General features: G+C 71.8%; 112 protein-coding genes, 1 tRNA gene, 4 pseudogenes and 1 riboswitch (2 of these 118 only partly in view). Of the genes and pseudogenes, 56 read left to right on the forward strand and 61 right to left on the reverse strand.

All coding sequences use genetic code 11. The annotated features are described in order from the left end of the window. Positions 1-971, reverse strand: the 5' portion of a protein-coding gene (locus ACFU3E_RS01130) for an MFS transporter (protein WP_384150080.1). The gene continues 403 nt to the left of window position 1, outside the view; the window shows 971 of its 1,374 coding nt (coding positions 1-971); its start codon is at positions 969-971; the stop codon falls past the left edge of the window. Positions 972-1,000: 29 nt separating this feature from the next. Beyond that, the gene (locus ACFU3E_RS01135) at positions 1,001-1,438 is read right to left on the reverse strand and encodes a MarR family winged helix-turn-helix transcriptional regulator (RefSeq protein ID WP_053672640.1); all 438 of its coding nucleotides are present in this window, start codon (positions 1,436-1,438) and stop codon (positions 1,001-1,003) included. Between the two features lie 154 nt (positions 1,439-1,592). On the opposite strand from ACFU3E_RS01135, the pseudogene ACFU3E_RS01140 reads away from it, so the two are divergent. Then, positions 1,593-1,766: pseudogene (locus ACFU3E_RS01140) on the forward strand (ribbon-helix-helix protein, CopG family); the annotation flags it as partial. 23 nt (positions 1,767-1,789) lie between these two features. On the opposite strand, the gene ACFU3E_RS01145 reads toward ACFU3E_RS01140, so the two are convergent. Beyond that, the gene (locus tag ACFU3E_RS01145; protein ID WP_384150085.1) at positions 1,790-3,241 is read right to left on the reverse strand and encodes an NCS2 family permease; all 1,452 of its coding nucleotides are present in this window, start codon (positions 3,239-3,241) and stop codon (positions 1,790-1,792) included. Positions 3,242-3,358: 117 nt separating this feature from the next. On the opposite strand from ACFU3E_RS01145, the gene ACFU3E_RS01150 reads away from it, so the two are divergent. The 3 genes from ACFU3E_RS01150 to ACFU3E_RS01160 all read left to right on the forward strand — a co-directional run bounded on the left by ACFU3E_RS01150 (position 3,359) and on the right by ACFU3E_RS01160 (position 7,150). Next, positions 3,359-3,637: a DUF2530 domain-containing protein gene (locus tag ACFU3E_RS01150; RefSeq protein ID WP_384150089.1), complete on the forward strand. Its 279-nt coding sequence runs from the start codon at positions 3,359-3,361 to the stop codon at positions 3,635-3,637. Between the two features lie 140 nt (positions 3,638-3,777). Beyond that, complete coding sequence (locus ACFU3E_RS01155) at positions 3,778-4,623, forward strand: class I SAM-dependent methyltransferase (RefSeq protein WP_384150092.1); 846 nt, start codon at positions 3,778-3,780, stop codon at positions 4,621-4,623. 133 nt (positions 4,624-4,756) lie between these two features. After that, positions 4,757-7,150: an HAD-IC family P-type ATPase gene (locus ACFU3E_RS01160; protein WP_384150095.1), complete on the forward strand. Its 2,394-nt coding sequence runs from the start codon at positions 4,757-4,759 to the stop codon at positions 7,148-7,150. A 5-nt stretch (positions 7,151-7,155) separates the two neighbouring features. Here ACFU3E_RS01160 and ACFU3E_RS01165 read toward each other — a convergent pair whose 3' ends face one another. The 3 genes from ACFU3E_RS01165 to ACFU3E_RS01175 form a co-directional block, all read right to left on the reverse strand. After that, entirely contained in the window at positions 7,156-8,064 is a 909-nt protein-coding gene (locus tag ACFU3E_RS01165) for a hypothetical protein (protein ID WP_384150099.1), read from the reverse strand. Between the two features lie 171 nt (positions 8,065-8,235). Beyond that, complete coding sequence (locus ACFU3E_RS01170; RefSeq protein ID WP_384150102.1) at positions 8,236-11,364, reverse strand: sacsin N-terminal ATP-binding-like domain-containing protein; 3,129 nt, start codon at positions 11,362-11,364, stop codon at positions 8,236-8,238. A 123-nt stretch (positions 11,365-11,487) separates the two neighbouring features. Beyond that, positions 11,488-12,414: a DUF3027 domain-containing protein gene (locus ACFU3E_RS01175; RefSeq protein WP_384150105.1), complete on the reverse strand. Its 927-nt coding sequence runs from the start codon at positions 12,412-12,414 to the stop codon at positions 11,488-11,490. Between the two features lie 272 nt (positions 12,415-12,686). Here ACFU3E_RS01175 and ACFU3E_RS01180 point away from each other — a divergent pair, with 272 nt between their 5' ends. The 4 genes from ACFU3E_RS01180 (at position 12,687) to ACFU3E_RS01195 (ending at position 16,188) form a co-directional block, all read left to right on the forward strand. After that, positions 12,687-14,120: an MFS transporter gene (locus tag ACFU3E_RS01180; protein ID WP_384150108.1), complete on the forward strand. Its 1,434-nt coding sequence runs from the start codon at positions 12,687-12,689 to the stop codon at positions 14,118-14,120. 76 nt (positions 14,121-14,196) lie between these two features. Continuing rightward, positions 14,197-14,670 (forward strand): DUF2771 domain-containing protein, encoded by a 474-nt coding sequence (locus tag ACFU3E_RS01185; protein WP_384150111.1) that lies wholly within the window; start codon positions 14,197-14,199, stop codon positions 14,668-14,670. Positions 14,671-14,699: 29 nt separating this feature from the next. Beyond that, complete coding sequence (locus tag ACFU3E_RS01190) at positions 14,700-15,350, forward strand: futalosine hydrolase (RefSeq protein WP_384150606.1); 651 nt, start codon at positions 14,700-14,702, stop codon at positions 15,348-15,350. Then, the gene (locus ACFU3E_RS01195; protein WP_384150114.1) at positions 15,340-16,188 is read left to right on the forward strand and encodes a 1,4-dihydroxy-6-naphthoate synthase; all 849 of its coding nucleotides are present in this window, start codon (positions 15,340-15,342) and stop codon (positions 16,186-16,188) included. The genes ACFU3E_RS01190 and ACFU3E_RS01195 overlap by 11 nt, the downstream gene beginning before the upstream one ends. Before the next feature lie 14 nt (positions 16,189-16,202). Here ACFU3E_RS01195 and ACFU3E_RS01200 read toward each other — a convergent pair whose 3' ends face one another. Next, positions 16,203-16,586, reverse strand: a complete 384-nt coding sequence (locus tag ACFU3E_RS01200; protein WP_282574310.1) for a cold-shock protein — start codon at positions 16,584-16,586, stop codon at positions 16,203-16,205. A gap of 164 nt (positions 16,587-16,750) precedes the next feature. On the opposite strand from ACFU3E_RS01200, the gene ACFU3E_RS01205 reads away from it, so the two are divergent. After that, positions 16,751-16,999, forward strand: coding sequence for a hypothetical protein (locus ACFU3E_RS01205; RefSeq protein WP_352118029.1), 249 nt, complete (start codon positions 16,751-16,753; stop codon positions 16,997-16,999). Here ACFU3E_RS01205 and ACFU3E_RS01210 read toward each other — a convergent pair. Together ACFU3E_RS01210 and ACFU3E_RS01215 are read right to left on the reverse strand one after the other, a co-directional pair. Next, positions 16,978-17,601, reverse strand: a complete 624-nt coding sequence (locus ACFU3E_RS01210) for an HAD family hydrolase (RefSeq protein WP_384150119.1) — start codon at positions 17,599-17,601, stop codon at positions 16,978-16,980. The genes ACFU3E_RS01205 and ACFU3E_RS01210 overlap by 22 nt on opposite strands. Before the next feature lie 75 nt (positions 17,602-17,676). Then, entirely contained in the window at positions 17,677-18,678 is a 1,002-nt protein-coding gene (locus tag ACFU3E_RS01215; protein WP_384150122.1) for a hypothetical protein, read from the reverse strand. A 153-nt stretch (positions 18,679-18,831) separates the two neighbouring features. On the opposite strand from ACFU3E_RS01215, the gene ACFU3E_RS01220 reads away from it, so the two are divergent. From ACFU3E_RS01220 to ACFU3E_RS01230, 3 genes are all read left to right on the forward strand, one after another. Continuing rightward, positions 18,832-21,372 (forward strand): helicase-associated domain-containing protein, encoded by a 2,541-nt coding sequence (locus tag ACFU3E_RS01220; RefSeq protein WP_384150125.1) that lies wholly within the window; start codon positions 18,832-18,834, stop codon positions 21,370-21,372. A gap of 169 nt (positions 21,373-21,541) precedes the next feature. After that, positions 21,542-21,673 carry a hypothetical protein gene (locus ACFU3E_RS01225; RefSeq protein WP_384150128.1) on the forward strand — a complete coding sequence of 44 codons (132 nt, stop codon included), beginning with the start codon at positions 21,542-21,544 and terminating at the stop codon, positions 21,671-21,673. 100 nt (positions 21,674-21,773) lie between these two features. After that, complete coding sequence (locus ACFU3E_RS01230) at positions 21,774-21,962, forward strand: hypothetical protein (RefSeq protein ID WP_384150131.1); 189 nt, start codon at positions 21,774-21,776, stop codon at positions 21,960-21,962. Here ACFU3E_RS01230 and istB read toward each other — a convergent pair. Then, positions 21,940-23,367, reverse strand: a complete 1,428-nt coding sequence (gene istB, locus ACFU3E_RS01235; RefSeq protein WP_384150134.1) for an IS21-like element helper ATPase IstB — start codon at positions 23,365-23,367, stop codon at positions 21,940-21,942. The two genes, ACFU3E_RS01230 and istB, sit on opposite strands and share 23 nt — an antisense overlap. A 181-nt stretch (positions 23,368-23,548) precedes the next feature. On the opposite strand from istB, the gene ACFU3E_RS01240 reads away from it, so the two are divergent. Next, the gene (locus ACFU3E_RS01240; protein ID WP_384150137.1) at positions 23,549-25,192 is read left to right on the forward strand and encodes a DNA repair helicase XPB; all 1,644 of its coding nucleotides are present in this window, start codon (positions 23,549-23,551) and stop codon (positions 25,190-25,192) included. Positions 25,193-25,211: 19 nt separating this feature from the next. On the opposite strand, the gene ACFU3E_RS01245 is transcribed toward ACFU3E_RS01240, so the two are convergent. Continuing rightward, complete coding sequence (locus ACFU3E_RS01245; RefSeq protein ID WP_384150141.1) at positions 25,212-25,400, reverse strand: hypothetical protein; 189 nt, start codon at positions 25,398-25,400, stop codon at positions 25,212-25,214. Between the two features lie 276 nt (positions 25,401-25,676). Between ACFU3E_RS01245 and ACFU3E_RS01250 the strand changes: the two genes are divergently transcribed. Beyond that, entirely contained in the window at positions 25,677-27,743 is a 2,067-nt protein-coding gene (locus tag ACFU3E_RS01250) for a HelD family protein (RefSeq protein WP_384150144.1), read from the forward strand. A gap of 103 nt (positions 27,744-27,846) precedes the next feature. Here ACFU3E_RS01250 and ACFU3E_RS01255 read toward each other — a convergent pair whose 3' ends face one another. Both ACFU3E_RS01255 and ACFU3E_RS01260 read right to left on the reverse strand, forming a co-directional pair. Then, positions 27,847-28,542: a copper homeostasis protein CutC gene (locus tag ACFU3E_RS01255; protein ID WP_384150147.1), complete on the reverse strand. Its 696-nt coding sequence runs from the start codon at positions 28,540-28,542 to the stop codon at positions 27,847-27,849. Positions 28,543-28,665: 123 nt separating this feature from the next. After that, on the reverse strand, positions 28,666-29,346 hold the full coding sequence (locus ACFU3E_RS01260; RefSeq protein WP_384150150.1) for a maleylpyruvate isomerase family mycothiol-dependent enzyme: 681 nt from the start codon (positions 29,344-29,346) through the stop codon (positions 28,666-28,668). A 46-nt stretch (positions 29,347-29,392) separates the two neighbouring features. Between ACFU3E_RS01260 and ACFU3E_RS01265 the strand changes: the two genes are divergently transcribed. Next, positions 29,393-30,055 carry a hypothetical protein gene (locus tag ACFU3E_RS01265; protein ID WP_384150153.1) on the forward strand — a complete coding sequence of 221 codons (663 nt, stop codon included), beginning with the start codon at positions 29,393-29,395 and terminating at the stop codon, positions 30,053-30,055. A 34-nt stretch (positions 30,056-30,089) separates the two neighbouring features. Continuing rightward, positions 30,090-31,148 (forward strand): GNAT family N-acetyltransferase, encoded by a 1,059-nt coding sequence (locus ACFU3E_RS01270; protein WP_384150609.1) that lies wholly within the window; start codon positions 30,090-30,092, stop codon positions 31,146-31,148. Here the strand turns inward: ACFU3E_RS01270 and ACFU3E_RS01275 are convergent. After that, on the reverse strand, positions 31,118-31,405 hold the full coding sequence (locus ACFU3E_RS01275) for a DUF4031 domain-containing protein (protein ID WP_384150157.1): 288 nt from the start codon (positions 31,403-31,405) through the stop codon (positions 31,118-31,120). The genes ACFU3E_RS01270 and ACFU3E_RS01275 overlap by 31 nt on opposite strands. Positions 31,406-31,412: 7 nt before the next feature. After that, positions 31,413-31,796: a hypothetical protein gene (locus ACFU3E_RS01280; RefSeq protein WP_384150160.1), complete on the reverse strand. Its 384-nt coding sequence runs from the start codon at positions 31,794-31,796 to the stop codon at positions 31,413-31,415. Between the two features lie 55 nt (positions 31,797-31,851). Between ACFU3E_RS01280 and ACFU3E_RS01285 the strand changes: the two genes are divergently transcribed. After that, complete coding sequence (locus ACFU3E_RS01285) at positions 31,852-32,787, forward strand: MurR/RpiR family transcriptional regulator (RefSeq protein ID WP_384150163.1); 936 nt, start codon at positions 31,852-31,854, stop codon at positions 32,785-32,787. 47 nt (positions 32,788-32,834) lie between these two features. Then, on the forward strand, positions 32,835-33,767 hold the full coding sequence (murQ, locus tag ACFU3E_RS01290; protein WP_384150166.1) for an N-acetylmuramic acid 6-phosphate etherase: 933 nt from the start codon (positions 32,835-32,837) through the stop codon (positions 33,765-33,767). Between the two features lie 12 nt (positions 33,768-33,779). Here murQ and ACFU3E_RS01295 read toward each other — a convergent pair whose 3' ends face one another. Then, complete coding sequence (locus tag ACFU3E_RS01295) at positions 33,780-34,028, reverse strand: hypothetical protein (protein ID WP_384150628.1); 249 nt, start codon at positions 34,026-34,028, stop codon at positions 33,780-33,782. A 113-nt stretch (positions 34,029-34,141) separates the two neighbouring features. Here ACFU3E_RS01295 and ACFU3E_RS01300 point away from each other — a divergent pair, with 113 nt between their 5' ends. From ACFU3E_RS01300 to ACFU3E_RS01315, 4 genes are all read left to right on the forward strand, one after another. Further along, positions 34,142-34,981 carry a Scr1 family TA system antitoxin-like transcriptional regulator gene (locus tag ACFU3E_RS01300; RefSeq protein ID WP_384150169.1) on the forward strand — a complete coding sequence of 280 codons (840 nt, stop codon included), beginning with the start codon at positions 34,142-34,144 and terminating at the stop codon, positions 34,979-34,981. Then, a complete protein-coding gene (locus tag ACFU3E_RS01305) occupies positions 34,965-35,156 on the forward strand; it encodes a DUF397 domain-containing protein (RefSeq protein WP_384150172.1) in 192 nt (63 codons plus the stop codon). Before ACFU3E_RS01300 ends, ACFU3E_RS01305 begins: the two co-directional genes overlap by 17 nt. Before the next feature lie 208 nt (positions 35,157-35,364). After that, a complete protein-coding gene (locus ACFU3E_RS01310) occupies positions 35,365-36,213 on the forward strand; it encodes a hypothetical protein (RefSeq protein WP_384150175.1) in 849 nt (282 codons plus the stop codon). A gap of 195 nt (positions 36,214-36,408) precedes the next feature. After that, positions 36,409-36,978, forward strand: a complete 570-nt coding sequence (locus ACFU3E_RS01315; protein WP_384150178.1) for a hypothetical protein — start codon at positions 36,409-36,411, stop codon at positions 36,976-36,978. A gap of 10 nt (positions 36,979-36,988) precedes the next feature. Here ACFU3E_RS01315 and ACFU3E_RS01320 read toward each other — a convergent pair whose 3' ends face one another. From ACFU3E_RS01320 to thrC, 6 genes are all read right to left on the reverse strand, one after another. Then, positions 36,989-38,539: a carboxylesterase/lipase family protein gene (locus tag ACFU3E_RS01320; RefSeq protein ID WP_384150181.1), complete on the reverse strand. Its 1,551-nt coding sequence runs from the start codon at positions 38,537-38,539 to the stop codon at positions 36,989-36,991. A 90-nt stretch (positions 38,540-38,629) separates the two neighbouring features. Continuing rightward, positions 38,630-39,751 (reverse strand): NADH:flavin oxidoreductase, encoded by a 1,122-nt coding sequence (locus ACFU3E_RS01325; protein ID WP_384150184.1) that lies wholly within the window; start codon positions 39,749-39,751, stop codon positions 38,630-38,632. Positions 39,752-39,931: 180 nt separating this feature from the next. Next, entirely contained in the window at positions 39,932-41,557 is a 1,626-nt protein-coding gene (gene groL, locus ACFU3E_RS01330) for a chaperonin GroEL (RefSeq protein ID WP_384150187.1), read from the reverse strand. Between the two features lie 390 nt (positions 41,558-41,947). Then, positions 41,948-42,151, reverse strand: coding sequence for a cold-shock protein (locus ACFU3E_RS01335; RefSeq protein WP_010035953.1), 204 nt, complete (start codon positions 42,149-42,151; stop codon positions 41,948-41,950). A gap of 446 nt (positions 42,152-42,597) precedes the next feature. Next, the gene (locus ACFU3E_RS01340; RefSeq protein WP_037670105.1) at positions 42,598-42,873 is read right to left on the reverse strand and encodes a ubiquitin-like small modifier protein 1; all 276 of its coding nucleotides are present in this window, start codon (positions 42,871-42,873) and stop codon (positions 42,598-42,600) included. A 75-nt stretch (positions 42,874-42,948) separates the two neighbouring features. Then, positions 42,949-44,235 carry a threonine synthase gene (gene thrC, locus ACFU3E_RS01345; protein WP_384150191.1) on the reverse strand — a complete coding sequence of 429 codons (1,287 nt, stop codon included), beginning with the start codon at positions 44,233-44,235 and terminating at the stop codon, positions 42,949-42,951. 18 nt (positions 44,236-44,253) lie between these two features. Further along, positions 44,254-44,409: riboswitch (SAM riboswitch) on the reverse strand. 155 nt (positions 44,410-44,564) lie between these two features. On the opposite strand from thrC, the gene ACFU3E_RS01350 reads away from it, so the two are divergent. The 3 genes from ACFU3E_RS01350 (at position 44,565) to otsB (ending at position 47,822) form a co-directional block, all read left to right on the forward strand. Further along, positions 44,565-45,536, forward strand: coding sequence for a glucosyl-3-phosphoglycerate synthase (locus ACFU3E_RS01350; protein WP_384150194.1), 972 nt, complete (start codon positions 44,565-44,567; stop codon positions 45,534-45,536). A gap of 73 nt (positions 45,537-45,609) precedes the next feature. Then, positions 45,610-46,998, forward strand: coding sequence for a trehalose-6-phosphate synthase (locus ACFU3E_RS01355; RefSeq protein WP_384150197.1), 1,389 nt, complete (start codon positions 45,610-45,612; stop codon positions 46,996-46,998). Continuing rightward, positions 46,995-47,822 (forward strand): trehalose-phosphatase, encoded by an 828-nt coding sequence (otsB, locus tag ACFU3E_RS01360; RefSeq protein ID WP_384150200.1) that lies wholly within the window; start codon positions 46,995-46,997, stop codon positions 47,820-47,822. The genes ACFU3E_RS01355 and otsB overlap by 4 nt, the downstream gene beginning before the upstream one ends. A gap of 3 nt (positions 47,823-47,825) precedes the next feature. On the opposite strand, the gene ACFU3E_RS01365 is transcribed toward otsB, so the two are convergent. Both ACFU3E_RS01365 and ACFU3E_RS01370 read right to left on the reverse strand, forming a co-directional pair. Continuing rightward, positions 47,826-48,071 (reverse strand): DUF3263 domain-containing protein, encoded by a 246-nt coding sequence (locus ACFU3E_RS01365; protein ID WP_384150203.1) that lies wholly within the window; start codon positions 48,069-48,071, stop codon positions 47,826-47,828. Between the two features lie 33 nt (positions 48,072-48,104). Then, positions 48,105-49,358 carry an ABC transporter substrate-binding protein gene (locus ACFU3E_RS01370; protein WP_384150206.1) on the reverse strand — a complete coding sequence of 418 codons (1,254 nt, stop codon included), beginning with the start codon at positions 49,356-49,358 and terminating at the stop codon, positions 48,105-48,107. A gap of 153 nt (positions 49,359-49,511) precedes the next feature. On the opposite strand from ACFU3E_RS01370, the gene ACFU3E_RS01375 reads away from it, so the two are divergent. The 3 genes from ACFU3E_RS01375 (at position 49,512) to ACFU3E_RS01385 (ending at position 52,710) form a co-directional block, all read left to right on the forward strand. Further along, the gene (locus tag ACFU3E_RS01375; protein ID WP_384150208.1) at positions 49,512-50,453 is read left to right on the forward strand and encodes an ROK family protein; all 942 of its coding nucleotides are present in this window, start codon (positions 49,512-49,514) and stop codon (positions 50,451-50,453) included. Continuing rightward, positions 50,453-51,664 carry an N-acetylglucosamine-6-phosphate deacetylase gene (gene nagA / locus ACFU3E_RS01380; RefSeq protein ID WP_384150211.1) on the forward strand — a complete coding sequence of 404 codons (1,212 nt, stop codon included), beginning with the start codon at positions 50,453-50,455 and terminating at the stop codon, positions 51,662-51,664. Before ACFU3E_RS01375 ends, nagA begins: the two co-directional genes overlap by 1 nt. Before the next feature lie 116 nt (positions 51,665-51,780). Further along, positions 51,781-52,710: a 1-phosphofructokinase family hexose kinase gene (locus ACFU3E_RS01385; RefSeq protein ID WP_384150214.1), complete on the forward strand. Its 930-nt coding sequence runs from the start codon at positions 51,781-51,783 to the stop codon at positions 52,708-52,710. Between the two features lie 6 nt (positions 52,711-52,716). Here the strand turns inward: ACFU3E_RS01385 and ACFU3E_RS01390 are convergent, their stop codons facing one another. Together ACFU3E_RS01390 and cdgB are read right to left on the reverse strand one after the other, a co-directional pair. Continuing rightward, positions 52,717-53,676, reverse strand: coding sequence for a carbohydrate-binding protein (locus tag ACFU3E_RS01390; RefSeq protein ID WP_384150217.1), 960 nt, complete (start codon positions 53,674-53,676; stop codon positions 52,717-52,719). A gap of 116 nt (positions 53,677-53,792) precedes the next feature. Continuing rightward, positions 53,793-55,448: a diguanylate cyclase CdgB gene (gene cdgB / locus ACFU3E_RS01395; RefSeq protein ID WP_384150220.1), complete on the reverse strand. Its 1,656-nt coding sequence runs from the start codon at positions 55,446-55,448 to the stop codon at positions 53,793-53,795. A gap of 338 nt (positions 55,449-55,786) precedes the next feature. On the opposite strand from cdgB, the gene ACFU3E_RS01400 reads away from it, so the two are divergent. Both ACFU3E_RS01400 and ACFU3E_RS01405 read left to right on the forward strand, forming a co-directional pair. Further along, the gene (locus ACFU3E_RS01400; protein ID WP_384150223.1) at positions 55,787-56,371 is read left to right on the forward strand and encodes a flavin reductase family protein; all 585 of its coding nucleotides are present in this window, start codon (positions 55,787-55,789) and stop codon (positions 56,369-56,371) included. A gap of 45 nt (positions 56,372-56,416) precedes the next feature. Then, a pseudogene (locus ACFU3E_RS01405) lies at positions 56,417-56,883 on the forward strand (GNAT family N-acetyltransferase). Between the two features lie 30 nt (positions 56,884-56,913). Here the strand turns inward: ACFU3E_RS01405 and arfB are convergent. Continuing rightward, positions 56,914-57,351, reverse strand: a complete 438-nt coding sequence (gene arfB / locus ACFU3E_RS01410) for an alternative ribosome rescue aminoacyl-tRNA hydrolase ArfB (protein WP_384150225.1) — start codon at positions 57,349-57,351, stop codon at positions 56,914-56,916. A gap of 160 nt (positions 57,352-57,511) precedes the next feature. Here arfB and ACFU3E_RS01415 point away from each other — a divergent pair, with 160 nt between their 5' ends. Next, positions 57,512-58,087: a TerD family protein gene (locus ACFU3E_RS01415; protein ID WP_033312269.1), complete on the forward strand. Its 576-nt coding sequence runs from the start codon at positions 57,512-57,514 to the stop codon at positions 58,085-58,087. A 96-nt stretch (positions 58,088-58,183) separates the two neighbouring features. Here the strand turns inward: ACFU3E_RS01415 and ACFU3E_RS01420 are convergent, their stop codons facing one another. Then, complete coding sequence (locus tag ACFU3E_RS01420; protein WP_384150228.1) at positions 58,184-59,599, reverse strand: M1 family metallopeptidase; 1,416 nt, start codon at positions 59,597-59,599, stop codon at positions 58,184-58,186. Positions 59,600-59,636: 37 nt separating this feature from the next. On the opposite strand from ACFU3E_RS01420, the gene ACFU3E_RS01425 reads away from it, so the two are divergent. Beyond that, positions 59,637-60,137 carry a hypothetical protein gene (locus ACFU3E_RS01425; protein WP_384150231.1) on the forward strand — a complete coding sequence of 167 codons (501 nt, stop codon included), beginning with the start codon at positions 59,637-59,639 and terminating at the stop codon, positions 60,135-60,137. Positions 60,138-60,149: 12 nt separating this feature from the next. On the opposite strand, the gene ACFU3E_RS01430 is transcribed toward ACFU3E_RS01425, so the two are convergent. Further along, positions 60,150-60,827, reverse strand: a complete 678-nt coding sequence (locus ACFU3E_RS01430) for a pentapeptide repeat-containing protein (RefSeq protein WP_384150234.1) — start codon at positions 60,825-60,827, stop codon at positions 60,150-60,152. 42 nt (positions 60,828-60,869) lie between these two features. On the opposite strand from ACFU3E_RS01430, the pseudogene ACFU3E_RS01435 reads away from it, so the two are divergent. The 3 genes and pseudogenes from ACFU3E_RS01435 to ACFU3E_RS01445 all read left to right on the forward strand — a co-directional run. Beyond that, positions 60,870-61,138: pseudogene (locus tag ACFU3E_RS01435) on the forward strand (FAD-dependent oxidoreductase); the annotation flags it as partial. A 45-nt stretch (positions 61,139-61,183) separates the two neighbouring features. After that, positions 61,184-62,167 (forward strand): zinc-binding dehydrogenase, encoded by a 984-nt coding sequence (locus tag ACFU3E_RS01440; RefSeq protein ID WP_384150237.1) that lies wholly within the window; start codon positions 61,184-61,186, stop codon positions 62,165-62,167. Between the two features lie 19 nt (positions 62,168-62,186). Further along, on the forward strand, positions 62,187-63,110 hold the full coding sequence (locus tag ACFU3E_RS01445; protein ID WP_384150240.1) for an aminoglycoside phosphotransferase family protein: 924 nt from the start codon (positions 62,187-62,189) through the stop codon (positions 63,108-63,110). Between the two features lie 56 nt (positions 63,111-63,166). Here ACFU3E_RS01445 and ACFU3E_RS01450 read toward each other — a convergent pair whose 3' ends face one another. Then, the gene (locus ACFU3E_RS01450) at positions 63,167-63,550 is read right to left on the reverse strand and encodes an SH3 domain-containing protein (RefSeq protein WP_384150243.1); all 384 of its coding nucleotides are present in this window, start codon (positions 63,548-63,550) and stop codon (positions 63,167-63,169) included. 275 nt (positions 63,551-63,825) lie between these two features. Here ACFU3E_RS01450 and ACFU3E_RS01455 point away from each other — a divergent pair, with 275 nt between their 5' ends. Beyond that, positions 63,826-64,335, forward strand: coding sequence for a SigE family RNA polymerase sigma factor (locus tag ACFU3E_RS01455; RefSeq protein ID WP_384150246.1), 510 nt, complete (start codon positions 63,826-63,828; stop codon positions 64,333-64,335). Next, positions 64,325-64,978 (forward strand): L,D-transpeptidase, encoded by a 654-nt coding sequence (locus tag ACFU3E_RS01460; RefSeq protein WP_384150249.1) that lies wholly within the window; start codon positions 64,325-64,327, stop codon positions 64,976-64,978. The genes ACFU3E_RS01455 and ACFU3E_RS01460 overlap by 11 nt, the downstream gene beginning before the upstream one ends. A 296-nt stretch (positions 64,979-65,274) precedes the next feature. Here the strand turns inward: ACFU3E_RS01460 and ACFU3E_RS01465 are convergent. After that, positions 65,275-65,351, reverse strand: a tRNA-Thr gene (locus ACFU3E_RS01465). A 177-nt stretch (positions 65,352-65,528) separates the two neighbouring features. On the opposite strand from ACFU3E_RS01465, the pseudogene ACFU3E_RS01470 reads away from it, so the two are divergent. The 4 genes and pseudogenes from ACFU3E_RS01470 to ACFU3E_RS01485 form a co-directional block, all read left to right on the forward strand. Continuing rightward, positions 65,529-66,084, forward strand: a pseudogene (locus tag ACFU3E_RS01470) (helix-turn-helix transcriptional regulator); the annotation flags it as partial. A gap of 206 nt (positions 66,085-66,290) precedes the next feature. Continuing rightward, positions 66,291-67,379 (forward strand): ABC transporter ATP-binding protein, encoded by a 1,089-nt coding sequence (locus ACFU3E_RS01475; protein WP_384150252.1) that lies wholly within the window; start codon positions 66,291-66,293, stop codon positions 67,377-67,379. 219 nt (positions 67,380-67,598) lie between these two features. Continuing rightward, the gene (locus ACFU3E_RS01480; protein WP_175433275.1) at positions 67,599-68,048 is read left to right on the forward strand and encodes a hypothetical protein; all 450 of its coding nucleotides are present in this window, start codon (positions 67,599-67,601) and stop codon (positions 68,046-68,048) included. Between the two features lie 99 nt (positions 68,049-68,147). Continuing rightward, complete coding sequence (locus ACFU3E_RS01485; RefSeq protein WP_384150256.1) at positions 68,148-68,879, forward strand: NDP-sugar synthase; 732 nt, start codon at positions 68,148-68,150, stop codon at positions 68,877-68,879. A gap of 223 nt (positions 68,880-69,102) precedes the next feature. Here the strand turns inward: ACFU3E_RS01485 and ACFU3E_RS01490 are convergent, their stop codons facing one another. The 6 genes from ACFU3E_RS01490 to ACFU3E_RS01515 all read right to left on the reverse strand — a co-directional run bounded on the left by ACFU3E_RS01490 (position 69,103) and on the right by ACFU3E_RS01515 (position 75,531). Continuing rightward, on the reverse strand, positions 69,103-70,800 hold the full coding sequence (locus ACFU3E_RS01490; protein WP_384150259.1) for a DoxX family protein: 1,698 nt from the start codon (positions 70,798-70,800) through the stop codon (positions 69,103-69,105). Between the two features lie 128 nt (positions 70,801-70,928). Then, on the reverse strand, positions 70,929-71,870 hold the full coding sequence (gene rlmB, locus ACFU3E_RS01495) for a 23S rRNA (guanosine(2251)-2'-O)-methyltransferase RlmB (protein ID WP_384150262.1): 942 nt from the start codon (positions 71,868-71,870) through the stop codon (positions 70,929-70,931). Positions 71,871-71,987: 117 nt separating this feature from the next. Beyond that, positions 71,988-73,382 carry a cysteine--tRNA ligase gene (cysS, locus tag ACFU3E_RS01500; RefSeq protein WP_384150265.1) on the reverse strand — a complete coding sequence of 465 codons (1,395 nt, stop codon included), beginning with the start codon at positions 73,380-73,382 and terminating at the stop codon, positions 71,988-71,990. 99 nt (positions 73,383-73,481) lie between these two features. After that, positions 73,482-74,003, reverse strand: a complete 522-nt coding sequence (gene ispF / locus ACFU3E_RS01505; protein WP_384150268.1) for a 2-C-methyl-D-erythritol 2,4-cyclodiphosphate synthase — start codon at positions 74,001-74,003, stop codon at positions 73,482-73,484. Then, positions 73,993-74,757, reverse strand: coding sequence for a 2-C-methyl-D-erythritol 4-phosphate cytidylyltransferase (ispD, locus tag ACFU3E_RS01510; RefSeq protein WP_384150271.1), 765 nt, complete (start codon positions 74,755-74,757; stop codon positions 73,993-73,995). Before ispD ends, ispF begins: the two co-directional genes overlap by 11 nt. A gap of 291 nt (positions 74,758-75,048) precedes the next feature. Then, complete coding sequence (locus ACFU3E_RS01515; protein WP_003953493.1) at positions 75,049-75,531, reverse strand: CarD family transcriptional regulator; 483 nt, start codon at positions 75,529-75,531, stop codon at positions 75,049-75,051. A gap of 580 nt (positions 75,532-76,111) precedes the next feature. Between ACFU3E_RS01515 and ACFU3E_RS01520 the strand changes: the two genes are divergently transcribed. Further along, positions 76,112-76,789, forward strand: coding sequence for a DUF461 domain-containing protein (locus ACFU3E_RS01520; protein ID WP_384150274.1), 678 nt, complete (start codon positions 76,112-76,114; stop codon positions 76,787-76,789). 72 nt (positions 76,790-76,861) lie between these two features. Here ACFU3E_RS01520 and ACFU3E_RS01525 read toward each other — a convergent pair whose 3' ends face one another. Then, positions 76,862-77,542: a response regulator gene (locus ACFU3E_RS01525; RefSeq protein WP_384150277.1), complete on the reverse strand. Its 681-nt coding sequence runs from the start codon at positions 77,540-77,542 to the stop codon at positions 76,862-76,864. Continuing rightward, complete coding sequence (locus tag ACFU3E_RS01530) at positions 77,539-78,879, reverse strand: sensor histidine kinase (protein WP_384150280.1); 1,341 nt, start codon at positions 78,877-78,879, stop codon at positions 77,539-77,541. Before ACFU3E_RS01530 ends, ACFU3E_RS01525 begins: the two co-directional genes overlap by 4 nt. Positions 78,880-79,124: 245 nt before the next feature. On the opposite strand from ACFU3E_RS01530, the gene phoU reads away from it, so the two are divergent. From phoU to ACFU3E_RS01545, 3 genes are all read left to right on the forward strand, one after another. Further along, a complete protein-coding gene (gene phoU, locus ACFU3E_RS01535) occupies positions 79,125-79,826 on the forward strand; it encodes a phosphate signaling complex protein PhoU (RefSeq protein WP_384150283.1) in 702 nt (233 codons plus the stop codon). Between the two features lie 144 nt (positions 79,827-79,970). Next, positions 79,971-80,126: a hypothetical protein gene (locus ACFU3E_RS01540; protein WP_167455410.1), complete on the forward strand. Its 156-nt coding sequence runs from the start codon at positions 79,971-79,973 to the stop codon at positions 80,124-80,126. A 162-nt stretch (positions 80,127-80,288) separates the two neighbouring features. Continuing rightward, entirely contained in the window at positions 80,289-80,540 is a 252-nt protein-coding gene (locus ACFU3E_RS01545) for an SCO4226 family nickel-binding protein (RefSeq protein WP_384150286.1), read from the forward strand. 18 nt (positions 80,541-80,558) lie between these two features. Here the strand turns inward: ACFU3E_RS01545 and ACFU3E_RS01550 are convergent, their stop codons facing one another. The 4 genes from ACFU3E_RS01550 to ACFU3E_RS01565 all read right to left on the reverse strand — a co-directional run bounded on the left by ACFU3E_RS01550 (position 80,559) and on the right by ACFU3E_RS01565 (position 83,727). Next, positions 80,559-81,704, reverse strand: a complete 1,146-nt coding sequence (locus tag ACFU3E_RS01550; RefSeq protein WP_384150613.1) for an RNA polymerase sigma factor — start codon at positions 81,702-81,704, stop codon at positions 80,559-80,561. Between the two features lie 8 nt (positions 81,705-81,712). Next, positions 81,713-82,120: a YciI family protein gene (locus tag ACFU3E_RS01555; RefSeq protein WP_384150289.1), complete on the reverse strand. Its 408-nt coding sequence runs from the start codon at positions 82,118-82,120 to the stop codon at positions 81,713-81,715. Between the two features lie 164 nt (positions 82,121-82,284). Next, the gene (locus ACFU3E_RS01560; protein WP_384150292.1) at positions 82,285-82,914 is read right to left on the reverse strand and encodes a DinB family protein; all 630 of its coding nucleotides are present in this window, start codon (positions 82,912-82,914) and stop codon (positions 82,285-82,287) included. Positions 82,915-83,151: 237 nt separating this feature from the next. Continuing rightward, positions 83,152-83,727: a TerD family protein gene (locus ACFU3E_RS01565; protein WP_384150295.1), complete on the reverse strand. Its 576-nt coding sequence runs from the start codon at positions 83,725-83,727 to the stop codon at positions 83,152-83,154. Positions 83,728-83,944: 217 nt separating this feature from the next. On the opposite strand from ACFU3E_RS01565, the gene ACFU3E_RS01570 reads away from it, so the two are divergent. Then, entirely contained in the window at positions 83,945-84,334 is a 390-nt protein-coding gene (locus ACFU3E_RS01570) for a BlaI/MecI/CopY family transcriptional regulator (protein WP_384150298.1), read from the forward strand. Between the two features lie 6 nt (positions 84,335-84,340). Next, positions 84,341-85,273, forward strand: a complete 933-nt coding sequence (locus ACFU3E_RS01575; protein ID WP_384150301.1) for a M56 family metallopeptidase — start codon at positions 84,341-84,343, stop codon at positions 85,271-85,273. A gap of 203 nt (positions 85,274-85,476) precedes the next feature. Here ACFU3E_RS01575 and ACFU3E_RS01580 read toward each other — a convergent pair whose 3' ends face one another. The 3 genes from ACFU3E_RS01580 to ACFU3E_RS01590 form a co-directional block, all read right to left on the reverse strand. Continuing rightward, positions 85,477-85,932: a TerB family tellurite resistance protein gene (locus ACFU3E_RS01580; protein ID WP_351411747.1), complete on the reverse strand. Its 456-nt coding sequence runs from the start codon at positions 85,930-85,932 to the stop codon at positions 85,477-85,479. A 146-nt stretch (positions 85,933-86,078) separates the two neighbouring features. Next, entirely contained in the window at positions 86,079-87,074 is a 996-nt protein-coding gene (locus tag ACFU3E_RS01585) for a sporulation protein (RefSeq protein ID WP_384150305.1), read from the reverse strand. A gap of 96 nt (positions 87,075-87,170) precedes the next feature. Continuing rightward, on the reverse strand, positions 87,171-87,389 hold the full coding sequence (locus ACFU3E_RS01590; RefSeq protein ID WP_384150308.1) for a hypothetical protein: 219 nt from the start codon (positions 87,387-87,389) through the stop codon (positions 87,171-87,173). 441 nt (positions 87,390-87,830) lie between these two features. Between ACFU3E_RS01590 and ACFU3E_RS01595 the strand changes: the two genes are divergently transcribed. Further along, positions 87,831-88,718, forward strand: a complete 888-nt coding sequence (locus tag ACFU3E_RS01595) for a universal stress protein (RefSeq protein WP_384150311.1) — start codon at positions 87,831-87,833, stop codon at positions 88,716-88,718. On the opposite strand, the gene ACFU3E_RS01600 is transcribed toward ACFU3E_RS01595, so the two are convergent. Beyond that, on the reverse strand, positions 88,712-89,908 hold the full coding sequence (locus ACFU3E_RS01600) for a cation:proton antiporter (RefSeq protein ID WP_384150314.1): 1,197 nt from the start codon (positions 89,906-89,908) through the stop codon (positions 88,712-88,714). The two genes, ACFU3E_RS01595 and ACFU3E_RS01600, sit on opposite strands and share 7 nt — an antisense overlap. A gap of 3 nt (positions 89,909-89,911) precedes the next feature. Further along, a complete protein-coding gene (locus tag ACFU3E_RS01605; protein ID WP_384150318.1) occupies positions 89,912-90,391 on the reverse strand; it encodes a cation:proton antiporter regulatory subunit in 480 nt (159 codons plus the stop codon). Between the two features lie 366 nt (positions 90,392-90,757). On the opposite strand from ACFU3E_RS01605, the gene ACFU3E_RS01610 reads away from it, so the two are divergent. Beyond that, positions 90,758-92,254, forward strand: a complete 1,497-nt coding sequence (locus ACFU3E_RS01610; protein WP_384150321.1) for a vanadium-dependent haloperoxidase — start codon at positions 90,758-90,760, stop codon at positions 92,252-92,254. A 149-nt stretch (positions 92,255-92,403) separates the two neighbouring features. Here ACFU3E_RS01610 and ACFU3E_RS01615 read toward each other — a convergent pair whose 3' ends face one another. The 4 genes from ACFU3E_RS01615 to ACFU3E_RS01630 form a co-directional block, all read right to left on the reverse strand. After that, the gene (locus ACFU3E_RS01615) at positions 92,404-93,165 is read right to left on the reverse strand and encodes a phosphoglyceromutase (protein ID WP_384150324.1); all 762 of its coding nucleotides are present in this window, start codon (positions 93,163-93,165) and stop codon (positions 92,404-92,406) included. Positions 93,166-93,444: 279 nt separating this feature from the next. After that, positions 93,445-93,780, reverse strand: coding sequence for a DUF6233 domain-containing protein (locus tag ACFU3E_RS01620; protein WP_384150326.1), 336 nt, complete (start codon positions 93,778-93,780; stop codon positions 93,445-93,447). A gap of 51 nt (positions 93,781-93,831) precedes the next feature. Next, positions 93,832-94,563 carry a hypothetical protein gene (locus tag ACFU3E_RS01625; RefSeq protein WP_384150329.1) on the reverse strand — a complete coding sequence of 244 codons (732 nt, stop codon included), beginning with the start codon at positions 94,561-94,563 and terminating at the stop codon, positions 93,832-93,834. Between the two features lie 91 nt (positions 94,564-94,654). Then, positions 94,655-95,080 carry a DUF2000 family protein gene (locus tag ACFU3E_RS01630; protein ID WP_384150332.1) on the reverse strand — a complete coding sequence of 142 codons (426 nt, stop codon included), beginning with the start codon at positions 95,078-95,080 and terminating at the stop codon, positions 94,655-94,657. Between the two features lie 48 nt (positions 95,081-95,128). On the opposite strand from ACFU3E_RS01630, the gene ACFU3E_RS01635 reads away from it, so the two are divergent. After that, on the forward strand, positions 95,129-95,977 hold the full coding sequence (locus tag ACFU3E_RS01635; RefSeq protein WP_384150335.1) for a helix-turn-helix domain-containing protein: 849 nt from the start codon (positions 95,129-95,131) through the stop codon (positions 95,975-95,977). On the opposite strand, the gene ACFU3E_RS01640 is transcribed toward ACFU3E_RS01635, so the two are convergent. Next, entirely contained in the window at positions 95,974-96,483 is a 510-nt protein-coding gene (locus tag ACFU3E_RS01640; protein WP_384150338.1) for a YbjN domain-containing protein, read from the reverse strand. The genes ACFU3E_RS01635 and ACFU3E_RS01640 overlap by 4 nt on opposite strands. Beyond that, complete coding sequence (mshA, locus tag ACFU3E_RS01645; protein ID WP_384150341.1) at positions 96,476-97,813, reverse strand: D-inositol-3-phosphate glycosyltransferase; 1,338 nt, start codon at positions 97,811-97,813, stop codon at positions 96,476-96,478. Before mshA ends, ACFU3E_RS01640 begins: the two co-directional genes overlap by 8 nt. A 203-nt stretch (positions 97,814-98,016) precedes the next feature. On the opposite strand from mshA, the gene ACFU3E_RS01650 reads away from it, so the two are divergent. From ACFU3E_RS01650 to ACFU3E_RS01660, 3 genes are all read left to right on the forward strand, one after another. Then, positions 98,017-98,835, forward strand: coding sequence for a class I SAM-dependent methyltransferase (locus tag ACFU3E_RS01650; RefSeq protein WP_384150344.1), 819 nt, complete (start codon positions 98,017-98,019; stop codon positions 98,833-98,835). A gap of 196 nt (positions 98,836-99,031) precedes the next feature. Then, complete coding sequence (locus tag ACFU3E_RS01655) at positions 99,032-100,114, forward strand: NlpC/P60 family protein (protein WP_384150347.1); 1,083 nt, start codon at positions 99,032-99,034, stop codon at positions 100,112-100,114. 301 nt (positions 100,115-100,415) lie between these two features. After that, the gene (locus ACFU3E_RS01660) at positions 100,416-101,762 is read left to right on the forward strand and encodes a PP2C family protein-serine/threonine phosphatase (RefSeq protein WP_384150350.1); all 1,347 of its coding nucleotides are present in this window, start codon (positions 100,416-100,418) and stop codon (positions 101,760-101,762) included. 22 nt (positions 101,763-101,784) lie between these two features. Here the strand turns inward: ACFU3E_RS01660 and ACFU3E_RS01665 are convergent, their stop codons facing one another. The 4 genes from ACFU3E_RS01665 to ACFU3E_RS01680 form a co-directional block, all read right to left on the reverse strand. Beyond that, the gene (locus ACFU3E_RS01665; RefSeq protein ID WP_384150353.1) at positions 101,785-102,117 is read right to left on the reverse strand and encodes a DUF2516 family protein; all 333 of its coding nucleotides are present in this window, start codon (positions 102,115-102,117) and stop codon (positions 101,785-101,787) included. 107 nt (positions 102,118-102,224) lie between these two features. Continuing rightward, the gene (locus ACFU3E_RS01670) at positions 102,225-102,887 is read right to left on the reverse strand and encodes a hypothetical protein (RefSeq protein WP_384150356.1); all 663 of its coding nucleotides are present in this window, start codon (positions 102,885-102,887) and stop codon (positions 102,225-102,227) included. Positions 102,888-102,974: 87 nt separating this feature from the next. Further along, on the reverse strand, positions 102,975-103,610 hold the full coding sequence (locus tag ACFU3E_RS01675) for a helix-turn-helix domain-containing protein (RefSeq protein ID WP_384150359.1): 636 nt from the start codon (positions 103,608-103,610) through the stop codon (positions 102,975-102,977). Between the two features lie 472 nt (positions 103,611-104,082). Further along, complete coding sequence (locus ACFU3E_RS01680; RefSeq protein WP_384150362.1) at positions 104,083-104,679, reverse strand: TetR/AcrR family transcriptional regulator; 597 nt, start codon at positions 104,677-104,679, stop codon at positions 104,083-104,085. A gap of 162 nt (positions 104,680-104,841) precedes the next feature. Here ACFU3E_RS01680 and ACFU3E_RS01685 point away from each other — a divergent pair, with 162 nt between their 5' ends. Next, a complete protein-coding gene (locus ACFU3E_RS01685) occupies positions 104,842-105,801 on the forward strand; it encodes an alpha/beta hydrolase family protein (RefSeq protein ID WP_384150365.1) in 960 nt (319 codons plus the stop codon). Positions 105,802-106,073: 272 nt separating this feature from the next. Here the strand turns inward: ACFU3E_RS01685 and ACFU3E_RS01690 are convergent, their stop codons facing one another. From ACFU3E_RS01690 to ACFU3E_RS01700, 3 genes are all read right to left on the reverse strand, one after another. Then, a complete protein-coding gene (locus ACFU3E_RS01690) occupies positions 106,074-106,256 on the reverse strand; it encodes a hypothetical protein (RefSeq protein ID WP_384150368.1) in 183 nt (60 codons plus the stop codon). 160 nt (positions 106,257-106,416) lie between these two features. Then, complete coding sequence (locus ACFU3E_RS01695; RefSeq protein WP_384150371.1) at positions 106,417-106,869, reverse strand: hypothetical protein; 453 nt, start codon at positions 106,867-106,869, stop codon at positions 106,417-106,419. 171 nt (positions 106,870-107,040) lie between these two features. Next, positions 107,041-107,694, reverse strand: a complete 654-nt coding sequence (locus ACFU3E_RS01700; protein ID WP_384150374.1) for a class I SAM-dependent methyltransferase — start codon at positions 107,692-107,694, stop codon at positions 107,041-107,043. A gap of 240 nt (positions 107,695-107,934) precedes the next feature. On the opposite strand from ACFU3E_RS01700, the gene ACFU3E_RS01705 reads away from it, so the two are divergent. Together ACFU3E_RS01705 and ACFU3E_RS01710 are read left to right on the forward strand one after the other, a co-directional pair. Then, positions 107,935-108,522 carry a TetR/AcrR family transcriptional regulator gene (locus ACFU3E_RS01705; RefSeq protein WP_384150377.1) on the forward strand — a complete coding sequence of 196 codons (588 nt, stop codon included), beginning with the start codon at positions 107,935-107,937 and terminating at the stop codon, positions 108,520-108,522. A gap of 5 nt (positions 108,523-108,527) precedes the next feature. After that, positions 108,528-108,983, forward strand: partial view of a GDSL-type esterase/lipase family protein gene (locus tag ACFU3E_RS01710; RefSeq protein ID WP_384150381.1) — the 5' portion only. The gene runs 744 nt beyond the window's last position; the window shows 456 of its 1,200 coding nt (coding positions 1-456); it begins with the start codon at positions 108,528-108,530; the stop codon falls past the right edge of the window.

Raw genomic sequence — 108,983 nt, forward strand, 5'->3', positions numbered from 1 at the left:
AAGGCCATGGCCGCCGCGATCAGCAGCCGCAGCCGGGCCGTGCCCCGCCGCGCGGCGAGCAGCGCGCCCGCGACCGAGCCGACCGCCATCAGCGTGTTGAACATGCTGTAGGCGCCCGCCCCCGCGTGGAACACGTCGTCCGCGAAGGCCGAGAGGTAGACGGGGAAGTTGAAGGCGAACGTGCCGACGAAGCCGACCAGGACGATCGGCCAGATCAGCTCCGGGCGGCCGGTGACATACCGCACGCCCTCCCGCAGCTGCCCCTTGCCGCGCGGGGTGCGCTCCACGACGTGCAGCTCGCGGGCGCGCATCAGGAGCAGGCCGGTGAGCGGCGCGATGAAGGACAGGCCGTTGAAGAGGAAGGCGTAGCCGGTTCCGACGCCGGTGATGAGTATGCCGGCGACGGCGGGGCCGACCAGGCGGGCGGACTGGAAGTTCGCCGAGTTCAGGCTGACGGCGTTCTGCAGCTGCCCCGGGCCGACCAGCTCGGAGACGAAGGACTGCCGGGCCGGGTTGTCCACGACGGTGGCGAGACCGACCGCGAAGGCGGCGACGTACACGTGCCACACCTGGACGTGCCCGGTGAGCGTGAGGACGGCCAGGGCGATCGCCGTGAGCGCCATCGAGGACTGCGTCACGAGCAGCGCCGGCCGCTTGCGCAGCCGGTCGACGAGGACACCGCCGTAGAGGCCGAAGAGCAGCATCGGCAGGAACTGCAGCGCGGTGGTGATGCCGACGGCGGCGGAGGAGCCGGTGAGGCTGAGCACCAGCCAGTCCTGGGCGATGCGCTGCATCCAGGTGCCGGTGTTGGAGACGACCTGCCCCATGAAGAACAGGCGGTAGTTCCGCACCTTGAGGGAGGAGAACATCGAGGCCTTGCGGGCGGGGCGGGCTGCGGGTGCGTCGGAGGCGGGCGGGGAATCGTGGGGATCAGGTGCGGGGGCGGAAGCTGCTCCGGGTCCCGAACTCAAAGGGTTCGCCTCCTTGCGACGACTGCTGCTTACAGATGCGCGAGCTTCTCCAGCACCGGGGCGGCGGCGCGCAGTTTCGCCCACTCGTCCTCGTCGAGGTTCTCCACCAGCGTGGCCAGGAACGCGTTCCGCTTGGCGCGGCTCTCCTCGAGCATGGCCTCGGCCTGCTCGGTGCGTGTGACGACCTTCTGGCGCCGGTCCTCGGGGTGCGGCTCCAGCCGGACCAGTCCCTTGGCCTCCAGCAGCGCCACGATGCGGGTCATCGACGGCGGCTGGACGTGCTCCTTGCGGGCGAGTTCGCCCGGTGTGGCCCTGCCGCACAGGGACAGGGTGCCCAGCACCGACATCTCGGTGGGGCTGAGCGATTCGTCGACCCGCTGGTGCTTGAGCCGTCGGGACAGCCTCATCACGGCGGATCGGAGGGAGTTCACGGCGGCTACGTCGTCGCCATGGTTGAGGTCCGGCATGTTCTTTAGCGTAACTCATTACTCTCGCTAAAGACCAGTCGGGGCGCGCAGGATCGTCCGTGACACCCGCCACTGAACCGTGACATCACTCATATGGGTGATCCGACGGCGGAACCGGGCTCACCGCACCGAACGGTGCCGCGACCCTCTGCTCATGGGGACCAGCGTGCTCAGCCTGCGAATAGACCGCGACCTGCTCGAACAGCTCAGGCACCATGCCGCGAAAAGGGGAATGAGCGTCCAGGACTACGTCCTCCGGACGCTCGTCCGAGATGACTTCGACCAGCGGTTCCAGGCCGCCGTCGAGGAGACGGAGAGGTTCTACGGTTCACCCGACTCCGGCGACGGGGATCAGGTCAGACCCAGTGCCGGCATCAGGTAGTAGAACGCGAACACCGCCGACACGGCGTACATCGCGGCCGGCACCTCCCGGCCCCGCCCGGCCGCCAGCCGCAGCACCGCGAAGGTGATGAAGCCCATGCCGATGCCGTTGGTGATCGAGTAGGTGAACGGCATCATCAGCATCGTCACGAAGGCCGGGACGGCGATCGTGTAGTCCGCCCAGTCGATCTCCCTGACCGAGCCGGCCATGATCAGGAAGCCGACCGCGACCAGGGCCGGGGTGGCCGCCTGGGACGGGACCATCGTGGCGACCGGCGTCAGGAAGAGGGCGAGAGCGAAGAGGCCACCGGTGACGACGTTCGCGAAACCGGTCCGGGCACCCTCACCGACACCCGCCGTGGACTCGACGAAGGCGGTCGTCGCGGAGGAGGAGCTGGCGCCACCGGCGGCGACCGCGAGGCCGTCGACGAACAGCACCTTGTTGATGCCGGGCATCTGCCCCTCGCCGTCGGTCAGCTTGGCCTCGTCGGAGACGCCCATGATCGTGCCCATCGCGTCGAAGAAGCACGACAGCAGCACGGTGAAGACGAAGAGCACGCCGGTGAGCATGCCGACCTTGCCGAAGCCGCCGAACAGGCTGACCTGCCCGATCAGCCCGAAGTCGGGGCTCGCGACCGGGTTGCCGGGCCACTGGGGCGTGGTCAGGCCCCAGCTCGGCACCTTGGCCACCGCGTCGATGACGACCGCGAGGACCGTCATGGCGACGATCGAGATCAGGATCGCGCCGGAGACCTTGCGCACGATGAGCGCGAGGGTCAGCAGCACACCCAGGACGAAGACGAGGACCGGCCAGCCGTCGAGGTGACCGTCGCCGCCGAGCTGGAGCGGAACGGTGGTCCGGGCGACGTCCGGGATCCGGGAGACGAAGCCCGCGTCGACGAGCCCGATCAGCATGATGAACAGGCCGATACCGATGGAGATGGCCTTGCGCAGCCCGTGGGGCACGGCGTTCATGACGCGCTCGCGCAGCCCGGTGGCGACCAGCAGCATGACCACGAACCCGGCGAGGACCACCATGCCCATCGCGTCCGGCCAGGACATCCGCGGGGCGAGCTGGAGGGCCACGACGGAGTTCACACCGAGTCCGGCGGCCAGCGCGATCGGGACGTTGCCGATGACGCCCATGAGGAGGGTGGTGAGCGCGGCGGTGAGGGCCGTCGCGGTGACCAGCTGCCCGTTGTCGAGCTGGTGACCGTACAGGTCCTTGGCGCTGCCGAGGATGATCGGGTTCAGCACGATGATGTAGGCCATCGCGAAGAAGGTGGCGAGACCGCCCCGGACCTCGCGGGACAGGGTGCTGCCACGCTCGGAGATCCGGAAGAAGCGGTCGAGTGCGCCGTTCGTGCGCCCGGCTCCCGGCTGTTCAGGGGCGGGGACCTTGGCAGGAGCCGAGGAGGACATGGGGTTGGTGTTTCCTACGAAGAGAAGTGGTCAGACACAAACCGTTTCAGTATGAACATATAAAGTCCCGATCGCACATCTCCGCGCGTAGACCCACTCGCCTCGTAAGCTGTCCCCATGGCGAAATGGACCCCCAGACACGAGGCGCCGGAGCCCCTGGAGGGCCCCGTGGTCGCCACCATCACCGGCGGCACGATCCTGTGGTTCGTCCTCTTCCTGGTCCAGCTCCCCTTCTACGGCTGGTTCGACGACCACGGCCACACCTGGTGGGTGTGGACCTGCCTGGCCGGCGGCGGGCTGGGACTGATCGGCATCTGGTACGTCCGCAGGCGCGACGCCGCGATCAAACGGACGGCGGCCGACGAGAACCTGACGGTGACGCCCCCGGCCGGTTAGGCGCCTCCCGCCCGCCCTCCGGCGCGACACGCCCCCGCCGCCTCCCTACGCTCTAAAAAGGCGGCGAATCGCCAAAAAGGCGGCGAATCGCTCGAAACCGTCGCGCGGACATCGCCGCCCGACCGGTGAGGAGCGCAGCGATGACGACGCAGAACAGCGCGGTCGAGGCAGACCGCGCCCTGAAGTCCAAGCACCGGGCGATGTGGGCCCAGGGCGACTACCCCTCCCTGGCCGCCGAGGTCATCCCCGGGCTGGGAGCGGTCCTGACCGAGGCGTGCGGGGTGCGCTCCGGCCAGCGGGTGCTGGACGTGGGCGCCGGCTCCGGCAACGCCGCGATCCCGGCGGCCCTGGCCGGCGCGGACGTGGTGGCCTCCGACCTGACGCCGGAACTGTTCGAGGCCGGCCGGCGGGTGGCCGGGCAGCAGGGTGCGCACCTCGCCTGGCAGGAGGCCGACGCCGAAGCGCTGCCCTTCGGCGACGCCGAGTTCGACACCGTACTGTCCTGCGTCGGCGTCATGTTCGCCCCGCACCACCAGCAGGCCGCCGGTGAACTCGCCCGGGTCTGCCGTCCGGGCGGCACCATCGGGCTGCTGAACTGGACGCCCCAGGGCTTCATCGGCCGGATGTTCGCCGTGATGAAGCCGTACGCGCCTCCGCCTCCGCCCGGAGCGCAGCCGCCCCCGCTGTGGGGAGACGAGGACCATGTGCGCGCCCTCCTCGGCGACCGGGTCACGGACGTCAGCGCCGAGCGCCGCACGGTCCGGGTCGACCGCTTCGAGACGCCCGAGATGTTCCGCGACTACTTCAAGGAGCGCTACGGCCCGACCATCAGCGTCTACAAGAACATCGCCGGCGAGCCCGATCGCGCCGCCGCACTGGACGGCGCCCTGGTGGACCTCGCCCGCGACGGCGACCTGGGCACGGGCTCGGGCGGGACGGTCCTGGAGTGGGAGTACCTGCTGTTCACCGCACGGCGGGCGGGCTGACACCGGGGCGTGGCACCAGGGTCCGACGGCGCGCAACTGCCGTACGACCACGGCACGAAGTCCGTCCTTCCCAGGTCGGATCTTCGCCTCACTCAGCGAGTGATGCGGCAAAACCGCACGTACCGTCGAATGCATGACGCATCTCGACGCGGGTGCCCGGCCCGACTCCACGCGGCCGGCGACGGTCACCTCCCGCGAGACCGGCCTGACCGGTGCTCAGGTCGCCGAACGGGTGGAGCGCGGTGAGGTCAACGACGTGCCGGTGCGCAGCAGCCGGTCCACCGTCGACATCGTCCGCGCGAACGTCTTCACCCGCTTCAACGCGATCATCGGCGTGCTGTGGCTGATCATGCTGGTGGTCGCGCCGATCCAGGACAGCCTGTTCGGGTTCGTGATCCTCGCGAACACCGGCATCGGGATCGTCCAGGAGTGGCGGGCGAAGAAGACGCTGGACTCGCTCGCGCTGATCGGCGAGGTCAGGCCGACCGTGCGCCGGGACGGGGCCGCCGCACAGGTCAGCACGTCCGAGATCGTGCTCGACGACCTGATCGAGATCGGGCCCGGGGACAAGGTCGTCGTCGACGGCGTCTGCGTCGAGGCCGACGGTCTTGAGATCGACGAGTCACTGCTCACCGGCGAGGCCGACCCGGTGGTGAAGCACCCGGGCGACCAGGTCATGTCGGGCAGCTTCGTGGTCGCGGGCGGCGGGGCCTTCCAGGCGACGAAGGTCGGCCGTGAGGCCTACGCCGCCCAGCTCGCCGAGGAGGCCTCGCGCTTCACCCTCGTCCAGTCCGAGCTGCGGTCGGGCATCTCCACGATCCTCAAGTACGTCACGTGGATGATGGTCCCGACCGCGATCGGCTTGATCATCAGCCAGCTGGTCGTGAAGGAGAACGCCTTCGACGACTCCGTCGCCCGCACCGTCGGCGGCATCGTCCCGATGGTTCCCGAGGGGCTGGTCCTGCTCACCTCGGTCGCCTTCGCCATCGGCGTGATTCGCCTGGGCCGCAAGCAGTGCCTGGTGCAGGAGCTGCCCGCGATCGAGGGGCTGGCCCGCGTCGACACCGTCTGCCTCGACAAGACCGGCACCCTCACCGAGGGCGGCATGGACGTCACGGAGCTGCGCCCGCTCCAGGGCGCCGACGAGAGGTACGTACGGAAGGTGCTCGGGGCTTTCGGCGCGTCGGACCCACGGCCGAACGCCTCCCTGAAGGCGATCATCGACACCTACCCGGCCGTCGAGGACTGGCGCTGCACCGAGGCGCTGCCGTTCTCCTCCGCCCGCAAGTACAGCGGCGCCGCGTTGAGCGAGGGCGACGGGCAGGCCGGCCGGTGGCTGCTGGGCGCGCCCGACGTGCTGCTGGAGGACGACGATCCGGCCCTGGCCGAGACCGGGCGGCTGAACGAGCAGGGCCTCAGGGTGCTGCTCCTCGCCCGCGTCGCGCGGGAGCTGGACGATCCCGACGTGGCGAAGGGAGCGAAGCCCGTCGCCCTGGTCGTGCTGGAGCAACGGCTGCGGCCGGACGCGGCCGACACGCTGCGCTACTTCGCCGACCAGAACGTCCGGGCCAAGGTCATCTCCGGCGACAACGCGGTGTCGGTCGGCGCGGTCGCCGCCAAGCTCGGGCTGTCCGGCACCACCGTGGACGCGCGCCGGCTGCCCGCCGAGCAGGACGGGATGGCCGACGCCCTGGACGAGGGCACGGTGTTCGGGCGGGTCACCCCGCAGCAGAAGCGGAACATGGTGGGCGCGCTGCAGTCCCGCGGGCACACCGTCGCGATGACCGGCGACGGTGTGAACGACGTCCTCGCCCTGAAGGACGCCGACATCGGCGTCGCGATGGGCTCCGGCTCGGAGGCCACCCGGGCGGTCGCGCAGATCGTGCTGCTGAACAACAGCTTCGCGACGCTGCCGTCGGTGGTCGCCGAGGGGCGCCGGGTCATCGGCAACATCACGCGGGTCGCGACCCTGTTCCTCGTCAAGACGGTCTACTCGGTGCTGCTCGCCGTCCTGGTGGTCTGCTCCCAGGTGGAGTACCCGTTCCTGCCGCGCCACCTGACCCTGCTGTCGACGCTGACCATCGGCGTCCCGGCCTTCTTCCTCGCGCTCGCGCCCAACAAGGAGCGCGCGAGGCCGAACTTCGTACGGCGGGTCATGCGGTACGCGATCCCGGGCGGGGTCGTGGCGGCGGTGGCGACCTTCGCGACGTACCTCATCGCCCGGGAGCACTACACGGGCGCGGAGGCGCTGGACGCGGAGACCAGCGCGGCGACGCTCACGCTGTTCCTCATCTCGATGTGGGTGCTGGCGATCATCGCCCGCCCGTACACCTGGTGGCGTGTCGCCCTCGTCGCGTCCATGGCCGGGGCGTTCCTGCTGGTGCTGGTCGTGCCGTGGTTGCAGCACTTCTTCGCGCTGAAACTGGTGGGGCCGACGATGCCGTGGACCGCCGTCGGCATCGCGGCGGTGGCGGCGGCCGCCCTGGAACTCCTGTGGAGGTGGGTGGACCGCCGCTTCCCCGCGTAGCGGGCCTACTTCACGTCGACGAAGTCACCCGTGGCGTTGACCGCCGGGGTGGTGGTCGTGCCCGCGAAGGAGTAGCGGAAGTAGCCGTCCGTCGAGGCCTTGACGGTGGTCTTCAGCTGGCCAGTGGAGTTGGACTTGATGGTCTTCAGCGTGGTGTAGGTGCTGGAGCTCTTCTTGCGGAACTGCAGCTTCACCGGCTGGTTGGTGTAGCCGTGGTACTTGTTGTCGTCCCAGTTGGCGCGGGACAGCTTGCCGGTGACCGTGATGGTCTTGCCCTTCTTCACCGGCTCCGGCGAGGCGTTGACCGTCAGCTTGGAGTAGCGCTGGAGTTTGAAGGAGTTCGTCGGGTCCTTCACCGCGACACCGACGTTGTCCAGGTTCGGGTTCTCCGGGTCCTCGCCGTTGAACGCGACGGCGAACGCGGCCGCCTTCCAGGAGCCGGCGTCCTCGTTGAGCAGCGCGTACGGGTCGATCGCGACGGTGGCCTTGCAGGTGGCGACGGTCGCGGAGGAGTCCGTGCAGCTCGCGTCGTCGCTGTCGAAGTAGAAGACCGACCCCTCGAACGAGGCGCCGCGGTACAGCTCGACGCCCGCGAAGAAGTCCGCGGCGTGGATGTTCACTTCCTTGCCGTGGGTCAGCGTGAAGGACACGGGGACCTTGACCACGTTGGTCGTGCCGACGGCGATGTTCTTGCCGTTGTTGACCTTGACCGAGGAGAAGGTCGCGTTCAGGGCGATCGGCTCGCCGTCCACGGCGCCGGCGAAGGCCGACCGGCCGGAGTCGGCGTGGACGACCTCGCTCGCGGCGGCGATGTTCGCGGGAACCTTCGGCTCCGCGGCCTGCGCGGCCGGCACGGCGAGGGCGGACAGGGCCAGGGCGCCGGTGACGGCGGCCACGGTGGCTCGGATACGCATGCGTTCTCCAGGTGGAGAGGGGCCCCGGTGCTCGTCGTCGGCTCTCGGGGCCCAAATGATCGTGGAGTCTGTTGACTCACGTGATCAGATGCCTCAGCCGTGCGCTTGGTTGTACGACCGGTGAAAAATATGTGCGGAACTCTCCACCAACGGCCGTACGCCACCGCCGGATCAGTCGAACCAGCGGTCCCGCGCCAGTTCCTGCGTCCGTGACGGGTCCTCCAGCAGCGCCGCCACCTCGAACCGCCGCGGCCACTGCCCCGCCGCCCAGGCGAGCCCCGCGGCGACACCCTCCAGGGTGGCGGCGTGCAGGACGCCGTCGTCGGTGAGCCGCCAGTCGATCTCCACGCCGTCGACGACGAGTTCCTCGTGCTCGACGTAGAAGGACGGGGTCCTCCGGCCGAGCAGCACCCGCACCGGCTCCGGGACGTCGTGCTCGGTGCCCTCGGAGGTGACCTCCCCGGTGACGGACTCGCTCAGCCGCCGCACCTGGAACAGTTCGGCGAGCTCGGCGGCGCGTGACGGCCGTACGGGCAGCAGCGGGACGCCCTCGGTGAAGGGCAGCAGGTCGGGCGAGTCGCACACCACGGCGTCGGCCGCGTCCACGACCTCCACCCGGCCGTCGGTGACGGCCCGCAGGTCGTCCGGCAGGGTCACCTGATCCGGGTCCAGCTCGGCCAGCGCCCCGTACAGGGCGTGCAGTTGAGTCCCCGTCACCTCCCGCTCGGGGTCGGCGAGCCGGTCGAGCAGCTCGGCGGCACCACCGGGCTCGTCCAGCAGCGCGGCGACGGAGGTGCGCACACCCAGCGCCCGCAGCACCTGCTCGTCCTCGAACCCGGTCGCGTCGGCCTCGTCGTAGAGCCCGCGCAGCAGCGGGTCGCCGCCGGCGGACCGCAGACCGGCCGGGCGGCGGCCGGCGAGCACGGGGTTCCCGCGCAGCCACCAGGCGGTGTACGGCCGGACGACCTCGTGCGTCCCGTCCGGCAGCAGGATCCGCACGGGCTGCACGATCGCGTCCCTGAGCGGCGGCCTGGACAGCAGCGCCAGCGCCTGCGCCCACTTGTCCTCGTCCACCAGGTCCAGGTCCCGTACGGCGATGATCTCGGTGGCGACCGGCGGCACCGGGCTGTCCGGGAAGCGGTCGAGGATGTCCTCGCACCACACGTCGACGGCGTCCAGCAGGCCCGCGTCGTCGGGCTCGGCGAAGTCGCCCTCGCGGGGCTCCAGTTCGTCCGGGTCGAGAACGATGTCGGTGGCGCGGACGACCGCGAAGTTCACCAGGACACCGCAGGCGGCCAGCGGCTGCTCGCCCCACTTGCCGGCCAGCTCGGCGTCCACGGACGCGAGTTCACCTTCGCGCATCACCTGGGCGAAGGGGCCGCCGGGGTACACGAGTTCACACGCCGGGGCCGGTTCGCCGTCCTCGTCGGGCAGGGCGAGCGCGCCGAGCCAGGGTTCGTCACCGGGCTCCAGGGCGGCGTCCCGCACCAGCGCGAGCACGGTGTCGGCCAGTTCACCGGCGTCGAGGGAGTCCTCTTCCCAGTTCACGCCGCCCTCGTCGTCCAGGGACGCGGCGACGGCGGCCCGGACCTGCGGGGTGGTGAGGACGGCCCGGGGTGTCGCGGGCAGCGCGCCGAGCTTCTCCAGGAGCGGGTGGGTGGCGTCCGGGTGGGCGACCTTCAGCCCGAGCCGGGCCAGCACCTCGGGGTCGAGCCGCGCGGCCTCCGCGCCGGGCAGCAGGACCTGCCGGGGCCCGATGGTCGTCCGGCCGTCGGCGAGCGGGACCGGGAGCCCCGACAGACGGTCCGGGTCGATCCCGGCCAGGCTGTCGTAGAGCCGGCGCCACCAGCCGGGTTCCTTCTCCAGACCGGCCAGCCGGTCGATCGCGTCGGTCAGCGGGACGCGGGCGACGCCCAGGGTCCGCAGCTCGGCGCGGCGCTCCAGCCCGGCGGGCAGCAGGGTGGGCAGCACCTCGGCGAGCACCCGCACGGTGTCCGCGCCCGCGCCCTCGACGACCTCGGCGTCCCGCGGCCGCAGGGATTCCCGCAGGTCGTCGTCCTCGCGGGGAGGGAGGGCGGGCGGGAGAAACTCAGTCCGCGGCAGCCGCTCCAGGATCGCCCGGCGCAGGGCGCCGTCCAGCTCGCCCTTGCCGAGGGGGCCGGGTACCAGGCCGATGATCCCGGACGTCACCGGCCGCCAGTCGCCGAGGAGTTCGGCGTAGGCGTCGGCCGCGCGCCGGACGAGGAAGTCGGTCAGCGGGCCGGGAGCGGCGTGCCGGCGGGTGGAGTCCAGCGGGAACGAGGCGATGAGCAGCGCCGGGACGCCGAGCGGCTCGTCACTCGGGGTCGGGGCGTGCACGACCGCGCTGGTGCGGGGCCGGGCCGGTCCGCCGTCGCTGTCCACGGGCACGGCCCAGGTGACGGACCAGTGGGGCCGCAGCCGCTCCTCGACGGGCCGGTCGGCGAGGAGGTCGGGGGTGAGGGGGCCGCTGGCGGCGGCGGTGCGCCAGTGGGTGACGCCGTGGGCGGAGTCGTCGACGACGGTGAAGGGACCGTCGGTACGGCGGGTGAGGGTCCGCGGGCTCTCCTCGCCGATCTCGACGACCAGCTCTTCGAGTCCGGGCAGGGTGAGCAGCAGGGCGTCGTCGACGGCTCGCAGGAGCCGCTCGGCGAGATCGGCGGCGGCGGCGTCCCGCAGCGGCAGGATGACGGCGGTGTCGTACGGGCCGGGGGCGGTGCCCTCGGCGGCGTACGGCAGCCGCAGCAGGGGGACGTGCCCGTCCCGCCGCCGGACCTCGTCCCCGAGGCCGGGGCTGTGCCGGGCGGTCTCGGCGGCCAGCGCCCCGGCCTCGGCCAGCGACCACCGCACACCGCCGTGCCGGCCGACGACGGCGGGCTCGTCGGTGACGGAGAGCACGGCGGCGAACCCGACACCGAACCGCCCCACGGAGGACGTGTCCCGCGGGTCCCGCTTGGCCGACGCCCGCAGCGTGGACAGCGACTCGACCCCGGCGGCGTCCAGCGGGGCGCCGGTGTTGGCGGCGACGAGCACCCCGTCACGCAGGGTGAGCCGCAGCCGCCCCGGCACTCCGGCCCGGGCCGCCGCGTCGGCGGCGTTCTGGGCGAGCTCCACGACGAGCCGGTCCCGGTAGCCGCCGAGGGCCAGGTCCTCCTCGGCGTTGGCGTCCTCACGGAACCGGGCGGGGCTGGTGGCCCAGGAATCGAGGACACCGCGCCGCAGACGGGCGGTACCGAACGGATCGGCCCCCTCGGCGGCGGGCCGCACGAACTTGCTGCTCACGTTCCGTTCCTTCTCCTCGTGGACGTGAGGATGAAGGTACCGCCTGGGAAGCACCCGCCGTGCCCCCGCCCGGCGCGGGCCGCCGGGGCGCGGGTACCCCGGAGCCGGACGGGCCGCCGGTGGCTACGAGTGCCCCAGTTCCTCCGTGTCCTGGTCCGCCGTCGCCGGCACCGAGCCCGAGTCCGGGGACGGGCGCAGCGGGAAGGGGTCGACCCGGGTCTCGTCGATGACCGGGGCGGCCGGCTGGGGCGGCCGGGGCATGACCGCGGCCTCGGAGTGGCCGCCGCACCCGTAGGCGAGGGAGACCAGGCGGCCGTCGGCCGGGGAGAACTCGTTGGCACAGGCGCCGAAGGCCTGGCCGAGGGAGCCGCCGACGGGGACGAGGAAGCCGCAGCTGACGCAGGCCGCGGGGGCCGACTGCGCCATGGGGGTCTTGGGGCCGAACGCCTCCTCCCAGCGGTCGGCCGCGGTGTGCAGGCCGTAGCGGGACAGGACGCGGGCCCGGCGCATGCCCAGTTCCTCGGCGACCGCCGGGATCGAACCGCGCAAGGGGGGGACCGTGAAGCCGGACGGGGACTCCGCGGTGACGTCCGCGTCCTCCGCCTCCACCAGGTCGGCCATCTCGTGCGAGACGGGGGACTGCGGCGCCGGCTCGTCCTCGCCCGAGTAGCCCGGCTCCAGCCGCAGGTCCTCGGCGTCGGTGGGCAGCAGATCGCCGGGCCCCATGTCGCCGGGACGCAGCCGCTCGCTCCACGGCACCCACTCGGGCGCCAGCACCGCGTCCGGGCCGGGCAGCAGCGCCGCCTCGTCCACCGTGACGATCTTCGCCCGGGACGCCCGGGCCACTGTCACCGCCCAGCGCCAGCCCCGGTACCCGAGCTCCCGGCACTCGAAGAAGTGCGTGACAACGCGGTCCCCCTCGGAGACCAGCCCCACGTGTTCCCCGACGATTCCTGGCGCGGCCGCCTCCTCGGCTGCGGCGCGTGCGAGGTCGACGGCCTCGGCGCACAGACGGTCAGGGGTGCGGCTTCGCGTTGTCGCTGCGCTCACAGGTATCGCTTCTCTCCATACGCCGTCTCACGAGTGCGCCACTCCCGGCGCGGGGGGCGGACGGAGCGGACCGGGGGACCGCGTCGACGTCCTTCATCCATTTTGCGGGATGGCTGAGATACGCACGCTACCCTTCCGCCCCACTTCGCGTACACCGACGGTCCTGTTGCGCCGCCCACGGGATCATGAGCGCCGCCCCGGACAGTCACCCCACAGGCCCTATACAAGCGGTAATGGCACTACCCACGGCCTTATCGGGGCACTATGACGTCGTGGCAGCCGCGAAGACACCCCCGGGCGCCACCGGGACCGGTGGGTCGAAAGGGGTCAAGGGAAGCAGCCGACCGGGCGGACCGGGCCGTTTGGGCGGCCTTCTCCGCCCGATCGGCCGTGCCCTGCACTTCCCCGTGACCGGCACCGCCCGCGGCATCCGCAAGGCCACCCACGCGCACGGCGCCGGCGAGTCCGGCCTCGGCAAGCTGATCGAACTGCACGGCGTGAACGGCGCCGGCGACGTCATGATCACCGTCGCCCTCGCCTCCACCGTCTTCTTCTCCGTGCCCACCGACGAGGCCCGCGGCCGCGTCGCCCTGTACCTCGCCATCACCATGGCGCCCTTCACCCTCCTCGCGCCGGTCGTCGGCCCCCTCCTCGACCGCCTCCCGCACGGCCGCCGCGCCGCGATGGCCGGCGCGATGCTGGCCCGGGCACTGCTCGCGCTCATTCTGTCCGGCGCGGTCGTCAGCGGCGGCCTGGAGCTGTACCCGGCCGCGCTCGGCGTCCTCGTCTCGTCGAAGGCGTACGGCGTGGTCAGAAGCGCCGTCGTGCCCCGGCTGCTGCCACCTCACTTCTCCCTGGTGAAGGCCAACTCCCGCGTCACCCTCGGCGGCCTCCTCGCCACCGGTATCGCCGCGCCCGTCGGCGCCGGACTCCAGCAGATCGGGCCGCGCTGGCCCCTCTACGGCGCCTTCGTGCTCTTCGTGGCGGGGACGATCCTGTCGTTCACGCTGCCGCCGAAGGTCGACTCCGCCAAGGGCGAGGACCGCGCCCTGCTGGCGGCGGACGAACAGCACCTGCACGGGCCGCACCGGCGGCCGGTCAAGCGCCCCGGGCTGCGCACGGTCGGCCCGGCCGTCACTCACGCCCTGGCCGCCAACGCCGCCATCCGCTGCCTGACCGGGTTCCTGATCTTCTTCCTGGCGTTCCTGCTGCGCGAGCACCCGGTCTCCGGCCAGAGCGCCGCGGTGTCCCTGGGGATAGTGGCCGTCTCGGCGGGCGTGGGCAACGCGCTCGGCACGGCCGTCGGGGCCTGGCTGCGCTCCCGGGCGCCGGAGATCATCATCGTCGTGGTCGTGGCGTGCGTGGCGGGCGCGGCGATCACGGCCGCGGTGTTCTTCAGCGCGGTCATGGTGGCCGCGCTGGCCGCCATCGCCGGGTTCGCGCAGGCCCTGGCCAAGCTGTCGCTGGACGCGCTGATCCAGCGGGACGTGCCCGAACTCGTCCGCACGTCGGCCTTCGCACGCTCCGAGACCCTGCTGCAGATGTCCTGGGTGCTGGGCGGGGCCGTCGGCATCGCCGTGCCGCTCGACGGCACGGCCGGGCTCGCGGTGGGCGCCGCGATCGTCGGCACCGGGTGGCTGACGACCGTACGGGGGCTGATCGACTCGGCCCGGCGCGGCGGCACGGGGCGGGCCCGGGTCGCGTAGGGCCCTTCTGATGGTTCTCCGGGGGAGCCGCACCCCGCGTGGGCGGTGCCACCGGCGCGCCCTATAGCCTTCGCCCATGAACACGTTGCAATCCGTTGTGCGACGCCGCCGCGCCGTCGCCGTCGCCGGCGTCGTATCCGCCGGACTGCTCGTCCTGTCGGCCTGTGACAAGCCGACGCCGATGGCCACGGTCACCGTGGGCAGCGACTCGGTGAACTCCGAGGCCACCTGCGGCGGCGAGGGCGACACCCTGAAGCCGTCCGATCTCACCCAGTGCCTGAAGGACAAGGGCATCAAGAGCATCTCCGTCGATCCCGACGAGACCGTGCGCTTCGGTGTCGACCCCGAGATCGCCGACGAGGGCTGGACGATCCTGATGAACGGTCAGCCGCTGACCGACTCCAGCACGAAGACCTACCGCACGATTCCGGGCAGCGTGTTCTTCAACGCCCAGTACGGCGCGCAGGGCGACTCGACGCTGGTGTCCATCAAGGAGGGCGACAAGGACACCTCGGGTCTGTGGAACTTCAAGCTCGAGAAGGACGCCTGATCGCTGCCGCTGGGCTTGACCGGGTGCTGGTGGCCACCGCGGTTCCCGTCGAACGGGATGCGGTGGCCCGGGCCTGCCCCGGGGTGCGCGGCATCGACGTGATCGCCGTCGGTGTCGGGCCCGCTCTCGCCGCCGCCTCCACCGCCTCCGCCCTCACCGCCGCCGCCCTGGGGGGCGAGCCGTACGGCCTCGTCGTCTCCGCCGGGATCGCGGGCGGGTTCCAGCCCGGGGCGCCCGTGGGGTCGCTCGTCGTCGCCGACGAGATCGTCGCGGCCGATCTGGGGGCCGAGACCGAGGACGGTTTCCTGCCGGTCACCGAGCTCGGGTTCGGGACCGTCCGGCATCAGCCGCCCGCGGATCTCGTCCGGCGGGTCGCCGAGGCCGCCGGGGCCCGGACCGGGGCCGTGCTCACCGTGTCGACCGTCACCGGGACGGCCGCCCGGGCCGCCACGCTGGGGAAACGGCACCCCACCGCCCTCGCCGAGGCCATGGAGGGCTTCGGCGTCGCCGAGGCCGCCGCCGCGCACAACGTCCCCGTGCTGGAGATCCGGGCGATCTCCAATCCCGTCGGGCCGCGTGACCGCGCCGCATGGCGGATCGGCGACGCCCTGGCAGCCTTGACCGAGGGGTTCGGGAAGCTCGCGCCCGTACTGGAGAGTTGGGACCGGCATGACAGTTGAGCAGCTGCAGATCGCGTACTCGCCCTGCCCGAACGACACGTTCGTCTTCGACGCCCTCGCCCACGACCGCGTTCCCGGCGCCCCCGCCCTCGACGTGACCTTCGCCGACATCGACATCACCAACGGCATGGCCGAACGCGGCGAGTTCGATGTGCTGAAGGTGTCGTACGCCGTGCTGCCCTACGTCCTCGACGACTACGCCCTGCTGCCCTGCGGGGGTGCGCTGGGACGGGGCTGCGGGCCGCTGGTGCTGACGCGGGAGGCGGATGCCGGCCTGACCGGGCGGACCGTCGCCGTGCCCAGCGAGAGGTCCACCGCCTATCTGCTGTTCCGGCTGTGGGCCGCGGACACCGTGGCCGACGGGGTCGGCGAGATCGTCGTCATGCCGTTCCACGAGATCATGCCGGCCGTGCGGGACGGCAAGGTCGACGCGGGACTCGTGATCCACGAGGCGCGCTTCACCTACGGCGAGTACGGGCTGCACAAACTCGCCGACATGGGTGAGCACTGGGAGAACACCACCGGGCTGCCGATCCCGCTGGGCGCGATCATCGCCAAGCGGTCGCTGGGCGAGCAGGGGCTGCGGCTGCTCGCCGACGCGATCCGGACGTCGGTGCGCGCCGCCTGGGACGACCCCGAGGCGTCCCGGCCGTACGTCATGGAGCACGCCCAGGAGATGGATCCGGGCGTCGCCGACCAGCACATCGGGCTGTATGTCAACGAGTTCACCGCCGACCTCGGCGAGGACGGCTACGCGGCCGTACGCGGGCTGCTGACGCGCGCGGCGGCCGAGGGACTCGTACCGCCCCTCGGCCCGGACGCGCTGCGCTTTCCCTGAGGCCTCAGGGCCCCTCAGACGTCCAGCTGGTCGGCGACCGCGCGCAGCAGGCCCGCGATCTTCTTGCCGGCGGTCTTCTCGGGGTAGCGGCCCCGCTCCAGCATCGGCGTGATGTTCTCCAGGAGGGTCGTCAGATCCTGGACGATGGAGGCCAGCTCGTCCGGCTTCTTGCGGGTCGCGGCGGCGACCGACGGGGTCGGGTCCAGAATCGTCAGGGACAGCGCCTGGTCGCCGCGCTGTCCGGCGACGACGCCGAACTCCACGCGCTGACCCGGCTTGAGCGTCTCGACTCCGGCGGGGAGGACCGAGGAATGGACGAAGACGTCACCGCCGTCGTCGCGGGAGAGAAAGCCGAAGCCCTTCTCGCCGTTGAACCACTTGACCTTGCCGGTGGGCATGTCTGTCCTCGTCCTCGTACTCGTCGGAAAACTGCTTCTGGAAACGGCTCTTGATAGCACTCGGGCGGGCCGTACGGACCCGCCGGTACCAAGGCTAATGCTCTTGCAGCCGGTGACAAGACGTCACCCGGTTGTTCCTACGCGCTGGGAACTACCCTGGTCGGGTGCGTGACAAAACCCAAACGAATTCCGCCGCTCCCGGTGACCGCCTGGTCCGTGCCGGAGCCGTCGTCTTCTTCCTCGGCGCCCTGGCCACACTGGTCACGGTCGCCCCGCTGTTCCTCGGGACGGCGCCCTTTCCGACGTACATGTTCGGATTGAGCATGCTCATGGCCGTCGGATTCCTGATGGCCGGGGCGGGAGTGCTGCGTTCCGTCGCGGCGGGCCGGCGTCAGGCGCGCGCGGGACGGTAGTCCGAAAGCCACCGCGGGAATTCGGTCAGATCGGTGAGGACGACGTCCGCGCCCGCCGCGCGCAGTTCCTGTGGCGGGCAGGGGCCGGTGGCCACCGCGACCGAGAGCGCCCCGGCGGTCCGGGCGCCGCGCACGTCCCCGACGTGGTCGCCGACGTAGACGCCCGCGTCGTGCTCGCGCAGGGCCTCCGCCTTCTGCTCGGCCCACAGGTCGCCGATGACGGCGTCGGGCTCGATGCCGAGGTGGGCGAGGTGCAGCTTGGCGTTGGGCTCGTACTTGGCGGTGACGACTATCGCGCGTCCGCCGGCCTGCCGTACGGCCGCGATGGCCTCCCGGGCGCCGGTCATCGCGGGGGTCGCGGCGATGGCGATCGTCGGGTACATCTCCCGGTACAGGTCCGCCATGACCTGGACCTTCTCGGCCGGGAACCAATTGATCAGTTCCTCGGCGAGTGGCGGCCCGAGCCGCGTGACCGCCAGGTCGGCGTCGATGTACGTGCCCGTCCGCTCGGACAGCGCCTGGTAGCAGGCCCGGATGCCGGGGCGGGAGTCGATGAGGGTCATGTCGAGGTCGAAGCCGACGGTGAGTGCCATATGGGCCATTGTGCCCAGCCGGTGTGAACGGCAGACGCCCCCGTCCGTCTGTGACGGCAGGCGCCCCCGTCCCTCTGTGACCGGCTAGCGCGAGCGCTGGGACCGCCACACCAGGAACAGTGCCGACGCCACCGCCGCACCCCTGACCACCCACGGCCAGGTCTCCGCCACCGCGGCGTTCATATGGCCCTCGGCGATCGGGGCACCCCAGCGGCCGCTCGTCCGGCCCCACAGCCAGACCAGGCCTCCCGCCACGGAGAGGCTCGGCAGGATCACGACCGCCCACTTCGTCTCGGCCTGGGTCAGGCGGCGGGAGGCGTAGGCGATGAGCCAGCCGAGCAGGAGGACGAACCAGTTGCCGAGCACGGCACCGGCGACGAGCAGGCCGGCGGCGATCAGGAGGAGCGGGTTGCTCCAGTTTCCGGCGGCAAGGCGCGGGAGACGGCGACGGCTCCCCTCCCCGGCCGACTCGGCCGCCTCTGCCGCCTCGACGACCGGGGCCGGCTCCCCGGCCGCCGCCTTCTCCAGCTCCGCCTTGCGCTGCGCCGGCGGCTTGAGCAGGTCCGGCAGCTCCACGCCGCCCACGAAGCCCGGCACCTCGTCGCCCACGCCGAAGGGACTGCTGTCCACCCGCCACCAGTCCGGCTGGACCGCGGCGCCGCCGAGCTCGTGCCCGGCGGCCAGATGCGGCGGGGCGGGGCCGTCGGAGGGGGCGGGGCGCGGCTCCTCGGCGGGCCGCGCCGGGCGGGGACGCGGTACGACGCGCCGCATGACGCCCTTCGCCCGCTCCTCCGGCTCGGCGTCACGCTGCACGGGAACGGAGGCGGCCGGGGCGGCGCTGTACGGCTCACCGCCCGTGCCTCCCGCCGCCGCGGTCACGACGTCGTCGGGGCTGCCCAGGCGGGACAGGATGCGGCGGACGGCGGCGGGCGAGTCGACGGTGGCCTTCGCGCGGCGCTTGTCGATCTCGTTGCGCAGATCCGCGACCAGGCGCATACGGGTGGCCGACGGCAACTGCCGCTGCTGGGCCACGTCGCCGACGCGGCTCAGATACTCGTAAACGACCTGGTCGCTCTCAATCCCCACGAAGTCCCCTCCGGGGCGGGTGCGTTGCGTGACGCCGTCGGACGACGGTACCGCGAGGACCGGTGGAGCGGCCAAAAGCCCGTCCCGCGTTCGGGGGGCGAGGCCGCGCACGGTCGGCCCTGCCGCCGGAGGCGACCCGCTACCGTGGACCGGATGAGCACCGAGGACAGGCCCCCGGCCCCCCGCTCCCTCGCGGAAGCGCTCCGCGCGCGGGGCGACGCCGCGCTGGGCGCGCTCCTGCGCAGCCGCCCGGATCTCATCACTCCCGTCCCCACCGATCTCACCCAGCTCGCCACCCGCGCCGGCACCCGTGCCTCGGTCGTGCGGGCCCTGGAGCGGCTGGACCGGTTCGCGCTGCAGACGGCGGAGGCGCTGGCCGTGGCGGCGGATCCGGCGACGCACGACGAGCTGCTCGGACTCATGGCGGGCGACGAGCGGGACCCGGCCGTGGCCGCCGCCCTGCCGCACGCCCTGGGCGTGCTGCGCGAGCAGGCGCTGGTGTGGGGCGGTGACGACCGGCTGCGGCTGGTCCGCACGGCACGTGAGCTGCTGGCCCCTTCGCCGCAGCACCCGTCGCCGACCGGGCTGGGCCCGACGGTGCAGGAGGCGACCGCCGGGATGTCCCCGGGCCGGATCCAGGAGATCGTCACGACCGCCGGGCTCGCCTCGACGCACGACTCGGTCTCCGCGGTGACCGCGCTGACGGGGCTGTTCACGGACCGGGCCCGGATGGCGGCGCTGCTCGCCGGTGCCCCGGCCGACTCCGTCGAGGTGCTGGAACGCCTGGTGTGGGGGCCGCCGTACGGGCAGGTCACGGCCGATCCGGCGGCCCGGCTGCGCTGGTTGCTGGACCGAGGGCTGCTGCTGCCGACGGCGCCCGGGACGGTCGTCCTGCCGCGCGAGGTCGCCCTGCATCTGCGGCGGGGGCAGGCGCACCGGGCGCCCGAGCCGGTACCGCCGGTGGTCGAGGTGGCGGCCACACATCGTCCACAGGTTGTGGACAGCGCCGCGGCCGGGCAGGCGTACACCGCGCTCGCGACCGTCGAGGAGCTGCTGAAGGACTGGGACGAGGGCGGGCCGGCGGTGCTGCGCGCCGGTGGGCTGAGCGTGCGGGACCTCAAGCGGACCGCTGTCGCCCTCGACGTACCGGAGCCGGTCGCCGCGTTCTGGGTGGAACTGGCGTACACGGCGGGTCTGATCGCCTCCGACGGCGAGGCCGACGAGCGGTACGCGGCGACCCCGGCGTACGACGAGTGGCTGGAGCTGCCCGCCGCCGAGCGCTGGTCGCGGCTGGTCACGGTGTGGCTCGCGGCGACGCGGACGGCCGGGCTGGTGGGTGGGCGCGACGCGAAGGACCGTACGTTGTCGGCGCTCGGGCCGGGCCTGGACCGCTCGGCGGCGCCCGAGGTGCGGCACCGGGTGCTGGCGCTGCTGGCCGGGCTGCCGGAGGGCGCGGCCCCGTCCGCCGGGTCGGTGCCGGCACGGCTGCGCTGGGAGCGCCCCCTGCGCGGCGACCGGCGCGAGGACGACCTGCGGAGCCGGCTCGCCGAGTGGGCGCTGTCCGAGGCGGAGCTGCTGGGCGTCACGGGCCGGGGCGCGCTGTCGGCCCAGGGCCGGGCGCTGCTGGGCGCGCCCGCGGCTGCCGCGCCGAGCCCGGAAGCGGAGCCCTCCGGCCCGGGGGACAAGCTGCCCGTCCACCACCATCACCGCACCGCACCGCTCGTCCCCCTCTCCCCCGCCGAGCAGGCCGTCGCCTCCGCCGCCGCGGCCCGGCTGCTCGCGCCGCTGCTGCCCGAGCCGCTGGACCACGTGCTGCTCCAGGCCGACCTGACGGCGGTGGCGCCCGGGCCCCTGCGGCGGCCGCTCGCGGACATGCTGGGTGTGCTGGCGGACGTCGAGTCCAAGGGCGGGGCGACCGTCTACCGGTTCACGCCCGGCTCGGTGCGGCGGGCGCTGGACGCCGGGCAGGCCGCCTCCGACCTGCACGCCTTCCTCGCCGTGCACTCCCGTACGCCGGTGCCGCAGCCGCTCGCGTACCTGATCGACGACGTGGCCCGCCGGCACGGCCATCTACGGGTCGGCGCGGCCTCGGCGTACGTGCGCTGCGACGACGACGCGGTGCTGAGCGAGATCCTCGCCGACAAGCGGGCCGCCGGTCTCGGGCTGCGCCGGCTCGCCCCGACCGTACTGGCCGCGCAGGCCGACCCGGCGGGACTCCTGGAGGGCCTGCGGGCGATGGGGTTCGCGCCGGCCGCCGAGTCCGCCGAGGGCGATGTGCTGATCACCCGCGCCCTCGCCCACCGCACCCCGCCGCGCACCGCGCCCGAGCCGGTCCCGGACGGCCCGCCGGTCCCCGACGACACCCTCCTCGCGGCCGCGCTGCGCGCCATCCGGGCCGGCGATCTCGCCTCCACCACCCCGCGCAAGCCCGGCACGGCCCCCGTGGCCAACGGTGCGCTGCCCCGCACCGGCGCCGCCGAGACCCTCGCCACCATGCAGGCCGCCGTCCTCACCGGTGAGGCCCTGTGGATCGGCTACGTCAACGCCGAGGGGGCCGCCAGCCAGCGGGTCATCGCCCCGATCCGCGTCGAGGGCGGCTTCGTCACGGCGTACGACCACACCGCGGACGAGGTCCGTACGTATCCGCTGCACCGGATCACGGGGGTCGCCGAGCTCGCCGACGACGCGGACTGATGGCAGCTCGTGGCCCGTGTCACCCGTTCGGGTGCAGGCGGGCGTTCATGCACGCCACGCCGGGGACTTCCCACCCTTGGGCGACCTTCCCGGGCGTGCCGCATCACGCGGTGCGCGCGGGGGCAGCCACCGGGTGTCCTGTGAGCGTCACCGAAAGGAAGTCCCCCACATGCGCGCTGTCCGTCGAGTCGCCGCCGTCCTGGCCACCGCGGCCCTGATGACGTTCGGGGGGCTGGCCACGCCGGCCTCCGCGGCGAGCATCGATGTCGCCGGCCTCGTCCTCGAGACACCGCAGATCTGATCCGCTCCCGCGCGGCCGCCGGGCCGGTCCAGGCGTCCCCGGGCCGGCTCGCGGTGCGGTGTCCGTCGTCTCTCAGCCCGTGAAAGGCCCCGCCGTCCTCATGCGTGAAAAGCTGCCCGCCGTCGCTCTCTGTGCCGTCGCACTCGTGGGGGCGTCGGCGCCCGCCGCAGCCGCGGCGCCCCCGCTGCCGCTGCCCCTGCCGGTCGCCGGTGTGGAGCCACTGGTCACCGAGGGGGTCTCCATCGAAGGCCCGCTGGTCAACAACGTCAGTCTGCCCACGCTGAAGTAGCGCGGCGCGTCCGGTAGCTGTCCCCGTCCAGCCGCACGAACTCGGCGTGATGGGCGAGGCGGTCCGTCATCGCCGGGGCGGACGGGCCGAAGACCTCGTCCCAGCGGCCGAGGGGGCGGTCGCTGGTCACGATCAGCGAGGCCCGCTCGTAGCGGCGCGCGACGAGCTGGAAGAACAGGCCTGCGGTCGCCGCGTCGAAGGGGGTGTAGCCGACCTCGTCGACGATCAGGAGGGGGTGATCGTCGAGAGCGGCCAGCTCCGCGTCGAGCCGGCCGGCGTCCCGGGCGTCGGAGAGCCGGGCGGCCCACTCGGCGGCGGTCGCGAACAGCACCCGGTGCCCGGCCTGGCAGGCGCGCACGCCGAGGGCGACGGCCAGGTGGGTCTTGCCGGTGCCGGGCGGGCCGACGAGGACCACGTTGCGCCGGGCGGTGACGAACTCCGCCTTGCCGAGCCGCGCCACGGCCTCCCGGTCGAAGCCGCGGGGGTGCCGCTGGTCGAAGTCCTCCAGGGCCTTGCGGGCCGGAAAGCCGGCGGCACGGATCCGGGCCTCGGAGTCGGCGCCGGCGCCGGCGTCCGGGTGGGGCTGCCGCGGGACGTCCGCCGCGGCCGGCGGGATCTCGCCGCCGGGTCCGGGCTGCCGCGGCAGGGCCCCTGCGGCCACCGGGGCTGCGACGCCCGGCTCGCGCCGGGGCGAGACAACCGCCCAGGCCACCGGGGCCTCGGCGCCCGGCTCGCGCTGAGAGGGGGCAGCCGGCGCGGCCGGCAGGGCCTCGGGGTCCGGCGTCGAGCACTGCCGGTCCGCGTGGTCGTGCTCCCGTGGGTGCCGGGCCGGCGTGTGCCCGGCCGGAGAGCGGTCGGCCGGAGAGCGGTCGGCGTGTCCGCGGTCCGCGTGCGCGACCATCGGCCCCGACATGTAGGCGAGGATCGCCGCCGAGGCGATGAACGCCATGTGGATCACCGTCCCCCACAGCAGGGCGTGCTGGGAGGTGTGGTGGACGTCCACGAACATCTGGAGCAGGTGCACGGAGGAGATGCCCACGATCGCCGTGGCGAGCTTGACCTTCAGCACGTTGGAGTTGACGTGCGAGAGCCATTCGGGCTGGTCGCGGTGGCCCTGCAGGCCGATGCGCGAGACGAACGTCTCGTAGCCGCCAACGATCACCATGATCAGCAGGTTGGCGATCATGACGACGTCGACCAGCTTGAGCACCGCGAGCATCACGTACGTCTCGGTGGCGTGCCCGGTCACGCACATCAGGATTAAGGTCCAGAGCTCCTTGAAGAACTTGTAGACGTAGACGCCCTGGGCGGCCACCAGCCCGAAGTACAGCGGGGCCTGGAGCCAGCGGGTGGCGAACAGGGCGTATCCGAGCGTGGTGGTCGTCGGGTTCTGCACCTGCGCCATTCTTCGGGACCGCGATGGAAAAACTGAATTCACACCACACGTTGGGATGAATAGGCATTCAGTACGACTGGACGCGCAGATCACACCACCTGACGCGGTCGATCAGGCACACTTGACGATTGGCCGGGGCGTCGCACTGTCGAACCGTCCGAGCCGTCCGGCCACAGAAAGGGTGCCGCGCGTGAATGGTCCGCTGATCGTCCAGTCCGACAAGACCCTGCTCCTGGAAGTCGACCACGAGCAGGCCGACGACTGCCGTCGGGCCATCGCCCCGTTCGCGGAGCTGGAGCGGGCGCCGGAGCACATCCACACCTACCGGGTGACTCCGCTCGGCCTGTGGAACGCCCGGGCGGCGGGCCATGACGCCGAGCAGGTCGTGGACGCGCTCGTGCAGTACAGCCGCTACCCGGTGCCGCACGCGCTGCTCGTGGACATCGCCGAGACGATGGACCGCTACGGCCGTCTCACCCTGTCCAAGCACCCCGCGCACGGGCTGGTCCTGACCACCACCGACCGCCCGGTGCTGGAGGAGATCCTGCGGTCGAAGCGGGTCACGCCCCTGGTCGGCGCCCGCATCGACCCGGACACGGTCGCCGTGCACCCCTCCGAGCGCGGGCAGATCAAGCAGACGCTGCTGAAGCTGGGCTGGCCGGCCGAGGACCTCGCCGGGTACGTCGACGGCGAGGCGCACGAGATCGAGCTGGCCGAGGACGGCTGGGCGCTCAGGCCGTACCAGAAGCAGGCCGTCGAGAACTTCTGGCACGGCGGGTCGGGTGTCGTCGTGCTGCCCTGCGGCGCCGGGAAGACGCTGGTCGGGGCCGGGTCGATGGCGCAGGCCAAGTCCACGACCCTGATCCTGGTCACGAACACGGTGTCCGCCCGGCAGTGGAAGCACGAGCTGGTGAAGCGGACGTCGCTCACCGAGGACGAGATCGGCGAGTACAGCGGGACGAAGAAGGAGATCCGGCCCGTCACGATCGCCACGTACCAGGTGCTGACGACCCGGCGGAAGGGCGTCTACCCGCACCTGGAGCTGTTCGACTCGCGGGACTGGGGGCTGATCGTCTACGACGAGGTGCACCTGCTGCCCGCGCCGGTCTTCAAGTTCACCGCCGACCTCCAGGCGCGGCGGCGGCTCGGGCTGACCGCCACCCTGGTGCGTGAGGACGGCCGGGAGTCGGACGTGTTCTCCCTGATCGGCCCCAAGCGGTTCGACGCGCCGTGGAAGGAGATCGAGGCGCAGGGGTACATCGCACCCGCCGACTGCGTGGAGGTCCGGGTCAATCTGACGGACTCCGAGCGGCTCGCGTACGCCACGGCCGAGACGGAGGAGAAGTACCGCTTCTGTGCGACGACCGCGACGAAGCGGAAGGTCACGGAGGCGATCGTCCGGCGCTTCGCCGGGCAGCAGATCCTCGTCATCGGCCAGTACATCGACCAGCTCGACGAACTGGGCGAGCACCTCGGGGCGCCCGTGATCAAGGGCGAGACGTCGAACGCCCAGCGGGAGAAGCTCTTCGACGCCTTCCGGGAGGGCGAGATCAGCGTGCTCGTCGTGTCCAAGGTCGCGAACTTCTCGATCGACCTGCCGGAGGCGACGGTCGCCATCCAGGTCTCGGGCACGTTCGGCTCCCGGCAGGAGGAGGCCCAGCGCCTCGGCCGGGTCCTGCGTCCCAAGTCCGACGGCCATCAGGCGCACTTCTACTCGGTGGTCGCCCGGGACACCATCGACCAGGACTTCGCCGCCCACCGCCAGCGCTTCCTGGCGGAGCAGGGGTACGCGTACCGGATCATGGACGCGGACGAGCTGCTGACGGAGAGCTGACGGCGCCCGGCCGGTCCCCTCACTTGCGGCGGACCACGCCGACTTCCTCTCCGTACTGACCGAGGACGACCACGTCGAAGGCAGCGCCGGCGAAGACCCTGATGGCGCGCAGGGCATCGCCGAGACGGTGGCGGTGGCTGCCGGTCACGGCGGTGGCGCCGGGCGGGCGGCCCGGTGCCGGGGCAGGGTGGATGGTTGCTGCGCTCATACCTCCATGGTGCGTTTCGGCCCGTAAAGTCCGCGTCGGTCTCGGGACCGAACCTTCCGCAGGTCCTCGTACGCCCGTGGGGCAACCCCTTCCCCTCAGGGAGGAGTGCCACGTCCCCGCGTCCCCTAGGGGACGGGAAAACCGTTCGCGGCCGGCGCCTGTGCTCCTCTAAGATCCCGCTCTTGCCCGCCTCCCTCACGGAGCGCCGCCGACCGGACGGAAACCGGCCGACATCTCACCGCCATCTCTTCAGCAGGTCCCTCCGGAGGCACCCCCTTGTCCACGCCCCTCGACGACCCGCTCTCGCGTGAGCGCTCCCACCTGGCCGCGTCCCGTTCCGCCCTGCGCGCCATGCGCGAGGGGGTCGAGGCCCTCGACATCAGCGACGTCACCGCGAACTGGGTCAACGCCGAGGTGCTGACCCACCAGATCGGGGAACGCATCAAGGCCCTGGCCGACCTCAGCGACACCCCGCTGTTCTTCGGCCGGCTCGACTACCTGCACGCCCCGGGCGCCGAGGAGGCGGAGGGCGCCGAAGGCGAGCGCTTCTACATCGGGCGGCGGCATGTGCACGACCAGGACGGCGACCCCATGGTCATCGACTGGCGCGCGCCGGTCTCGCAGCCGTTCTACCGGGCCTCCAAGAAGGACCCGATGGACGTCGCGCTGCGCCGCCGCTTCGGTTACACCCGCGGCGACATCACGGCGTACGAGGACGAGCACCTGTCCGATCCCGGCGCTGTGACACTGTCCGGCTCCGCCGGGGAGGCCCGGACCAGCAAGCTGCTCCAGCAGGAGATCGAGCGGCCGCGTGTCGGCCCGATGCGGGACATCGTCGCGACGATCCAGCCGGAGCAGGACGAGATCGTCCGGTCCGGCCTCTCCGGCACGGTGTGCGTGCAGGGCGGCCCGGGCACCGGGAAGACCGCCGTCGGCCTGCACCGGGTCGCCTACCTCCTCTACGCCCACCGCGAGCGGCTCGCCCGTACCGGCACGCTGGTCATCGGGCCGAACCGGTCCTTCCTGCACTACATCGAGCAAGTCCTCCCCGCGCTCGGCGAGTTGACCGTCCAGCAGGCGACCGTCGACGACATCGTCGCCCACGTCGAGATCAAGGGCGCGGACGACGCGGCGGCCGCCGTCGTCAAGGGCGACGCCCGGCTGGCGCAGGTGCTGCGCCGGGCCCTCTACGCGCACGTCACGATGCCCACCGAGCCGGTCGTGGTGGTGCGCGGCTCCCGCCGCTGGCGGGTACCGGCGTACGAACTGGAGCAGCTGGTCCGCGAGTTGCTCGACCGCGGCATCCGCTACGGCGCCGCCCGCGAGGCCCTGCCGCAGCGCATCGCGCATGCCGTGCTGGTGCAGATGGAAAGGTCGGGTGAGGCGCCCGACGACCGGGTGCAGGACGCGGTGGCCCGCAACAGCGCGGTCAAGGCGGCGGTCAAGGCGGTCTGGCCGGCGGTCGACCCGGCGAAGCTGGTGCTGCGGCTGCTGTCGGACGCGGAGTTCCTCGCCGTCCACGCCGACGGGATCCTCGACGAGGACGAGCAGAAGGCGATCCTCTGGGTGAAGCCGGCGCGCAGTGTGAAGTCGGCCAGGTGGTCACCGGCGGACGCCGTCCTGATCGACGAGGCCACGGACCTGATCCAGCGCACGCACTCCCTCGGGCATGTCGTCCTCGACGAGGCGCAGGACCTCTCCCCCATGCAGTACCGGGCCGTCGGCCGGCGCTGCACCACCGGCAGCGCGACCGTCCTCGGCGACCTGGCGCAGGGCACGACGCCCTGGGCGACCCGGGGCTGGCGGCAGGCGCTGTCCCACCTGGGCAAGCCGGACGCGCTGGTGGAGGAGCTGACGGCCGGTTTCCGCGTCCCGACGGACGTCATCGCCTACGCCTCCCGGCTGCTCCCGCACATCGCCCCGGGCCTCACCCCGGTGGTCTCGATCCGCGAGAACCCGGGCCACTTCGAGGTCCGGCCGGTCTCCGGCACGGCGGACGTGGTCGAGGCCTGCCGCGCGTCGCTGCGCCACGAGGGCTCGACGGGCCTCATCGCGGCGGACGCCCGCGTCCCGGAGCTGGCCAAGTCCCTGACGGAGGCCGGGATCCCGTACCTGGGCCCCGGTGAGGAAACGACCCAGGACACCCGCCTGACCCTGGTCCCGGCGTCCCTCGCGAAGGGCCTGGAGTACGACTACGTGGTCCTGGACGAACCCCGGGCGGTGGTCGACGGCGAACCGGACGAACGGACGGGCCTGCGTCGCCTGTACGTGGCCCTGACGAGGGCGGTATCGGGCCTGACGGTGACCCACACGGCACCGCTGCCGCCGCAACTGCGGGCCTGAGCTGCGGGCATGCGTGCCGCCAGGGGCGGCACGGGTGGGCGCGGCGGCACCTCGCCGCGCCCAGCTGCCGCACCCACCCGGCCCGAGCAACAACGTGCAGTACCTACGGGACGCCGTCCACCGCAGCCCGCCACGCCGCGACCGCCTGTGCCGACACCGGCTCGTCCCACCCCCGCGGCCGGGCCGCCCCGCCGATGTGGAAGCCGTCGACTCCGGCCTTCAGCAACATCGGCACATGAGCGAGCCGCAGCCCACCCCCGACCAGCAACCGTTGCTCATACCCCGGCTCCCCGGCCCGCCCCGCCTCCGCGAGCAGCACGGGCAGCCCGTCGTCGACCCCGTCCGCCGACCCGGCCGTCAGGTACGTGTCCAGCCCCGGCATCCCGTCCAGCTGCTTGCGCAGGGCATCGCGGTCCGCGGACCGGTCGATCGCGCGGTGGAAGGTCCAGGGGCAGCCGTCCAGCACGCCCACAACCCGCTCCACAGCCGCCACATCCACCCCGCCGTCCGCGTCGAGGAACCCGAGCACGAACTCCTCCGCCCCGGCCTCCCGCAGCTCGCCCGCCACCCGCGCCAGCCGGTCCACGTCCCCGGCCGCGAACCCGTCGGCCGGCCGCAGCATCACCCGCAGGGAGATGTCGACCGCCCGGCGGATCCCGGCGACGGTGGCGGCCGACGGCGTGAGCCCGTCGGCCGCCATGTCGGTGACCAGCTCGAGGCGGTCCGCGCCTCCCGCCTGGGCGGCGACCGCGTCCTCGACGCCGAGGGCGATCACCTCCAGGACTGCACGCTTGCTCATGGGGCCCCTTCGTCGGCACGGCGTCGGCGTACGGACGCCTGACGGTTGCGACAGGTCTAGTCCAATCAAGACTACGCTGCCCACTCCCGCCGAATCCCAAGCCCCCGGCCCCGGGCCGACGCCTCAGCCGAAGATGTTCAGCTCCTTCGCCTCCACCCCGGCCAGCTCGAACGCCGGTGCCCCGTCGACCGGCCGCCCCGCGTACAGCCGTACGAGGGTCGGCCCGTCCCCGATGAAACGGCCCGGGGGCCGCTCCCCGCCGCTCTCACCCAGCCGCAGCGGCTCGTCCAGGTCGTCGAGGTCGGCGTGCAGCGGCACGTGCCCCCGCTCGCGGGTGAGGCGGGCGAGCAGCGCGAGTGCGTCCGGCAGCCCGGCCCCGCCGTACGCCCCCGGCTCCCCGAAGGCCTCGCGGACGTCCCCGGCGTGCACCCACTCCCCGAGGGCGAGGCCGTCCAGCTTCCCGCCCGCCTGGGCGATCACGGGCCCGGCCTCGCCCATCCCCCGCTCCAGCTCGTCGACGATCTGTGCGTCGCTCCGGCCGGCCCGTTCGGCGATGTCCCGGTCGTTTACCTCGGGCGAGAACACGCCCTCCTCGAACCTGCCCTCCGCCACCCGCGTCAGCGCGGCCGAGCAGTGCGCGAGCACGTCCCGCACCGTCCAGCCCGGACACGCGGCGACGGGCCGCGCGAAGTCCTCCCCGGCCCGGCCCCGCAGCAGCGGGATCAGCGCGTCACGCTCGATCGTCAGCAGCCGTCCGGGCTGCTCGGGGTCCCGTACGTCATGCACATCAGCAGGAGTAGTCATGCCCCCACGCTAGGTGCCCGACCCCGCTCAGCGGGAGAATGCCACCATGGCCGACCTCGACTCCCTGCACACCCGCTTCGCCCGCACCCTGGAAGCAGCCCGGGGCCCGGCCGGCGGCCCGGACCCGGCGCCGTACGCCGATGCCCTGCTCACCCGCTGGCAGGAGCCCCAGCGCCGCTACCACACGGTCGAGCACCTCACGGCGGTCCTGGACCGCGTCGACGAACTGGAGCGATACGCGCACGACCCGGACGTGGTGCGGCTGGCCGCCTGGTTCCACGACGCGGTCTACCTGCCCGACCGCTCCGAGAACGAGGAGCGCTCCGCCCGCCTCGCCGAGCGCGCCCTCCCGGAAGCCGGCGTTCCCGACGCGAAGACCGCCGAGGTGGCCCGCCTGGTCCGGCTCACCGTCACCCACGACCCCGCCGACGACGACCCCGACGGCCAGGTCCTGTGCGACGCCGACCTCGCGATCCTCGCCTCGCCCCCGTCGGCGTACGCCGCCTACACCACGGCCGTCCGCGAGGAGTACCACTTCGTCCCGAACGACGCCTTCCGCGCGGGCCGCGCCGCGATCCTGCACCAACTCCTGGACCTCCCACGCCTGTTCAGGACGCCGTACGGCGCAGCCGAGTGGGAGGCCACGGCCCGCTACAACCTCGCCGGCGAGCTGGAAATGCTGTCGCTCTCACCTCACGACGCCTCGTAGCCTGCCCACCATGTGGACCACGGGAGCGGAACAGGTGGAGCAGGCCGTCGCCGAGTGCGTCGGGCTGTTGGGGGCGGTCACCGATCGGGACTGGGAAGGGGTGCGGGCCGGGCGGCTGGAGTGGAGCTGCCGCAGGACGGCGGTGCACATCGCGGAGGATCTCATCGCGTACGCGGGGCAGCTGGCGGGGCGGGAGCAGGACGGGTACGCGCCGTTCGAGCTCTCGCTGGACGAGGGGACCGACAACGCGGGTGCGGTGCGGGTGATCGGCGCGATGGGCGCCCTGCTCGCCGCCGCCGTCCGTACCACTCCACGTGACGTGCGGGCCTTCCATCCGTACCCGTTCCGCAGCGCGAACCGTGAGGGGTTCGCCGCGATGGGCGTGGCCGAGGTGCTGCTGCACACGCACGACATCGCCGAGGGGCTGGGCGTGCCGTACGAGCCGGCGTCCGAGCTGTGCGACTTCGCGCTGACCCGGATCTTCCCGCACGTCCGGCCGGGCCCCACCCCGTGGCTGACCCTGCTGTGGGCCACCGGCCGCGGGGAACTGGCCGGACGCGCCCCGGTCACCGGGTGGCGCTGGAGCAACAACCTGGTGATCGACACCGAGCGGCTCACCCTGCAGGGCGTCACCCCGGCGGCGGCCACCGATCTGTCCACGGTCGGCGACGGCGGCTTCGAGTGGATCGAGGGCGGCCCGGTCGAGGGCACCCGGGTCGGTTCCGGGCTGGTGTACAAGCAGTACGAGGACGGGGTCCACCGGCCGGAGTGGGGCATGTACGTGCTGGTCCGGCGCGAGGACGACCGCGCGCTCGGCGCCATGGGGTTCCACGGCGTCCCGGACGAGGCGGGGCGGGTCGAGATCGGCTACGACCTGGTGGAGGGCGCCCGCGGCCACGGCTACGCCACCGAGGCGCTGCGCGCGCTGTCGTCCTGGGCGCTGGACCGGCCGGAGGCGCGGACCGTGGTCGCGAACGTCGAGCGGGACAACGTGCCGTCGCAGAACGTGCTCGCGCGGGCCGGGTTCACCCAGGTCGCCGAGGACTCCGAGCAGCACCTGGCCTACGAGCTGCGCGAACCTCGCGAGGGATAGCGTCCCTTGGGCCGCCGCAGCCCCGCTTGGTGCAGCAGCCGTACCACCTCGCGGCTCCTGACCTCCACGGCCCCGGCCCGCACCGCGTCGGCGTACCGCTGCTCGGGGATGTCGTAGTGGTCGCGTTCGAAGGCCCGGCGGGGGACGCCGAGGCGCGCGGCGAAGGCGTGCAGCTCGTCGTAGGAGACGTCGCTGACGAGGTGGGACCACAGGCGGCCGTGGCCGGGCCAGGCCGGCGGGTCGATGTAGATCGTCACGCGGGCCTCACGAGGACGCCGCGGGGCCGATGGCCTCGCTCAGGGATCCCACCGCGGCGACCTTCACGCCCGCCTCGCTGCACACCCAGTGCGGGTCGGCCCCCAACTCCGGTTCCACGTCGAGGGCGTGCGGCTCACCGGTGCCGCACACCGGGCACAGCGGCCAGCGGCCGTACCGCTCCAGCAGGGCGTCCTGGACGTCCTGAGCGACCAGACCGGCCACGTACTGCGCGCCCTCCGGCCACTGCTCGACCCACCACCGCCGCTGCACGACGGACTCCTCGACCAGGGACACGACATCGGCCTCGGCGACGCGTCCCGCGACGAGGTCGGCCAGTACGAGGGCGCGCGCGGCGTGCAGCGCCTGCTCCAGGGGGCTGAGGGGATCCATGCCCCCATTGTGCGCACTCTTGACCCCGCCGCCGCGCCGAAAATATCTTTCAATCGTGACCCGAGACGTGAAGGAAATTTTCGCCGGCGAACGCGGCGGCCCCTCGGGGGCGAGCGGCGCCCCGCCCGCCCCCGCCGCCCTCGCGGCCAAGGTCCGCACGCTGGGCCCGTCGATGACGCGTTCCATGCAGCGCGTCGCCGAAGCCGTGGCGGGCGACCCGGCCGGCTGCGCGGCCCTCACGGTCACCGGCCTCGCCGAACTCACCGGCACCAGCGAGGCGACCGTCGTACGCACCGCCCGCCTGCTCGGCTATCCGGGTTACCGGGACCTGCGCCTGGCCCTCGCCGGCCTCGCCGCACAGCAGCAGTCGGGCCGCGCCCCGGCCATCACCACGGACATCGCGGTGGACGACCCGATCGCCGACGTGGTGGCCAAGCTCGCCTACGACGAGCAGCAGACCCTCGCCGACACCGCCGCCGGCCTCGACACCGTCCAACTGGGCGCGGCCGTCACCGCGCTGACCACGGCCCGCCGCACCGACGTGTACGGCGTCGGCGCGTCCGGCCTGGTAGCGCAGGACCTCACGCAGAAGCTGCTGCGCATAGGGCTGATAGCGCACGCCCACAGCGACCCGCACCTCGCCGTCACCAACGCGGTGCAACTGCGCGCGGGCGATGTCGCGATCGCCATCACGCACTCCGGGGCGACGGGGGACGTCATCGAGCCGCTGCGGGTCGCCTTCGAGCGCGGGGCGACGACGGTGGCGATCACCGGCCGGCCGACCGGCCCCGTCACGCAGTACGCCGACCACGTCCTCACCACGTCCACCGCACGCGAGAGCGAGCTGCGTCCGGCGGCGATGTCGTCCCGTACCGGACAGCTCCTCGTGGTGGACTGCCTGTTCGTGGGGGTGGCGCAGCGGACCTACGAGAAGGCGGCGCCGGCGCTGTCGGCGTCCTACGAGGCCCTGGCCCACCGGCATCGTTCCTGAGGCGCGCCGCCCCGCCCAGCACCGGAAAGACACGGAAAGAGCCGTTCATGACCTCCACCTCCCACCCCCGTGACCTCAGGACCGAGTTGGAGTCCCTGACCACCGAGGCCTTCCGGCCGGAACTCGCGGACATCGACCGGCTGCCCACCCTCGACATCGCCCGGCTGATGAACGGCGAGGACGCCACCGTGGCCGGGGCGGTCGCCGCACGGCTCCCGCAGATCGCCGCCGCGATCGACGCCGTCGCGGAGCGGATGGCCCGGGGCGGCCGCCTGGTCTACGCGGGCGCGGGCACGGCGGGCCGGCTGGGCGTCCTGGACGCCTCCGAGTGCCCGCCAACCTTCAACACCGACCCCTCCCGGGTCGTCGGCCTGATCGCGGGCGGCCCGGACGCGGTGGTCACCTCGGTCGAGGGCGCGGAGGACTCCCGGGACCTGGCCCGGGCCGACCTGGCGCCCCTCGCCCTGACCCCCGACGACACGGTGGTCGGCATCTCCGCCTCCGGCCGCACGCCGTACGCCATCGGCGCGGTCGAACACGCCCGCACCCGTCGCTCCCTCACCATCGGCCTCGCCTGCAACGCCGGCAGCCCGCTCGCGGCCGCCGCCGACCACGGCATCGAGATCGTCGTGGGGCCCGAGCTGCTCACCGGCTCCACCCGTCTGAAGTCCGGCACGGCGCAGAAGCTCGTCCTCAACATGCTCTCGACGATCACGATGATCCGGCTGGGCAAGACCTACGGGAACCTGATGGTCGACGTCCGCGCCTCGAACGACAAGCTCCGCGCCCGCTCCCACCGCATCGTCGCCCTCGCGACCGGTGCCGACGACAAGGAGATCGAGCAGGCCCTGACCGCCACGGACGGCGAGGTGAAGCACGCGATCCTCACGATCCTGGCCGACGTCGACGGCCCGACGGCGGCCCGCCTGCTGGAGGAGTCCGACGGGCACTTGCGAGCGGCCCTCGCGGCGACCGGCTGACCTGTCAGCAACTCAGGGCCTGCCCCGCCCGTCCCGGTTCAACTGCCGCACCCGCGCCCGCAGCTCCGCACTCACCGGCAGCGAGCGGAGCACGTCGGCCAGGTGCTCGGCCGTCCGTACATTGCACCGCCCCAGATCGACCAGGGCGAACGGCTCGTCGCTCGCGCCGGTCACCGGGTCGACGCCCAGCGACGGCAGCACGACTCCGACTCCCCCGAGCGCGTCCCGCAACGACTCCACGATCTCTTCGGTCGAGCGCACGTTTCCCCCACCTCCACGCTGAGTTTGCGATTCACCACACAGCGTGTCCGGCACGCCTAGCCTGGCCAGATACGGCGGCCCAACAACCCGATGTGTACGACAGGGAGTTGCCCATGCCCGGATCCAGGGACCTCGACCCGTCCTCCTCCCCGCGGGCCCTCCTGGGCGCCGAACTCCGCCACGCCCGCGAGAAGGCCGGCCTCAGCCAGGAGGAACTGGGGCAGCGGCTGTTCGTGAGCGGGTCGTTCATCGGACAGTTGGAGGCAGGGACGCGGAGGTTGCAGCGGGAATACGCGCGGTTGCTGGACGAGGTGCTGGGGACGGAGGACTTCTTCCAGCGGAATTGCGCGGCGGCGGCGAAGTCGAAGTACCGCGAGCACTTCGCGGAGGCCGCGGAGACGGAGACGGAGGCCACGGCCATCAGGGAGTACACCTCGATGCTGATCCCCGGATTGCTCCAGACACCTGCTTACGCACGAGCCGTCAGCCGCGCCTACCAGCCCTCAGCGGCAGAGGAGGCCATCGAGGCGCTGGTGACCGGTCGGATGGAGAGGGCGCGGATCCTCGGCGATCAAACAAAGCCTCTGTTGTGGACGGTGATTGACGAGGCCGCACTGCGCCGCGTGACGGGCGGGCCAGAGGTGATGACGGGGGCCCTGCGCCACCTCATCGGCTTGATCCTCCGGAACCGCGTCATCGTTCAGGTGCTGCCGTTCGACGCAGGAGCCCATCCGGGGATGCAGGGGTGCGTCAGGGTGATGGACTTCGACGACGCCCCTCCGCTGGCCTACCTCGAAGGGGTCGACACCGGACAGTTGGAAGACGACCCCGCCACCGTCGCGCGTTACAGGCTCTACTTCGAGTTCCTCACGGCTTCGGCACTCTCGCCTGAGAAGTCTCTGGCTCTCCTTGAGGCGATGGCGCAGGATTACGGCCATGAGGAACACGCCTGAGTGGTACAAGTCCAGTTACAGCGGCGGCACCGGCGACAACTGCCTGGAAGTCACCCAGGCACTCCCTGATGTCGTCCCCGTCCGGGACTCCAAGAACCCCGCCGGCCCGAAGCTCGTGTTCCGGGCCACGGCCTGGGCCGCGTTCGTCGAAAACCTCAAGGACGAGACGGCCTGAGCTTCGGGACCCGGGCTTCGAGCTCTCTTTTCAAGGAACGGGTAGAGGGCCTCAACCCGCCCTCCCACCCCGCGTGTTGACTTGACGCGTTCGGCTTGCCACGGACAGTGACAGGCCTCTAACGTGCCTGCATACGCAACAGCCCCCGCCCGGTGCGCCAACACCTGCGGGGGCTTAACCAACGGCATCGAAGGAACAGTTCGATCCCATGGCTGAGACCCAGCTTAGTGCTGCCTCCCCGTGCGCGCACCCAATGGCGAACCCGGGCTACGGCAAGCGCTCCGCCCCCGACCAACTCCCCCGCGCCAATCACGACTTCGCACACCTCCCACCCCGCGAAGCCGCCATCGCCGCGTACGTCGACCGCCTCCCCGACGGCGCCGACATCTCCGTGAAGACGCTGGCCAAACAGCTCCCGTACGGGCAGTGCGCCCTGGGCACGGCGCTCAACCGCATCCAGCAGGCGGGCCACCTACGGCGAGGCCGGGAGTGTGTGACGGCCGAGGACGGCAGCTCCCGCTGGATCACCCGTTCGTGGTTCTCCCGCACCGCCAGGGACGATGACTGGTGGGCGGCCTTCACGCGTGGCGACGTACCGAGGCAGCAGCGTCCTACCCGCTCCCGCGCCCACATCCTCCTGGCCGCCCTCGGCCGCACGGCACCCGTCCTGTCCCTCTCCCAGGCCGACTGCGCGGCACTCGCCCCGCTGGTGACGGAGTGGTTCGAGCGGGGCGCCTCGGAGGACGACGTACTGCGAGCACTCACCGCCGGCCTGCCGACCCCCGTCCACCACCCGGCCGCCCTCGTCCGCAACCGCCTGACCAGCAAACTCCCGCCCCCACCTGCCCCGCGTCCACCCCTGCGGGTCCTGGAGTGCGCGAACTGCGGCGCCCCGGGGCGTCCAGAGTCCCTGCCAGGGGGCCGTTGCAGCGCCTGCCGGGGCGAACGCGCGCCCGCGCAACCCCCTGCACCCCTGTCCGCCCCCACGGTTCACGACCGCGCGGCCGAGATCCGCGCCGCGATGTCCCAACGACGACAAGAGAAGGCACACACATGACGGCTCCTACGGTGCGACGCACTCCCTGAGGGCACGATGGAAGGGAGGAGGCACCACCATGACCGCCGAAGGACGGCCGCTACCAGCACATCTCCCCGCACCCCTGGGGCGCCACGGTCGAGCTCCCCGCCCCCGTGAACATCACCCTGGACACCGAGAAGCTCAAGGACTACGCCGACTGACGACAATGGACCCATGAACCACGCCCAGCTCACCGCCCTAGGCCGTGCCCTCCGACTTCTCGGTGAGCACGGGGAAGCCCTCGCCTCCGACACCCCGGACGCCAAGCTGCACGAGGTCAAGGCCGATCTGAAGCGCGCCCTGGACCTGCTGGAGGACAGCGTCACGACCGCCAAGCCCACCACACGCTGCGCCGAGCATCCGAACGGCCCCGTCGACAAGGCCGCCCCCGACCTGTGCCTGCTGTGCGAGACCCGGCGCAGGGCGGCCCGCCGCAACGAGTTCAACGGGCCCGCGCCCCAGCAGCCGCAGACCGACCCCGTCCAGTCCCGCTACGGCGTACGCGGCGACCGCCCCCAGCCCCAGCAGCGCTGGCTGGCGGAGCTGTGGAACGGCCAGACCTGGCAACTGTGCGGCACCCCGCGCCGGGACCGCCGCGAGGCGGAGTTGTTCATCGCGGCCCAGCGCAAGGCTCCCCGGGCCGCCATGGCGTACCGGCTGGTGCACGAGTTCACCGACTACGAGGTGCTGCGGGTGTGGGGGACGCCGGTGAAGGTGGACATCGAACCCATGGGCAACCTCTGACCGCCCCCGCTCACAGCAGCGGCAGGGGCTGGAAGTCGTGGCCCTCCCACAGGCGCCGCGACGTCTCCTCCGGGTACGCCGTGACCACCGGCTCCGCGTCCAGCACCTGCACCAGCCGCTGCTCGTCGTCGTACGCCGGCCAGCCCGGGTCGCCCGACCGCGCGAAGGAGGTCCAGGACGCGCGAAAACGCGTCGACAGGGACAGCGCCTCGGCGGAGGGCTCCACACCCGCGAACAGCAGAAGCCCCAGGTCCGCCCCGTAGGTGCCGAACAGCAGGGGGATGTCCAGGCCGTGGCAGGCGCCGAGCGCGCCGCCGTTGCCGGGGGCCGGCCAGGTCAGTTCGTAGACGTGCGCGCTGCCGCCGCCCGCGCGATGGGCCTCGGCCAGGTGCAGGGAGGGCATGTTGAACAGCCAGTCCGTCTGGACGCGTTCGTAGAGCTCGCCCGGGGAGGCCTCGGGGAACGCGGCGCGGTAGGCCTCTTCACCACCGGGGGCGAACAGACGCAGGGCCGACGCCGCCTGCTCCTCCGTGATCCGGCCGAGTCGGCCCGCCATGGCGGTGAAGAGGCGGTACTCGTCGCGGTTGTGGCCGACCAGGAGGTCGACGTCCTGTGCCGCACCGGACCTCAGTGCCTGCCACGGGCTCGTCGGCAGGACCTCGCCGTCGACCACCGGTGAGAAGGGCGTGACCGTGGGCGCCGCCTGCCCCCAGCGGTCGACGTACTGGAGCATCTTGGCGCTCAGCGTCTCCCCTGCCGACGTCAGCCGGTGCGGATCGACCGTCGCGAGGTCGGTGACCGTGGGGCGCAGACCCACCTCGGCGGCGAGAGCGGCACCGATGTCACGGGCCAGGGCGTCGGAGAAGAACGTCCCCGGCACGCTCTGCGCGATCGCCCGCCGGAACAGCCCGGACGCGCGCTCCATGGTGAGCAGCGAGGCGACCGAGCCCGCACCCGCGGACTCCCCGAAGACCGTGACCTGCCCGGGGTCACCGCCGAAGGACCCGATGTTGTCCCGCACCCACTCCAGCGCGGCCACCTGGTCGAGCAGTCCGCGGTTGGCGGGTGCTCCCTCGATGGACGCGAAACCCTCCATGCCCAGGCGGTAGTTGAGGGACACGACCACCACGTCGCCGTCGGCCGCGACGTGCCGGGCGTCGTAGCCGGGGCTGCCGGAGTGGCCGAGCTTGTAGGCGCCGCCGTAGATCCACACCATCACCGGGCGGTGGGCGGCCGGGTCGGGGTCCGGGGTCCAGACGTTGACCGTGAGCCACTCGTCGCCCTCGGGGACGTCGAGGAGGCCCGGGCCGCCCAGGTTGCCGAGGTCCTGCGGGGGCGGCGGGCCGAAGGCGTACGCGTCGCGTATGCCGTCCCAGGGGTGGGCGGGGCGCGGGGCCATGAAGCGGGCCTCGCCCACCGGGGGCGCGGCGAACGGGATGCCGCGGAAGACCGCGAGCCCCGCCTCCCTGCGGCCCCGGACGGCACCGGCGGTGGTGCGGACCACCGGTCCGGGCTGCCCGGCGGAGCCGTCGTGCGGCGGGCGGGACTCGGTCGTCGTCATCTCAATCTCCTCAGGGAAGGCCGGTGAACAGGCGCTCGGTCAGTGTCCTTGGCCGGCGCAAGCAGATCCAGAGGCCCTCGGGAGGCGGATTCAGCTGAGGGTCTTCAGCGCCGCCGGGTCGTACGACGCCAGGTCCTCGAAGCGGCCGGCCAGCACCTTCTCGGCCCACTGCGGGTCCTGGAGCAGGGCGCGGCCGACGGCGACCATGTCGAACTCGTCGCGCTCGAAGCGGTCGAGGAGGTTGTCGAGGTCGCCGACCTCGGCGCCGTGGCCCTGGAAGGACTTGAGGAAGTCGCCGCCGTCCAGACCGACCGAGCCGACGGTGATGGCGGGCTTGCCGGTGAGCTTCTTGGTCCAGCCGGCCAGGTTGAGGTCCGAGTCGTCGAACTCGGGGACCCAGTAGCGGCGCGTGGAGGCGTGGAAGGCGTCGACACCGGCCGCCGCGAGCGGGGTCAGGATGGCCTCCAGTTCCTCCGGGGTCTCGGCGAGGCGGGCGCGGTAGGCCTCCTGCTTCCACTGGGAGTAGCGGAAGATGACGGGGAAGTCGGCGGAGACGGTCTCGCGGACCGCAGCGACGATCTCCTCGGAGAGCTTGGCACGGGCGACACGGTCGCCGCCGTAGGCGTCGGTGCGGCGGTTGGTGTCCTCCCACAGGAACTGGTCGAGCAGGTAGCCGTGGGCGCCGTGGAGCTCCACGCCGTCGAAGCCGATGCGCTCGGCTGCGGCGGCGGCCTCGGCGAACGCGCCGATGACGGCGTCGATGTCGGTCTGCGTCATGGTCTTGCCGGTGGGCTCGGTCGCGCCGATGCGCAGGCCGGAGGGGCCGACGGCCGGGGCGTCGGCGACGGGCGGCTCGCCCTGGTTGCGGACCATGCCGATGTGCCACAGCTGCGGCACGATCGTGCCGCCCGCGGCGTGTACCGCCTCGGCGACCTTCGCCCAGCCCGCGAGCTGCTCCTCGCCGTGGAAGCGGGGCACGCGGTCGCTCTGCCCGGCCGACTCGTGCCCGACGTAGGTGCCCTCGGTGACGATCAGGCCGACTCCGGCGGCGGCGCGGCGCGCGTAGTACGAGACGACGTCCTCGCCGGGTACACCGCCCGGGGAGAACATACGGGTCATCGGTGCCATCGCGATCCGGTTCGGAACGGTCAGGCCGCCCAGCGATACGGGCCGGGACAGGATTTCGGCGGCGCGGGAGGCGGCGACAGTCACGTGGGGGCTCACTTTCGGATACCAGATGGTATGTGCAAACGCATAGGACGTGAGTTTCAACCAACCGGCCCCGACTCGGCCATCCCCACCCCGCTGTGATCCCGGACACGCCCGAGGGCGGCACCCCCTGTCGGAACAGGAAGTGCCGCCCTCGGCAAGGACGTTGATCGACCAGGTCGATCAGAAGTCCATGTCACCGCCCGGCATGCCGCCGCCGGCCGGGGCAGCGCCCGCCTTCTCCGGCTTGTCGGCGATGACGGCCTCGGTGGTGAGGAACAGCGCGGCGATGGAGGCGGCGTTCTGCAGCGCGGAACGGGTCACCTTCGCCGGGTCGATGATGCCCTCGGCGATCATGTCGACGTACTCACCGGTCGCGGCGTTCAGGCCGTGGCCGACCTGGAGGTTGCGGACCTTCTCCACGACGACGCCGCCCTCGAGACCACCGTTGACGGCGATCTGCTTCAGCGGGGCCTCCAGCGCGAGCTTCACGGCGTTGGCGCCGGTCGCCTCGTCACCCTCGAGCTCCAGCTTCTCGAAGACCTGGGAGGCCTGCAGCAGGGCCACGCCACCACCGGCGACGATGCCCTCCTCGACGGCCGCCTTGGCGTTGCGCACGGCGTCCTCGATGCGGTGCTTGCGCTCCTTGAGCTCCACCTCGGTGGCGGCACCGGCCTTGATGACGGCCACGCCGCCGGCGAGCTTCGCCAGGCGCTCCTGGAGCTTCTCGCGGTCGTAGTCCGAGTCGCTGTTCTCGATCTCGGCGCGGATCTGGTTGACCCGGCCCTGGACCTGGTCGGCGGAGCCGGCACCGTCGACGATGGTGGTCTCGTCCTTGGTGATGACGACCTTGCGGGCCTTGCCCAGCAGGTCGATCGTGGCGTTCTCCAGCTTGAGGCCGACCTCCTCGGAGATCACCTCGCCGCCGGTGAGGATGCCGATGTCCTGCAGCATCGCCTTGCGGCGGTCGCCGAAGCCCGGGGCCTTGACGGCGACGGACTTGAAGGTGCCGCGGATCTTGTTGACGACCAGGGTCGACAGGGCCTCGCCCTCGACGTCCTCGGCGATGATCAGCAGCGGCTTGCCCGACTGCATGACCTTCTCCAGGAGCGGGAGCAGGTCCTTGACGTTGGAGATCTTGGAGTTCGCGATCAGGATGTACGGGTCGTCGAGGACGGCCTCCATACGCTCCATGTCGGTGGCGAAGTACGCCGAGATGTAGCCCTTGTCGAAGCGCATACCCTCGGTGAGCTCCAGCTCCAGACCGAAGGTCTGGGACTCCTCGACGGTGATGACGCCTTCCTTGCCGACCTTGTCCATGGCCTCGGCGATGAGCTCGCCGATCTGGGTGTCGGCGGCGGAGATGGAGGCCGTGGAGGCGATCTGCTCCTTGGTCTCGACGTCCTTCGCCTGCTCCAGCAGGGCGGCGGAGACGGCCTCGACGGCACGCTCGATACCGCGCTTGAGGGCCATCGGGTTGGCGCCGGCGGCTACGTTGCGCAGACCCTCCTTGACCAGGGCCTGGGCGAGAACGGTCGCGGTGGTCGTACCGTCACCGGCGACGTCGTCCGTCTTCTTGGCGACTTCCTTGACCAGCTCGGCGCCGATCTTCTCGTACGGGTCCTCGAGCTCGATCTCCTTGGCGATGGAGACACCATCGTTGGTGATCGTGGGCGCGCCCCACTTCTTCTCGAGGACGACGTTGCGGCCCTTGGGGCCGAGCGTCACCTTGACGGCGTCCGCGAGCTGGTTCATGCCGCGCTCGAGGCCGCGCCGCGCCTCCTCGTCGAACGCGATGATCTTGGCCATGTGAAGTGGTCCCTCCAGGACTGGGGGTGATTACTTCGGACCGCGCCCGCGCCCGCGACGGACGGCCCCGACCGGTGGTTCCTTGCCCCATCCGGTCCGCGGGCCTCACCGACCCGGTCCTTACGTTGTCACTCTCACCTTCAGAGTGCTAACGCAATGATTAGCACTCGACCCCCGAGAGTGCAAGGCGCGCTCGCGTAGCGAGTGCTCGTTGAGGGGTGGTGGTCGGGTGACGGGCGGCGCAAGCGCCTCCGAGGGATCGGGCGGGGGCGTCAGCCACCCGCGAACACCGGCCGGCAGGCTCTTCGGGCACGCGGAAGGGCCCGCACCCCGGGGGGTACGGGCCCTTCTGAGAAGACCGGTCGCGTGAGCGTTGGTCGTGGTGCGCGTTCAGGCAGAGACGCGAACCATGTCGGCCTGCGGTCCCTTCTGGCCCTGCGAGATCTCGAACTCGACCCGCTGGCCCTCTTCAAGGGTGCGGTAGCCGTCCATCTGAATCGCGCTGTAGTGGACGAAAACATCCGCACCACCGTCGACCGCGATGAAGCCGTACCCCTTCTCCGCGTTGAACCACTTGACGGTGCCCTGAGCCATGCCTAACTCCCCTATTACTGGCCCTTGCACAGATCCGCACTTCGCGGACCCGGGTCAGACCTCACCCCCCACGGTTGGGGGCGTGCGCCGGAACGCGTCGACCGCGGCCGAATGTATCTGTCCAACTGCCCTCTGCAACAGGTCAATCGGACGAGAATTCTGGACGCGCAGGGTCCGGAATATAGAGAGGATTCGCCTGAATTCAGGGCAAGTCGGGCCACACAAAGGGAACAAAAGCCACGAAAGACGTGCACACTTTGGCTACATCTTGTCGGGCTCGCGGCAGGAATTCAGGGTTCCGATCAGGAGATCGGGAGCGCGTTCCCCAACTGTACCGCGCTCAATCACACAGAATTGCCCCCTCCGCTTCTCTCACGGAGGGGGCAATTCGATGAACTCTCAGTGACGGCCGTTACCGAAGGTAATAATCAGGCCGGTCGACCGGTTCAGCCGCCGGCGACGGCGGGAATGATCGACACACCGGCACCGTCCGGCGTGGCCGTCTCCAGCCCCTGCTCGAACCGCACGTCGTCGTCGTTCACGTACACGTTGACGAACCGGCGCAGCTTGCCCTGGTCGTCGAGCACCCGGGCGGCGATCCCGGTGTGGTTCTTCTCCAGATCGGCGATGACCTCCCCGAGGGTCGCGCCGTCGGCGGCGACCTCGGCCTGCCCGCCGGTGTAGGTGCGCAGGATGGTGGGGATGCGAACGGTGACGCTCATCGGGGTATGACCTCCGGTTTCGATTGCAGCTAGGAACTGCGCGGCCGGCCCCCACCGGCCCGCAGCGAACAACGATCAGGCGAGTCCGGCGTCCCGGAACGAGTCCAGGCTGGGACGAATGGTCGCGGTCAGCCCGGTCCCCGCCACCGCGTCCAGCGTCTTGAGACCATCGCCCGTGTTCAGCACCACGGTCGTCAACGACGGGTCGAGCGCCCCGCTCTCGATCAGCTTCTTCGTCACGCCCACCGTCACACCACCGGCGGTCTCCGCGAAGACGCCCTCGGTCCTCGCGAGCAGCTTGATCGCCTCGACGACCTGCTCGTCGGTCACGTCCTCCACCGCACCGCCGGTGCGGCGCGCGATGTCGAGGACGTAGGGCCCGTCCGCCGGGTTGCCGATGGCGAGGGACTTGGCGATGGTGTCCGGCTTCTGGGGGCGCACGACGTCGTGGCCGGCCTTGAAGGCCGTCGACACCGGCGAGCAGCCCTCGGCCTGCGCGCCGAAGATCTTGTACGGCTTGTCCTCGACCAGACCGAGCTTGATCAGCTCCTGCAGACCCTTGTCGATCTTCGTGAGCTGCGAGCCGGAGGCGATCGGCACCACGAGCTGGTCCGGCAGCTGCCAGCCGAGCTGCTCGCAGATCTCGTACGCGAGGGTCTTGGAACCCTCCGCGTAGTACGGCCGGAGGTTGACGTTGACGAAGCCCCAGCCCTCACCGGCCGGGTCGCCGATCAGCTCGGAGCAGAAACGGTTCACGTCGTCGTAGTTGCCCTGGATGCCGACGAGCTCACCGCCGTAGACGGCGGCCATGACGACCTTGCCCTGCTCCAGGTCGTGCGGGATGAACACACAGGAGCGGAAGCCGGCGCGGGCCGCGGCGGCACCCACCGCACCGGCGAGGTTGCCGGTGGAGGAGCAGGAGAGCGTGGTGAAGCCGAAGGCGCGGGCGGCCTCCAGGGCCTGGGCGACGACGCGGTCCTTGAAGGAGTGCGTCGGGTTGCCGGAGTCGTCCTTGACGAACAGCTTGCCGGCGTCGACACCCAGCTCAGCCGCGAGGTTGTCGGCCTTGACGAGCTTGGTCCAGCCCGGGTTGATGTTCGGCTTGTCCGCCACGTCGGCCGGGACGGGCAGCAGCGGGGCGTAGCGCCAGATGTTCGCGGGACCCGCTTCGATCTGCTTGCGCAGCTCCTCGGTGTCGTAGGCCGAGAAGTCGTAGGCGATCTCCAGCGGGCCGAAACACTCCTCGCACGCGAAGACCGGGCCGAGGGGTACGCGGTGACCGCACTCGCGGCAGCTCAGGGCAGCCGCGGGACCCAGGTCTACGGTGGAGTCAGTGGTGCTTGCAACAGTCTGCACAGCCATGTGAGGCGAGGCCCTTTCTCCTCATCTTCCTCACGACGCATCTCGCCGTGAGACGGATTTGGCACCTTCCCTAGCCGGGAGCCTCGCGAAGTGGTCGCCAGTGACCTACGAGAACCGACTGGAGGGTTGCCGGGGCTTCAACGGGCCGTTTCCCTCTGCCCCTCTGGATGAGCTGTATGTGGTTGTAGGCGGCGGGTGACCCCGGACATGCGATGGTCATCCGCCTTGTTCAAGACTGTAACCGACGACCAGGACAGTTGAGATAGTCGTCCGAACCGCGAGATGGATCACAGTCTGTCCCGCCTGGAGAACACAGAGGAGCCGCCACGGTGCTGGAAGAAGTCGAGCGCTGGCTGAGCACCCGTTCCTGGTCCGCGAACGATCGCCCCCTCCATAAGATCCTGGCCGCCAAGCAGCGCACGGGCCAGACGGTCAGTGTCGTGCTGCCCGCGCTCAACGAGGAGGCGACGGTCGGCGACATCGTCGCCGTCATCCGCCACGACCTGATGCGGCAGGTCCCGCTCGTCGACGAACTGGTCGTCGTCGACTCCGGGTCGACCGACCGTACGTCGGAGGTGGCCGCCGCCGCGGGCGCGCGGGTGGTGCACCGGGACGGGATACTCCCGCGCCTGCCCGTCGTGCCCGGCAAGGGCGAGGTGCTGTGGCGCTCGCTGCTCGTCACCCGCGGGGACGTCGTCTGCTTCGTCGACGCCGACCTCAGGGACTTCTCGTCCGACTTCGTCTCGGGGATCGTGGGCCCGCTGCTCACCGATCCGGCCGTGGACCTGGTGAAGGCCATGTACGACCGTCCGCTCGGCACCGAGTTCGATTCGCTCGCCTCCGGCAAGACCGCCGGGCAGGGCGGCCGGGTCACCGAGCTGATGGCGCGCCCGCTGCTCAACATGCACTGGCCGCAGCTGGCCGGCTTCGTGCAGCCGCTCGGCGGCGAGTACGCGGCCCGCCGCTCGCTGCTGGAGCAGCTGCCGTTCCCCGTCGGGTACGGCGTGGAGCTGGGCATGCTGGTCGACGCCCTGCACCTGGTGGGCCTGGACGCCCTCGCCCAGGTGGACGTCGGGGTGCGCAAGCACCGGCACCAGGACGGTCAGGCGCTGGGCCGGATGGCCGCCGCGATCTACCGCACGGCCCAGCTGCGGCTGGCCCGCGGGCATCTGATCCGGCCGTCCCTGACGCAGTTCGAGCGGGCCGAGGACGGCTTCGAGCCTCGGACGTACTCCGTGGACACCGAGGAGCGTCCGCCGATGGTGGAGATCGCCGAGTACCAGGCGCGGAGAGCGGCCTGACCGGGGCCGTTTTCGGCCGGGTGCGGAAGATCCGTACGTTTGAGCGTTTCCGGGCCGGGCTAGGTTGAGGCTTATGGCTTCTACGTACGGTGCTGCACAGGTGCTGGTGGCCTCCAACCGCGGGCCGGTCTCGTACGCGGTGCGCGAGGACGGTTCGCTGGACTCCAAGCGCGGCGGCGGCGGGCTGGTCTCCGGCCTCTCCGCGATCGGCTCGGACGCGGACGCGCTGTGGGTGTGCTCGGCGCTGTCCGACGGCGACCGGGAGGCGGTCGGGCGCGGGGTCGGCGAGGACGGCGTGCGGATGCTGGACATCCCGGCCGACGTCCATGCCGACGCGTACAACGGCATCGCCAACTCGGTCCTGTGGTTCGTGCACCACATGCTCTACCAGACGCCCCTGGAGCCGGTCTTCGACGCGGAGTTCCGGCGGCAGTGGGCGTCCTACGAGACGTACAACCGGGCGTTCGCCGAGGCGCTGGCCGAGGAGGCGGCGCGGGGCGCGGCGGTCGTGGTGCAGGACTACCACCTGACACTGGTCCCGGGCATGCTCCGCGAGCTGCGGCCCGACCTGCGGATCGGCCACTTCTCGCACACGCCCTGGGCGCCGCCCGAGTACTTCCGGATGCTGCCGGACGACGTGGCCGGGCAGGTGCTGCGCGGCATGCTCGGCGCGGACCGGCTGGGCTTCCTCACCGAGCGCTGGGCGGAGGCGTTCACCGCGTGCGCCGAGCAGTTCGCCGGCGGGCTCGGCGGCACGCGGGTCGGGGTGCACGGGCTCGGGGCCGACGCGGACTTCCTGCGCAAACGGGCGCACGAGCCGGACGTCGAGGAGCGGATGGCCGCGCTGCGGGAGGAGATCGGCGAAGGCCGCCGCGCCATCGTCCGGGTCGACCGCACGGAGCTGTCCAAGAACATCGTGCGTGGTCTGCTGGCATACCGGCAGCTGCTCGACGACCACCCCGAGTGGCGCGAGCGCGTGGTGCACGTGGCGTTCGCGTATCCCTCGCGGCAGGACCTCGCGGTGTACCGGGAGTACACGGCCGAGGTGCAGCGGGTCTCGGACGAGATCAACGCCGCGTACGGGACGCCGGGGTGGACCCCGGTCGTACTCAACCTCAAGGACGACTTCGCGCGCTCCCTGGCCGCCTACCGGCTGGCCGACGTGGCACTGGTCAACCCGATCCGCGACGGCATGAACCTCGTCGCGAAGGAGGTCCCGGTCGTCTCCGACGCCGGCTGCGCGCTGGTGCTGTCGCGGGAGGCCGGGGCGTACGAGGAGCTCGGCGAGGACGCGATCGTGGTGAACCCCTACGACGTAACGGGGACGGCGGCGGCCCTGCACGAGGCGCTGTCGATGCGCCCGGAGGAACGCGCCGAGCGCGGCAAGCGGCTGGCAGCGGCGGCGACGGCGCTGCCGCCGGCGCAGTGGTTCGTGGACCAGCTCGAGGCGTTGCGGGGATGAGCGGCACGATGCTGCCCACACCGGCCACGAAGGCGGGCCGGGAGGGCCTGGACACCCTCCTCGCGCGCCCCGGCAAGGCCCTGATCGGGCTCGACTTCGACGGGACGCTCGCGCCGATCGTGGCCGATCCCGAGAAGGCCCGGGCCCACCCCGGGGCGGTGCCCGCGCTGGCCGCGCTCGCGCCGAAGGTCGCCGCCGTCGCGGTGATCACCGGCCGGCCCGCCGAGGTCGCGGTGCGCAACGGCGGCTTCGCCGGCGTTCCCGGCCTTGAGCACCTCGTCGTTCTGGGGCACTACGGCGCCGAGCGGTGGGACGCCCGCAGCGGTGAACTCAGCGCCCCGGAGTCGCACCCCGGTGTCGCGGCCGTGCGCGCCGAGCTGCCCGGCCTCCTCGAAGGGAGCGGGACCTGGGTCGAGGACAAGGGCCGGGCCGTGGCCGTGCACACCCGCCGGGCCGCCGACCCGCAGGCCGTCTTCGAGTCCCTGCGCGAGCCGCTCACCGCCCTGGCGACCCGGCACGGCCTGATCGTCGAGCCCGGCCGCATGGTCCTCGAACTGCGCCCGCCCGGCATGGACAAGGGCGTCGCCCTGAGCGAATTCGCCAGGGAGATCGGCGCCGGGTCCGTCCTCTACGGGGGTGACGACCTGGGCGACCTGCCCGCCTACTCCGCCGTCGACGCCCTGCGCGCGTCCGGCACCCCGGGCCTGCTGGTGTGCAGCGGCAGCGACGAGGTGACGGAACTGCGGGAACGGGCGGACCTGGTGGTGGACGGCCCCGAGGGTGTCGTGGCCCTGCTGGGCGCGCTGGCGGAACGACTCGGCTGAGGTTCAGCGTTCCGTCCGGCGTCTGTGCCGTATCCGCCGCAGCCGGTTGACCGTCACCGGGTCGTGGGACAGGGCCCGCGGGTCGTCCAGCAGGGCGTTGAGCAGCTGGTAGTAGCGCACGGGGGCGAGGCCCAGCTCCTCGCGTATGGCGCGTTCCTTCGCGCCGGGGCCGGGGAAGCCGCGGCGTTCGAGCGCGAGGATGTCCCGCTCCCTGCGCCCGAGCCGCGTCCCGTCGTGCTCCTCGTCCATGCCCGGCACCGTAGCGCCCGCCACCGACAGCGCCTACTGGGCGCTCTCCGCCCGGCCCGCCGCCGCCTGGAGGTGGCCGAGGACGCCCGAGGGGCTGCCGCCGGGCGCGACGGCCTTGCCGATCTGCTGCTTGACCTGGGAGCTGACATCGGCCCAGGAGGTCTTGCCGACGGGGTAGAGCTCGGAGGCCAGCAGCTCCTCCAGGAACGGTTTGAGGTGCCGGTCCTCGTCGGAGGCGGCCATGGTGGCGGACGCGGAGGAGGTGACCGGCAGCAGGTCGTACTCGCGGGAGAAGGCCAGCACGTTCTTCTCGCTGTAGACGAAGTCGAGGAAGTCGCCCACCTGGTCGCGGTTGCCGTTCTTGCGGAACGCCGTCATCCAGTCGGAGACGCCGAGCGTGGACTTGCTCGGGCCCTCGTGGCCCGGCGTGGGCACCATCCCGTACTTGACGCCGTTCTTCGCGGCGATCTTCATCAGCGAGGGGTGGCCGTTGAGCATGCCGACCTCGCCCTTCGCGAAGGCGGCGAACGCCGCGGCCCGGTTCAGGTTGCCCGGCGCGACCGGCCCGGTCAGGTCCTTGCCGACCAGGTCGTTCTTCAGCCAGGAGAAGGTGTCGATGTTCTCCGGGGAGTCGATGCCGTAGCTGTCGACGCTGTCGGTGTAGCCGCCCCCGCCGCTCAGCATCCACTGCATGGTCTCGGCCTGCGCCTCCTCCGGGCCGAGCGGCAGCGCGTACGGATACCTCACGCCCTCCGCCTTGAGCGCCTCGGCGTCCTCGGCCAGGTCGTCCCAGGACTCGGGCGGGGTGATGCCGGCCTTGGCGAAGAGGGTCTTGTTGTAGAAGAGCACCCGCGTGGAGGCGGCGAACGGCATCCCGTACTGCACGCCCTTGACCTGGCCCGCGGAGGCCAGCTGCCCGACGAAGTCGGCCTGCACGGGTATGGAGAGCAGGTCGTCGGCCTTGTAGAGCCGGTTGCCGGCCGCGTAGTCGGCGTACGCGCCGATCTGCGCCATGTCCGGCGGGTCACCGGCGGCGACCATCTCCCTGACCTTGCGGTCGACGTCGTTCCAGGAGTGGACGCTGACGTCGATCTCGACGTCGGGGTGGTCGGCCTCGTACTCCTCGACGAGCTTGTCCCAGTACTTCTTCGAGCTGTTGGCGGCGCTGTCGCCGTAGTCGGCGGCGACCAGCTTCAGGGTCACGTCGGCCGAGCCTCCCGTGACGCCGCAGCCGCCGAGGACCGCCGTCATGCCCAGTGCGGACACCGCCGCGATCGTTCCTGCCATCCGTCGCCGCTGCACCGCTGCTCTTCCCCAACCCTGGCGTCACTCGCCAAACTCTGGCGTGGTCCGCCGCCGAAACTTTTCGATATGCGGAACAAGGTCTACACCACGTGAGTGGACTAGACCTCTTGCGGGTCCCCGGGTCACACTGTCCCCGTGAGACATGTCATCGCCCTCGACGTGGGCGGCACCGGAATGAAGGCCGCCCTGGCCGGACCGGGGGGCGAGGTGCTGCACCGGGCCCGCCGGGCCACCGAGCGGGCCCAGGGACCGGACGCCGTCGTCGCGGGCATCCTCGACTTCGCCGCCGAGCTGCGCGCGTACGGCACCGAGCAGTTCGGCACGCCCGCGTCCGCCGCCGGCGTGGCCGTCCCCGGCATCGTCGACGAGTCGCGCGGCATCGCCGCCTACGCGGCCAACCTCGGCTGGCGCGACGTCCCCCTGCGCGACCTGCTGGCGCAGCGGCTGGGTGTCCCGGTCGCCCTCGGCCACGACGTGCGTACCGGCGGCCTCGCCGAGGGCCGGGTCGGCGCGGGCCGGGGCGCGGACCGGTTCCTGTTCGTGGCACTGGGCACCGGCATCGCGGGCGCCATCGGCGTCGACGGCCGGGTCGAGGCGGGCGCGCACGGCTTCGCGGGCGAGATCGGCCACATCGTCGTACGTCCCGGCGGGGCCTCCTGCCCGTGCGGGCAGCACGGCTGCCTGGAGCGCTTCGCCTCGGCGGCGGCCGTGAGCGAGGCCTGGGCCGCGGCCTCGGGCGACCCGGGCGCGGACGCGGCGGACTGCGCGAAGGCGGTGGACTCCGGCGACCCGAAGGCGCGGGCCGTCTGGCAGCAGGCCGTGGACGCCCTGGCCGACGGCCTGGTCACAGCCCTGACCTTGCTGGACCCCCGCACTCTGATCGTCGGCGGCGGGCTGGCGGAGGCGGGGGAAACTCTCTTCGCACCCCTGCGGGAAGCGATCCGCACTCGCATCACCTTCCAGAAACAGCCGTCGATCGTCCCCGCGGCGCTGGGGGATTCCGCCGGTTGCCTGGGGGCGGGCCTGCTGGCCTGGGATCTTCTGGCATCGACCGACCGTTCGGAGGTATCCACCTGATGGCAACGCCCCCAGGGGCGCGGGGAACCGCGCGACCAGCCACCACGCACCCGCACCCCGTAACGGCCGGACACCCCACGGTCCTCACCGGCGCAACCATCGTGCTCCCGACCGAAACCGTCCACAACGGCCGGTTGATCATCGACGGCACCCGCATCACCACCACAGCCCCGGAAAACGCCCACATCATCGACGTAACCGGCCACTACGTCATCCCCGGCTTCGTCGACCTCCACAACCACGGCGGAGGCGGAGCCTCCTTCACCTCCGGCTCGGCCGAGGACATCCTCAAGGGCATCCACACCCACCGCCTGCACGGCACGACCACCCTGGTCGCCTCCACCGTCACCGGCGACATGGACTCCCTCGCCCGACGCGCCGGGCTGCTCGGCGAACTCGCCGAGCAGGGCGACATCGCCGGCATCCACTTCGAGGGCCCGTTCATCTCCCCCTGCCGCAAGGGCGCCCACTCCGAGGCCCTCCTGCGCGACCCGCACCCCGCGGACGTCCGCAAGCTGATCGACGCGGCCCGGGGCCGGGCCAGGATGGTCACCCTGGCCACCGAACTCCCCGGCGGCCTCGACTCCGTACGCCTCCTCGCCGACCACGGCGTGATCGCGGCGATCGGCCACACGGACGCCACCTACGAGCAGACGGTGGAGGCCATCGACGCGGGCGCCACGGTCGCCACCCACCTCTTCAACGCGATGCCGCCGCTCGGCCACCGCTCCCCCGGCCCGATCACCGCGCTCCTGGAGGACGACCGGATCACGGTCGAGCTGATCAACGACGGCACACACCTGCACCCGGCGGCGCTCCGGCTGGCGTTCCACCACGCGGGCGCGGACCGGGTCGCCTTCATCACGGACGCGATGGACGCGGCCGGTTTCGGCGACGGCCGCTACTTTCTGGGCCCGCTGCAGGTGGAGGTCACGGACGGCGTGGCCCGCCTGGTGACGGACGGCACGATCGCCGGCTCGACCCTCACCCTGGACCGGGCCTTCAAGCGGGCGGTCACGGTCGACGGCCTCTCCGTCGAGGACGCGGTGCGGGCCCTCTCCGCCACCCCGGCCCGTCTGCTCGGCATGGCCGACACGATCGGCTCACTGGAGCCCGGGAAGTACGCCGACCTGCTGATCCTGGACTCCGCGTACGAGGTGAAGGGCGTCATGCGCCGGGGTGAATGGGTGGTCGGTCCCCAACTGGGCTGATCCATCCCGTGGTCGAGAGACGGTGGCCGGCTCCAGGACTGGGCCGACCGCCGTCTCTTTGACATGATCAGGGAACGTTCACGGCAACAGGCGCGTCCGGGGGGAGGTCGGCCCAGGTGATCCTCACGGTCACGCTGAACACCGCTCTCGACATCACCTACCGCGTACGGTCCCTCAGGCCGCACGCCTCGCACCGCGTGTCCGAGGTGACGGAGCGCCCCGGCGGCAAGGGCGTCAACGTGGCCCGGGTCCTCGCGACCCTCGGGCACGACGTCACGGTGACGGGATTCACGGGCGGGGCGACGGGCCGGGTCGTGCAGGAGAGGCTCGCGGCGGTACCGGGCGTCGTGGACGCGCTCGTCCCGCTCTCCGGGCCGACCCGCCGCACCATCGCCGTGGTCGACGAACGGACCGGCGACACGACGCAACTCAACGAACCGGGCCCGGCGGTCGCGCCCGCCGAGTGGTCGGCCTTCCAGGAGGCCTACGAGGACCTGCTCCCCGCCGCGTCGGCGGTGGCCCTGTGCGGCAGCCTGCCGCCGGGCGTCCCGGTGGGCGCGTACGCGGGCCTGGTCCGTACGGCCCGGGCCTTCGGAATACCGGTCCTCCTGGACACCAGCGGCGAACCCCTGCGCCGGGGCGTCGCGGCCCGCCCGGACATCATCAAGCCGAACGCCGACGAACTGGCGGAACTGACCGGCTCCCACGAGCCCCTGCGCGCCACCCAGGACGCCCGCCGCCGGGGCGCGGGTGCGGTGGTCGCGTCCCTCGGCCCCGAGGGCCTCCTCGCCGTCACCCGGGAAGGCCGCTGGCGAGCCACCCCACCGGCCTCCACGCGAGGCAACCCGACAGGCGCGGGCGACTCGGTGGTCGCGGGCCTGCTGTCGGGCCTGGTCGAACAGCTCCCGTGGCCGGACCGCCTGGCCCGGGCCATCGCCCTGTCGACGGCGACGGTGTCGGCACCGGTGGCGGGCGAGTTCGACCGGGGGGTGTACGAGGGGCTGCTGGGGAGGGTGACGGTTTCGGGGGAGGTCAGCGCGGCCTAGGCCGACTCAGCCCTTGACCCGGCCCGCCTTCAGCCACAGCTTGTCCAGCAGGACGTTGCACTTGTCGCCGTCCTTGCAGGACAGCGTGATCGTGTTGGTGCCCTCGTTGAGGTTCGGCCAGGCGAAGGTCTTCGTCCAGCCCTTGGAGAAGTCACCGTCCGAGGTGTGCGTGAAGTTGCTCAGGTTGAGCTTGTCACCGAACGGCTTGCCGTTGACGGTGAGCGTCATCTCCTGGTCCTCGTCCACCGTGCTGTAGCGGGCGAAGACGGTGTAGGCGCCCTCCTTGGGGATGCCGTCGACGGTCCAGGTGACCGAGGAACCGACCTGGTTGAGGTTCCCGACGTAGATGCCGCCGTCCGACTGGGCGCCCTTGACGTCCTGGGCGAGGGCCGCGCCGCCGCCGAGGCGCAGTGCCTTGGCGTCGATCGTGGGCAGGTCGACCTTGCTCTCGCCGGCCTTGCTGGCCGAAGGGCTCGGCTTCGACTCCTCCTGGGACTGGGTCGGAGCGGTGCCCGCCTCGTTGCCCGTGTCGTCCTTGTCCTTGTCGCCGCCCAGCATGGCCACGCCGATGCCGATGACGACCGCGGCGACCACCGCGATCGCGCCGATCAGGAGGCCCTTGGTGTTCGGGCCGCGGCCACCCCGGCCGCCGCCACCGCCGCCCGACATCTGGTGCTGTGTGGTGGCCGCACCGCCCGGCAGCGTCTCCGGCGCCGCGTAGTGCGCGTTCGGCCGGTTGTAGCCGCCCTGCTGCTGCGGGACCTGGCCGTAGGGCGCGGTCTGAGCCGCCTGCGGCTGCTGCTGGCCGTACGAGCGCGTGCCGACCGCTCGCACCCGGTTGACCGAGTTCGGGTAGCCGTAGCCCCCGGACGGCGGCTGGGCTCCGTTGGCCTGCCCGTCGGCGTAGAGATAGCCGAACGGGTCGTCGTCCTCGGGCGTGCTCGCGCCGTTGTTGCCGGGCGTCATCCCTTGGTCTCCTCAGTCAGGTGCAGTGCATGCGGTACACGGGTGAGTAAGCGAGCCTACCCGTTCCCAGAGACCCAAACGGGTGACTCAGACCGCATCAACTCACTGACCAGGCTTCACCCGGCGCGTCTGTGTTGTTTGGGACGAGATCGTTTCTCGACGTACATCCGCTCGTCAGCGGATTTCAACACTTCGTCCGCCGTCATTCCACAGTGTGCCCATCCGATGCCGAAGCTGGCGCCCACCCGGACGGCCCGCCCCTCGGCACGGATGGGCTGGATGATCTCGTTGCGGAGCCGGACCGCGAGGTCCTGCGCGTCGGCCCGGCCGAGTCCGTCGGCCAGGATGACGAATTCGTCACCTCCGAGCCGGGCCACCGTGTCACCGTCGCGGACGCCGTTGCTCAGCCGCCGGGCGACCTCGATGAGAACCGCGTCACCCGCGTTGTGCCCGAAGCGGTCGTTGATCGACTTGAAGCCGTCGAGGTCGCAGAAGAGCACGGCGAGGCCCTTGGTGCCGTCGTCGTGGTTCCCGTCCGGGGCGACGGTGTGCACATGGTGGTCGTAGGCGTCGTACGGCTCGGCGCCCTGCCGGAAGTCGAAGCCGGGCCCGACGACGTCGAAGGCGTGGCCGTAGGCCGCGTCGACCGACTCGACCACGGCGTGCGGGGACGCGGTGCGCTGGCACAGCCGGGCGGACAGGCGGGAGCGCAGCTCCGCGGAGTTCGGCAGGCCGGTGAGCGAGTCGTGCGAGGCGCGGTGGGCGAGCTGGAGCTCGCGGCGCTTGCGCTCCTCGATGTCCTCGACGTGGGTGAGGAGAAAGCGCGGGCCGTCGGCGGCGTCCGCGACCACGCTGTTGCGCAGGCTGACCCAGACGTACGTGCCGTCCCGGCGGCCCAGGCGGAGCTCGGCCCGGCCGCCCTCCGCCGAGGTGCGCAGGAGCGTGCCTATGTCCTCGGGATGGACCAGGTCGGAGAACGAGTAGCGGCGCATCGCGGAGGCCGGGCGGCCCAGCAGCCGGCACAGGGCGTCGTTGGTGCGCAGGATCCGGCCGTGCTGGTCGCCGCCCATCTCGGCGATGGCCATGCCGGACGGCGCGTACTCGAAGGCCTGCCTGAAGCTTTCCTCGCTCGCCCGCAGCGCCTGCTGCTCGCGCTCCAGACGGACGAGGGCGCGCTGCATGTTGGCGCGCAGCCGGGCGTTGCTGATGGCGATGGCTGCCTGGAAGGCGTACATCTGGAGCGCCTCGCGGCCCCAGGCGCCGGGCCGCCGGCCGTTGCGCGGCCGGTCCACGGACAGCACGCCGACCAGTTCGCCGCACGCCCCGCTGCCCTGCGGGCCGGGCGCGTACATGGGCGCGAAGAGGCGGTCGGCCGGGTGCCACTCGTCCTCGAAGCGGGGGGCGGGGCCGTCGGTGTACCACTGCGGGACGTCGTCGTCGTCGAGGACCCAGCCCTCGGTGTGCGGTATGAACACCAGGTCGCCCCAGTTCTCGCCCATACCGAGGCGGCGTTCCCAGGAATCGCGCGAGCCGACACGGCCGGTGATGAGGGCCTCGGCGGCGGGGTTCCCGGCGAAGGCGGCGACGACGAGGTCGCCGTCCGGCCGTACGAGGTTCACGCACGCCAGCTCGTACCCGAGGGCCGCCACGACGCCCTCCGCGACGGTCTGCAGTGTGTCCGCCAGGCTGCGGGCCGTGTTCATGTCGGCCATGACCTGGTGCAGTTGCCGCAGGGACGCAAGACGGACGTAGGGCTCCGACTCGGTCTCCATGCTCGCCCTCCCCCCGAGTACTCGCAGCGATTCAAGGGTTCTCGTCGGCGTATCGTCCTGGCAGCTTCCCCGCCACTGAATCACAGCGCGCTGCTCACTCGGTACACAGGGTCAACAATTCCTGCCCCTTGTGACTCAAGTCACAGGCAAACATGAACAATTGAGTGGAGTTTCTGCGTTCTTCACCTGCGTCCACCGAGCGCAAAGTTTGTCAGGTTGCGCACATGTATTTCCGTCCCGCTCTTCGGCGGGCCGCGCAGGTCCGTCGCGAGTCCTAGGACCGTGATCGGGCGGGAGTCCGATGCGGGGCGTGCGGCGCGGAGATTAGCGTTTCCGGCGTGCCGAACACTCCCGCTGCCACGTCCCCGATCATTCCGTCGCCCGCCTCCGGGCATGCTGAGGGGGTGAGCAACGACGAGTTCCGCGCCGCCATGTCCCGGCTGGCCTCGGGCGTGGTCCTGGTGACCGCGCAGGAGCCCTCGCTCGACCCGGACGACCCCGCGGCGCCGGACGTCGAGGACGTGGGCATGACGGCCACGGCCTTCATGTCGGTGTCGCTGGACCCGCCCCTGGTGCTGGTCAGCCTGCGCGAGGGCTCCCGCATGGACGAACTGCTGGAGGAGCAGGACCTGTGGGCGGTCTCGGTCCTCTCCGGGAGCCAGCGGCACATCGCGGGCCGTTTCGCGATGAAGGGCCGCCTCAGCGACCGTCTGCTGTTCGCCGACATCCCGTACACGCGCGGCGAGTACACCGACGCCCCGCTGGTCGGCGGCGCCCTGGCCGTCCTGGAGTGCCGCACCGAGCAGCGTGTACGGGCGGGCGACCACACGCTGGTCATCGGCCGCGTCCTGACCGCCCGCGTCCCGAGCGAGGACGGCGGCCCCCTGACGTACTTCCGGGGCAGGTACCGGCAGTTGGGCTGAGGAAATCGCTGGCCCGGTGGTGATCCGCCCTCCTGGGGTGCGCGCATGACCAGCACCGGCCCACGCCTCGAAGAGATCACCCCCGCGAACCTCGACGCCGCCCTCGGCATCCGCGTCCGCCCCGGCCAGGAGCACGCGGTCGACCCGGTCGTGAAGTCCCTCGCCGAGGCCTACGTCCATCCCGGCGTCGCCTGGCCCCGCCTGATCGTCGACGGCGACCGCCCGGTGGGCTTCCTCATGGCCTTCCTCGACATCGACTGGTACGAGGACGGCAGCGTGCCGCGCTCGGGCCTGTGGCGGCTGAACATCGCGGCCGGGGAGCAGGGCAAGGGCTACGGCCGGTTCGCCGTCGAGTCCGTCGCGGAGGAACTCCGTCGGCGCGGCACCAAGCAGTTCCACGTCACTTGGCACCCCGGCCCCGACGGCCCTGAGGGCTTCTACCTGGGCCTCGGCTTCCGCCGAACGGCGAGAACAGCGGCGGCCAGACGGTTGGAGTTCTTGAGCTGGCCTGATCCCCGACGCCGGTGACGATCCGAAGCCCCCTAGCCCCAGTCCCGCGCGGAGCGCCCCCGCTTGGTCTCCGCGCGCTGCTTCTTCTCCCGCAGCCGGCGTTCGTTGATACCCCGGGGAATCCGGGTCGGCTTGCGAGGTCTGGGCGGGGGTGCGGTGGCCTCGGCCAGGAGCGCGGCGAGGCGTACGGCCGCGGCCTCGCGGTTGCGCCACTGGGAGCGGTGCTCGGAGGACCGTACGGTGACGACCCCGTCGGCGAGGCGCCCGGACAGCCGCTCCAGGGCGCGCTGCTTCCACACCGCCGGCAGCGCCTCGGTCTTCGCCAGGTCGAAACTCAGTTCGACCTTCGAGTCGCTGGTGTTGACGTGCTGCCCGCCCGGCCCCGACGACCGCGAGAATCGCCACATAAGCTCGGCCTCGGGCAGGGAGACAGAGCCACGGATGACGTGAGGACCAGACATGCCGTCCATGTTCCCGCTCCTGTCCCGTCCACGTCACCCGAATAATCGCGCGTAAAGAAAGTAAAGGAGCTGGAACCTCGCGTACCCCTCTCCACGTTCATGGGGGTAGCTGTAGCTTCTTTGCCGCAGCTTCTTTGCCGCACGTCAACGAGGGAAGGGACTCCCAACAATGGCTGTAAGCCTGTCCAAGGGTGGCAACGTCTCGCTCACCAAGGAGGCTCCGGGCCTGACCGACGTCACCGTGGGCCTCGGCTGGGACGTCCGCACCACCACCGGCACGGACTTCGACCTCGACGCCTCCGCGATCGCGGTCAACACCCAGGGCAAGGTCTACTCGGACGCCCACTTCGTCTTCTTCAACAACAAGCAGACGCCGGACAACACCATCGTCCACACGGGCGACAACCGCACGGGCGAGGGCGCCGGCGACGACGAGGCGATCAACGTCAACCTCGCCGCCCTCCCGGCCGACATCGACAAGATCGTCTTCCCGGTCTCGATCTACGACGCCGAGAACCGCAGCCAGAACTTCGGCCAGGTGCGCAACGCCTACATCCGCATCGTCAACCAGGCCGGCGGCGCGGAGATCGCCCGCTACGACCTGTCGGAGGACGCGGCCACGGAGACGGCCATGGTCTTCGGCGAGCTGTACCGCAACGGCGCGGAGTGGAAGTTCCGCGCGGTCGGCCAGGGCTACGCCTCGGGCCTGGTCGGCATCGCCCAGGACTTCGGCGTCAACGTCTGATCCACGCCCTTCGCGTGACCTGCGGAGCCCCCCGGCCTCGGAAGAGGCCGGGGGGCTCCGTTCGACGGGCTTCCACGGCGATCCGGCACCCCGCCCTCAGGGCCGCTCCGGCTTCCCCTCCCCGTACAGCCACTCGTCCCAGACCTGCCCGACGTCCTTCCCTGGCGCCCGCTCCTCGACGAACGCCGTGAAGTCCGCCGTGTCGGCGTTCCCGTACCGGTACTTCGCCGCCCACGCCCGCAGCATCGGGAAGAACCGGTCGTCCCCGACGGTCTGCCGCACCTTCTGCAGCACCATCGCCCCTCGCCAGTACACCGGCGGGCCGGAGATCCGCGCGGCGCTCGGCGGGTCCGCCGGCGGGAACTCCCAGATCTCCTCCCCCGCCTCCTCCGTGTCGAAGTGCTCGCCGGAGTACAGCGCGTCGAACGTCTCCTGCGCACTGTCCCCGCCGTGGTCCTCCTCCCACAGCCACTCGGCGTACGTCGCGAAGCCCTCGTTGAGCCACATGTCCCGCCAGCTCTTCGGCGTGACGGAGTCGCCGTACCACTGGTGGGCGAACTCATGGACGAGGAGCGTGATGTCGGGCGCACCGGGGAACACCGGCCGGGTCTGGGTCTCCAGCGCGTAACCGACCTCCGCCGCCCGGTCGACGATCGCGCCGGTGGAGTCGAACGGATACGGCCCGAACCGCCGCTCGGCCCACCGCAGCACCTCGGGGATCCGGCCGAGGACCGCCCGGCTCGCCTCGGCCTCGTCCGGGTCGACGGCCGTGTACACGGGCACGTCCCCGGCCCTGGACCGGCTGATGTCGAAGCGGCCCAGGGCGACCGTCGCGAGGTAACTCGCCATCGGCCGTGCCATGCGCCAGGTGAACGTCGTACGCCCCCGCGCGGTCCGCTCGCTCAGCAACTCCCCGTTGGACACGGCCCGCAGCCCCTTCGGCACCGTCACCGTGAGGTCGTACGCCGCCTTGTCGGAAGGGTGGTGGTTGCCGGGGAACCACGCCATCGACCCCGTCGGCTCGCCCAGCGCGAGCACCCCGTCCGTGGTGCGCAGCCAGCCCTCCTGGGAGCCGTCCGGATCGGTGACGGCCTCGGGGGCGCCGGAGTAGCGGACGGTCACGCGGAACGTCTCGTCCCGGTCGATGTCGCCGCGCGGCCGGACGGTGAGCTCCTGCCCGGCGCGGTTCCAGCGGGCGGCCTCGCGGCCGACGGTGACTTCCTCGACCTCCATGCCGAGCAGGTCGAGGTTGAACGCGGAGAGGTCCTTGGCCGCGCGGGCGGTGAGGGTGGCCGTGCCGGTGAGGTGGTGGGCGTCGGGGTCGTAGGCGAGGCGCAGCCCGTAGTGGGTGACGTCGTAGCCGCCGTTGCCGGCCTTCGGGAAGTACGGGTCGCGGACGCCGGCAGCGCCCGGGGTGCCGTGCACTCCACCGCCGCACGCGCTGAGGACGAGGGTGGCGGCGAGCAGGCCGGCCGCGGACAGCGGGGGGACAAGACGTACAGATCGGGCCACGGTCGTGATCCTACGGGCGCGTGACACCATCACCTCCGTGCTCGACATCGGCTACGCCCTCTCCAACCGCTTCCCCGACCCGCCGCAGACCGACTACCGCCGTGCGGACGTCCGGGCGCTGCGGCACGACCTGTTCTGCGGTGACGTCTATCTGGCGGACACCAAGACGGATCACGAGGTGTCCACAGCCTGGGGATGGGTGCCGGTGCTCGACTTCGCGTGGGCGCTGTGCGACATCGTGGAGCGGATCGACCGGGATCCGGCGGGCTCTCGGGCGTCCCGGCCGCAGCGGGCGGAGCTGGACTTCACCGAGTCGACGGACCGGATGCTGTTCGAGCGCCGCTTCGGCTGGGTGGACATCGAGGCCGACTGGATGCGCGTGGAGGAGCCCGCCCTCACCGTCTCCCACAGCGAACTGCGCCGTGAGGCGCGGGACTTCCTGCACGACCTGATCGCCGACCTCACCGACCTGCACGACGACCTCGCGGAGAACCCGGCCCTCTGGACCCTCCAGGCCCGCTTCCCTCGCATGCCGTAGACGCGGCCCCGGTCAGCCCTCCACCCGGATCCCCCACTGCGCCGCCAGCACCGGTGCCAGATCCAGGAGTTGGGCCGTGCTGATCACCGCCCCCGACAGCCGGTCCAGCCCGCGGCTGATCTCCAGCGACGCGGCCCCCCGCAGATCGACGTCGGTCAGGGTCGCCGCATGGAGGTCGGCGCCCTTCAGCGCGCAGTCCACGAACTCCACCCGCTCCAGGCGGGCGCCGCCGAAGTCCGGCTCGACCAGGACGCAGCCCTCGAAGACGACGTCTCTGAGCCGGGCCGTGCGCAGGTTCAGATAGTCGATCTTGCCGCCGCGGATCAGCACCCGCTCCAGCACCGCCCCGTGCAGCTGCGGTCCGCCGAGCCGGGCATCGGTCAGCTCCACGTCGCGCAGAGTGGCCTCGGCGAGGTCGGTGCCGACGCCCCGGACGCCGGTCAGGGCCGAGTCCAGGACACGGGCGTGCCGCAGCCGGGTCTCGTCCAGCGCGCAGCCCGTCAGGGCACAGTCCATGAAGCGGGCACCCGATCCGTCCTGCCCGGCGAAGTCCGCTTCCGGGAAGTCCAGCCCGTCGTAGTCCCCGTCCGGCTCCAGCTCACCGCCCCCGTACGACTCCAGCACCGGCAGCCGCACCTCCGGTCGCCGCGCGCCCTTCACACCCGTACCACCCGCCGCTCTCCTCGCCATGCCCCCATGCTGCACCCCACCACCGACAAACGGCCCTGACCTGCGAAGCAGTGGCACGACCTGGGCTTTTCGGGCTGGCGCGAGCGGGTCACCCGGCGGCGCGGGTCGGTGGCCAACGGCCGTACAGGCGCGGTCGATCTTCCCGGCACCAGCCGGCGCGACCGGCCGGCCGTGGACCGCGGCGACGGGGTCTGCCCCGCCGGTGACCAGGTCGCGGCCCCCGGCGTGCTGTCGGGGTGCCCCTCAACAGCGCCCTGACGGCGGTCCCCCTGACCCTCGACCGGCGCGAGCTTGACCTCAAGCAAACTTGAGGTTGCAGGCTGATCGCACCGGACACCCCCACCAGAGGAGTCGCCATGCACGCCATCCGCCTGCACGCCTTCGGCCCGCCCGAGAACCTCACCTACGAGCGGGTCGAGGACCCCCTGCCAGGCCCCGGCCAGGTCCGTATCGCCGTGCGCGCGGCGGGCGTCCACCTCCTGGACGCCGCCCTGCGCGAGGGCATGCGCGGCGGCCCGGCGGCCGAGCCGGCACCGCTGCCGACCATCCCCGGCCGCGAGGCCGCCGGTGTCGTCGAGTCCCTGGGCGAGGGCGTGGCCGAGGTGTGGCGCGGCAAGCGGGTCGTCGCCCATCTCGGCTTCGTCCCGGGCGGCTACGCCGAACTGGCCGTCACCGAGGTCGAGCGCCTGCACGAGATCCCCGGGAATCTGGACTTCGCCGAGGCCGTCGCCATGATCGGCACGGGCCGCACGGCGATGGGGATCCTGCAGTTCGCCGACCTCGGCCCCGGCTCGGTGGCGATCGTCCCGGCAGCGGCCGGAGGCATCGGCACGCTCCTCGTGCAGTACGCCAAGAACGCCGGCGCGACGGTCGTGGGCCTCGCGGGCGGGCCGGAGAAGACCGCCCGGGTGCAGGCGGGCGGCGCCGACCTCGCCGTCGACTACAAGGACCCCGCCTGGCCCGCGAAGGTCCGCGCGCACCTCGGCGGCCGGACCGCGACCGTCGTCTTCGACGGCGTCGGCGGCGACATCGCCCGCGATACCGTCGCCCTCCTCGGCCCGGGCGGCAAGCACATCGTCTTCGGCTGGTCCGGCGAGGGCATCCGGAACGGCGGGCCCTACCTCGTCGACGGCGTCTCCGAGGAGGTCCTCGGCCCGGTGATGCTGGGGAAGGCCGGCGGACCCGATCCTGTCCGCACCCTGGAACTGCGCGCCCTCGCCGAGGCCGCGTCCGGCCGGCTCACCCCGGCCGTACAGCGCTACCCGCTGAGCGAGGCAGCGGCGGCACACCGGGCGCTGGAGACCCGCGGCACGACCGGAAAGGTGGTCCTGGAGCCCTGACCGGCCCCGGAGAATTCGCATGCCCCACCCGGCGCGCCCCACTACCGTGCCGAGGGTGATCGACATTCCCCGGGAACTGGCGGCATCACAGGAGAAGTTCAACGGAGAGGCGGGCCGCGCCTTCATCGCCGGACTACCGGAGCGGTCGGCCCGCTTCCTGGACCACTGGGACCTCGGACCCGACGGACCACCCATGCACGGCGTCTCCGCCCTGGTCCTCCCGGTCGTCCGCGCCGACGGCACCCTCGCGGTCCTGAAGCTCCAGATCCTCGACGAGGAGAGCGAGGGCGAACCGGTCGCGCTGCGCGCCTGGAACGGCGACGGAGCCGTCCGTCTCCTCGACCACGACGAGCCCACCGGCACCATGCTGCTGGAACGCCTCGACGAGACCCGCATGCTGTCCCATGTACCGGACGCCCATGAGGCCGTGGTCACCATCGCCGGGCTCCTGGCCCACCTCACGTCCTTCCCGGCCCCGCCCGGCGTGCGCCGCCTCGGCGACATCGCCCGCGGCATGCTCGACCGGGCCCCTTGGGCCCTCGCCCGCATCCCCGACCCGGAGGCCCGCCGCCTCGTCGCCGACTGCGCGGCCGCGCTGCGCGAGGTCGTGGACGAGCCGGGCGACCGCCTCCTCCACTGGGACCTCCACGACGAGAACGTCCTCGCCTCCGACCGCGCCCCCTGGCTCGCGATCGACCCCAAGCCCCTCGCGGGCGACCCCGGCTTCGAACTGTGGCCCGCCCTGGACAACCGCTACGACCCCGACGACATCCTCTGGCGCTTCGACGCCATGACCGACATCCTCACCCTGGACCGCCCCCGAGCCCACGCCTGGACCCTCGGCCGCCTCCTCCAGAACACCCTGTGGGACATCGAGGACGATCAGCCCGTCGACGACGCCCGACTGGAGATCGCCCGCCGGCTGCGCGGTCGCGGCCTCTGACGCGGGAGGGGAAGCGAACAGCACCGCGCCACGTACCGCGGCACGGTGCCGGTCTGTCAGAAGCAGGGCCTGGACACGTTGCCCACCTCGTTGCCCTTGAGCAGGCCGCCCCAGATGTAGTTGCCGTCCGACAGCAGCACCCACTTGTCGTGGCTGATGCCGTTGGCGGTGACAGGACCGCCCACGAGCCAGCATTCGGCGCTGAGGCGCTGGTTCGCCGCGACGGTGTAGGCGATCCGGTAGCCCACCGCCGGCCCGATCCGCACGTTGCCGTTGATCCAGGTGGTGACCGTCTGGTGGGCACGCACGGTCGCGGCGGCCCGCTCGGTCTGCTGGCCCGGCGCGGCGACCGCCGGAGCCGCCGTACCGGCCCCGACGAGGATCGCCGCGGCCGCCGCGGTCATGAGCTTGATCCTCGAACGTGAAGTGAAACGCTGCATCGTCGTCTGTCTCCTTTGTCGTTGCGAGGCACTGTCCATGGAGGGACGGCGTCCTCACCGTGCGGTCATGTGTGACATGCGGTCGGATGGGAGACCGGCGCTACGGCAGGGGGTTCCGGCCGGAGATGGACTCTCTTCCCCCGTGAACACGCACAACCCGCTCCCTGTGCTTCCATGTACGCCACCTGTACGCACGGCACGGCAGTCGGGTTGCAGGGGATACGAATTCTTTTCCCGGACTTCCGGGCGAGGACCACACGGGGGCGCAACGGGGCATGACGGAGGAGGAGTTCGACATCTTCTACGCCTCGGCCTTCCCGCGGCTGGTCGGGCGGGTCTACGCCGTGACGGGAGATCTGGCAGAGGCGCAGGACGTCGTCCAGGAAGCGTTCGTGCGCGCCTGGGACCGGCGGCACGAGATGCTGGCCGACGAGGCACCGGAAGCCTGGGTGCGTACGGTCGCGGTACGGCTCGCGGTCAGCCGCTGGCGTCGTGCCCGGCGCTGGCTGGAGCTGGTGCGCCACCACGCGGCCCCCGAGCATGTCCCGGGACCCGGCCCGGAGCACACCGCGCTGGTCCAGGCCCTCCGCAGGCTGCCGCAGGCACAACGCACCGCGATCGTTCTGCACCATTTGTGCGACCTGAGCGTGGAACAGGTAGCTTCCGAGACCGGCGCGGCCGTGGGAACGGTGAAGGCCCGCCTGTCACGCGGCAGGGCCGCGCTCGCCGTGCATCTCGACCCCGAGCCGAACAGCGGTGAGAAGGAGGGCGACCGTGTCCGATGACCTCACCGACCTGCTGCACGAGGTCGCCGACCGGCATCGGGCCGCCCCATCGGTGCCGGCCCAGGAGATCAGACGGCTGGCCGAGCGCCGTGGACGCCGGCGCCGTGCGGCGTACGCGAGCGGGGCCGCCGCCGTCGCACTGGCCCTCGCCGGTGGTCTGGCGGTGGCGTTCACCGGTCACGACGGCGCCCGCCTCGCACCACCCGCCGATGCGAGCGCCACCGCGCCACCACGGCCGTCACCGCCACAGCAGCAGCGGGCAACGGCGACGGTCGACCTCATGCAGCACGAACTCGCTCTGTCCGGGCGCCGGTTGCCCGTATCCGGCGGCACCGCACAGCACCCGACGCCGACCGGCCGGATGACCGTCGTCGCCAAGTACCCCGAACGGCGCTTGCCCGGCGCGACCGTCGGGCTGGGCAAGGAATACGACGTCGCCATGCGCTGGGTGGTCGAGCTGCGGGCCGCCGACGGCTCGACCACCTACCTGGTCGCCCTGACCTACGACGAGCAGGCCCCCGGCGAACGCGACGTCACACACGGCTGGATCGGACTGCGCTCGGCGGACGCGAAGTGGTGCTACCAGCTGCTGCAGCCCGGCGACGTCGTCCGCATCAACCGCACAGGCCCGGCCCCGGGCTGAGGCCGAGCACATTCACCCGGCCAGTTCTCCGATCCCCAGAGCCTCTTCCGCCTGCTTCTCCAGGGCCTTCGTCCGGTCACCCGTTGCAGAGGGCGAAGCACTCGGTCGGGGACCCTTTGACGGCTTCTCCCGGGAGTCGCTACTGCGTCCAACGAAGAAAGCAGCCGACAGGGTCGGGGCGAGGAGGGTTGCACCGCGGCTCGCAAGCCGCTGGCCGTGGATCATGTCCGAGTTCCGCTCACCGCGACGAGTAGCGACGAAACCCAGGTCAGAGCACATCTGACCTGGGTTTCCAGTGGAGCCCCCTGTCGGATTCGAACCGACGACCTACGCATTACAAGTGCGTTGCTCTGGCCAGCTGAGCTAAGGAGGCGGGTGCCGTGCGCCGCGTTGCCGTGCGCGAGGGCGGCACCACTGTACACAGAGCCCGTTACGCCGAGCCACGATGTTCCGGCCGGGCGGGGGTCACGGCGTGCGAGCGCTGACATCTCCTGTCAGGTACGCGGCTCATGCCGCGACAACGGCCCCCTGCGCGCCGACCGGCTCCTCGCCCGCGCTGGAGGCCGTGGCGGCGGCCGTGTGGGAGCGGCGGGCACTGCGGCCGCACTACCGGCGCTGGCGCGGCGAGGTGCGCCGGGAGGTGCGGCCGCCTGGGCTCGTCCTGAAGGGCGGCATCTGGTACCTGGTCGCCCTCGCGGAGGACGCCGTACGGACCTACCGGGTGTCGCGCGTGCTGTCCGTCGAGGACACGGGGGAGGTCTTCGAGCGCCCCGCCGGGTTCGACCTGGCCGCCTACTGGGCCGAGTCCTCCCGCCGGCTGGAGGCCGCCCTGCACCAGGGCACCGCCCGGCTGCGCATCTCACCCCGCGCGCGGCGGCTGCTGCCGATGCAGTTCGGTGCGGCGGGCGTGCGGGCCCCGGGCAGCGCGGGGCCGGCCGACGGGGGCGGCTGGGTGGAGGTGGAGCTGACCGTGGAGTCGGAGGCGGTCGCCGTGGGCGATCCGCTCCGGCTCGGAGCGGAGGCGGAGGTGCCTCGGCCCTCCCGGGCTCCGGCGGGCCGTGGCCCGGGCGGTGGCGGCGCCGGCCGACCGGTACGGGCAGCCGTGAACCGGCTCGGGCGGCCGTGACGTGCCGCTTCGAAAATTTCCGCGAAGTTCACATGCCCGGAACTACTGACAGACGTGTGAACGCCAGGTACCGTCCTGAGCCAGTTCACACGCGTGGACTACACCACAACGGAATCACCGTCGTGGCACCGCCTTCCTACTCGGATCGTCCGGCACGTTCCTGCCGGTAGAAGGGGTTCATTCACCATGGCCACTGTCTCGTTCGACAAGGCGACCCGGATCTACCCGGGTTCCACCAAGCCCGCCGTCGACGCGCTGGAGATCGACATCGAGGACGGCGAGTTCCTCGTCCTCGTCGGCCCCTCCGGCTGCGGCAAGTCCACCTCGCTCCGCATGCTCGCGGGGCTTGAGGACGTCAACGGCGGCGCCATCCGCATCGGTGACCGCGACGTCACGCACCTGCCGCCGAAGGACCGGGACATCGCCATGGTGTTCCAGAACTACGCGCTCTACCCCCACATGACCGTCGCCGACAACATGGGCTTCGCGCTCAAGATCGCCGGCGTCAACAAGGCGGAGATCCGGCAGAAGGTCGAGGAGGCCGCGAAGATCCTCGACCTCACCGAGTACCTGGACCGCAAGCCGAAGGCCCTCTCCGGCGGTCAGCGCCAGCGTGTCGCCATGGGCCGCGCCATCGTGCGTGAGCCCCAGGTGTTCCTCATGGACGAGCCGCTGTCCAACCTGGACGCCAAGCTCCGTGTCTCCACGCGTACGCAGATCGCCTCGCTCCAGCGCCGCCTGGGCATCACCACGGTCTACGTCACCCACGACCAGGTCGAGGCCATGACGATGGGTGACCGTGTGGCGGTCCTCAAGGACGGTCTGCTCCAGCAGATCGACACCCCGCGCAACATGTACGACAAGCCCGCCAACCTCTTCGTGGCCGGCTTCATCGGCTCCCCGGCGATGAACCTCGTCGAGGTGCCGGTCACCGACGGTGGTGTGAAGTTCGGCAAGTCGGTCGTGCCGGTGCAGCGTGACGCGCTCGCCGCCGCCACCGACAAGACCGTCACCGTCGGCGTCCGCCCCGAGCACTTCGAGGTGGCCGGCGCGGACGCCGAGCTGGGCCTCGCGGTCATGGTGAACGTGGTCGAGGAGCTGGGCGCCGACGCCTACGTGTACGGCACCGCCAAGGTCGGCGACGACTCCAAGGACCTCGTGGTCCGCGTCAGCGGCCGTGACGTCCCGGAGAAGGGCAGCACGCTGCACGTCGTGCCGCGCTCCGGCGAGAGCCACGTGTTCTCGACGTCGACCGGTGCGCGTCTGTCCGACTGATCAACCGGCGAACGCACAACCCCGGGTGATTCACCCAGGTTGACGAAGAAGGGCCCCGCAGCGCGCTGCGGGGCCCTTCTCGTTGTCGACAAATACCCCGGCAGACCGGACGTTTCGAGCAGTGTGCGTCAACGCCTTACCCAGAAAGTGGCACTCTCTCATCCCCCGAACCGGTGACTAAATGTCTACAAACCATTACCGGGCGCTACCCTCACACGCGTGAAGCACTCCATGAACCAACAGACGCGACGCGGCCGGGGCCCCGCCCGCCGGATCGGCCGCACCCTCGCTTTCGTCCTGCCCGTCGTCCTGGTGCTCTCCGGGACCCTCGCGGTCACCCGAGTCAACTGGTCGGGGAACTCCACCGACCCGGTGCTCACCGCCGCGGACACCTCCGTGGGCAGCCCACGGGCCGCCAAGCGCGCCCCCCAGGACGTCCTGCGCGACAAGCTGCTGACCGAACTGCAGGAGGAGGACCCGGGCGTCGCCCTCACCCACCTCCAGCAGGCCGTCAACGGCCGCCCGTCGCTGGCGAAGCACTGCGCCTCCATCGCCCGCGCCCTCGGCCAGGCCGCCGTCCGGGTCTACGGCCCGACCCGCGCCCAGTCCTACGCGCGGCCGGTCTGCGACACCGCCTTCGCCACCGGCGTCGCCGCCGCGCACAGCTGAGCACACCGCCCTGCCACCGGGTGGGATGTCCCTGACGGCTGACGCGGGAGCGATCGTCAGCCGCTGTCCCGGGCGGGACGCCACGTACAGTTCGTGTCCATGAGCGATCCGAGCGCCGCGTCCCGCCCCGTTCAAGCCGTCGTTCTGGCCGGTGGCCAGGGCTCCCGGCTGCGTCCGTACACCGACGACCGGCCCAAGCCGATGGTCGAGATCCCCGGGACGGGGACGCCGATCATCGGCCATCAGCTGTCCTGGCTCGCCGCCGAGGGTGTGACGGACGTCGTGGTCTCCTGCGGCCATCTCGCCGAGGTGCTGCAGAAGTGGCTGGAGACGGCCGAGCTGCCCGTCTCCGTCACGACGGTCGTCGAGCCGGAGCCGCTCGGGCGTGGCGGCGGCCTCAAGTACGCCGCGGCGCGTCTCCCCCACCCCGACCAGCCCTGGTACGCGACGAACGGCGACATCTGGACGCGTTTCTCGCTGCGGGACATGGCCGACTTCCACGCCGAGCGGGACGCCGTCGCGACGCTGGCGCTGGCGCGGCCCCGGCTGCCGTGGGGGGCGGTGCAGACCGACGGGTTCGGGCGTATCACCGACTTCATCGAGGCGCCGCCGTCGACCTTCGAGATCAACGCCGGTGTGTATGTCTTCTCCCCCGAGTTCGCCGGGCTGCTGCCGCACCGGGGCGACCATGAGCGGACGACGTTCCCTCATCTGGCCCGTGAGCGGCGGCTGGCCGGGTTCACGATCCCTCAGGGGTCGTACTGGCGGGCCATCGACACGGCGAAGGACCTGACCGAAGCGGCCAAGGAACTGGCCACGCTGGGGCGCTGAGAGCCCGGCAGGCCGCTCTCTGAACGGCTCGAAGGGGCCCCGCACCTGCGTGGACACTGTCGGCCAATGCCGCGCGCCGGAGCCAAGTGTCCGCACAGTCTCAGCGACACGCCGCGTGCACGGCGTGTCGCTGAGACTCTCGTACCACTTGTCGACCGTCCGCCGAATTCGCCGACAGCGTCCTGCGTGGTGCGGGGCCCCTCTCGCTGCCCGGGTCCGCCGGCTAGCCCAGCAGGCCGCCCACCAGGCCCGGACGCCCGGTGGAGGAGGAGTCGCCGCTGCCCGAGCCGCCCGTCGAGTCCGCGCCGCCGGTCGCCGTGCCGCCGGAGGTGGGGCCGGTCGTGGTGCTCGGGGCCTGGTCGGCCGGGGAGGACTGCTGGGGCGGGGCCTGGCCCGCGGTGCCCTGGGTCTGGCTGGGGGCGCCTCCGGTGACGGTGCCGGTGTCGCGGGTGGCGCCCGGCCGGGTCGTGGTGCCCGCGCTGGGGCTCGCCGAGCCGGCCGTGGCGCCCTGGGTGGGCGAGGAGGAGGCCGACGGGGTTTGCCTGTCCTGTCGCTTGCCGGGCTCACCCGGGAGCGGGGAGCCGGGCAGTTCGTTGCGCGGTGCCTCGCCGGGGCCCGGGACGACGACCCGGTCGGCGTCGCGGACGGCGCCGCCGAGCAGCGAGCCGACGAGCAGGGTGATCCCGGTGGCGATGGCGGTGACGAGGGCGCCGCGGCGCAGCACGTAACGGCGCAGGTCCCAGATGTCGGCGCGGGGGCCGAGACGGCGCCAGGCGCTGCCAGCCAGGCGGCCGTCGACGGAGTAGACGGGGGCACCGGCGATGATCAGCGGGGACCAGGCGGCGAGGTAGATGATGTCGGGCGTCTCGTAGGCCGGGACGCTCTTCCAGCTGACCGTGACCAACAGCGCGGCCGACAGCAGGGCGCCCAGGCAGGCGGCGACGCGCTGCCAGCATCCCAGCACCGTCAGGACGCCGACGATGACCTGCGCGAAGGCGATGACCAAGCCGGCGCCGACCGGGTGCTCGAGGGCGAACTGGCGCAGCGGCTCGGCGACTTCCCACGGGTGCAGGGTGTTGAGCCACTTGACCATGGAGCCGCGCTTGCCGCCTTCGAAGTAGACGGGGTCGCACAGCTTGCCCATGCCGGCGTAGATGGAGATGAAGCCGAGGAAGACGCGCAGCGGGAGCAGGACGACGCCGAGGTTCATCCGGCGGCCCGGGTAGTAGGCGTGCCGGGCGGGGTCGTCGCCGTGCCGCCTGGCCCGGCGCCCGGTGTCGTCCGCGCCGGTGGCGGACTCCTCGAACGCGCCGTCCTCGTAGGCCGGTTCGTCGTAGGCGCTGCCCACGGTGCGCATCGGCGGCAGCAGCCGGGTGCCGTCGGCGGGCTCGTGGGTGCGCTGGGGGCCCACGACCGGGGTCTCCACGGTCTGGACGAGGTCGTCCTGGTAGCCGTCACCCTCGTAGCCGGCGCCGCTGTAGCCCGCGCCCTGGTATCCGGGGCCGTCGTAGCCCGGGCCCACGCGGGAGATGACCTGGGTGGCTCCGGTGTCCGAGCCGGGCTCGTCGGCGTGGCGGACACTCTCGTGCCGTACGGCCTGCAGGAGCCGGTGCGCGCCGGTGTCGTCGGGGGCGGACCTGCCGCTCCAGACGACGGGCCGGCGGCGGGCGGTGGCCGCGTCCGCCTCGCCCCCCACGAGGGGCATGCGGGCGGTGTCCTCGGTGGCGGTCAGGTGCCGTGCGACCCGGGGGGACTGGACGCGACGCGTCGAGACGCCCAACTGCACGCGGAAACTCGCGTGATTGACGATGACCTGCGCCGGGTCGCTCGGCACCTTCACCATGCTCAGCGCGGGAGCGTCGTCGAGTCCCGACGAGCGGTCCCCCGTGGGAGTGCGGGGTGTTCTGGTGTCCACACTCATCTAACCGAGTGACGTCGGGTTAGGACACTGCTTTGACCCGCCGGATCTGTCCGGACCCCGTCAAGCTTGTCCTCGTCGCCCCGATGACACCGGAATTACCCCGTACGGGTGAAGTTCCGGACGTCTGTTCAGCGGCGTCGGCGAGCCGCCTCGTACAGCACGATCCCCGCCGCCACACCGGCGTTGAGCGACTCGGCGCCGCCCGGCATCGGGATCCGCACCCGGTAGTCGCAGGTCTCCCCGACCAGCCGGGACAGCCCCTTGCCCTCGCTGCCGACGACGATGGCGACGGGGCCGCTCAGCGCCTCCAGCTCGCCGAGCTCGGACTCGCCGTCGGCGGCCAGGCCGACGACCACGATGCCGGCCTTCTTGTAGGCCTCGAGCGCCCGGGTGAGGTTGGTGGCACGGGCGACCGGGGTGCGGGCCGCCGTACCGGCGGACGTCTTCCAGGCACCGGCCGTCATACCGGCCGCGCGGCGCTCGGGCACGACGACGCCGTGACCGCCGAAGGCCGAGACGGAGCGGACGACCGCGCCGAGGTTGCGGGGGTCGGTGACGCCGTCGAGGGCGACGATCAGCGGGTCCTCGGCGGCGTCGTAGGCGGCGGACGCCAGGTCCTCGGGGTGGGCGTACTCGTACGGCGGGACCTGCAGGACCAGGCCCTGGTGGTTGAGGCCGTTGGTCATCCGGTCCAGCTCGGGACGCGGGGCCTCCATGAGGTTGATGCCGCCGCGCTCGGCGGCGGCCTGGAGGGCCTCGCGCACCCGCTCGTCGTTGTCGATGAACTGCTGGACGTAGAGGGTCGAGGCCGGGACGCCCTCGCGCAGCGCCTCCAGGACGGGGTTGCGTCCGACGACCAGCTCGGACGTGCCCTTGCCGCCGCGGCCGCGGGCCACGGGCCGGCGTACGGCCTGCTTCGCCTTGGCGTTGGCGACGCGGTTCTTCTTGTGTCCCTTGCGCATCTCGGCGGGCGGGGTCGGGCCCTTGCCCTCGAGGCCCCGGCGCCGCTGGCCGCCACTGCCGACCTGCGCGCCCTTCTTGCCGGACATGCGGCGGTTGTTCGCGGCCATTGAGCTACCCGTCTCCGTGAAGTGATGCGTACGTACGTCGGTGGACGTCTGTTATGTCTGTGCAGTGTGCCGCCCGGAGGCCCGGGCGGCACAGTCGAGCAGCCCGTGGGGCTTCTCTCAGCGCGGGCCGAGGCTCCAGCGCGGTCCCTGCGGGCCGTCCTCGATGACCAGGCCGGACTGGCTCAGCTGGTCGCGGATGGCGTCCGCGGTCGGCCAGTCCTTGCGGGCCCGGGCGGCCTCGCGCTGGTCGAGGACCATGCGGACGAGCGTGTCGACCACCCCGTGCAGGTCCTGGCCCCGGTCGCCCTCCCCGGCCCAGCGCGGGTCGAGCGGGTCGAGGCCGAGGACGCCGAGCATGGCACGGACCTCGGCGAGCCGGGCCACCGCGGCTTCCTTGTCGTCGGCGGCCAGCGCGCTGTTGCCCTGCCGGACCGTGGTGTGCACCACGGCGAGCGCCTGCGGCACGCCCAGGTCGTCGTCCATGGCCTCGGCGAAGGCGAGCGGAACCTCGGCGGCGGGCTCGACGGCACCGGCCTTCTCCACGACGCGCTGGACGAAGCCCTCGATCCGCGCGAACGCCGACTCGGCCTCGCGCAGTGCCTCCTCGCTGTACTCGATCATCGAGCGGTAGTGCGGGGTGCCGAGGTAGTAGCGCAGCACGATGGGCCGCCAGCGCTTGACCATCTCGCTGACCAGGACCGAGTTGCCGAGCGACTTGGACATCTTCTCGCCGCTCATGGTGACCCAGGCGTTGTGCACCCAGTACCGGGCGAAGTCGTCGCCGTAGGCCTTGGCCTGGGCGATCTCGTTCTCGTGGTGCGGGAAGACCAGGTCGAGGCCGCCGCCGTGGATGTCGAAGGCCGTCCCGAGGTACTTGTGCGCCATCGCCGAGCACTCCAGGTGCCAGCCAGGACGGCCGCGGCCCCAGGGCGTCTCCCAGTCGGGCTCACCGGGCTTGGTGGCCTTCCACATGGCGAAGTCGCGCGGGTCGCGCTTGCCCGAGACGCCCTCGTCGGGCTGGCGCAGATCGTCGATGTCCTGGTTGGACAGCGCCAGGTACTCGGGGAAGGAGCGGACGTCGAAGTAGACGCTGCCGTCCGCGACGTAGGCGTGCCCGCGCTCGATGAGGCCGCGCATCATCTCGACCATCTCGGTGATGTGCCCCGTGGCCCGCGGCTCGTACGTCGGGGGCAGGCAACCGAGGGCGTGGTAGCCGTCGTTGAACGCGCGCTCGTTCTCGTAGCCGATGGCCCACCAGGGGCGGTCCTGGTCGGCCGACTTGGCGATGATCTTGTCGTCGATGTCCGTCACGTTCCGCACGAACGTGACGTCGTAGCCGCGGTACTCGAACCAGCGGCGCATGATGTCGAAGTTCAGCCCGGAGCGGATGTGCCCGATGTGCGGGGCGGCCTGCACGGTGGCACCGCACAGGTAGATCGAGACGCAACCCGGCTGGAGCGGGGAGAAGTCACGGATCTGCCGGGCGCTGGTGTCGTACAGGCGAATAGTCACCACTCCAGGGTAGTGGGCCCCGGGGTGTGCCTCAGGACCTTCACCTCGGGGGCGCACACATTCGTGACATTGACAACGGGAACGTCCCACCCCTTGCCCTCAGCCGGTGCGCACCACCAGCGCGGTGGCCACCGCCATCAGTCCTTCGTCCCGGCCGGGGAAGCCGAGGCCGTCCGTCGTCGCACCCGACACCGACACCGGGGCTCCGGCCGCCTCCGACAGGAGTTCCTGGGCCTCGTCCCGGCGCTTGCCGATCTTCGGGCGGGGGCCCACCACCTGTACGGCGATGTTGCCGATCCGGAAGCCCGACTCGCGCACGATGCGCGCGGCCTCGGTCAGGAGGGTGACCCCGGAGGCGCCCGACCACTCGGGGCGGCCCGTGCCGAAGTGCTGCCCGAGGTCGCCGAGGCCGGCGGCGGAGAAGAGGGCGTTGCAGGCGGCGTGGGCGACGACGTCCGCGTCGGAGTGACCGGCCAGGCCCGGGCCCTCGCCCTCCCACTTCAGGCCGGCGCACCACAGCTCGCGGCCTTCCTCGAAGGCGTGGATGTCGGTGCCGATGCCGACCTGGGGCAGCGGGAACCCACCCGGCGGCAGCCGGACATCAGATGCCTCAGAAGCCATCGTTGAGCCTCCTGCGGGCCAGGACCGCCTCGGCGAGGACCAGGTCCAGGGGGCGGGTGACCTTGAACGCCTCCTCGTGACCGGGGACGGCCACGACCGTGAGGCCGAGCTGCTCGACCATGCCGGCGTCGTCGGTGACCTCGCCGGTCACCGTCTCGTGCGCCCGGACCAGCGTGGCCCGGTCGAAGCCCTGCGGGGTCTGCACGGCCCGCAGCAGGGCGCGCTCCGGCGTGGCGACGACCGGCTCCGGCTCGCCGGGGGTGCCGGCGGGCTCGACCTGCTTGACGGTGTCGGCCAGCGGCAGCGCGGGGACCACGGCCGGTGCGCCGTCCCGTACCGCCTCGATCACGGCGTCGACCGTGTCCACCGGCACCAGCGGGCGGGCCGCGTCGTGGACCAGCACGATGTCGTGGCCGGGCGGCAGCGCGTCCAGACCGAGCTTCACGGACTCCTGACGGCTCTGCCCGCCCGGGACGACGAGGAAGTCCGTCCGCTCGGGCAGCGCGTGCGCGTCGAGCAGCGACTTGACCTCGGCGGCACCGTCGGGCGGGGCCACGACGACGACCAGGGAGACGGCGCGGGAGGCGGCCATCGCACGGACCGCGTGGATCAGCATGGGGGTGCCGCCGAGCGCGCGAAGCGCCTTGGGGGCGCCCGGGCCGAGCCGGACACCGCGGCCGGCGGCCGGGATCACGGCTGCCGTACGGGCCGCGGAGGGGCCGGCGGGCGGCGAGGGAAGCGAATCGTCAGACATCGGTTCCTGTCAGGTTTGTGGGCTGGCCTGGCGTGGGTATGGCCTGGAGGAGTGCCGGGCGCGACGCGCTCGACCGGACCCTTCCGTGACGCCGGTCGAGCCGGCTGCCCGGGCCCGGCACACCACACCACCGGGGCGTGAGTGATAGCACATCCGAGGTGGCGGCGCATCGGCGCCGGAGTACGAACATGCCGCAGCGCCCGGCGACAAGGAATTCGTCATCGGGCACCGCGGCATTTCGATGTGCAGGCGTGCGCTTGATGCGCAGAGCGCTGCGCGACCGGCTTCGCCTCAGGAGGCGAGAACCTCGTCGAGCAGGGCTTCGGCCTTGTCCTCGTTGGTGTTCTCCGCGAGGGCCAGCTCGCTCACCAGAATCTGGCGGGCCTTGGCGAGCATGCGCTTCTCACCAGCGGAGAGTCCACGCTCGCGCTCACGACGCCACAGGTCACGGACGACTTCCGCGACCTTGATGACATCGCCCGAGGCGAGCTTCTCCAGGTTTGCCTTGTATCGACGGGACCAGTTCGTGGGCTCCTCGGCGTACGGCGCGCGCAGCACCTCGAAGACCCGGTCCAGCCCGTCCTGACCGACCACATCACGCACGCCGACGAACTCCGCATTGTCCGCTGGCACACGTACCGTCAGGTCGCCCTGGGCGACCTTCAGCACCAAGTAGGTCTTGTCCACGCCTTTGATCTGGCGAGTTTCGATAGCCTCGATCAGCGCGGCCCCGTGATGGGGATAGACCACGGTGTCGCCAACCTTGAACGTCATGTGACAGGTACCCCTTCCGTGGCTATCCAGGGTAACACGGAAACTGCGGGTACTGAATGGCGTTTTCGCAGGTCAGGGCATATCTCGGGGCTTGACAACTCCAACAGGAACGTGCTTCGGACAGGGAGTGGAAGAAGGTATTCGCAGGTGGGAGCGGCTCTCCGGGGCGAGCGAAACGCGTACGTTACACGCATCCGGAGCATCCTCCAGACGGCCGAACATCCCCATATGTCCGGTTCCATGTGGTCGACTTCCGCTACTCCGTTCGGTGGCCCGAGCCGGGTTCCGGTCGAATCCGGAATTGATCACGAGGTGCCCGGACGGAGCACCGGTGATCAATTCCCAGGTGACCCGCGCATTCCTTCACGGAAATTTTGCGACCGCCCGCGGCTCTTATGTGAATGCCGCACGAGCACCACGCCAATGTGACGCAGGAGTCACATGTGGTTCTGGTGGGATCAGCGGTGCCGGGGGGTCGGGTGCGGCCGGACGAGGGCGGCTCGGTAACCTAAGGCCCGCTGACAGACACTTAGGGCGGCTTGATCGGCCGCTCCGCTCGAGTCAAGGAGTCGCCGCCGCCGTGAGCAGCAGCCTTCGACGCGGTGCCCTCGCCGCCGCCGTCACCGCGTTCTCGATCGCCTCGCTCGCCGCGTGCGGGGCCGGCAACAGCGCCCAGACCCTGGAGATCAAGCCGGACAACGCGGCCACGAGCGTCGGGGACATCAAGGTCCAGAACGCGATCGTGATCACACAGCCCGACCTCGAATCCACCGGCCCGGCCGCGATCTCCGCGACCTTCTTCAACTCCGGCAGGAGCGCCGAGACGCTGGAGTCCATCACCCTCCCCGGCACCGGCAAGACCGCCGAGCTCAAGCCCGCCAAGGGCGGCAGCCTCAGCATCCCGCCCGGCGGCTCCCTGATCCTGGGCGGCCGAGGCAACGCCACGGCGACGCTGCCGAGCAGCCGTGAGGCCGTGCAGGACGGCAACGCCCAGAAGGTCACCTTCACCTTCAGCAAGACGGGTGCCGTGAGCCTGCGCGCGTTCGTCGTCCCCGCCGAGCACCACTTCAAGGAGTGGGGCCCGAGCGAGGTCCCGGCCGCGCCGGGTGCCTCGGCGTCGCCGTCCGGGTCGCCGTCCGGTTCTCCCGCCGAGGGTGAGCCGGGCGCGCCGGAGAGCCCCGCGGGCGGTGAGACGCCGGGTGGCCACGGGGCGTCCGGCACGCCGACCGACGCGGCCTCGGCGAGCGCCGGGCACTGAGCAGTCGCACAAAGGGCGGGACCTCTCCTCGGAGAGGTCCCGCCCTTTGTGCTGCCGTCGTGCGCGGCCGGTCTACGGCTCGAACTTGTAGCCGAGGCCGCGGACCGTCACCAGGTAGCGCGGGGCGCCCGGGTCCGGCTCGATCTTGGCGCGCAGGCGCTTGACGTGGACGTCGAGGGTCTTGGTGTCACCGACGTAGTCGGCGCCCCAGACGCGGTCGATGAGCTGCATTCGGGTCAGGACGCGGCCGGCGTTGCGCAGCAGCATCTCCAGCAGGTCGAACTCCTTCAGCGGGAGATCGATCTTGGTGCCGCCGACGGTGACCACGTGCCGGTCGACGTCCATGCGGACCGGACCGGCCTCCAGGGCCGCCGGGGTGACTTCCTCGGGCTCGCCGCGGCGGCGCAGCACGGCACGGATGCGCGCGACCAGCTCGCGCGAGGAGAACGGCTTGGTGACGTAGTCGTCGGCTCCTATCTCCAGCCCGACCACCTTGTCGATCTCGCTGTCCTTGGCGGTCACCATGATGACGGGGACGTTGGAGCGGCCGCGCAGCTGGCGGCACACCTCGGTGCCCGGCAGGCCGGGCAGCATCAGGTCGAGCAGGACGAGGTCGGCGCCGTTGCGCTCGAACTCGTCGAGTCCTTCGGGCCCGGTGGTCGCGACGGCGACCTCGAAGCCCTCCTTGCGGAGCATGTACGACAGGGCGTCGGAAAAGGACTCCTCGTCCTCGACGACGAGCACTCGGGTCACGGAAGGACCTCCGGGGCGGGAAGCGTTTCGTACGCTGTTGATTCGGGGGATGTGAGGGTGGACCGCCCGGCCTCCTCGTCGAGGCCCGCGCCTCCTGCGCGTGTCTCTCGGGCGGGCTGCTGATGTGCGCGGTCGCGGGCCGCACCGGCCTCCGGCAGCCGCAGGGTGAAGGTGGAGCCCTGGCCTTCGGCGCTCCACACCGTGACCTCCCCGCCGTGCGAGGCGGCCACGTGCTTCACGATCGCCAGCCCCAGCCCCGTACCACCGGTGGCACGGGAGCGGGCCGGGTCGACGCGGTAGAAGCGCTCGAAGATGCGCTCCTTGTCCTTGTCGGAGATGCCGATGCCCTGGTCGGTGACGGCGATCTCGATGTGGTTCCCGCCGGGCGCGTTCACACTGCGGGCCGCTATGCCGACGCGGGTGCGGGCGGGCGAGTAGTTGACCGCGTTCTCGACGAGGTTGCCGAGGGCGGCGGCGAGCTGGCCGCGGTTGCCCCACACGCGCAGGCCGGCGGGGCCGTCCGCCCGTCGCCCGCCACCCTGATCGGGCCCTTCGGGCGCCCATACGTTCGAGGCCATGGTGATCTGTTTGGCGCCGGCCTGGTGCCGGCAGCGGTCGACGGCCTCGGCGACGAGCTCGTCGACGCGGACCGGCTCGGCGTCCTCGAGCGGGTCGTCGTTCTGCACCCGTGAGAGGTCGATGAGTTCCTGCACCAGGCTGGTGAGCCGGGTGGCCTCGATCTGCATGCGCCCGGCGAACCGCTGGACGGCCTCGGGATCGTCGGAGGCGTCCATCACGGCCTCGGAGAGCAGCGAGAGGGCACCCACGGGCGTCTTCAGCTCGTGGCTCACGTTCGCGACGAAGTCGCGCCGGACCGCCTCGATGCGGCGGGCCTCGGTCAGGTCCTCCACGAGCAGCAGCACCAGCCGGGAGCCGAGCGGCGCGACCCGCGCGGAGACGGCCAAGGCCTCTCCGCGTCCGGTGCCGCGCCGCGGCAGGTCCAGCTCGACCTGGCGTATCTCGCCGTCCCGCCGGGTGTCCCGGGCCATCTGCAGCATCGGCTCGACGGCGAGCTTGCCGCCGCGGACCAGGCCGAGGGCGTACGCCGCCGAGCTGGCCTTGACCACGGCGTCCGCCTCGTCGAGGACGACGGCGGACGACCTGAGGACCGACAGGACCGTGTCCACGCCCGGCGGGAGCACCGCGTCCGTGTGCAGTGAGCTACGGGTGGGGCGCTTCTGCTCGCGCTCACTCCAGCGGAACGCGAGCATGGCGATGACGCCGGTGAGCACCCCGGCGATCGCTGCCGCTGCGGCGACCGCCGCGTTCACGTCCATGTACCCAGGTTAGACACGGGGCGGGCACCCTCCACAGCCGTCGGGCTGCGAGCTCGAACACTCGTCGCCCAGAGTTCACCTTGGAGCCAGTATTGGTTCATTTGGGATGACGGAAACGGACGCGTAGGGGCCGGAACGTGGGAGCGTGGGGTTCGGACCGTTGGTCGTACGACGGTCGTACCGCCGGTTGTCCGGTGGGCCCCGGCCCTTGGACCCCCGACTGAGACGTACGAGAGGGAAGCCTGATGCGGGACGCGTACCACGAGGAACTGGACTCGATCGGCGACGGTCTGGTGGAGATGGCCCGGCTGGTCGGGTCGGCGATCGGACGCGCCACGACCGCCATGCTCGACTCCGACCTGAAGCTGGCCGAGAACGTGATCGAGGCCGACCAGCGGGTCGACGAGCTCCAGCACGAACTGGAGGCCCGGGCCATAGCCCTGCTGGCGCGGCAGCAGCCGGTGGCGACGGACCTGCGCATCGTCGTCACGTCGCTGCGGATGTCGGCCGACCTGGAGCGCTCGGGCGACCTCGCCCAGCACGTGGCGAAGCTCGCGCGCCTGCGCTACCCGGACCGCGCCGTCCCGAGCGACCTGCACGCCACCATCCTGGAGATGGGCCAGCTCGCGCAGCGCCTGATGGCGAAGGCCGCCGAGGTGATCATCACCAAGGACGTCGACCTGGCGCTGCAGCTGGAGCAGGACGACGACGAGATGGACCTGCTGCACCGCACCCTCTTCCAGCACCTGATGGACGACCGCTGGAAGCACGGCATCGAGACGGCCGTGGACGTCACCCTGCTCGGCCGCTACTACGAGCGGTTCGCCGACCACGCGGTCTCGGTCGCCAAGCGCGTGGTGTACCTGGTGACGGGTGAGCACGCGGACGAACTCCAGACGGACTCGCAGCCGGAGATCCAGGCGGTTTCGGGGGCGGAGAGCGCCTGACGGCCGCGTCCGGGGGGCGGGCGCCGGTACGGGCCGGGGGCGGCCGGGGACCGGCCGGGGCGCGCGGGCGCCTCAGTGCGCCGTTGATGCGCCCAGCGGAACGGGCATCCAATGGGCACAGGCACCAGCCTCGAGGAGGGACCCATGGCCGAATCCCCCAGCACGACGCCCGACCCCGCCCGGCAGCGCGAGACCGAGCAGCCCGCCGAGATCAGGAACCTGCCCCTGATCGCCGCGTGCGGCTGCGGCTCGGGCTGTGGCTGCGGGTGCCAGTCGGGCAGCCCCTGCCAGTGCGGCTGACGCCGGCGCGTTGTCGTTCGTACGACCTGTAGGGCTCCGGCGGTGTCGCCGGAGCCCTACGGCGTTCCGGTCTGGGGTCGCCCGGGTGGCCGTATCGGCGGAGCATGGGAGGGAGGCAAGGCGGCGCGGGCGAGTTCCGTGCCGGGAAGGAGGCGCGAGGCCATGGCCAAGTTCATGGATGTCCATCGCGGCATGAAGGGCATCACGGAGGAACAGCTGCGTGAAGCCCACAACGCGGACCTCGCGATCGAGAAGGACGAGCAGGTCCACTTCGAGATGGCCTGGGCGGACCCGGAGTCCGGCCACGTCTACTGCCTCTCCGAGGCCCCCTCTGCCGAAGCGGTCCAGCGCATCCACGAGCGCGCCGGCCACAAGGCGGACGAGGTGCACCCCGTGCCGCTGACCGTGCGGTGACCAGCCGCACGCGGCCCGTCAGCGGCGCCGGCCGGCGTTGAGGCGGGCCGCCCGGCGGGTCAGGTGGTCGCGTTCGGCGAGGTTGGGCGCCTTGCGGGCCGCGTCGGCGTACAGCCGGGCCGCCGTTTCCAGGTCGCCGTCGCGTTCGTGGAGGTAGGCCGCCACCGCGGTGTGGCGGGGCAGGGCACCGTCCAGTGCCGCGAGCGCCGCGAGTCCGGCACGCGGTCCGTCGGCCTCACCGACGGCCACCGCGCGGTTGAGCCGGACGACCGGGCTGTCGGTCAGGCGCGCCAGTTCGTCGTACCACTCGACGATCTGCGCCCAGTCCGTCTCCCCGGCGGTGGGCGCGTCGGCGTGGAGTGCCGCGATCGCGGCCTGGGCCTGGAACTCGCCCAGCCGGTCGCGGGCGAGGGCCGCCTGCAGGATCTCCACGCCCTCGGCGATCGCCGTGGTGTCCCACCGGCCGCGGTCCTGCTCGGCCAGCGGCACCAGGCTGCCGTCGGGCGCGGTCCGGCCTGCGCGCCGGGCGTGGTGGAGCAGCATGAGCGCGAGCAGCCCCGCCACCTCGGGGTGGTCGACCCGGGCCGCGAGCTGCCGGGTGAGCCGGATGGCCTCGGCGGCCAGATCGACGTCGCCGGAGTAGCCCTCGTTGAAGACCAGGTAGAGCACGCGCAGCACGGTGGCGACGTCGCCGGGCTGGTCGAACCGCACGCCGGAGACGGTGCGCTTGGCCCGGCTGATGCGCTGCGCCATGGTCGGCTCGGGCACGAGATAAGCCTGGGCGATCTGCCGCGTGGTGAGCCCGCCGACGGCGCGCAGCGTGAGCGCGACCGCCGACGACGGGGTCAGCGAGGGGTGGGCGCACAGGAAGTACAGCTGGAGCGTGTCGTCCACGCCGGACGTGGGCCCGGGCGCCGGCTCCTCGTCGACGAGGTCCTCACGCCGGCGGCGGGCGCTGTCCGCCCGCGCCTGGTCGAGAAACCTGCGCCAGGCCACGGTGACCAGCCAGCCCTTCGTGTCTCCGGGCGGGTCGGCCGGCCAGACACGGAACGCCTCGACGAGCGCGTCCTGCACGGCGTCCTCGGCCGCCGCGAAGTCGGCTCCGCGGCGGACGAGGATCGTGAGCACGCTCGGGGTGAGGCTCCTCAGCAGGGCCTCGTTCATCGGGGAGGTCACTCCGTGATGCAGGGCTTGGCGCCCATGATCGGGCGCACTTCCAGCCACTCGTGGATCGGCTTCCCTCCCGCACCGGGGGCCGCCGACAGCTCACCGGCCAGCTCGACGGCGCGCTCGTAGCCGTCGACGTCGATGATCATCCAGCCGGCGATGAGGTCCTTGGTCTCGGCGAACGGGCCGTCGGTGACCGGCGGGCGCCCCTCACCGTCGTAGCGGACCCACGCTCCCTCGGGGGTGAGGGCCTGGCCGTCGACGAACTCGCCGGTCTTCTCCAGGCGCGCCGCGAAGTCGTTCATGTACTGCACGTGCGCCGAGATCTCCTCCGGCGTCCACTGGTCCATCGGTACGTCGTTGACCGCGGCCGGGGCGCCGCGGTAGTGCTTCAGCAGGAGGTACTTGGCCATCGTGGTTCTCCTCGGTGCCGGTGCGGCCCATTCTGGCCGCCTTCACCCCGGGGACGGAGCGGGGCACGGGTTCTCGACATCGCCGCCCGAAGTTTTTCGCCTTCGGCCGGCCGAAGGGGTCGTGCCGGCAGGCCGGAAGGGTCGCCGGAAGGGCCCAGAGGGTCTCACTGCCCGACGCGGCCGTCGATCCGTTCGCGCAGGAGGTCGGCGTGGCCGCAGTGCCGTGCGTACTCCGCGATCTGCGCGACCAGGATGTCGCGGAGCGGGAGTCGCCCGCCGGGTTCGGGGCCGAAGTCGGAGTGGCCGGTGTTGCAGGTGGCGAGGTCGGTGACGCCGGCCAGGTAGCGGTCGGTGCGCTCGACCTCGGTACGCCACTGCCGCCAGGCCTCCTCCACGACCGCCGGGTCGGCGACCGCACCGTTGAAGTCACCGTCCCGGTCCTCCTGGGTGCGGTACAGCTTCGGCGCGTCCTCGCCGGCCATCACCCGGCGGACGTGCCGCTCCTCCTCGGTGAGGTGCCGCACCAGTCCGAGCAGGGACATCGTCGACGGCGGGACGGACCGCCGGGCCATCTGCTCCGCGTCCAGGCCCGCGCACTTCATCTCCAGGGTGAGGCGGTAACCGCGCAGGCAGTCGAGCAGGATGCCGCGTTCGCCGACCGGCTGGGCACCGGACTCGCGGGGGTCGTCGTCGGGGTCGACCCACATGTCGGGGTAGACGGTCGCCCGCGTCCACCGCGTCGTGGCCGAAGTCGCCGACGTCGCTGTTTCGCCCGTGTGCTCACCTGAGACCATGCGGGCATGGTGGACCGGGCGGGGCGGGCCCGCCACCGAATATCGGGACGGCGGGAGCGCGGGCCGTCAGCCGATCGCCCCGGCCGGCGCGACGATGATGCCGCCGGGGCCGCGGGCGGGGTCGGCCCCATGGCCTCCTGACGGGTGGAAGGCTTCGCGTCGCTCCCGGAGCAGCGCGGAGGCGGCGCCGGACCTGCCCCTCGAGGGGAGTCGGTCCGACGCCGTCTCCGCGTGGTGTCAGACGCCCACGCCGAAGTCGGAGGCGATCCCGGCCAGGCCCGAGGCGTAGCCCTGCCCGACGGCGCGGAACTTCCACTCGGCGCCGCTGCGGTAGAGCTCTCCGAAGACCATCGCGGTCTCGGTGGAGGCGTCCTCGGACAGGTCGTAGCGGGCGATCTCGGCGCCGCCGGCCTGGTTCACGACGCGGATGAAGGCGTTGCGGACCTGGCCGAAGCTCTGGCCGCGGTTCTCGGCGTCGTGGATGGACACCGGGAACACGACCCTGTCGATCTCGGCGGGTACGGCGGCGAGGTTCACCTTGACGACCTCGTCGTCGCCCTCGCCCTCACCGGTGAGGTTGTCGCCGGTGTGCTCCACCGAGCCGTCGGGGCTCTTGAGGTTGTTGTAGAAGACGAAGTGCTGGTCCGACAGAACTTTGCCGGACGTGTCGAGCAGCAGCGCGGAGGCGTCGAGATCGTAGTCGGTGCCGGTGGTCGTACGGACGTCCCAGCCCAGACCGACCAGGACGGCGGTCAGGCCCGGTGCCTCCTTGCTGAGCGAGACGTTGCCGCCCTTGGACAGGGAAACTCCCACTGCGTGCTCCTTCTCGGCAGGTGCGGTCGAGGCCCGCGGCACGGGCCCGTACTCAAGAAACTACATCACTGTAGATAAACTGGAAGGGTGCCGCGATGACCGTGCCCCGGGTCGCGGCGTCGAAGAGCTCACGCTGGAACCGGGCGGCGCGATGGCCCTGGGGGCGTCTATACGATGTCCGCCCGGGAAACGGACGGCGGCGGAAGGGAGACCGGGCGTGGCTGAGCAGCGGCAGCGTCCCCGGCGGCGGGGGCAGGGTGAGCTGGAGGCGTTGGTCCTGTCGGCGCTGCGGGAGGCGGACGGCCCGGCGACGGCCGGCTGGGTGCAGGAGCACCTGGGGGGAGACCTCGCCTATACGACGGTCGTCACCATCCTGACCCGGCTGCTGGCCAAGGGAGCGGTCACACGGGAGCGCGCGGGCCGGTCCTTCGCCTGGACGTCCGCGTCGGACCAGGCGGGGCTGGCCGCCCACAGGATGCGCAAGGTGCTGGACTCCGAAAGCGACCGGGAGGCGGTGCTGGCCAGCTTCGTGACGGGCCTGGGTCCGGACGACGAGCGGCTGTTGCGGGGGCTGCTGGGTCAGTCGAGGAACGAAGGGGAAGACTGAAGCCTCATGGGGGTGTTCGTCTTTCTGCCGCTGGTGCTGCCCTTGACCGCGTGGCCGATCGCGCGTCTGGCCGAGCAGCATCTGCACCCGCGGACCGCGACGCGGCTGCTGACCGGGGTGGCCGCGGTGATGGCGGCTTGCAGCACGCTGTGCCTCGGCCTGGTGATGGTGGTCGGCACCGCCCAGCTTCCCGGAAACCCGCTGCCTGACGGCTGGTCCGACCCCGAGGTGCGGGCGGCGGTCCCGTACGACGAGGTCGTCGGCAAGGCGGCGATTCCCGCGCTCGTCGTGGTGCTGGCGGCCTGTGGCCGGACCTGGTGGCGGCACGGGCGGGTGCGCCGCCGGGCCCATCGGGCACTGGCCGGATTGCGGGAGACGGAGGTGGCCGTACTTCCGGACGACGCCCCCTACGCGTACGCGCTGCCGGGCGGCCGGCGGGATCGTGTGGTGGTGACCACGGCGATGCTGGACTGCCTCGAACCGGCCGAGCGCCGTGCGCTGTTCGCTCACGAGCGGGCTCATCTGGCCGCCCGCCACCACCGCTTCCTCCTCGCGGCCCAGCTGGCCGCGCGGGCCAATCCCTTCCTGCGTCCGCTGCGGACGGCGGTGTCGTACACAGCGGAGCGGTGGGCGGATGAGGACGCGGCCCAGGCGGTCGGCAGTCGCCGGGCGGTGGCCTGCGCGATCGGCAAGGCGGCCCTGGTGTCTCGCGGCACCCCGGTGGCGACTCTGGCGGGCGTGGCCGGAGCGGGACCGGTGCCGCGCCGGGTGGCGGCACTTCTCGGACCCGCTCCGGCGGTGCGCAGCTGGCCGTCGCTGTTCACGTCGGTGGGTGTGGCGACCTGGGGCGCGACGGTGGGAGCGGCCGTGTCGGCGATGTCGTCGGCGAACTCCGCCGTGACGATGATCTTCATCCTGCACGCGGCAACGCCCCTTTGACCCGGGCGGGGTGGGGCGTCGAGCGTGGCCGGTGAGCACGACGGGCCCGGCGACGAGCCGCACGAAAGCCAGGAGCGCGAGTGGGCGGACGAACAACACCGGCCGACCCGTCCTGGACGCTCCCCCACCGCCTCAGGGGCGGTCGCCGTGGTCGCGGCGAGCCGGAGCCTCAGGGGCGTCGGCCCGCCGCACGGTCCGGTCGGTCAGAGGTCGAACTCGTGGGGCGGCAGGTCCAGGGCATAGCACGCCTCGCGGACCACGGCCTGCTCGTCCTTGTCGAAGTCTCCGTCGGCGCCGCCGATGACGATGCCGATCTGGATGACGGCCCGCGCTTCGGCGGGCTTCTTCTTCGCCTTGGCGATCTCCTGCATGACGCTCACCTTGCCGAAGTCGAAGTCGGTGGTGAGCTTGTTGAGGTTCTCCTCGAAGCGGCGCCGCAGGTCGTCGGCGTCGAAGTTCTGCAGCACCTCGTTGGTGGCGATGAGTTGGGCCACGCGCTGGCGCTCGGACGGGTCGACGGTGCCGTCGGCGGCGGCGACGAGGGCACACATCGCCATGCCGGCGTCGCGGAAGGCGCCGCTCTTCAGGTCGTTCTTCTTCGCCATGAGCTGGGTCTGCATCGTCGACGCGGACTCCTTCAGGCGGTCCCACAGGGCCATGAGAACTCCGTACGGGTCGGGTGATTGCCCGGACCGGATGCTCCGGACAGCTTTTCTACAATGTTGTAGAAGCTATCAGCAGGGAGGGAGGAGACGCGTCCCCCGCCCCCTGCTTCCGTCTCCTTACCGTCTGCCGGGGCCTGACATCAGCCCTCGTCCTCCTCGTCGCCCTCGAAGAAGTCCCCGACCTCGTCCACGACTTCGGCCGCGACCATGCCGCCGACGACACCGACCGCGAGTCCGGCGGCGCCCGCGGCGACGGCGGTGCCCATGCCGGGGCCGGAACGGTGATGGCCGTCGTGCCCGTGGTGTCCGCCGTGCCCGTGCCCGGCGTGCGGGTCACCGTGACCGTAGGCACCGTGGGAGCCGTGCGACGTCCGGTGCTCGACCAACTGACGGATCCAGCCGTCGACCTCGGCGTTCCAGTCGCGGGAGTCGTGATGGCCGACGGTGAAGCGGGTCAGCGCGTCATGGCCGCCGGAGAAGAAGCCGCCGCGCTTGTCGGCTTCCAGGACGACCTCGATGCCGCCCGGGTCGGCCAGGAAGGTCACCTCGATCTCGTTGACCTGGTGCGCGTACTGCGGCGCCGGGGTGAGCTCGATCTCCTGGTAGAAGGGCAGTTGCTGACCGGTGCCGCCGATGCGTCCGTACTCCAGGTCGGCGGACTTGAAGCCGAAGCCGAGCCGGCCGAGGGCTTCCAGGATCGCCTCCTGCACGGGCAGCGGGGCGATGTTCAGCTGGTCCAGGTCACCCTTGTCCCTGGCACCGGCCACCGCCAGCTCGGTGCGCACGCCGAGGACGATGCCCAGGCCCTGTCCGTGGAGCTCGGTGATCGGCGTCTCCCACGGCAGCGCCACCGTGAACGGGACGCTGTGCTGCTGACCCGCGCCGAGCCGGAAGCCGCCGCCGACGGTGAACCGCTCGAAGGCGACGACGCCCTCGCTCTCGCCCTCGCCGTGCTCGGCCTCCACCCGGGCCACGAGCTCCAGGGTGATGTGCTCGATGTCGAAGTCGGCGTCCCCGCCCTTGAGATGGACCTGGCCGGTCAACGCTCCGCCGGGGCGGGCGGCTCCCGCGTGGAGAACCGTGTCGACGGTGGGTCCGCCCACGCCGAGTGATCCGAGCAGTCGTTTGAACACCATGATGGCGTCCGCTCCTTATGCGTGCATGTGTGTCGTTCGGGTGCGGTGCCGCGCGCCGGGGCGGGCGCGCGGCACCACGGCTGTGCGCGGGGCGGGCTACTTGGCCGCGTCCAGCGCGGCGAGGGCCTGCGCCCAGCGGACGTACTTCAACTCGGACAGGTCGCCTATGGTCTTGACCCCGAACGCCTCCTGAAGCAGCTCGCCGTCACGGTCGGAGACGCCCTTGAGCGCGCCCACCGGGGCGGCCAGGATCTCGGGCAGGCTCTTGTCCGCCCACGCCTTGTCGAGCACCTTGTCCAGGTCGATCGAAGCCATGCGTGTCCTCTTCCGGGTGCGTGAGGCCCGGCCCTGCCGCGGGCCTTCTACAAACGAGTAGAAGCATAGGGCTGTCGCCGGCCGGGTGGGGGGCGGTCGGCGCGGGCACGCCGGGAAAGGCCGAAAACGGGCTGCTGCGAGGCCGAGCGCGGCCACGAGTTCGCCGCTCCGGAGGCCGTGTCCGGAGGGTGCGGGCCGGCGGCTCCTTCGCCGGTACCGCCGTCGGAGGCCCGTGCCGCGCAGGCGGCAACGGTTCTGCCCGGTGGTTGCAGGCCGGGGCGGCAAAGGAGGCCCTGCGGGGAGGCTCCAGTGCTCGGCGACGGGACACGAGGGGAGGGACCGGACGGTCCTGTCAGCGGACACCGGGTTTCTCTGGCGGTGAGGTGACGTCGGCGCGAAGCTGAAGATGCAAGGTCTGGCGTCCGGGATCCGGGAGGCACCGTGGCCGGTCGGGTGGTTGTGGGGGTGGACGGGTCCGCCTCGGGTCTGACGGCCGTGGAGGTGGCGGCGCGTGAGGCACGGCTGCGAGGCGTGGAGCTGCGGGTGGTGCACGCCTTCCTGTGGCCCGCGATGCATCCGCCGCCGGGCCCGTCACCGCTGGGCCCGCCGGCGGGCGGTGTCCGGAACACGGTCGAGCGTCTGGTGGCCGAGGCGGTGGAGCGCGCCAGGACCACGGAGCCGGAGGTGCCGGTCTCGCATGCCGTGGTGACGGGTGAGCCGCTGACGGTGCTGGAGGCTCAGTCCCGTGCCGCCCAGCTGGTGGTGGTCGGTTCCCGGGGGAGGGGCGGGTTCGCGGGACTCCTGACGGGCTCCACGGCGGTGCATCTGGCGACGCACGGCCGGTGCCCGGTGCTCGTGGTGCGGGAGGAAGGGCGTGCGGACGGCCCGGTCGTGGTGGGCGTCGACGGCTCCGCGGCGGGGGAGAAAGCGGTGGACTTCGCCTTCGCCGAGGCCGCGCTGCACGGGACCGGTCTGGTGGCCGTGCACGCCTGGACCACGCGGAGCGCGCCGAAGCCCGCCGCGCGGGACGCGCCGGTGCGGCACACGAGCCGGCCGGCCGGTCTCTCGCAGGGTGAGGAACCTCTGCCGGCCGAGGTGCCGGCCGGCCACCGGGAGCGCTACCCGGATGTGAGTGTGCGGCAGGAGACGGTGCACGGCGGGGCGCGCGAGGTGTTGATCGAGGCAAGCCGTTCCGCCCGGCTGATGGTGGTCGGCGCCCGGGGGCGGGGCGGTTTCGCCGGACTCCTTCTGGGGTCGGTCAGCCAGGCCCTGCTGCATCACGCGCACTGCCCGGTGACGGTGGTGCGGGGCACGGACGAGCATCACTGACGCACGGCGGACGCCGGCCCGTGGGGCGCGGTGGGGCCTTGCTTCGGCCGGGCGACCGCGGGGCGGGTGGGCGCGAACCGGGTGAGGACGGGACCGCAGACGGCGAGGAGCATCACGTAGGTGGTGACCAGGGCCCCGAGGCGCTGATCCGTCGTACCGGCGAGACCGATGATGACGACGGAGAACTCGCCGCGGGCGATGAGGGCCGTCCCGGCCCGCAGCCGCCCCCGCCGGCCGGCGCCCTCGCGGGCCGCGGCATACCAGCCGGCGGCCACCTTGGTCGCCACACCGACCAGTGCCAGAGCCGCGGCGGCAGGCAGCATCGGCAGCAGGTCGCCGGGGTCGACGGACATGCCCAGCGCCAAGAAGAAGACGGCCGCGAACAGATCGCGCAGCGGAGCGAGGACGCCTCGCGCCCGGTCGGCGGCCTCGCCCGTCAGAGACAGCCCGATCAGGAAGGCCCCGACGGCGGCGGAGACGTGGATGAGCTCGGCCAGGGCCGCGACGATCAAGGTGATGCCGAGGATCCGCAGCAGCAGCTGCTCGGGGTCAGGATGGGACATGACCCGGCCGACGTGGTGTCCCCAGCGGTACGAGCCGGTGATCGCCGCCGCGACCGCCGCGGCGGCCACCGACACGGCGAGCAGCGCCTGCCACCAGGTGCCTCCGGCGGCCATGACGGCGAGCAGGGGGAGAAATCCGGCCATGGCGAAGTCCTCCACCACCAGCACGGACAGCACCGCCGGGGTCTCCCGGTTGCCGAGTCGGCGCAGGTCACCGAGCAGGCGGGCGACGATCCCGGAGGACGAGATGTAGGTGGCGCCGGCCAGCGCCATGATCCCCACGGCATCCAGACCGAGCAGCCAACCCGCCACCGCGCCGGGCACGGCGTTGAGCACCAGGTCCAGGGCGGCGGAGGGGCGGTGGCGGCGAAGGCTCGCGGTGAACTCCCGGACGGTGAAGTCCAGACCGAGGACCAGCAACAGCAGGATCACACCGATCGAGGCACCGGTGTCGACGAACTCCCGGGCGGCCGGAACGGGGGCGAGCCCGCCCTCGCCCAGGGCCAGCCCGGCCACCAGGTACAACGGCACGGACGAGAGGGCGAAGCGCCGGGCGAGAGCCCCGAGCACGCTGAGCGCGGCAAGGATGATCCCCAGCTCCAGCAGCAGGGCCGTCGGCGTGTGCAACGGTCAGCCCTCGACGATGCGCTGGACACCCGCGATGCCCTCGCGGGTGCCGACGACCACCAGGACGTCCCCGGCCCGCAGGGGCTGCGCCGGCCCGGGCGAGGCGATGACCTCCTCGCCGCGCACGACGGCCACGATCGAGGCACCCGTACGGGTCCGGGCCCGGGTGTCGCCCAGAGCGCGCCCGGAGTACGGGCTGCCGGGGCCGATCTGGATCTGTCCCGCGCTCAGACCCGGCACCTCCCGGGTCAGATCGGCGAACCGCTCGGCGATACGCGGGGCGCCCAGGATCTCCGCGACGGTGTCGGCCTCCTCGTTGGTGAAGCGGACCACCGGCCGGGCCTCGTCCGGGTCGTCGCCCGTGTACACCATCAGTTCGAAGTCCCCGGAGCGCCCGGCGACGATCGCGACGCGGTCGCCGTCCCGGTTGACGAACTCATAGCGCAGACCCACTCCGGGCAGCAGCACTTCGTTGACGTCCACCCACATCATCCCCATCTGCTGTGCGTCAGGTGCCGGCCCCGAGCAGCGCGGGCCGCTGCCACGGATCTTCGGCACACATCGCTCGCCACTCGAGCCACAGCGCCTTCGGTGACCACGCCCTGGTTCGGTACAGGAGACCGCCAGTGTGATGACCCCGAAGCGGGCGCCGGCAGGGCCGGTCAGTCCCCGAAGGGCAGCCGGGTGGACCGGAATTGCAGCCTCCATTTCGACTTGTTTCGGAGGCTTGGTTCTTAGATGTGCAGACCTTCTTGATTGCCCGAGTTCCGTGCAACGGTCCTGCGGCGCAGGACGTCTCATGGGATGCGGTGCGCTTCGCACCTTTCACGGGGAACACGGGGGATTCACATGAGTGATCGTCGTTTAGCCGCGCGCGACGCGCGGATCCGGGCCGCCGAGGCAGAGTTCCAGCGTCACGTGCCGGTCCACGCCGCCAACGGGGAGGAGACGGACCACCCGTTCGTGGCCACCTACTCCAAGGCGCTGCCGCACGACAAGTTCGGCGAGGTCGACCCGGCCGCCTACCATCTGCTGCGCCGTGCGCTGGCCACCGGGAGCTACGAGGACTTCGAGCGGATCCCGCTCGGGGACGCCCGCAAGCTGGTCAACCCGCAGGCCGGCGCCTCCTTCGACCTCCAGGGCCCGGACGGCCAGGCGCTGGCCATCCGGCCGGCACCGCGCATCGACAGCGCGGAGAACTCCGCCGAGGCGGTGGAGCTGTACTGGATGGCACTGTGCCGCGATGTGCTGTTCACGCGGTTCGGCGACAGCGAACTGGTCGCCGAGGCGGCAACGGAACTGAGCGGGCTGTCGGACTTCAGGGCGCCCAAGCAGAACGGCCAGGTCACCACGCAGACCATCTTCCGTGGTGACACCCGGGGTGACCTGGTGGGGCCGTACCTCTCGCAGTTCCTGCTCAAGGACATCCCGTACGGCACGCTGCTGATCCCACAGCGGCAGGACACCCTCGTCCGCCCGGTCGACCACCTGACCACCTGGGGCGACTGGCTGGAGGTGCAGAACGGCTCCGAACCCGAGCCGGACGAGCGGGACTTTGCGACGCGGCGCTATATCCAGACCCCGCGCGACCTGGCGCACTACGTGCACTTCGACGCGCTGTACGAGGCGTACCTCAACGCCGCCCTCATCCTGCTCGGCATGAACGCGCCGGCGGACCCGGGCAACCCGTACAACTTCTCGCGCAACCAGATCGGGTTCGGGACGTACGGCGGCCCGCACGTCCTCTCGCTCGTCACCGAGGTCGCCACCCGCGCCCTGAAAGCGGTCTGGTTCCAGAAGTGGTATGTGCACCGGCGGCTGCGACCGGAGGAGTTCGGCGGCCGGGTCCACCAGCAGCTCCGCGGGCAGCGCGAGTACCCCATCGACTCCGAGGTACTGGACTCCGTCGCCGTCAAGCGGGTCTTCGAGAAGTACGGCAGCTACCTGCTGCCGCAGGCGTTCCCGGAGGGCAGCCCGACCCATCCCGCCTACGGTTCCGGACACGCCACGGTGGCCGGGGCGTGCGTGACGATCCTCAAGGCGTGGTTCGACGAGTCGCACGTCCTGGCCGACCCGGTCGTGCCCACCACCGACGGCACCGCTCTGGAGCCGTACTCCGGCCCGGACGCCGACCGGCTCACGGTCGGCGGCGAGCTGAACAAGGTGGCCGCCAACATCGCCACCGGCCGCAACATGGCCGGTGTGCACTGGCGCACCGACTTCACGGAGGCCGTGCGGCTGGGTGAGGAGATCGCCATCGGCGTGCTGCGCGAGGCGAAGGAAGCCACTCTGGAGGATGCGGTGTTCACCCTGAGCCGGTTCGACGGCAGCAACCTCGCCGTCTGACGTCTCGACCCTCTCACCCGGGTCGGCTACCGCCGGCAACAGCGCTGCGCCTGGGCTCGCACGGCGGGTCCGGGCCCAGGCCCCGGCATCCATGCAACAAGGCCCCTGCCAACGGAGAAACCGCAGGCAGGGGCCTTGATCAGCTCGGCTTACTTCTTCTTGCCCTGGTTCTTGACCGCCTCGATGGCCGCCGCAGCCGCATCGGGGTCCAGGTACGTGCCGCCCGGGTTCAGGGGCTTGAAGCCGGCGTCGAGCTCGTAGGAGAGCGGGATGCCCGTGGGGATGTTGAGGCCGGCGATGTCCGCGTCGGAGACGCCGTCGAGGTGCTTGACCAGGGCGCGCAGCGAGTTGCCGTGGGCCGCGACCAGGACCGTGCGGCCGGTCAGCAGGTCGGGGACGATCGCGTCGAACCAGTACGGGAGCATGCGCACGACGACGTCCTTCAGGCACTCCGTGCGCGGGCGCAGCTCCGGCGGGAGGGTCGCGTAGCGCGGGTCGGAGAACTGGGAGTACTCGGCGTCGTCGTCCAGCGGCGGCGGCGGGGTGTCGTAGGACCGGCGCCACAGCATGAACTGCTCCTCGCCGAACTCGGCGAGCGTCTGTGCCTTGTCCTTGCCCTGCAGGGCGCCGTAGTGGCGCTCGTTCAGGCGCCACGAACGGTGGACCGGGATCCAGTGACGGTCCGCGGCCTCCAGCGCCAGCTGGGCCGTGCGGATCGCGCGCTTCTGGAGGGACGTGTGGACCACGTCGGGGAGGAGGTCGGCGTCCTTCAGAAGCTCGCCACCGCGGACTGCCTCCTTCTCGCCCTTCTCGTTGAGGTTGACGTCCACCCAGCCGGTGAACAGGTTCTTCGCGTTCCACTCACTCTCGCCGTGGCGGAGGAGGATCAGCTTGTACGGTGCGTCGGCCATGCCTCAGAGCGTAATCCACGCATTCGCCCGTTCGCGTGGCTGCCCGGCAGGCGGACGTTTGACTGGATCTGTCGGTCGAGTGGCCGGTGACCACCAGCGGATTGCAATCCGTGCACACCGCCGACGCTCCTTACATGCGCCGTCCCGGAGACGGTTTCCGGTCTCCGGTCTCCGGTCTCCGGTCTCCGGTCTCCGGTCTCCGGGACGAACGCGGCTACGGACCACAACCCCCCGGCATGGACAACGGGGCACCGGGCGCCCCGCCCCTGGGTGCCCGCACTATCCGTCCACGAAGCCGAGCTCCGTGTCCGGCCGGCACTGCGGGCAGGCCTTGACCCCTTCGGCGAGGGCACGCCGGGCACGGTCGCGGTCGACGCCCTTGCTGCGGTGGCCGGCGTTCCAGCAGCCGCCGACGTGGACGTACACGGCTTCCCGTCCGGACAGGCCGCGCTCGATCAGCCAGTCCGGCGCGGGCGGCCGGACCAGGAGGCCGTGCCGGTGTTCGGCCTGGCGGCGTTCCTCGTCCGCGATCCATCGGCGCGTGCGTGCCAGGTCGCGCTCCTGCACGCGCTCCAGGAAGCGGAGCAGCGCGAGCCGCGACTCTGGGTCGTTCATGCGTTCGATTCTAGGATCAGGGGCATGCCCCGTCGACGTCACCCTCCGAGGTCACCCGCTGACCTCACCGGTCACGACCCGGACGTACTGCCGCCTGTCCTCGTCCCGCACGACCACTCCCAGCCGGAGCAGTTCCCCGCGCAACTCGCGGGCCTCCCCGGCGTCGCCCCCGTCCTCGCTGGCCTGTGCGCGGCCCCGCAGCAGGGCGTCCGCGCCCGCGGGCAGGCCGGGAGTGCCGGGGACCCAGCGGCGGAACTCGGCGTGATGCGGGTCCTGCCCCGCCCACGGGTAGCCGTGCCCGCCGAGGGCGTCCGCGAGCCGCTGCCAGTTCAGGCCGCAGGGCTCCCGCGCCAGTTCGAGGCTGTCCGGGCCGAGCAGGACGAGCTGCTTGCCGTCCCGGAAGAACACGGCGATCTCCTCGCGGGTGAACACCTGGGCGCTGTCCCGGACGGTCAGGGTCACGTGGGTGTCGCAGACGCGGACGGACAGCGACTCGCGCACCGCCGTGAAGCCGAGGAGCAGGCCGCCGAGCTGGCCCACCGCGGTCGTGCCGAGGGTGAGAGCGGGTTCCGGGACCGAGGTCAGCAGTTCGGCCGGGCCTTCGAGCGGCGCCCAGGGCAAGGCCAGCAGCAGGCGGGCGAGGAGCGGGAGCAGGGCACCGGCCACGGCACCGCAGGCGACGCAGAAGAGCACGATGGCCCAGGCCGGTTCGGCGAGTTCGGTGGCCATGCCCGCCTGCGGCCGGGGGCTCTTCCACAAGGGAACGTTCCTGGCTTCCTCCATGGAAGCAGTCTCCTCAGGAGCCGCCGGCCCTGTCGTCAGCCGTTGGTCCACGCGTCCGCGACTTTGGTCGTCGTCCCGCCCGTGCCCGGGCTCACGGGTGCATCCGTGCCCCCTTCACCACCTTGTCCACCGCGTTCTTCGGGCCGTGGACCGCGAGTCCCACGAGATCCAGTTCCGCGGTCGGCACGGCCCGCACGGCGGCGCGGTTGTCGCGGTCGTTGCCCGTGGCGAAGAGGTCGGAGGTGAAGACCGCGCGGGGCAGGGCGCGGGAGAGGGCACGGGCGTGAGCGGTGGTCAGGGTTTCCTTGGTGGCCTCGAAGACCATGACCGGCTGGCGGAACATGGGGAGGTAGGGCACGCCGTCCGCGTCCTCGTACGGTTCGCCGATCACCTCGGGAAGCTGTGTCCCCAAGCCACTGACCAGGAACGATGTCACGTTGAGGCGCTGCCAGGGCTCCAGGTCCGCGCGCAGCAGCACGGCGATCTTCGTGTCGAAGCGGATCGGTTCGGTGTTCATGGCCCGAGCGTGCCCGGCGGCCCCGGCGGGGTCTTGTACGTTCTTTGCATGGCCTCCCCGCCGACGCGCACGAAGCCCCCGCGCACGCAGCCCCCGCACCCGGACGGGCCGGCCCGGCAGCGGATCGTGTCCGCCTGGCGGCCCGCCGTCCCGGGTGTCGTCGAGGTCTTCCACGCGCGGTTCACCGAGTACGCGTATCCGATGCACGTCCACGAGGCCTGGACGCTGCTGATCGTCGACACCGGCGCCGTACGGTACGACCTCGACCGGCACGAGCACGGCACCCCGCACGACACCGTGTCGCTGCTGCCGCCGCACGTGCCGCACAACGGCTCCCCCGTCACCGCGGAGGGCTTCCGCAAGCGGGTGCTGTACCTCGACCGGACGTATCTCGGGGACGAGTTCATCGGCGCCGCCGTCGACCGGCCCGATCTGCGCGATCCGCTGCTGCGGCGGCGCGTGGGGCAGGTGCACGGCGCGCTGGGCCGGCCCGGTGAGGAACTGGAGGCCGAGAGCAGGCTGTTGTTCGTCGGGGAGCGGCTGCGCGGGCATCTGCGGGACGACCCCGCTTCCCCCCGGCCGGCCGATCCCGTTCTCGCCCGCCGGCTGCGCGAGTTGCTGGACGAGCGGATCGTCGAGGGCGTCGGGCTGCGGGAGGCCGCCGGGCTGCTCGGCGCCCATCCCGCCCATCTCGTCCGGGCGTTCAGCACGGCCTACGGCATCGCCCCGCACCAGTACCTGACGTCCCTGCGTGTGGGGCGGGCCCGGCGGCTGCTCCTGGAGGGGCGCTCACCGGGCGAGGTGGCGGTGGCGGCCGGGTTCTACGACCAGTCGCACCTCACCCGGCACTTCCGGAAGCTGGTGGGAGTGCCGCCGGGGCGCTACAAGGCGGGTTAGCGCTCGGGGCGCTGGGTCAGGTGCGCGAACGCGTCCAGGTTGCGCGTGGACTCCCCCCGCGACACCCGCCACGCGTACTCCTTGCGGATCGCCGCGGCGAAGCCCAGCTCCAGCAGGGTGTTGAAGGCGCCGTCGGAGGCCTCCAGGACCTGGCCGAGCAGGCGGTCGAGTTCGTCGGCGGTGACGGCGGTCAGGGAGAGGCGGCCGGTGACGTAGACGTCGCCGTGCTGGTCGACGGCGTAACTCACGCCGTAGAGCTTGAGGTTGCGCTCCAGGAGCCAGCGGTGGACGCCCTGCTCGTTCTCGTCGGGGTGGCGGATGACGAAGGCGTTCAGTGACAGGGAGTGGCGGCCCACGATCAGGGAGACCGTCGTCTTCAGCTTGCGGGTGCCGGGAAGCTGCGTGACGTAGGTGCCGGGCTGGGGGCTCTCCCACTCCAGGCCGGCGTCCTTCAGCGCTTCCTCGACGACCTGTGCCGCCCGCTGTTGCTGATCGGTTTCACCCATGCAGCGAGCGTACGCGACGGCGGTGTGCCTGCATCGCGGCCGTGTAGACGTCCGCCGTGGCGGCGGCCGCCGTGTCCCAGCCGAAGGACTGGGCGTGCCGGGCGGCCTGGTCGCCGAGCCGGGGCACCAGCTGCGGGTCGTCGGCGAATGCGCCCAGCACGCGCGCGTAGTCGGCCGGATCGTGCCCGCGGACGAGGAAGCCGGTGTGCCCGTCACGCACGGCGACCGGCAGGCCGCCGACCGACGCGGCCAGGACCGGGGTGCCGGCCGCCTGGGCCTCTATGGCGACCAGGCCGAAGGACTCGCTGTAGGAGGGCATGACCAGCACGGAGGCGGCGCGGAACCAGTCCGCCAGCTGCTCCTGGCCGACCGGCGGGCGGAACCGTACGACGTCCGCGATGCCCAGCCGTGCGGCCAGCTTCTGCAGGCCCTCGGGCTTGGCCAGACCGCTGCCGGAGGGGCCGCCGACGACGGGCACGAGGATGCGCGAGCGCAGTTCGGGGCGCTCGTCGAGGAGGACGGCGACGGCGCGCAGCAGCACGTCCGGGGCCTTCAGGGGCTGGATGCGGCCGGCGAAGAGCGGGATCAGCGCGTCCTGGGGCAGACCGAGGCGGGCCCGGGCGGCGGCGCGGCCGTCGGCGGGCGAGAAGCGGCCGAGGTTCACGCCGGGGTGGACCACGGCGACCTTGTCGGTCTCGGCCGCGTAGTGCCGGACCAGTTCGTCGGCCTCTTCGGTGGTGTTGGCGATGAGGCGGTCGGCGGCGGAGACGATCTGGGTCTCGCCGATGACGCGGGCGGCCGGTTCGGGGGTGTCGCCGTCGGCCAGGTTGGCGTTCTTGACCTTGGCCATGGTGTGCATGGCGTGCACCAGGGGGACGCCCCAGCGCTGGGCGGCGAGCCAGCCGACGTGGCCGGAGAGCCAGTAGTGGGAGTGGACCAGGTCGTAGTGGCCGGGGCGGTGATGGGCCCAGGCCTGCATCACGCCGTGGGTGAAGGCGCACAGCTGGGCGGGGAGGTCCTCCTTGTTGAGGCCCTCGTAGGGGCCGGCGTCGATGTGCCGGACGAGGACGCCGGGGGCCAGCTCGACGGTCGGGGGGAGGGCGGCGGCGGTCGCGCGCGTGAAGATCTCGACCTCGATGCCGTGCGCGGCGAGGCGCTGCGCGAGCTCCACGATGTAGACGTTCATGCCGCCGGCGTCGCCGGTGCCCGGCTGGTGGAGCGGGGAGGTGTGCACGGAGAGCATGGCGACCCGGCGGGGCCTGCGGTGCAGCCGGAGGCGGGCGGGCGACGACGCGGAGCGCCGGCCGAGCCTGCCGATGTACTGGCTCACGTGGCGTTCCTCCTCGCTCCGGGCAAGCCTTCGCAGGGCGCACGGTGCCCTCCGACGGGGTGCAACGCCGGAAGGAGGTGCTCCATTTCCCGATTCGGGAGTTTTACCGAATCATTACCACTCGTCGCTCAACCGTTCGAGGACGGAGGGGGCCGGGTCAGGGCCGCCGGTGGTCGCATCCGGGGCCGCATACCCTCGTACGCATGGCATCCCGCGCAGCGACCCGACCCCTGGGCACGGTGACGCGCGGGACGACCAACCCCAACCGGCTGCGGCGCATGGACCGCTGGATCGCGGCCACGCACGGCGCCGAGCTGCGCCGCGCCGCCGACCCGGTGGCGGTCGACCTCGGCTACGGCGCCGCCCCCTGGACGGCCGTGGAACTGCTGCGGCGCCTGCGCGCGGTCGCGCCACGGGCGCGGGTGGTGGGCGTCGAGATCGAACCGGCCCGGGTCGCGGCGGCGCTGCCCTACGAGCGGGCGGGGCTGGTCTTCCGGCACGGCGGCTTCGAGATCCCGATCCCGGATCGGCCCCTGCTCGTCCGCGCGGCGAACGTGCTGCGGCAGTACGAGGAGGGCGAGGTCGCGGCCGTGTGGCAGCGGCTGTGCGCACGGCTCGCACCGGCCGATCCGGCGACCGGGTCGCGCGGCGGGCTGCTGGTCGAGGGGACCTGCGACGAGATCGGGCGCCGGCACGTGTGGGTCGCGCTCGGCCCGGAGGGACCGCGCACGGTCACCTTCGCCACCCGGCTCGGCTCCCTGGAGCGCCCCTCGGACCTGGCCGAACGCCTGCCGAAGGCGCTCATCCACCGCAACGTCCCGGGCGAGCCGGTGCACGCCTTCCTGCGCGACTTCGACCGCGCCTGGGCGGCCGCCGCCCCCTACGCCTCCTACGGTGCCCGGCAGCGCTGGATCCGGGCGGTACGGGATCTGACGGCCGACTGGCCGGTGGCGGACGGGCCGGTGCGGTGGCGGCAGGGCGAAGTGACGGTTCGGTGGGAGGCATTGGCCCCGGGCGCCTGACTCCTCCGGTCCGGGCGGGGCCCGTTGGGAACGATCTCTTCGAGTCGTTCGTCACACCGGCGGGGGATCGTGATGCCGGGGGCATACCGGCGAAGGGGTGGCGGGAAGTACTACCCCTGTCGCTTTCCCAGCCGACGTGGCAGCATCCCCAGACGAACCGCAAGTTACTGACGGTTAATCAGTTGGGGGCTGAGGCATGGGAACGGGCAAGCGTGGCCTGATCGCGACGGCGGTGGCCGTGGTCTGCGCGGTCACGGTGCTGGCGGCACCGGGCACGGCGTTCGCGAACCCCACCCCCTCCCCCGCCCCGAGCACGGGCCAGGCCATCGCACCCGCCAAGGACCTCGAGGCCGTCCGCAAGAAGCTCGACACGCTCTACCGCGCCGCGGGCCGCGCCACCGACGAGTACAACGCCGCCGAGGAGAAGGCGGACAAGCAGTCCGCCGAGGTCGTCGAACTGGCCAAGAAGATCGTCAAGGGCCAGGAGAAGCTCAGGCAGCTGAAGGACCGCGCGGGCGCCGCGGCCGCCGCCCAGTACCGCGGTGGCGGGCTGCCGCCCGAGGCCCATCTGGTGCTGAGCGACGATCCGCAGGACTTCCTGGACGGCGCGGGCCGGGTCCGCGAGGGCCACCACGCGACCAAGGGCCTGCTCGGCGACCTGACCCGCACGCAGGAGGACTTGGAGCAGTACGCCAAGGACGCCTCCGCCCAGCTGAAGAAGCTCGAGGCGGGCCGCAAGGCCAAGGCCGCCGCCCAGAAGAAGATCGAGAAGCAGATCGCGCAGGCGGAGAAGCTCGAGTCCGAGCTGCAGAAGGAGGAGCAGGAGCGCCTCGCCGAGCTGGAGAAGGAGGCCGCGAACAAGGCACAGGCCGCCTGGCTCGACTCGGGCATCCTCGACGAGATCGACGGAAAGGCCTCCGAGCAGGGCAAGAAGGCCGTGAAGTACGCCACGGCGCAGATCGGCAAGCCGTACCAGTGGGGCGCCGAGGGCCCGAAGACCTACGACTGCTCGGGGCTGACGTCACAGGCCTGGATCTCCGCCGGGCGCGGCATCCCGCGCACCTCGCAGGAGCAGTGGAGGCAGCTGCGGCACATCGACATCCAGGACATGCGGCCCGGTGACCTCATCATCTACTTCGGCGACGCCAGCCATGTCGCGATGTACATCGGTGACGGAGCGATGGTGCACGCGCCGCGCCCCGGCCGGACCGTGACGATCGCGGGGGCCGGATCCATGCCCATCCTCGGCGTGGTACGGCCCGACGCCGACGCCAACTGAACGCGGGCGGCGGCCCGGCGGCGGCACACCGGATATCGGACACCCGCGGTGACCTGGCCCACGTGACCCACTCCACCCCCACCGCGAGCGGACCGTGCGCTGACGTGACGTTCGTCATCCCCGCAGCATCTCCGAGCTGTCCAACTGAGGCGCATATCGCGGCATATGACACTGGCCGGTGGCGCAGCGGCGTGGCTCACACCATTCCAATGCGGCGCCGACACCCGCTATGGTCCCCGTCGGTGGGTCGAGGTCCCTCGTCCCCGCCGTGCCCTCGGGGGGAGGGAAGGAACCCAAGACGATGCCCGTACCCATACCGCGGCAGAGAGCGATCCCGGCCGTGGAGAGTGGTCAGGCGCAGGCCGCGTCCCCGCGCTGCGGCTCGGCCGAGGAGTCCGTGAAGGACGCCACGCCCGCGGGCCGCACGCCGGACACCGCCGGGAACACCACGGACAAGGTGGAGAACAGCACCGCCCACACCAACCTGACGCTGCTGCTGATCGAGGACGACCCGGCCGGTTCGCCGATCGTGCCGGACATGCTCGACCAGGCAGGCAAGCCGATCCGCGTCCGCACGGCCCGCAACCTGACGGAGGCCGGGCGGCTGCTGACCGACGACGTCCACTGCATCCTGCTGGACCTGGCGCTGCCCGCGCCGGGCCACAGCGACTCCGAGGACGAGCTCGCCGTGCTCCGGCACGTGCTGGAGCTCGCGCCCCGGCACGCCGTCCTGGCGCTGACCGCGTCCGGCGACGCCGAGCGCGGCGCCGAGGCCGTGCGCGTGGGCGCCCAGGACTACCTCTTCCGCGACGAACTGGACGGCAGGCTGCTGAGCCGGGCGATCCGCTACGCCGTGGAGCGCAAGCGCTCCGAGTCGGCCGAGCGCAGGCTCGCCGAAGGCCGGCTGCGGGCGCAGGAGAACCGCCGCCTGGAGCGCGGCCTGCTGCCGACGCCGCTGCTGGAGGGCTCCCCGCTGCGCTTCGCCGCCCGCTACCGCCCGGGCCGCTCGCGCGCCCTGCTCGGCGGCGACTTCTACGACGTCGTGCGCACGCCGGACGGCACCGTGCACGCCATGATCGGTGACGTCTGCGGGCACGGTCCGGACGAGGCCGCCCTCGGCGTGGAGCTGCGGATCGCGTGGCGTGCGCTGACGCTGGCGGGCCTGTGCGGCGACCAGCTGCTGGGCACGCTGCAGCAGGTGCTGGAGCACGAGCGGGCCGACGACGAGATCTTCGCGACCCTGTGCACGGTGGACATCGCGCCGGACGGCCGCCGCGCGGGCCTGTGCCTTGCGGGCCACCCGTCGCCGCTGCTGGCCCGCCCGGGCAAGCCGGCCCGCCTGCTGCCCTACGACAACAACGGGCCCGCCCTCGGGCTGCTGCCCGGCGCCCGCTGGCCGCGGATGCAGGTGGAGCTGGGGGCCGAGTGGAGCCTGATGCTCTACACCGACGGCCTGATCGAGGGCCACATCGGCCAGGGCCGGGAGCGGCTCGGCCAGGACGGCATGACGGAGATGATCCGCCGCCAGTTCGCCGAGGGCCTGCGGGGCGAGCAGCTGCTGCAGGCGGCGGTGAACGAGGTGCGCGACCTCAACGGCGGCGAACTGACGGACGACGTGGCGGTACTGCTGCTGGACCGGGTGCCGTAGCGCAGGGCAACGCTGGGGGGCCTTACCGGCCGCCGTTCCACGGGCCGTAGGGGCCGTCACTGCTGGAGCCGCGCCTGCTGCGGCCGCCGCCCGGGAGCGCCCGGATCGCGGGCCGTACGTCGACCATGTACACGATCGTCGCGATGAGGCCGATGATCGGCAGGAACGACAGGATCGGGAAGAGCAGGTTCACCACGAAGGCGATCCCGAGGATGATCAGCCAGAAGGGCTTGGTCTTCTTGTCGGCCGCGCGGTAGGCGTCCTCCCGGCGCACCGCCGCGTCGAACAGCGCGAAGCCGCTGAAAACGATCAGAGCCATGCTCAGTAGCCACATCAACCCTGCGAAGCCCTGCATCAGCACAACGTCCACCACCTGACTCGGCTTGTCCTACGCGGTCACCGTACCCGTACAACGGGCCGGACACCCCCAGGGTGCCCGGCCCGTTCGGCCGCTCCGCCGTCCTACTTGGCGGGCGGGGTGGTCTTCTTCGCGGTGGTGGTCTTGCGTGCCGGGGCCTTCTTGGCGGCGGGGGCCTTCTTCGCCTGGGCGGCGGCGGCCGGCTTCGCCGGCTCCTCCTTGACCTCGACCGGCTGCGGCTTCGGCTCGACGGCCACGGCCAGCTCCTCGACGCCCTCGGCGACGTCCTCGATGCTGTCGGCGGCCTCGCCGCGCCAGGTCCGCACGGCCTGCTCGCCGTGCTCGGCGACCTTCTCGTAGGTCTCGCGGGCCTTGACGGCGTACTCGGCGGCCACGCCGACGCCGCGCAGCGCGAAGTCCTGGGCGCCCTCGCCGAACTTCTTCAGGTCCGCGTCGAGGTTGCTGCCGAGCTTCTTGAAGTCGGCGTCGAGGGAGCCGATGAACGTCGTGACCTTGGTCTGCAGGCTCTCCTGCGTCTCCTTGACGCGGGCGGAGGCCTCCTTGGCCCGGGCGGACGCCTTCTCCTGCACGGCCTTGGTGTCGGTGTTGCGTACGGCGTCGATCCGCGCGGGGGCCTCGGAGCGCAGCTGCTCCACCAGGGCCGGCACCTTCTTGGCCTGCTGAAGGGCGAGGTCGGCGGTGCCTGCGGCGAAGTAGAGCGGGGTCGGGTCGCTGAAGGTCTTGCGCAGGTCGTCGGTGATGGCCATGGTGATGGTCCTCCCGGATTCTGTCTCGCTTGAGGGTTCGGCTGAGGGTTGTGTGATCCGCGGCGGGCGGCCCGTGCCCTGGTCCGGCTAGCCGGCCGTCTGCTGCGGGTCGGTGTCACTGCCGCCGGTGCCCTTGCGGGTCCGGCGGGTGGCGGGCGTACCGCCGTCGTTCGTGATGTCGCTCTTGCTGACGCTCTTGCGGCTACGGCGCCGGGCGGGCTGACCGCCGTCGGCCGGGCCGGTCCGCGGTATCCCGGTGCCGGCGTCGGAAGCGTCCCCGTCGACACTCACCGCACCGTCGTCGGCGACACCGACGACGCCCGCGCCGCCCGAGCCGTCCGGGACACCCGAGACCTCCGAGTCGTCGCCGGTCCCGAATCCGTTCTCCTTGCGGAAGGACTCGTAGATCTGCAGCAGCACCTGCTTCTGCCGCTCGCTCAGCGTCGGGTCGGCGAGGATGACGGCCCGCGTCTCCACCTCGTCCCGGTCCCGCTCGGCATCGAGGATGCCGGCCCGGACGTACAGCGTCTCGGCGGAGATCCGCAGGGCCTTGGCGACCTGCTGCAGCACCTCCGCGCTCGGCTTGCGCAGCCCGCGCTCGATCTGGCTCAGATACGGGTTGGACACCCCGGCGGCATCGGCGAGCTGCCGGAGCGACAGCTGCGCGGTGCGCCGCTGTTCGCGCAGATAGTCACCGAGATTGCCGACGTTGAGCGATGCCATGCCTCCACAGTGCAGCACTCCGCTAACTATTGCAAGCACCCGCTTGCAAAAGTGCGCCATGCCACGCGGGGTGTCCCCTGAGCCTGAGCACGATAGGTGTTGACCTGCCTCGCTGAAGGTGGGCCAGTCTCGTCCATCTGAGTCATCTGGTCTCGCGTCCCGGTCGATCTGGGCCATCTACCGATCCGTCTCGCTCTTTCTGAGCCACTGCCGTGCCCGGCTCCGGGCCTACCGGCAGCACACGGGGCCGACGGGGCAGGGGAACTGACGTCATGGCTTTGTTCGCGAGTTACGACAGCGGATGTCCACGACGTTGAGCGGCGTCCTGATGATGCAGTGTTCGATGCTCATGAGAAGTGACAGCACCAGCTCAGGGCACTGTTGCTTGCCGCGTCTCCGGCTGTTGAGCGACGGCCGTTCAGATCGCGTGGAGGTCGGGGGAGGGGCCTGGTCGCGATGTCGCTCGTCGGCATCAGGACGTCTGCGGTCGCTGGAGTCCCTGAAGGAGGAGGACGATCAGACGTCGGGGGTCGTAGCGGGGGTCGTTGTCGCGTCCGATGCAGAGGTTGCCGATGCCGCGCATCAGCTCGTAGGGCTGTGTGCCGGGCCTGATTTCGTCGGCCTCGACCGCGGCGTCGAGCAGTTGGGCGCAGACGGGCAGCAGGCGGTCGAGGAAGTAGGCGTGCAGCGCGGCGAAGCGGTCGCTGTCCGACTGCAGGGCGTCGGCGAGGCCGTGCTTGGTGACGAGGAAGTCGACGAAGAGGTCGATCCATTGGCGCAGTGCGTCGAGCGGGGAGTCGGCAATGGCCAGCAGGTTCGGGCCGGCTTCGGCGCATGCCTCGATCTGGTGCTGGTACACGGCGGTGACGAGATCCGCCCGGGTCGGGAAGTGGCGATAGATCGTGGCCATCCCGACGCCCGCCTGGGCCGCGATCTGGCGGATCGGCGCGTCGACGCCGGAGGTGACGAACACCTCGGCTGCGGCAGTGAGCACCGTCTCCCGGTTGCGCTGAGCGTCGGCCCGCTTGCTTCGGGACGGCGAATCCCCTGCAGGAGCCTCGGCGGCCATCACGTTCTCCTTCAACACCGATTGACAAAACGGAGCAATGTTCCGGATACTAAATGGAGCATCGTTCCGTTTCAGCTTAGCCGAAACGGGACACCCCTGACCGCCTTGTCCGCCCGCAGGGGACCGGCGGGCGGCAGGCGCCACCGAAAGGGAATCCACACCGTGAGCACATCCACCACCGTCGACGCCTTGGGCGCGGCAGTCCCGGTCCTGTCCTTCAGCCCAGTAGTCCTGTCCGTGCCCGGACGTCCCGTGGATCTCCAGGTGCGCGTTTCCGCACCCGCGACCGGAACTAGCCTCCCCGTCATCCTCTTCTCCCACGGCCACGGCCCCTCGAACAACCTCTCCTCGCTCAACGGCTACGCGCCGCTCGCCAGCTTCTGGGCGGCACACGGATTCGTCGTCGTCCAACCCACCCACCTCACCTCCAGCACACTGACCCACCTGGTCGCCGACGCCCCCGGCGCACCCGACTTCTGGCGCTCCCGCGCCGAGGACATGACCCACATCCTCGACCGGCTCGACGTGATCGAGAACGCCGTGCCGCAGCTCGCCGGACGGATCGACCACACCAAGGTCGCCCTCGCGGGACACTCGCTCGGAGGCTTCACCGCCGCCCTCCTGCTGGGTGCCGGGCTCACCGACCCCGACACCGGGAACGTGGTGCACCTCGTCGAGCCCCGGATCAAGGCGGGCGTACTGCTCGCCGCGCCCGGCAGGGGCGGCGACGTCCTCAACGGGCCCATGGCCGAGCTGTGGCCGATCATCGGAGCCGTCGACTTCTCCACCATGACCGCACCCGCGTTGGTCGTCGTCGGCGACAACGACGACTCCCGGCACTTCACAGACATGGGGCCGGACTGGCACGCCGACTCCTACACCCTCGCCCCCGGCCCCAAGACCCTGCTCACCCTGTTCGACGCAGAGCACGGGCTCGGCGGGATCGCCGGATACGACGCCGCCGAGACCACCGACGAGAACCCCGAGCGAGTCGCCGTCCTTTCCCAGCTCACCGCGGCCTACCTCCACACCCAGCTCCACCCCGGCACCTCCACCTGGCAGATCGCCTGCGAGGCACTGACGGCCGGACTCGACCCGGCAGGACGAGTCGAATCCAAGTAGCCCCCACAGCCACGTCGCGCATCGGACGGCCCGGCCGTCGCGATGGCACATAGCCACAGGCGCCAACTGCTCAGGTTGAGTGAGACAGACCAGCCATCGCCGTCTCACTCAACCTGAACCACCCCAGGTCACGGCTTCACGATGGCCCACGTCTACTGAGACAGGTCAAGCCTGAGCACGAGAGGGTCGTATGCGCACGGCAACTGCCGTCATCCGCGTCCGGCCTCCTGGTGCAGGCGATCCCAGGACCGGACCGTCTCAGACTTCTCGGGTCACCAGTCGGTGAGATTGATCAAGCGGGAACAGTGCGGGTCACCGACGTCGCCCGGCACGGTCCGTTCCACCTCCTCGATCAGGGCAGGAAGGGCCGCGAGCAAGGCGGTCAGGGCACCGGAGAGTCGTACGTCGGCGGCGACCACGTCGGTGTCTTCCTCGTGGTCGACATACAGACGCATCCGGCCGGGGCTCTGAAAGAGGAACCCTCGCAGTCGTGGGTCGGGCTGTTCTTCAGTCCAGGGATGCCCTTGCGGTAGGCGGTAATGACACCGATCTTCTGGCCGGGGCCGGCGTCGTAGTCGCCGTCGGCGGTTTTGCGGGCGTACTGGACGATCACGATCACCTGCACGCGGCGGTTGCCGTTCCAGGCATAGGCCCAGTACTCGAGGCGGGCGCCGTTCTTCTTGTCGGGCTTAGCTCCGGCAACCCAAGTCGCCCGAGGGCAGCGGCGGCCAAGCGGTGTTCGCGCCTCAGTTCACAGCCAGAAGCGGCATCGACCATCTTCCGCACGTTCTCGTTGATGTCTGTGGACACGGCCGCGCGGTGTTCGAGATCGGTCACGTGGGCGGCCAGCCTCGGATCACGGGCGATCCCGAATTGGCCCCACCAGCGGTCCATGAACGCGGGCACCGTGCTGATGTCGTACGCGTCGGCGACAGCCCACTTCCAGTGCTCGTCGAAGTCGGAAAGCAGCTGGGCAGCGTGTTCGGCGATCGCCTCGCGCAGGGCCTTCGGGTTCCGTTCGGGCATGGGAGGGACGACCGGTGTCGGTTCGGCGGCGTGGGCGGTCATGACCGGTGAACTCCTTCGACGTGTCGTCGATACGCCCATAGTCCGCTCCTTGCGTTGTGCGTGATCTGTCCGTGAACGTCTTCGCCCGCTTCAGTGCCCAGGGTGTCCGGTACGGGCACGCGCATCCCCTGGGACTCGGCGACGCGCAGGCCGGGTCTGACCCCGCCTGCGTCACCCCGGCTTGTACGCCAGGAACGTGCCCACCTGTCTCTTCGACCCGCCCTCCGGCTCCTGCACCACCCGCGTCGTGACCACCAGGCCCGCCCGGTGGAGGAGGTGTGCGATGCGGTCCGGCGGGAGCAGGTACGACGCGTAGGACACCGGGTGGTCGCCGTAGGCGTGGGTCGGGCGGAGGTGCTCGTCGTTGCCGACATGGCCGGCCAGCATCAGCCGGCCGCCGGGCGCGAGGGTGCGGTGGAACTCGGAGAAGACGGTCGGCAGCCACTGCGGCGGGGTGTGGTGGGTGGCGTAGTACGCGAGGATGCCGCCGAGTTCACCGTCGGCGAGGTCCAGCGCGGTCATCGAACCGACGGCGAAGCGGAGTTCCGGATACGCCGCCCGGGCCAGCTCGACCATCCTCGGCGACACGTCGACGCCGAACACCGGCACCCCGAGGGCGGCCAGATGGGCCGTCACCTTGCCGGGGCCGCAGCCCAGGTCGGCGACCGGCCCGGGGTGCGGGGGCCGTACCAGGTCGGCGAACGCGGTCAGCATCGCGCGGGACACCGGGTCCAGCTCGGCCGGTTCCTTGACGCGTCGGGCGTAGTCGGCGGCGACGGTGTCGTAGGACTCGCGGACCGCGGTGAGGTGGGAGGGCTCGGTCATGCCGCGAACCTAGGCGACAGCGGTGACACGACCCGTACTCCGACACCGGTACGCCGGCGTTCCCCCGCCGTGAGACGGACCGGATCCTGCTCCCCGTCGCGTTCCTCACGCTGCTCAGCGGCCTGCTGCTGTCGCTGGGCACGGTGTGGGGGCCGGGCCGGCACCGGTGGCGTACGGAAGCCATTTGCCTAAAGCTATTAGGCAGATGCACACTCTCTTCAGGCAGAAGGGAGGAGCCTTATGGCACGCGTAGGGCTGACACCGGAGCGTCTGACCGAGGCCGGCGCCGAGCTCGCCGACGAGGTCGGCTTCGAGCAGGTCACCGTCTCGGCGCTCGCCCGACGGTTCGACGTCAAGGTCGCGAGCCTGTACTCGCACGTGCGGAACTCCCAGGACCTGAAGACCAGGATCGCCCTGCTCGCCCTCACGGAACTCGCCGACCGGGCCTCCGACGCCCTGGCCGGACGGGCTGGCAAGGACGCCCTGGCCGCCCTCGCGAACGTGTACCGCGACTACGCCCGGGAACACCCCGGCCGCTACGCCGCGGCCCAGCTGCGGCTCGACCCGCGGACGGCGGCCGCGAGCGCCGGGGTCCGGCACGCGCAGATGACCCGGGCACTGCTGCGCGGCTACGACCTGACGGAGCCGGACCAGACCCACGCGGTCCGGCTGCTCGGCAGCGTCTTCCACGGTTACGTCAGCCTGGAGCTCGGCGGCGGTTTCAGCCACAGCGCCCCGGACACCGAGGAGACCTGGGCCCGGATCCTCGACGCCCTCGACACGCTGCTGCGGAACTGGCCCGCGGCCCCTACCGAACCCCGAGGCTGACACCCATGCACACCGAGCACGACTGGATCACCACGCCCCTCACGGCGGACCTGCTGCGCGGCGCCCTCGACCTGGAGCGCACCGAGCACGGCCTGCTCCCCCACCGGCTCCCCGCCCGGGCCCGCGCGCAGAACACCAACGCGCAGCTGGCGATGGCCGAGGCCCAGCCCTCCGGGGTACGCCTGGCGTTCCGTACCGCGGCGACCACCGTCGAGCTGGACACGTTGCGCACCAAGCGCGACTACACCGGTTTCCCGTCGCGCCCGGACGGGCTGTACGACCTGCTCGTCGACGGTGTCCCGGCCGGCCAGGCCGCCGGGACCGGCGGCAACGTCCTCACCGTCGACCTGGCCACCTGGGAGGGCGAGGTCACGCCGGGCCCGGTCGGCACCGTCCGCTTCACGGGTCTGCCCGGGCGGGACAAGGACGTCGAGATCTGGCTGCCGCACAACGAGACCACC

This window comes from Streptomyces sp. NPDC057424, from assembly GCF_042803315.1.
Lineage (GTDB): Bacteria > Actinomycetota > Actinomycetes > Streptomycetales > Streptomycetaceae > Streptomyces.

Excerpts from the sequence above, each read along its gene's own strand:
- rlmB (WP_384150262.1), bottom strand. The coding sequence starts at position 71,870 with ATGGCCGCGAACAACCGCCGCATGTCCGGCAAGAAGGGCGCGCAGGTC.
- cdgB (WP_384150220.1), bottom strand. The coding sequence starts at position 55,448 with ATGGAGACCGAGTCGGAGCCCTACGTCCGTCTTGCGTCCCTGCGGCAA.
- ACFU3E_RS01320 (WP_384150181.1), bottom strand. The coding sequence starts at position 38,539 with ATGACGACGACCGAGTCCCGCCCGCCGCACGACGGCTCCGCCGGGCAG.
- ACFU3E_RS01450 (WP_384150243.1), bottom strand. The coding sequence starts at position 63,550 with ATGCAGCGTTTCACTTCACGTTCGAGGATCAAGCTCATGACCGCGGCG.
- ACFU3E_RS01340 (WP_037670105.1), bottom strand. The coding sequence starts at position 42,873 with ATGAGCGTCACCGTTCGCATCCCCACCATCCTGCGCACCTACACCGGC.
- ACFU3E_RS01640 (WP_384150338.1), bottom strand. The coding sequence starts at position 96,483 with ATGGGTGAAACCGATCAGCAACAGCGGGCGGCACAGGTCGTCGAGGAA.
- ACFU3E_RS01365 (WP_384150203.1), bottom strand. The coding sequence starts at position 48,071 with ATGGACGAGGAGCACGACGGGACGCGGCTCGGGCGCAGGGAGCGGGAC.
- ACFU3E_RS01355 (WP_384150197.1), top strand. The coding sequence starts at position 45,610 with ATGGCTTCTACGTACGGTGCTGCACAGGTGCTGGTGGCCTCCAACCGC.
- ACFU3E_RS01225 (WP_384150128.1), top strand. The coding sequence starts at position 21,542 with ATGCGCGCTGTCCGTCGAGTCGCCGCCGTCCTGGCCACCGCGGCCCTG.
- ACFU3E_RS01430 (WP_384150234.1), bottom strand. The coding sequence starts at position 60,827 with ATGGCGAGGAGAGCGGCGGGTGGTACGGGTGTGAAGGGCGCGCGGCGA.
- ACFU3E_RS01615 (WP_384150324.1), bottom strand. The coding sequence starts at position 93,165 with ATGGCCGACGCACCGTACAAGCTGATCCTCCTCCGCCACGGCGAGAGT.
- ACFU3E_RS01695 (WP_384150371.1), bottom strand. The coding sequence starts at position 106,869 with ATGACCGCCCACGCCGCCGAACCGACACCGGTCGTCCCTCCCATGCCC.
- ACFU3E_RS01265 (WP_384150153.1), top strand. The coding sequence starts at position 29,393 with ATGGCCGACCTCGACTCCCTGCACACCCGCTTCGCCCGCACCCTGGAA.
- ACFU3E_RS01150 (WP_384150089.1), top strand. The coding sequence starts at position 3,359 with ATGGCGAAATGGACCCCCAGACACGAGGCGCCGGAGCCCCTGGAGGGC.
- ACFU3E_RS01585 (WP_384150305.1), bottom strand. The coding sequence starts at position 87,074 with ATGGTGTTCAAACGACTGCTCGGATCACTCGGCGTGGGCGGACCCACC.
- ACFU3E_RS01305 (WP_384150172.1), top strand. The coding sequence starts at position 34,965 with ATGAGGAACACGCCTGAGTGGTACAAGTCCAGTTACAGCGGCGGCACC.
- ACFU3E_RS01185 (WP_384150111.1), top strand. The coding sequence starts at position 14,197 with ATGAACACGTTGCAATCCGTTGTGCGACGCCGCCGCGCCGTCGCCGTC.
- ispD (WP_384150271.1), bottom strand. The coding sequence starts at position 74,757 with ATGTCTGACGATTCGCTTCCCTCGCCGCCCGCCGGCCCCTCCGCGGCC.
- ACFU3E_RS01370 (WP_384150206.1), bottom strand. The coding sequence starts at position 49,358 with ATGGCAGGAACGATCGCGGCGGTGTCCGCACTGGGCATGACGGCGGTC.
- ACFU3E_RS01635 (WP_384150335.1), top strand. The coding sequence starts at position 95,129 with ATGGCCTCCCCGCCGACGCGCACGAAGCCCCCGCGCACGCAGCCCCCG.
- ACFU3E_RS01700 (WP_384150374.1), bottom strand. The coding sequence starts at position 107,694 with ATGACCGAGCCCTCCCACCTCACCGCGGTCCGCGAGTCCTACGACACC.
- ACFU3E_RS01455 (WP_384150246.1), top strand. The coding sequence starts at position 63,826 with ATGACGGAGGAGGAGTTCGACATCTTCTACGCCTCGGCCTTCCCGCGG.
- ACFU3E_RS01200 (WP_282574310.1), bottom strand. The coding sequence starts at position 16,586 with ATGCCCACCGGCAAGGTCAAGTGGTTCAACGGCGAGAAGGGCTTCGGC.
- ACFU3E_RS01195 (WP_384150114.1), top strand. The coding sequence starts at position 15,340 with ATGACAGTTGAGCAGCTGCAGATCGCGTACTCGCCCTGCCCGAACGAC.
- ACFU3E_RS01530 (WP_384150280.1), bottom strand. The coding sequence starts at position 78,879 with ATGGACGTGAACGCGGCGGTCGCCGCAGCGGCAGCGATCGCCGGGGTG.
- ACFU3E_RS01650 (WP_384150344.1), top strand. The coding sequence starts at position 98,017 with ATGGCATCCCGCGCAGCGACCCGACCCCTGGGCACGGTGACGCGCGGG.
- istB (WP_384150134.1), bottom strand. The coding sequence starts at position 23,367 with ATGGCGCAGGTGCAGAACCCGACGACCACCACGCTCGGATACGCCCTG.
- ACFU3E_RS01245 (WP_384150141.1), bottom strand. The coding sequence starts at position 25,400 with ATGAGCGCAGCAACCATCCACCCTGCCCCGGCACCGGGCCGCCCGCCC.
- ACFU3E_RS01310 (WP_384150175.1), top strand. The coding sequence starts at position 35,365 with ATGGCTGAGACCCAGCTTAGTGCTGCCTCCCCGTGCGCGCACCCAATG.
- ACFU3E_RS01280 (WP_384150160.1), bottom strand. The coding sequence starts at position 31,796 with ATGGATCCCCTCAGCCCCCTGGAGCAGGCGCTGCACGCCGCGCGCGCC.
- ACFU3E_RS01300 (WP_384150169.1), top strand. The coding sequence starts at position 34,142 with ATGCCCGGATCCAGGGACCTCGACCCGTCCTCCTCCCCGCGGGCCCTC.
- ACFU3E_RS01540 (WP_167455410.1), top strand. The coding sequence starts at position 79,971 with ATGGCCGAATCCCCCAGCACGACGCCCGACCCCGCCCGGCAGCGCGAG.
- groL (WP_384150187.1), bottom strand. The coding sequence starts at position 41,557 with ATGGCCAAGATCATCGCGTTCGACGAGGAGGCGCGGCGCGGCCTCGAG.
- ACFU3E_RS01545 (WP_384150286.1), top strand. The coding sequence starts at position 80,289 with ATGGCCAAGTTCATGGATGTCCATCGCGGCATGAAGGGCATCACGGAG.
- ispF (WP_384150268.1), bottom strand. The coding sequence starts at position 74,003 with ATGGCTTCTGAGGCATCTGATGTCCGGCTGCCGCCGGGTGGGTTCCCG.
- ACFU3E_RS01705 (WP_384150377.1), top strand. The coding sequence starts at position 107,935 with ATGGCACGCGTAGGGCTGACACCGGAGCGTCTGACCGAGGCCGGCGCC.
- ACFU3E_RS01680 (WP_384150362.1), bottom strand. The coding sequence starts at position 104,679 with ATGGCCGCCGAGGCTCCTGCAGGGGATTCGCCGTCCCGAAGCAAGCGG.
- ACFU3E_RS01155 (WP_384150092.1), top strand. The coding sequence starts at position 3,778 with ATGACGACGCAGAACAGCGCGGTCGAGGCAGACCGCGCCCTGAAGTCC.
- ACFU3E_RS01145 (WP_384150085.1), bottom strand. The coding sequence starts at position 3,241 with ATGTCCTCCTCGGCTCCTGCCAAGGTCCCCGCCCCTGAACAGCCGGGA.
- ACFU3E_RS01620 (WP_384150326.1), bottom strand. The coding sequence starts at position 93,780 with ATGAACGACCCAGAGTCGCGGCTCGCGCTGCTCCGCTTCCTGGAGCGC.
- phoU (WP_384150283.1), top strand. The coding sequence starts at position 79,125 with ATGCGGGACGCGTACCACGAGGAACTGGACTCGATCGGCGACGGTCTG.
- ACFU3E_RS01445 (WP_384150240.1), top strand. The coding sequence starts at position 62,187 with ATGCCCCACCCGGCGCGCCCCACTACCGTGCCGAGGGTGATCGACATT.
- thrC (WP_384150191.1), bottom strand. The coding sequence starts at position 44,235 with ATGGCTGTGCAGACTGTTGCAAGCACCACTGACTCCACCGTAGACCTG.
- ACFU3E_RS01210 (WP_384150119.1), bottom strand. The coding sequence starts at position 17,601 with ATGGCCCATATGGCACTCACCGTCGGCTTCGACCTCGACATGACCCTC.
- ACFU3E_RS01415 (WP_033312269.1), top strand. The coding sequence starts at position 57,512 with ATGGCTGTAAGCCTGTCCAAGGGTGGCAACGTCTCGCTCACCAAGGAG.
- ACFU3E_RS01690 (WP_384150368.1), bottom strand. The coding sequence starts at position 106,256 with ATGCGTCTGTATGTCGACCACGAGGAAGACACCGACGTGGTCGCCGCC.
- ACFU3E_RS01515 (WP_003953493.1), bottom strand. The coding sequence starts at position 75,531 with ATGACGTTCAAGGTTGGCGACACCGTGGTCTATCCCCATCACGGGGCC.
- ACFU3E_RS01660 (WP_384150350.1), top strand. The coding sequence starts at position 100,416 with ATGCCCGTACCCATACCGCGGCAGAGAGCGATCCCGGCCGTGGAGAGT.
- ACFU3E_RS01315 (WP_384150178.1), top strand. The coding sequence starts at position 36,409 with ATGAACCACGCCCAGCTCACCGCCCTAGGCCGTGCCCTCCGACTTCTC.
- ACFU3E_RS01160 (WP_384150095.1), top strand. The coding sequence starts at position 4,757 with ATGACGCATCTCGACGCGGGTGCCCGGCCCGACTCCACGCGGCCGGCG.
- ACFU3E_RS01230 (WP_384150131.1), top strand. The coding sequence starts at position 21,774 with ATGCGTGAAAAGCTGCCCGCCGTCGCTCTCTGTGCCGTCGCACTCGTG.
- ACFU3E_RS01475 (WP_384150252.1), top strand. The coding sequence starts at position 66,291 with ATGGCCACTGTCTCGTTCGACAAGGCGACCCGGATCTACCCGGGTTCC.
- ACFU3E_RS01665 (WP_384150353.1), bottom strand. The coding sequence starts at position 102,117 with ATGCAGGGCTTCGCAGGGTTGATGTGGCTACTGAGCATGGCTCTGATC.
- ACFU3E_RS01135 (WP_053672640.1), bottom strand. The coding sequence starts at position 1,438 with ATGCCGGACCTCAACCATGGCGACGACGTAGCCGCCGTGAACTCCCTC.
- ACFU3E_RS01260 (WP_384150150.1), bottom strand. The coding sequence starts at position 29,346 with ATGACTACTCCTGCTGATGTGCATGACGTACGGGACCCCGAGCAGCCC.
- arfB (WP_384150225.1), bottom strand. The coding sequence starts at position 57,351 with ATGGACGGCATGTCTGGTCCTCACGTCATCCGTGGCTCTGTCTCCCTG.
- ACFU3E_RS01670 (WP_384150356.1), bottom strand. The coding sequence starts at position 102,887 with ATGGCCATCACCGACGACCTGCGCAAGACCTTCAGCGACCCGACCCCG.
- ACFU3E_RS01590 (WP_384150308.1), bottom strand. The coding sequence starts at position 87,389 with ATGGCTTCGATCGACCTGGACAAGGTGCTCGACAAGGCGTGGGCGGAC.
- ACFU3E_RS01630 (WP_384150332.1), bottom strand. The coding sequence starts at position 95,080 with ATGAACACCGAACCGATCCGCTTCGACACGAAGATCGCCGTGCTGCTG.
- ACFU3E_RS01625 (WP_384150329.1), bottom strand. The coding sequence starts at position 94,563 with ATGGAGGAAGCCAGGAACGTTCCCTTGTGGAAGAGCCCCCGGCCGCAG.
- ACFU3E_RS01555 (WP_384150289.1), bottom strand. The coding sequence starts at position 82,120 with ATGGCCAAGTACCTCCTGCTGAAGCACTACCGCGGCGCCCCGGCCGCG.
- otsB (WP_384150200.1), top strand. The coding sequence starts at position 46,995 with ATGAGCGGCACGATGCTGCCCACACCGGCCACGAAGGCGGGCCGGGAG.
- ACFU3E_RS01655 (WP_384150347.1), top strand. The coding sequence starts at position 99,032 with ATGGGAACGGGCAAGCGTGGCCTGATCGCGACGGCGGTGGCCGTGGTC.
- ACFU3E_RS01165 (WP_384150099.1), bottom strand. The coding sequence starts at position 8,064 with ATGCGTATCCGAGCCACCGTGGCCGCCGTCACCGGCGCCCTGGCCCTG.
- ACFU3E_RS01490 (WP_384150259.1), bottom strand. The coding sequence starts at position 70,800 with ATGAGTGTGGACACCAGAACACCCCGCACTCCCACGGGGGACCGCTCG.
- ACFU3E_RS01335 (WP_010035953.1), bottom strand. The coding sequence starts at position 42,151 with ATGGCTCAGGGCACCGTCAAGTGGTTCAACGCGGAGAAGGGGTACGGC.
- ACFU3E_RS01560 (WP_384150292.1), bottom strand. The coding sequence starts at position 82,914 with ATGGTCTCAGGTGAGCACACGGGCGAAACAGCGACGTCGGCGACTTCG.
- ACFU3E_RS01610 (WP_384150321.1), top strand. The coding sequence starts at position 90,758 with ATGAGTGATCGTCGTTTAGCCGCGCGCGACGCGCGGATCCGGGCCGCC.
- ACFU3E_RS01575 (WP_384150301.1), top strand. The coding sequence starts at position 84,341 with ATGGGGGTGTTCGTCTTTCTGCCGCTGGTGCTGCCCTTGACCGCGTGG.
- ACFU3E_RS01440 (WP_384150237.1), top strand. The coding sequence starts at position 61,184 with ATGCACGCCATCCGCCTGCACGCCTTCGGCCCGCCCGAGAACCTCACC.
- ACFU3E_RS01390 (WP_384150217.1), bottom strand. The coding sequence starts at position 53,676 with ATGACGCCCGGCAACAACGGCGCGAGCACGCCCGAGGACGACGACCCG.
- ACFU3E_RS01580 (WP_351411747.1), bottom strand. The coding sequence starts at position 85,932 with ATGGCCCTGTGGGACCGCCTGAAGGAGTCCGCGTCGACGATGCAGACC.
- ACFU3E_RS01220 (WP_384150125.1), top strand. The coding sequence starts at position 18,832 with ATGAGCACCGAGGACAGGCCCCCGGCCCCCCGCTCCCTCGCGGAAGCG.
- nagA (WP_384150211.1), top strand. The coding sequence starts at position 50,453 with ATGGCAACGCCCCCAGGGGCGCGGGGAACCGCGCGACCAGCCACCACG.
- ACFU3E_RS01485 (WP_384150256.1), top strand. The coding sequence starts at position 68,148 with ATGAGCGATCCGAGCGCCGCGTCCCGCCCCGTTCAAGCCGTCGTTCTG.
- murQ (WP_384150166.1), top strand. The coding sequence starts at position 32,835 with ATGACCTCCACCTCCCACCCCCGTGACCTCAGGACCGAGTTGGAGTCC.
- ACFU3E_RS01255 (WP_384150147.1), bottom strand. The coding sequence starts at position 28,542 with ATGAGCAAGCGTGCAGTCCTGGAGGTGATCGCCCTCGGCGTCGAGGAC.
- ACFU3E_RS01675 (WP_384150359.1), bottom strand. The coding sequence starts at position 103,610 with ATGGCATCGCTCAACGTCGGCAATCTCGGTGACTATCTGCGCGAACAG.
- ACFU3E_RS01550 (WP_384150613.1), bottom strand. The coding sequence starts at position 81,704 with ATGAACGAGGCCCTGCTGAGGAGCCTCACCCCGAGCGTGCTCACGATC.